Source organism: Nocardia sp. CA-128927 (assembly GCF_050955855.1).
GTDB lineage: Bacteria > Actinomycetota > Actinomycetes > Mycobacteriales > Mycobacteriaceae > Nocardia.
The window spans coordinates 8,343,250-8,457,402 of the sequence record NZ_CP192087.1 but is presented as its reverse complement, the minus strand read 5'-3'; the positions used below and the strand labels follow the sequence as shown (position 1 = coordinate 8,457,402).

General features: G+C 65.6%; 103 protein-coding genes and 5 pseudogenes (2 of these 108 cut by a window edge). 51 read left to right on the top strand and 57 right to left on the bottom strand.

Going from position 1 to position 114,153, the window contains the following annotated elements; genetic code table 11:
- Positions 1-370, top strand: partial view of a PA14 domain-containing protein gene (locus ACQPW1_RS39270; RefSeq protein ID WP_433657881.1) — the 3' portion only. 3,671 nt of this gene lie to the left of the window's left edge; 370 of the gene's 4,041 nt are visible here — the last part of the coding sequence; its start codon lies off the left edge, out of view; its stop codon occupies positions 368-370.
- Here the strand turns inward: ACQPW1_RS39270 and ACQPW1_RS39265 are convergent.
- Entirely contained in the window at positions 352-1,575 is a 1,224-nt protein-coding gene (locus tag ACQPW1_RS39265) for an IS110 family transposase (protein WP_433654210.1), read from the bottom strand. The two genes, ACQPW1_RS39270 and ACQPW1_RS39265, sit on opposite strands and share 19 nt — an antisense overlap.
- Before the next feature lie 536 nt (positions 1,576-2,111).
- Between ACQPW1_RS39265 and ACQPW1_RS39260 the strand changes: the two are divergent.
- The 3 genes and pseudogenes from ACQPW1_RS39260 to ACQPW1_RS39250 all read left to right on the top strand — a co-directional run bounded on the left by ACQPW1_RS39260 (position 2,112) and on the right by ACQPW1_RS39250 (position 6,328).
- Positions 2,112-3,496 (top strand): annotated as a pseudogene (locus ACQPW1_RS39260) (IS1380 family transposase).
- 329 nt (positions 3,497-3,825) lie between these two features.
- Positions 3,826-5,787 (top strand): putative toxin, encoded by a 1,962-nt coding sequence (locus ACQPW1_RS39255; protein ID WP_433657879.1) that lies wholly within the window; start codon positions 3,826-3,828, stop codon positions 5,785-5,787.
- A 187-nt stretch (positions 5,788-5,974) separates the two neighbouring features.
- Positions 5,975-6,328: a hypothetical protein gene (locus ACQPW1_RS39250; RefSeq protein ID WP_433657877.1), complete on the top strand. Its 354-nt coding sequence runs from the start codon at positions 5,975-5,977 to the stop codon at positions 6,326-6,328.
- Between the two features lie 647 nt (positions 6,329-6,975).
- Here the strand turns inward: ACQPW1_RS39250 and ACQPW1_RS39245 are convergent.
- From ACQPW1_RS39245 to ACQPW1_RS39220, 6 genes are all read right to left on the bottom strand, one after another.
- On the bottom strand, positions 6,976-7,404 hold the full coding sequence (locus ACQPW1_RS39245) for a helix-turn-helix domain-containing protein (RefSeq protein ID WP_433657875.1): 429 nt from the start codon (positions 7,402-7,404) through the stop codon (positions 6,976-6,978).
- 613 nt (positions 7,405-8,017) lie between these two features.
- Positions 8,018-8,659: a mycothiol-dependent nitroreductase Rv2466c family protein gene (locus tag ACQPW1_RS39240; protein ID WP_433657873.1), complete on the bottom strand. Its 642-nt coding sequence runs from the start codon at positions 8,657-8,659 to the stop codon at positions 8,018-8,020.
- A gap of 134 nt (positions 8,660-8,793) precedes the next feature.
- Positions 8,794-10,023, bottom strand: a complete 1,230-nt coding sequence (locus tag ACQPW1_RS39235) for an MAB_1171c family putative transporter (RefSeq protein WP_433657871.1) — start codon at positions 10,021-10,023, stop codon at positions 8,794-8,796.
- Complete coding sequence (locus ACQPW1_RS39230; RefSeq protein WP_433657869.1) at positions 9,924-10,436, bottom strand: hypothetical protein; 513 nt, start codon at positions 10,434-10,436, stop codon at positions 9,924-9,926. The genes ACQPW1_RS39235 and ACQPW1_RS39230 overlap by 100 nt, the downstream gene beginning before the upstream one ends.
- On the bottom strand, positions 10,433-10,894 hold the full coding sequence (locus tag ACQPW1_RS39225; protein ID WP_433657867.1) for a helix-turn-helix domain-containing protein: 462 nt from the start codon (positions 10,892-10,894) through the stop codon (positions 10,433-10,435). The genes ACQPW1_RS39230 and ACQPW1_RS39225 overlap by 4 nt, the downstream gene beginning before the upstream one ends.
- A 1,828-nt stretch (positions 10,895-12,722) precedes the next feature.
- On the bottom strand, positions 12,723-12,992 hold the full coding sequence (locus ACQPW1_RS39220) for a PH domain-containing protein (protein WP_433657865.1): 270 nt from the start codon (positions 12,990-12,992) through the stop codon (positions 12,723-12,725).
- Positions 12,993-13,422: 430 nt separating this feature from the next.
- Between ACQPW1_RS39220 and ACQPW1_RS39215 the strand changes: the two genes are divergently transcribed.
- Both ACQPW1_RS39215 and ACQPW1_RS39210 read left to right on the top strand, forming a co-directional pair.
- Positions 13,423-14,342 (top strand): IS5 family transposase gene (locus ACQPW1_RS39215; RefSeq protein WP_433657863.1). Its coding sequence is split into 2 segments (ribosomal slippage): positions 13,423-13,824 and positions 13,827-14,342, totalling 918 coding nucleotides; the frame shifts between segments, so codons are not numbered across the junction.
- Positions 14,343-14,668: 326 nt separating this feature from the next.
- The gene (locus ACQPW1_RS39210; protein ID WP_433657861.1) at positions 14,669-15,589 is read left to right on the top strand and encodes a hypothetical protein; all 921 of its coding nucleotides are present in this window, start codon (positions 14,669-14,671) and stop codon (positions 15,587-15,589) included.
- 53 nt (positions 15,590-15,642) lie between these two features.
- On the opposite strand, the pseudogene ACQPW1_RS39205 reads toward ACQPW1_RS39210, so the two are convergent.
- From ACQPW1_RS39205 to ACQPW1_RS39180, 6 genes and pseudogenes are all read right to left on the bottom strand, one after another.
- Positions 15,643-16,269 (bottom strand): annotated as a pseudogene (locus tag ACQPW1_RS39205) (TIGR03619 family F420-dependent LLM class oxidoreductase); the annotation flags it as partial.
- Between the two features lie 476 nt (positions 16,270-16,745).
- On the bottom strand, positions 16,746-17,069 hold the full coding sequence (locus tag ACQPW1_RS39200; RefSeq protein WP_433657859.1) for a hemophore-related protein: 324 nt from the start codon (positions 17,067-17,069) through the stop codon (positions 16,746-16,748).
- 82 nt (positions 17,070-17,151) lie between these two features.
- Positions 17,152-18,492: an ATP-binding protein gene (locus ACQPW1_RS39195; RefSeq protein ID WP_433657857.1), complete on the bottom strand. Its 1,341-nt coding sequence runs from the start codon at positions 18,490-18,492 to the stop codon at positions 17,152-17,154.
- On the bottom strand, positions 18,482-19,171 hold the full coding sequence (locus ACQPW1_RS39190) for a response regulator transcription factor (protein WP_433657855.1): 690 nt from the start codon (positions 19,169-19,171) through the stop codon (positions 18,482-18,484). Before ACQPW1_RS39190 ends, ACQPW1_RS39195 begins: the two co-directional genes overlap by 11 nt.
- A 985-nt stretch (positions 19,172-20,156) precedes the next feature.
- Positions 20,157-20,672, bottom strand: a complete 516-nt coding sequence (locus ACQPW1_RS39185; protein ID WP_433657853.1) for a GNAT family N-acetyltransferase — start codon at positions 20,670-20,672, stop codon at positions 20,157-20,159.
- Between the two features lie 24 nt (positions 20,673-20,696).
- Positions 20,697-21,795, bottom strand: a pseudogene (locus ACQPW1_RS39180) (IS110 family transposase); the annotation flags it as partial.
- Here ACQPW1_RS39180 and ACQPW1_RS39175 point away from each other — a divergent pair.
- Positions 21,795-22,193, top strand: a pseudogene (locus ACQPW1_RS39175) (TetR family transcriptional regulator); the annotation flags it as partial. The pseudogenes ACQPW1_RS39180 and ACQPW1_RS39175 sit on opposite strands and share 1 nt — an antisense overlap.
- 66 nt (positions 22,194-22,259) lie before the next feature.
- Here the strand turns inward: ACQPW1_RS39175 and ACQPW1_RS39170 are convergent.
- Positions 22,260-22,988: an alpha/beta fold hydrolase gene (locus tag ACQPW1_RS39170; RefSeq protein ID WP_433657851.1), complete on the bottom strand. Its 729-nt coding sequence runs from the start codon at positions 22,986-22,988 to the stop codon at positions 22,260-22,262.
- Between the two features lie 212 nt (positions 22,989-23,200).
- Here ACQPW1_RS39170 and ACQPW1_RS39165 point away from each other — a divergent pair, with 212 nt between their 5' ends.
- The gene (locus tag ACQPW1_RS39165; protein ID WP_433657849.1) at positions 23,201-23,953 is read left to right on the top strand and encodes a transporter substrate-binding domain-containing protein; all 753 of its coding nucleotides are present in this window, start codon (positions 23,201-23,203) and stop codon (positions 23,951-23,953) included.
- A gap of 15 nt (positions 23,954-23,968) precedes the next feature.
- On the opposite strand, the gene ACQPW1_RS39160 is transcribed toward ACQPW1_RS39165, so the two are convergent.
- Positions 23,969-24,769 carry a hypothetical protein gene (locus ACQPW1_RS39160; RefSeq protein WP_433657847.1) on the bottom strand — a complete coding sequence of 267 codons (801 nt, stop codon included), beginning with the start codon at positions 24,767-24,769 and terminating at the stop codon, positions 23,969-23,971.
- Positions 24,770-24,978: 209 nt separating this feature from the next.
- Between ACQPW1_RS39160 and ACQPW1_RS39155 the strand changes: the two genes are divergently transcribed.
- Positions 24,979-25,419 carry a hypothetical protein gene (locus tag ACQPW1_RS39155; RefSeq protein WP_433657845.1) on the top strand — a complete coding sequence of 147 codons (441 nt, stop codon included), beginning with the start codon at positions 24,979-24,981 and terminating at the stop codon, positions 25,417-25,419.
- Positions 25,420-25,521: 102 nt separating this feature from the next.
- Here ACQPW1_RS39155 and ACQPW1_RS39150 read toward each other — a convergent pair whose 3' ends face one another.
- Positions 25,522-26,745: a cytochrome P450 family protein gene (locus tag ACQPW1_RS39150; protein WP_433657843.1), complete on the bottom strand. Its 1,224-nt coding sequence runs from the start codon at positions 26,743-26,745 to the stop codon at positions 25,522-25,524.
- A gap of 287 nt (positions 26,746-27,032) precedes the next feature.
- Here ACQPW1_RS39150 and ACQPW1_RS39145 point away from each other — a divergent pair, with 287 nt between their 5' ends.
- Entirely contained in the window at positions 27,033-28,016 is a 984-nt protein-coding gene (locus ACQPW1_RS39145; protein ID WP_433657841.1) for a helix-turn-helix domain-containing protein, read from the top strand.
- Here the strand turns inward: ACQPW1_RS39145 and ACQPW1_RS39140 are convergent.
- Together ACQPW1_RS39140 and ACQPW1_RS39135 are read right to left on the bottom strand one after the other, a co-directional pair.
- A complete protein-coding gene (locus ACQPW1_RS39140) occupies positions 27,993-28,835 on the bottom strand; it encodes a hypothetical protein (protein WP_433657839.1) in 843 nt (280 codons plus the stop codon). The genes ACQPW1_RS39145 and ACQPW1_RS39140 overlap by 24 nt on opposite strands.
- Positions 28,836-28,962: 127 nt before the next feature.
- Positions 28,963-29,688, bottom strand: coding sequence for an alpha/beta fold hydrolase (locus ACQPW1_RS39135; protein ID WP_433657837.1), 726 nt, complete (start codon positions 29,686-29,688; stop codon positions 28,963-28,965).
- Between the two features lie 135 nt (positions 29,689-29,823).
- Here ACQPW1_RS39135 and ACQPW1_RS39130 point away from each other — a divergent pair, with 135 nt between their 5' ends.
- Positions 29,824-30,408, top strand: coding sequence for a TetR/AcrR family transcriptional regulator (locus tag ACQPW1_RS39130; protein WP_433657835.1), 585 nt, complete (start codon positions 29,824-29,826; stop codon positions 30,406-30,408).
- Positions 30,409-30,462: 54 nt separating this feature from the next.
- On the opposite strand, the gene ACQPW1_RS39125 is transcribed toward ACQPW1_RS39130, so the two are convergent.
- Complete coding sequence (locus ACQPW1_RS39125) at positions 30,463-30,678, bottom strand: helix-turn-helix transcriptional regulator (RefSeq protein ID WP_433657833.1); 216 nt, start codon at positions 30,676-30,678, stop codon at positions 30,463-30,465.
- 27 nt (positions 30,679-30,705) lie between these two features.
- Positions 30,706-31,098, bottom strand: coding sequence for a hypothetical protein (locus ACQPW1_RS39120; RefSeq protein ID WP_433657831.1), 393 nt, complete (start codon positions 31,096-31,098; stop codon positions 30,706-30,708).
- Between the two features lie 63 nt (positions 31,099-31,161).
- Between ACQPW1_RS39120 and ACQPW1_RS39115 the strand changes: the two genes are divergently transcribed.
- From ACQPW1_RS39115 to ACQPW1_RS39090, 6 genes are all read left to right on the top strand, one after another.
- Positions 31,162-31,326 carry a hypothetical protein gene (locus ACQPW1_RS39115; protein ID WP_433657829.1) on the top strand — a complete coding sequence of 55 codons (165 nt, stop codon included), beginning with the start codon at positions 31,162-31,164 and terminating at the stop codon, positions 31,324-31,326.
- Between the two features lie 8 nt (positions 31,327-31,334).
- Positions 31,335-31,574: a helix-turn-helix domain-containing protein gene (locus tag ACQPW1_RS39110; protein ID WP_433657827.1), complete on the top strand. Its 240-nt coding sequence runs from the start codon at positions 31,335-31,337 to the stop codon at positions 31,572-31,574.
- Positions 31,575-31,886: 312 nt separating this feature from the next.
- The gene (locus tag ACQPW1_RS39105) at positions 31,887-32,111 is read left to right on the top strand and encodes a prevent-host-death family protein (protein WP_433657825.1); all 225 of its coding nucleotides are present in this window, start codon (positions 31,887-31,889) and stop codon (positions 32,109-32,111) included.
- Positions 32,112-32,479: 368 nt separating this feature from the next.
- Positions 32,480-32,923 carry a hypothetical protein gene (locus ACQPW1_RS39100; protein ID WP_433657823.1) on the top strand — a complete coding sequence of 148 codons (444 nt, stop codon included), beginning with the start codon at positions 32,480-32,482 and terminating at the stop codon, positions 32,921-32,923.
- A gap of 397 nt (positions 32,924-33,320) precedes the next feature.
- Positions 33,321-34,112: an SDR family oxidoreductase gene (locus tag ACQPW1_RS39095; protein ID WP_433657821.1), complete on the top strand. Its 792-nt coding sequence runs from the start codon at positions 33,321-33,323 to the stop codon at positions 34,110-34,112.
- Between the two features lie 37 nt (positions 34,113-34,149).
- A complete protein-coding gene (locus ACQPW1_RS39090) occupies positions 34,150-34,881 on the top strand; it encodes an SDR family NAD(P)-dependent oxidoreductase (RefSeq protein WP_433657819.1) in 732 nt (243 codons plus the stop codon).
- Here the strand turns inward: ACQPW1_RS39090 and ACQPW1_RS39085 are convergent.
- Entirely contained in the window at positions 34,878-35,777 is a 900-nt protein-coding gene (locus ACQPW1_RS39085) for a LysR family transcriptional regulator (protein ID WP_433657817.1), read from the bottom strand. The genes ACQPW1_RS39090 and ACQPW1_RS39085 overlap by 4 nt on opposite strands.
- Positions 35,778-36,162: 385 nt before the next feature.
- Here ACQPW1_RS39085 and ACQPW1_RS39080 point away from each other — a divergent pair, with 385 nt between their 5' ends.
- Positions 36,163-36,603, top strand: coding sequence for a hypothetical protein (locus ACQPW1_RS39080; protein ID WP_433657815.1), 441 nt, complete (start codon positions 36,163-36,165; stop codon positions 36,601-36,603).
- A 4-nt stretch (positions 36,604-36,607) separates the two neighbouring features.
- Positions 36,608-36,799, top strand: coding sequence for an MspA family porin (locus ACQPW1_RS39075; RefSeq protein ID WP_433657813.1), 192 nt, complete (start codon positions 36,608-36,610; stop codon positions 36,797-36,799).
- Here ACQPW1_RS39075 and ACQPW1_RS39070 read toward each other — a convergent pair.
- A complete protein-coding gene (locus tag ACQPW1_RS39070; protein ID WP_433657811.1) occupies positions 36,796-37,422 on the bottom strand; it encodes a glyoxalase in 627 nt (208 codons plus the stop codon). The two genes, ACQPW1_RS39075 and ACQPW1_RS39070, sit on opposite strands and share 4 nt — an antisense overlap.
- A gap of 195 nt (positions 37,423-37,617) precedes the next feature.
- Here ACQPW1_RS39070 and ACQPW1_RS39065 point away from each other — a divergent pair, with 195 nt between their 5' ends.
- Positions 37,618-38,925, top strand: coding sequence for a glycosyltransferase 87 family protein (locus tag ACQPW1_RS39065; RefSeq protein ID WP_433657809.1), 1,308 nt, complete (start codon positions 37,618-37,620; stop codon positions 38,923-38,925).
- Positions 38,926-39,291: 366 nt separating this feature from the next.
- Here the strand turns inward: ACQPW1_RS39065 and ACQPW1_RS39060 are convergent, their stop codons facing one another.
- Positions 39,292-39,690: a VOC family protein gene (locus ACQPW1_RS39060; protein ID WP_433657807.1), complete on the bottom strand. Its 399-nt coding sequence runs from the start codon at positions 39,688-39,690 to the stop codon at positions 39,292-39,294.
- A gap of 90 nt (positions 39,691-39,780) precedes the next feature.
- Here ACQPW1_RS39060 and ACQPW1_RS39055 point away from each other — a divergent pair, with 90 nt between their 5' ends.
- Entirely contained in the window at positions 39,781-40,758 is a 978-nt protein-coding gene (locus tag ACQPW1_RS39055) for a helix-turn-helix transcriptional regulator (protein ID WP_433657805.1), read from the top strand.
- A 65-nt stretch (positions 40,759-40,823) separates the two neighbouring features.
- Here ACQPW1_RS39055 and ACQPW1_RS39050 read toward each other — a convergent pair whose 3' ends face one another.
- The 4 genes from ACQPW1_RS39050 to ACQPW1_RS39035 form a co-directional block, all read right to left on the bottom strand.
- A complete protein-coding gene (locus ACQPW1_RS39050; protein WP_433657803.1) occupies positions 40,824-42,218 on the bottom strand; it encodes a cytochrome P450 in 1,395 nt (464 codons plus the stop codon).
- Positions 42,215-43,531, bottom strand: coding sequence for a sensor histidine kinase (locus tag ACQPW1_RS39045; protein ID WP_433657801.1), 1,317 nt, complete (start codon positions 43,529-43,531; stop codon positions 42,215-42,217). The genes ACQPW1_RS39050 and ACQPW1_RS39045 overlap by 4 nt, the downstream gene beginning before the upstream one ends.
- Positions 43,532-44,130: 599 nt before the next feature.
- Entirely contained in the window at positions 44,131-45,846 is a 1,716-nt protein-coding gene (locus ACQPW1_RS39040) for an ABC transporter ATP-binding protein (protein ID WP_433657799.1), read from the bottom strand.
- The gene (locus tag ACQPW1_RS39035; RefSeq protein ID WP_433657797.1) at positions 45,843-47,675 is read right to left on the bottom strand and encodes an ABC transporter ATP-binding protein; all 1,833 of its coding nucleotides are present in this window, start codon (positions 47,673-47,675) and stop codon (positions 45,843-45,845) included. Before ACQPW1_RS39035 ends, ACQPW1_RS39040 begins: the two co-directional genes overlap by 4 nt.
- 110 nt (positions 47,676-47,785) lie before the next feature.
- Here ACQPW1_RS39035 and ACQPW1_RS39030 point away from each other — a divergent pair, with 110 nt between their 5' ends.
- Together ACQPW1_RS39030 and ACQPW1_RS39025 are read left to right on the top strand one after the other, a co-directional pair.
- Complete coding sequence (locus tag ACQPW1_RS39030) at positions 47,786-48,532, top strand: alpha/beta fold hydrolase (protein ID WP_433657795.1); 747 nt, start codon at positions 47,786-47,788, stop codon at positions 48,530-48,532.
- A gap of 90 nt (positions 48,533-48,622) precedes the next feature.
- On the top strand, positions 48,623-49,198 hold the full coding sequence (locus ACQPW1_RS39025; protein WP_433657793.1) for a TetR/AcrR family transcriptional regulator: 576 nt from the start codon (positions 48,623-48,625) through the stop codon (positions 49,196-49,198).
- A gap of 18 nt (positions 49,199-49,216) precedes the next feature.
- Here ACQPW1_RS39025 and ACQPW1_RS39020 read toward each other — a convergent pair whose 3' ends face one another.
- Positions 49,217-50,437: an MFS transporter gene (locus ACQPW1_RS39020; RefSeq protein WP_433657791.1), complete on the bottom strand. Its 1,221-nt coding sequence runs from the start codon at positions 50,435-50,437 to the stop codon at positions 49,217-49,219.
- A gap of 176 nt (positions 50,438-50,613) precedes the next feature.
- On the opposite strand from ACQPW1_RS39020, the gene ACQPW1_RS39015 reads away from it, so the two are divergent.
- From ACQPW1_RS39015 to ACQPW1_RS39000, 4 genes are all read left to right on the top strand, one after another.
- Positions 50,614-52,071, top strand: coding sequence for an AMP nucleosidase (locus ACQPW1_RS39015; protein ID WP_433657789.1), 1,458 nt, complete (start codon positions 50,614-50,616; stop codon positions 52,069-52,071).
- 467 nt (positions 52,072-52,538) lie between these two features.
- Positions 52,539-53,036 carry a hypothetical protein gene (locus ACQPW1_RS39010; protein WP_433657787.1) on the top strand — a complete coding sequence of 166 codons (498 nt, stop codon included), beginning with the start codon at positions 52,539-52,541 and terminating at the stop codon, positions 53,034-53,036.
- Positions 53,037-53,080: 44 nt separating this feature from the next.
- Positions 53,081-54,517, top strand: coding sequence for a CAP domain-containing protein (locus ACQPW1_RS39005; RefSeq protein WP_433657785.1), 1,437 nt, complete (start codon positions 53,081-53,083; stop codon positions 54,515-54,517).
- Positions 54,518-54,717: 200 nt separating this feature from the next.
- Positions 54,718-56,190, top strand: a complete 1,473-nt coding sequence (locus ACQPW1_RS39000; protein ID WP_433657784.1) for a benzaldehyde dehydrogenase — start codon at positions 54,718-54,720, stop codon at positions 56,188-56,190.
- A 3-nt stretch (positions 56,191-56,193) separates the two neighbouring features.
- Here the strand turns inward: ACQPW1_RS39000 and ACQPW1_RS38995 are convergent, their stop codons facing one another.
- Complete coding sequence (locus ACQPW1_RS38995) at positions 56,194-57,069, bottom strand: LLM class F420-dependent oxidoreductase (RefSeq protein WP_433657783.1); 876 nt, start codon at positions 57,067-57,069, stop codon at positions 56,194-56,196.
- Between the two features lie 185 nt (positions 57,070-57,254).
- On the opposite strand from ACQPW1_RS38995, the gene ACQPW1_RS38990 reads away from it, so the two are divergent.
- Entirely contained in the window at positions 57,255-57,809 is a 555-nt protein-coding gene (locus ACQPW1_RS38990) for a hypothetical protein (protein ID WP_433657781.1), read from the top strand.
- Between the two features lie 48 nt (positions 57,810-57,857).
- On the opposite strand, the gene ACQPW1_RS38985 is transcribed toward ACQPW1_RS38990, so the two are convergent.
- Complete coding sequence (locus ACQPW1_RS38985; protein WP_433665457.1) at positions 57,858-59,267, bottom strand: M20/M25/M40 family metallo-hydrolase; 1,410 nt, start codon at positions 59,265-59,267, stop codon at positions 57,858-57,860.
- A 20-nt stretch (positions 59,268-59,287) separates the two neighbouring features.
- Here ACQPW1_RS38985 and tnpC point away from each other — a divergent pair, with 20 nt between their 5' ends.
- Positions 59,288-60,679: an IS66 family transposase gene (gene tnpC, locus ACQPW1_RS38980; protein WP_433655073.1), complete on the top strand. Its 1,392-nt coding sequence runs from the start codon at positions 59,288-59,290 to the stop codon at positions 60,677-60,679.
- A gap of 194 nt (positions 60,680-60,873) precedes the next feature.
- A complete protein-coding gene (locus tag ACQPW1_RS38975; protein WP_433657779.1) occupies positions 60,874-62,097 on the top strand; it encodes an alpha/beta hydrolase in 1,224 nt (407 codons plus the stop codon).
- 4 nt (positions 62,098-62,101) lie between these two features.
- On the opposite strand, the gene ACQPW1_RS38970 is transcribed toward ACQPW1_RS38975, so the two are convergent.
- From ACQPW1_RS38970 to ACQPW1_RS38960, 3 genes are all read right to left on the bottom strand, one after another.
- Entirely contained in the window at positions 62,102-63,526 is a 1,425-nt protein-coding gene (locus tag ACQPW1_RS38970; protein ID WP_433657777.1) for a protein kinase domain-containing protein, read from the bottom strand.
- 202 nt (positions 63,527-63,728) lie between these two features.
- Entirely contained in the window at positions 63,729-65,954 is a 2,226-nt protein-coding gene (locus tag ACQPW1_RS38965) for a TIM-barrel domain-containing protein (protein ID WP_433657775.1), read from the bottom strand.
- A gap of 171 nt (positions 65,955-66,125) precedes the next feature.
- On the bottom strand, positions 66,126-67,271 hold the full coding sequence (locus ACQPW1_RS38960) for a lactonase family protein (protein ID WP_433657773.1): 1,146 nt from the start codon (positions 67,269-67,271) through the stop codon (positions 66,126-66,128).
- 403 nt (positions 67,272-67,674) lie between these two features.
- Here ACQPW1_RS38960 and ACQPW1_RS38955 point away from each other — a divergent pair, with 403 nt between their 5' ends.
- From ACQPW1_RS38955 to ACQPW1_RS38945, 3 genes are all read left to right on the top strand, one after another.
- Positions 67,675-67,833 (top strand): hypothetical protein, encoded by a 159-nt coding sequence (locus ACQPW1_RS38955; RefSeq protein ID WP_433657771.1) that lies wholly within the window; start codon positions 67,675-67,677, stop codon positions 67,831-67,833.
- Between the two features lie 221 nt (positions 67,834-68,054).
- Complete coding sequence (locus tag ACQPW1_RS38950; RefSeq protein ID WP_433657769.1) at positions 68,055-69,890, top strand: cutinase family protein; 1,836 nt, start codon at positions 68,055-68,057, stop codon at positions 69,888-69,890.
- A gap of 20 nt (positions 69,891-69,910) precedes the next feature.
- A complete protein-coding gene (locus ACQPW1_RS38945; protein WP_433657767.1) occupies positions 69,911-70,840 on the top strand; it encodes a carbon-nitrogen hydrolase family protein in 930 nt (309 codons plus the stop codon).
- 3 nt (positions 70,841-70,843) lie between these two features.
- On the opposite strand, the gene ACQPW1_RS38940 is transcribed toward ACQPW1_RS38945, so the two are convergent.
- On the bottom strand, positions 70,844-71,545 hold the full coding sequence (locus ACQPW1_RS38940) for an NUDIX hydrolase (protein WP_433657765.1): 702 nt from the start codon (positions 71,543-71,545) through the stop codon (positions 70,844-70,846).
- 28 nt (positions 71,546-71,573) lie between these two features.
- The gene (locus ACQPW1_RS38935) at positions 71,574-72,305 is read right to left on the bottom strand and encodes a DUF1206 domain-containing protein (RefSeq protein ID WP_433657763.1); all 732 of its coding nucleotides are present in this window, start codon (positions 72,303-72,305) and stop codon (positions 71,574-71,576) included.
- Between ACQPW1_RS38935 and ACQPW1_RS38930 the strand changes: the two genes are divergently transcribed.
- A complete protein-coding gene (locus tag ACQPW1_RS38930) occupies positions 72,304-72,438 on the top strand; it encodes a hypothetical protein (protein ID WP_433657761.1) in 135 nt (44 codons plus the stop codon). The genes ACQPW1_RS38935 and ACQPW1_RS38930 overlap by 2 nt on opposite strands.
- Positions 72,439-72,572: 134 nt before the next feature.
- Here the strand turns inward: ACQPW1_RS38930 and ACQPW1_RS38925 are convergent, their stop codons facing one another.
- Entirely contained in the window at positions 72,573-72,710 is a 138-nt protein-coding gene (locus ACQPW1_RS38925) for an MFS transporter small subunit (RefSeq protein ID WP_433657759.1), read from the bottom strand.
- Positions 72,707-74,080, bottom strand: a complete 1,374-nt coding sequence (locus tag ACQPW1_RS38920; RefSeq protein ID WP_433657757.1) for an L-lactate MFS transporter — start codon at positions 74,078-74,080, stop codon at positions 72,707-72,709. Before ACQPW1_RS38920 ends, ACQPW1_RS38925 begins: the two co-directional genes overlap by 4 nt.
- 109 nt (positions 74,081-74,189) lie before the next feature.
- On the opposite strand from ACQPW1_RS38920, the gene ACQPW1_RS38915 reads away from it, so the two are divergent.
- Entirely contained in the window at positions 74,190-75,341 is a 1,152-nt protein-coding gene (locus ACQPW1_RS38915) for an RNA-guided endonuclease InsQ/TnpB family protein (RefSeq protein WP_433665456.1), read from the top strand.
- Between the two features lie 227 nt (positions 75,342-75,568).
- Here ACQPW1_RS38915 and sph read toward each other — a convergent pair whose 3' ends face one another.
- The gene (gene sph / locus ACQPW1_RS38910; RefSeq protein ID WP_433657755.1) at positions 75,569-76,540 is read right to left on the bottom strand and encodes a sphingomyelin phosphodiesterase; all 972 of its coding nucleotides are present in this window, start codon (positions 76,538-76,540) and stop codon (positions 75,569-75,571) included.
- 275 nt (positions 76,541-76,815) lie between these two features.
- Positions 76,816-77,874, bottom strand: coding sequence for a metallophosphoesterase (locus ACQPW1_RS38905; protein WP_433657754.1), 1,059 nt, complete (start codon positions 77,872-77,874; stop codon positions 76,816-76,818).
- A 233-nt stretch (positions 77,875-78,107) separates the two neighbouring features.
- On the opposite strand from ACQPW1_RS38905, the gene ACQPW1_RS38900 reads away from it, so the two are divergent.
- The gene (locus ACQPW1_RS38900) at positions 78,108-78,566 is read left to right on the top strand and encodes an SRPBCC family protein (RefSeq protein WP_433657752.1); all 459 of its coding nucleotides are present in this window, start codon (positions 78,108-78,110) and stop codon (positions 78,564-78,566) included.
- Positions 78,567-78,666: 100 nt separating this feature from the next.
- Entirely contained in the window at positions 78,667-79,221 is a 555-nt protein-coding gene (locus ACQPW1_RS38895) for a cysteine hydrolase family protein (protein WP_433657750.1), read from the top strand.
- A 15-nt stretch (positions 79,222-79,236) separates the two neighbouring features.
- Here ACQPW1_RS38895 and ACQPW1_RS38890 read toward each other — a convergent pair whose 3' ends face one another.
- Complete coding sequence (locus ACQPW1_RS38890; RefSeq protein WP_433657748.1) at positions 79,237-79,842, bottom strand: hypothetical protein; 606 nt, start codon at positions 79,840-79,842, stop codon at positions 79,237-79,239.
- A gap of 245 nt (positions 79,843-80,087) precedes the next feature.
- Here ACQPW1_RS38890 and ACQPW1_RS38885 point away from each other — a divergent pair, with 245 nt between their 5' ends.
- From ACQPW1_RS38885 to ACQPW1_RS38875, 3 genes are read left to right on the top strand one after another with little or no spacing between them, the layout of a single operon-like run.
- Complete coding sequence (locus ACQPW1_RS38885) at positions 80,088-81,203, top strand: hypothetical protein (RefSeq protein WP_433657746.1); 1,116 nt, start codon at positions 80,088-80,090, stop codon at positions 81,201-81,203.
- Positions 81,204-81,253: 50 nt separating this feature from the next.
- Positions 81,254-82,246 (top strand): TauD/TfdA family dioxygenase, encoded by a 993-nt coding sequence (locus ACQPW1_RS38880; RefSeq protein WP_433657744.1) that lies wholly within the window; start codon positions 81,254-81,256, stop codon positions 82,244-82,246.
- Positions 82,247-82,294: 48 nt separating this feature from the next.
- On the top strand, positions 82,295-83,476 hold the full coding sequence (locus ACQPW1_RS38875) for a methyltransferase (RefSeq protein ID WP_433657743.1): 1,182 nt from the start codon (positions 82,295-82,297) through the stop codon (positions 83,474-83,476).
- 19 nt (positions 83,477-83,495) lie between these two features.
- Here the strand turns inward: ACQPW1_RS38875 and ACQPW1_RS38870 are convergent, their stop codons facing one another.
- Positions 83,496-84,173 (bottom strand): GntR family transcriptional regulator, encoded by a 678-nt coding sequence (locus ACQPW1_RS38870; RefSeq protein WP_433657741.1) that lies wholly within the window; start codon positions 84,171-84,173, stop codon positions 83,496-83,498.
- 48 nt (positions 84,174-84,221) lie between these two features.
- A complete protein-coding gene (locus tag ACQPW1_RS38865) occupies positions 84,222-85,697 on the bottom strand; it encodes an amino acid permease (RefSeq protein ID WP_433657739.1) in 1,476 nt (491 codons plus the stop codon).
- Between the two features lie 57 nt (positions 85,698-85,754).
- Between ACQPW1_RS38865 and ACQPW1_RS38860 the strand changes: the two genes are divergently transcribed.
- On the top strand, positions 85,755-86,906 hold the full coding sequence (locus ACQPW1_RS38860) for an RNA-guided endonuclease InsQ/TnpB family protein (RefSeq protein ID WP_433657737.1): 1,152 nt from the start codon (positions 85,755-85,757) through the stop codon (positions 86,904-86,906).
- 82 nt (positions 86,907-86,988) lie between these two features.
- Here the strand turns inward: ACQPW1_RS38860 and ACQPW1_RS38855 are convergent, their stop codons facing one another.
- From ACQPW1_RS38855 to ACQPW1_RS38825, 7 genes are all read right to left on the bottom strand, one after another.
- Positions 86,989-87,990, bottom strand: a complete 1,002-nt coding sequence (locus tag ACQPW1_RS38855; protein WP_433657735.1) for a proline racemase family protein — start codon at positions 87,988-87,990, stop codon at positions 86,989-86,991.
- The gene (locus tag ACQPW1_RS38850; protein ID WP_433657733.1) at positions 87,990-89,414 is read right to left on the bottom strand and encodes an FAD-dependent oxidoreductase; all 1,425 of its coding nucleotides are present in this window, start codon (positions 89,412-89,414) and stop codon (positions 87,990-87,992) included. Before ACQPW1_RS38850 ends, ACQPW1_RS38855 begins: the two co-directional genes overlap by 1 nt.
- The gene (locus ACQPW1_RS38845) at positions 89,414-89,725 is read right to left on the bottom strand and encodes a (2Fe-2S)-binding protein (protein ID WP_433657731.1); all 312 of its coding nucleotides are present in this window, start codon (positions 89,723-89,725) and stop codon (positions 89,414-89,416) included. The genes ACQPW1_RS38850 and ACQPW1_RS38845 overlap by 1 nt, the downstream gene beginning before the upstream one ends.
- A complete protein-coding gene (locus ACQPW1_RS38840; RefSeq protein ID WP_433657729.1) occupies positions 89,722-90,942 on the bottom strand; it encodes an NAD(P)/FAD-dependent oxidoreductase in 1,221 nt (406 codons plus the stop codon). Before ACQPW1_RS38840 ends, ACQPW1_RS38845 begins: the two co-directional genes overlap by 4 nt.
- Entirely contained in the window at positions 90,939-92,411 is a 1,473-nt protein-coding gene (locus tag ACQPW1_RS38835) for an aldehyde dehydrogenase family protein (protein WP_433657727.1), read from the bottom strand. Before ACQPW1_RS38835 ends, ACQPW1_RS38840 begins: the two co-directional genes overlap by 4 nt.
- Positions 92,412-92,455: 44 nt before the next feature.
- Positions 92,456-93,367: a dihydrodipicolinate synthase family protein gene (locus tag ACQPW1_RS38830; protein WP_433657725.1), complete on the bottom strand. Its 912-nt coding sequence runs from the start codon at positions 93,365-93,367 to the stop codon at positions 92,456-92,458.
- 263 nt (positions 93,368-93,630) lie between these two features.
- Positions 93,631-95,109, bottom strand: coding sequence for an alpha/beta fold hydrolase (locus tag ACQPW1_RS38825; RefSeq protein WP_433657723.1), 1,479 nt, complete (start codon positions 95,107-95,109; stop codon positions 93,631-93,633).
- Between the two features lie 201 nt (positions 95,110-95,310).
- On the opposite strand from ACQPW1_RS38825, the gene ACQPW1_RS38820 reads away from it, so the two are divergent.
- Together ACQPW1_RS38820 and ACQPW1_RS38815 are read left to right on the top strand one after the other, a co-directional pair.
- Positions 95,311-96,018 (top strand): response regulator transcription factor, encoded by a 708-nt coding sequence (locus ACQPW1_RS38820; protein WP_433657721.1) that lies wholly within the window; start codon positions 95,311-95,313, stop codon positions 96,016-96,018.
- Positions 96,018-97,337, top strand: coding sequence for a HAMP domain-containing sensor histidine kinase (locus ACQPW1_RS38815; RefSeq protein ID WP_433657719.1), 1,320 nt, complete (start codon positions 96,018-96,020; stop codon positions 97,335-97,337). Before ACQPW1_RS38820 ends, ACQPW1_RS38815 begins: the two co-directional genes overlap by 1 nt.
- A gap of 5 nt (positions 97,338-97,342) precedes the next feature.
- On the opposite strand, the gene ACQPW1_RS38810 is transcribed toward ACQPW1_RS38815, so the two are convergent.
- On the bottom strand, positions 97,343-98,095 hold the full coding sequence (locus tag ACQPW1_RS38810; RefSeq protein ID WP_433657717.1) for an SAM-dependent methyltransferase: 753 nt from the start codon (positions 98,093-98,095) through the stop codon (positions 97,343-97,345).
- Between the two features lie 155 nt (positions 98,096-98,250).
- Positions 98,251-99,291 (bottom strand): hypothetical protein, encoded by a 1,041-nt coding sequence (locus ACQPW1_RS38805; protein WP_433657715.1) that lies wholly within the window; start codon positions 99,289-99,291, stop codon positions 98,251-98,253.
- Positions 99,292-99,501: 210 nt separating this feature from the next.
- On the opposite strand from ACQPW1_RS38805, the gene ACQPW1_RS38800 reads away from it, so the two are divergent.
- From ACQPW1_RS38800 to ACQPW1_RS38790, 3 genes are all read left to right on the top strand, one after another.
- On the top strand, positions 99,502-99,669 hold the full coding sequence (locus tag ACQPW1_RS38800) for a hypothetical protein (protein WP_433657713.1): 168 nt from the start codon (positions 99,502-99,504) through the stop codon (positions 99,667-99,669).
- 361 nt (positions 99,670-100,030) lie between these two features.
- Positions 100,031-100,843 (top strand): alpha/beta fold hydrolase, encoded by an 813-nt coding sequence (locus ACQPW1_RS38795; RefSeq protein ID WP_433657711.1) that lies wholly within the window; start codon positions 100,031-100,033, stop codon positions 100,841-100,843.
- Positions 100,844-101,190: 347 nt separating this feature from the next.
- Complete coding sequence (locus tag ACQPW1_RS38790) at positions 101,191-102,168, top strand: alpha/beta hydrolase (RefSeq protein ID WP_433657710.1); 978 nt, start codon at positions 101,191-101,193, stop codon at positions 102,166-102,168.
- A 69-nt stretch (positions 102,169-102,237) separates the two neighbouring features.
- On the opposite strand, the gene ACQPW1_RS38785 is transcribed toward ACQPW1_RS38790, so the two are convergent.
- The gene (locus ACQPW1_RS38785) at positions 102,238-102,495 is read right to left on the bottom strand and encodes a hypothetical protein (protein WP_433657708.1); all 258 of its coding nucleotides are present in this window, start codon (positions 102,493-102,495) and stop codon (positions 102,238-102,240) included.
- A 9-nt stretch (positions 102,496-102,504) separates the two neighbouring features.
- A complete protein-coding gene (locus ACQPW1_RS38780) occupies positions 102,505-103,839 on the bottom strand; it encodes a S8 family serine peptidase (RefSeq protein WP_433657706.1) in 1,335 nt (444 codons plus the stop codon).
- 452 nt (positions 103,840-104,291) lie between these two features.
- On the opposite strand from ACQPW1_RS38780, the gene ACQPW1_RS38775 reads away from it, so the two are divergent.
- A complete protein-coding gene (locus ACQPW1_RS38775; protein WP_433657704.1) occupies positions 104,292-104,753 on the top strand; it encodes a hypothetical protein in 462 nt (153 codons plus the stop codon).
- Positions 104,754-104,827: 74 nt separating this feature from the next.
- On the opposite strand, the gene gndA is transcribed toward ACQPW1_RS38775, so the two are convergent.
- Positions 104,828-106,282, bottom strand: a complete 1,455-nt coding sequence (gene gndA / locus ACQPW1_RS38770) for an NADP-dependent phosphogluconate dehydrogenase (protein ID WP_433657702.1) — start codon at positions 106,280-106,282, stop codon at positions 104,828-104,830.
- A gap of 272 nt (positions 106,283-106,554) precedes the next feature.
- Between gndA and ACQPW1_RS38765 the strand changes: the two genes are divergently transcribed.
- The 3 genes from ACQPW1_RS38765 to ACQPW1_RS38755 all read left to right on the top strand — a co-directional run bounded on the left by ACQPW1_RS38765 (position 106,555) and on the right by ACQPW1_RS38755 (position 110,450).
- The gene (locus ACQPW1_RS38765) at positions 106,555-107,517 is read left to right on the top strand and encodes a purine-nucleoside phosphorylase (protein WP_433657700.1); all 963 of its coding nucleotides are present in this window, start codon (positions 106,555-106,557) and stop codon (positions 107,515-107,517) included.
- Positions 107,518-107,679: 162 nt separating this feature from the next.
- Positions 107,680-108,534 carry a siderophore-interacting protein gene (locus ACQPW1_RS38760; RefSeq protein WP_433657698.1) on the top strand — a complete coding sequence of 285 codons (855 nt, stop codon included), beginning with the start codon at positions 107,680-107,682 and terminating at the stop codon, positions 108,532-108,534.
- Between the two features lie 89 nt (positions 108,535-108,623).
- Entirely contained in the window at positions 108,624-110,450 is a 1,827-nt protein-coding gene (locus tag ACQPW1_RS38755; RefSeq protein ID WP_433657696.1) for an AMP-binding protein, read from the top strand.
- Positions 110,451-110,464: 14 nt separating this feature from the next.
- Here the strand turns inward: ACQPW1_RS38755 and ACQPW1_RS38750 are convergent, their stop codons facing one another.
- From ACQPW1_RS38750 to ACQPW1_RS38740, 3 genes and pseudogenes are all read right to left on the bottom strand, one after another.
- Positions 110,465-110,629: a hypothetical protein gene (locus ACQPW1_RS38750; RefSeq protein WP_433653860.1), complete on the bottom strand. Its 165-nt coding sequence runs from the start codon at positions 110,627-110,629 to the stop codon at positions 110,465-110,467.
- 20 nt (positions 110,630-110,649) lie between these two features.
- A pseudogene (locus ACQPW1_RS38745) lies at positions 110,650-111,771 on the bottom strand (IS701 family transposase); the annotation flags it as partial.
- Positions 111,772-111,816: 45 nt separating this feature from the next.
- Positions 111,817-113,463 carry a (2,3-dihydroxybenzoyl)adenylate synthase gene (locus tag ACQPW1_RS38740; RefSeq protein ID WP_433657694.1) on the bottom strand — a complete coding sequence of 549 codons (1,647 nt, stop codon included), beginning with the start codon at positions 113,461-113,463 and terminating at the stop codon, positions 111,817-111,819.
- 68 nt (positions 113,464-113,531) lie between these two features.
- Between ACQPW1_RS38740 and ACQPW1_RS38735 the strand changes: the two genes are divergently transcribed.
- Positions 113,532-114,153 carry the 5' portion of an SDR family oxidoreductase gene (locus ACQPW1_RS38735; protein ID WP_433657692.1) on the top strand. 188 nt of this gene lie beyond the right edge of the window, so only the first 622 of its 810 coding nucleotides appear in the window; the start codon lies at positions 113,532-113,534; the stop codon falls past the right edge of the window.

Sequence of the window (114,153 nt, the reverse complement as noted above, 5' to 3'; positions counted from 1 at the left end):
CGGTGAGTACAAGCTCGGATTCACCGTCGTCGACGGTGTCCGGCTATGGATTGATGACGTGCTGACGGTGGACAGCTGGACAGACAAGTCCGCCACCGATGTCGTCGGCAGTTACATCAACACGGCTGCCAACAGCAACCATCGCATCCGCGTCGATTACTACAACCGCAGCGGCACCACCGGGGCTCTCAATTTCACTTGGACCCCGCCCGGTTCGGGAGCGTCGTCGACGGTACCCGGTCAGAATCTCGTGCCCCGCTATGGACTCGAGACAAGCCTGGTTACCGATAACACCTCCGGCGGTGACTTCGAGCGCGCACCGTCGACAAAGACATCCCAGGAGCTTGAATGTCAAGCAGCGGACTGCTGAGCTGGGTCGGGCCAGGCTGTGGTCTCGTTGTAGAGGGTTCCGGTTTTGAGGCAGCCGTGCAGGATCCCGACGAGTCGGTTGGCGAGCTGGCGTAGCGCGGCGTAGTGACCGACACCGCGGGCTCGCTGACGGTCGTAGTAGTCGCGGGCGCCCCGGGACCACATCAGCGCGGATTGCGCCTGGGTGGTGAGGGCGTCGATGAGCCGGTCGTTGTGTACGAACCGGGCCAGGGCGACCTTCTTCTTGCCCGACGCGCGGGTGATCGGGGAGGTGCCCGCGTAGTTCTTGCGGGCTTTGGCGCTGCGGTAGCGGTCGGGGTCGTCACCGAACTCTGCGAGCACCCGGGCACCGAGGACCTGTCCCAAACCGGGCTGGGACGCGATGATCTCAGCGGCCGGGTGCTGCCCAAAATGCGCCTCGACCTGCCCCTGCAACGTCTTGATCTGGGTGTTGAGGACAGTCAGGACCGCCAGCAGCGCCTGGACCGAGGCTGCGTAGGCCTGCGCCACGACCTCGGGCTGGCCGAGCTGCTCGCTGCGCAGTGCGGCCGCAATAGCGGTGGCTTTGTCGGCGACGTTGCGGCGGCGCGCCCGCTTCAACGCGGCACTGATCTGGGGGATCGTGAGCCGGGCCGCCGCAGCTGGGGTGGGTGCTTTGGCGAGCAGTTCCAGGGTGTCGGCGGCGTCGAGGTCGTCGAACGCGGCCAGCGCGGCGGGGAAGTAGTCACGCAGAGCGTGACGCAACCGCTGGGTGTGGCGAGTTCGGTCCCAGATCATCGTCTTGTGAGCACGGGCCACCACCTTCACGGCCTCGGCTCGCGCGGAATCCCCAGCGACAGGTCGCAATTCGTGGGAATGGGTGCGGACCATATCCGCCAGCACGTGAGCGTCACCAGCGTCGCTTTTGGCACCCGAGACTCCCAGCCGGTCCCGAAACCTGGCCGCCTGCAATGGATTCACCGCCAGTACCGTGTATCCGGCGGCGACCAGCGCCCCGACCCAGGGACCGCGGTCGGTCTCGATCCCGACCAGGACCTCGACCTCGTCGGCGTCGTCGACCAGGCCGCCGAGGATCGCGTGCAGTCTCGCCATTCCGGCGACGCCCTCGGGCACGCGCGTTTTGGCCAGGCGGCGCCCGGCGGTGTCCATCACCTCCACGTCGTGGTGGTCTTCAGCCCAGTCATCTCCTACGAACAGTCGCAACAATCCTCCAATTGCTAATGCCGATCACCGTCGAGCAGCCAGCAGGAGAACCATCAGCGACCTAATCAAGCAGTGCTCACGCCCATTCGGGCGGGCACGACATCCCAGCAGCGATCAACTCTCCCGGCCTACCGGCAGGGGCACGGTCTTTCTCCAGGACTCGAAGTCCAGGGTGCGAAAGTGCTCACCTACCGGCCGGCTACTACCAGGAGTGTGCCGGATAGCTCACTCCCAGAACTGATTAGAGTGCGACTGCGTACGCGGACCCGGCAAATGGGATCGATCCGGTGTTCGCCCTGGCTGTGTCGCAGACAAACGATCCGGGCGGGCTCAACCTGACCGGTCGTCGGTTGTTCGAGCGGCCCGGTCAGGGGTTCCTGCGCCAGCTAGCCGCAGCGCTGCCGGCCGGTGAGGTCGCTAACCTCGGCCAATCATGGTAATGGCGCCTAACCTGCGGCGGGAATGGCGAAAGGTGCTCCGACCTGCGATAATTCGACTTGCGAAGGCTGAATTGATCGAGGTTTTGGAGCACCTTTCTGGTGGGCAAGTCTATATCGCCGTATCCGCGGCTGACCATCGACGGTGACGGTGCGGGCGTGGTGTCACACGCAGGTGCGGCACTGCTGCTGCGTACTGCCGAGATAACTGGTTTGACCTGGGGTTTGTCGGAACAGTTGGGGCCGTGGCGCAAACCGATGGCTGTCCACGACCCGGGCAAGATCGTGCTGGATTTGGCGGTGACACTCGCGGTCGGTGGTGACTGCGCCGCGGATGTGGCGTTGTTACGGGCCGAGCCGGGCGTGTTCGGTCTGGTGGCCTCGGATCCGACGGTGTCGCGGACGATCACCGCGCTGGCTGCCCAGGCACCGAAAGCGTTGGCCGCCATCGCTTCTGCACGCGCGGACGCGCGGGCGCAGGCGTGGGCCGTGGCTGGGCCGAACGCCCCCGGTCACGGGATCAACATCGATGATCCGTTAATCATCGATCTCGACGCCACCCTGACCGACGCGCACTCGGAAAAACAGAACGCCACACCGACGTTCAAGCGGGGCTTCGGCTTCCACTCGCTGTGGTCGTTCATCGACCACGGTCGCACCGGCACCGGCGAGCCCGCCGCGCCCATGCTGCGGCCGGGCAACGCCGGTAGTAATACCGCTGCCGACCACAAGCAGGTTCTCCGCGATGCCCTCGCTCAGCTGCCGTGGCAGCCGGGATGGCGGGTCGGCCGGAAAGTGCTGGTGCGCACCGATTCCGGTGGCGGCACCCACGAGTTCCTCGACTACTGCCACCGCCGCCGGCTGCAGTACTCGGTCGGGTTCACTCTCACCGACGAGATCGTCACCGCCATGGGCACCCACCTGAATCCGCAGGATTGGACACCGGCCTACGACGCAGACGGCGAGGTCCGCGACGGCGCCTGGGTCGTGGAAGTCACCGGCATCACCGAGTTGACCGGATGGCCGCCCGGCATGCGGCTCATCGTCAGGAAGAGAGACCACACCCCGGTGCTCAGCTGCGGTTCACCGACCGCGACGGGATGCGGTTGACCGCGTTCGTCACCAACACCACCCGCGGCCAGCTGCCCGACCTCGAGTTGCGTCACCGCCAGCGGGCCCGCTGCGAAGACCGGATCAGAAACGCGAAAGACACTGGCCTGCGCAATCTTCCGTTCCACAGCTTCGACGCCAACCGCATCTGGCTCGCCGTCGTCGCGCTCGCACTCGACCTGACCGCCTGGATGCAGACACTCGCCCTGCACGACCACCCCGCACGTCGCTGGGAACCGAAAACGCTACGGCTGCGGCTGTTTTCAGCCGCCGGACGCATCGCCCGCCATGCCCGCAAAACCACACTGCACCTGGCGCGGCACGCCCCCTACACCGAACTGCTCACCACCGCCGCAGCACGCCTGCAACCCGGCTGACCAGCCAGAAACCGTCCCTGCAACCAAGGAAACCAACCACCCGGGCCAGTGGAACCCGGCAGCCAGCCCGCTGCGCGGGCCAGCTGCCCTGCCCGCAACCGGAAAACTACGACCGAAACACCCAATCCGAACCCGATCAGGCCAGCACATCAACCCGGCGAAAGATCGAGGCTAACCCCGACAAACGAGGCACGTCCACCTACTACGGGGACAACGAAACCCGGGCGAACCCGTGCGAAGCGAATTCCACGGCAGTCAGTCAGGGCGGCAGGGTCAAAACCGTTCGTGGGGCCAAAGACTCGGACGCGTCGGCCAATGTACTCGAGACGGTGTACGACGCCGCAGGGCAGATTGCCGCCTCCAGGGTCGGCAGTGAGCCGTGGTCGTGCATCAATCACGACGCCCGCGGTCGCATCGTCAAGAAGTCGTTCCCTGCGATGAACGGCCAATCGGCTCGCACCGTCACTTATGACTATGCCGTCGGCGGTGATCCACGCAAGACAAAGTCCAGTGACGAGAGCGGATCAGTCATCACCGTGATCGATCTGCTCGGTCGAATCGATACCTACACTGACGCCAACGGCGTCACCACTCACACCGAATACGACCGCGTCGGGCGAAAGTCCAGCGAGAAATCCACGGTCAAGGGTGTCACCTCCACCCTGAACTACTACTGGAACGACGCTTTCCAGCTGACCCGCCTCGACCAGGACGGCACGACAGTGGCGGCCCCCGGCTACAAGGGAGACGTGCTCCAAAGCGCCGCTTACGGCAACAGATCGAACCTGACGGTCACTCAAAACGACGCAGGCTCGTTGGCGGCCCTGACCTGGAAGGTGCCCGATTCTACGGTCGTCGGCACAGTGACCCGTTCTCGTGATCAACGCGTCATCGATGAAAAGATCACCGATACCGCCAAGCCTGGTTCGGATTACAACTTTGCCTATACCTACGACGGCGCCGGGCGCTTGGTTGCAGCGAGCATGCCTTTCCATCGGATGACCTACGCCTTCGCTGGTGACAACGGATGCGGGCCGAACAAAAAAGCGGGATTGAACACCAACCGCACGACCTTCACCGACAGTCTCAACGGTGCGGCTCCCGCCACCACCAACTATTGCTACGACGACGCCGACCGGCTGTTGTCCACCAACGGGGCCACCAACCTGTCATTGTCCTACGACAGCTACGGCAACACGACCAAGATCGGGACCGACACCCTCGGCTACGACTCCACCCTCCGGCACGTATCCACTGCTACCGCTGCCGGACGCTCGGTCAAATACACCCGCGACGTCGCCGACCGCATCACAGCGCGGACGGTGCAGGAAAACGCCAAACCCGCACAGGTCACCCAATACGGCTTCACCTCCGACTCCGGCGGGCCCGACTTCGTCCTAGATAGTTCTGGGAACCTTCGGCAGCGTGTGCTGAAATTGCCCGGCGGTGTCGTGCTCACCAAGAGCTACGGTCAGAACAACACCACGAACTGGTCCTACCCGAACGTCCACGGCGACATCCTGTTCACCGCAGACGGGAATGGTGCCCGCACCGGGGCGATTCATCTGTACGACCCTTACGGTCAGAACATCGACCCTGCCAGCGGGGTTATCGGCGATATACCGATCCCCGCCACTGCCGAGGGCGGTATGGACTTCGGATGGCTCGGACAGAACACCGTCCCGATCGAACACATCGCCAGCCAGCAAGCGCTCGAGATGGGAGCCCGCACCTACCTACCGATACTCGGCCGCTTCCTGCAAGTCGACCCAGTGCTCGGCGGATCGGCTAACAACTACGACTACGTCAATGGCGATCCCGTCAACTCTTTCGACCTCAGCGGCAAATGCCCCTTCTGTGTGGGTCTCCTTCTTGGCGGCGCCCTCGTCGGGGGCGCGGTGTACCTCTATTACAAGGGCAAAGAAGACGGGCGAGAAGAAGAACGCCAGCGAAACGAAAACGCCGAGTCGTCGAGTAACAAAAATCCGACACCGCACGAGAAAGGAAAAGCTGGCGAGGAGGCTGTGCGTACTCCAAAGAACACGGAACATATCGTGATAAATGGGCACGATAGAATTCCTGATATACTGGATCACGCTCACAAGGTTGTCGGCGAGATAAAGAACGTGAAGGTACAATCTCTGGATTCGCAAATCCAGGACGACATCGACTACGCAGATAAAAACGGCTACACGTTCATACTCTTCCTCAATGAGGGTGCCAGAATGACGGGGCCACTGCAGGAGGAAATGGCGAAACCTAATCGCGAGGTCGTGATATATAAGCCATAGATAAAATGTGAGCTCGATGGAACCGGGCGGCCCGACTGTATAGTAGGGCGCGGTAGTGACAAGTGCATGTTGGTCGGACTCGACTTACTCCAATTCTATCACCGGAGTCGCTTCATCCGCCGTTAGTCCGGAAGTAGGGGAAACTGTTGATTCAACCTTCTGGTTCAAAGTGTGACAGGATAGACATATGAGCTACGATTTGGCTTTCTGGGAAGGAAAGCGCCCCGCCGACGATATCGCGGCACTCGAGGAATATATAAAACTGTCCGAGCGTTACCTGGAGAGTGGGGGCGGAGACCTACCCCCCGCCCCCAACGTTTCGGCCTATGTCGAGGCACTCCTGCAGCGCTGGCCGGATCACGATGACAAGGGCGGCCTCGGCCCTTGGGCTGCCAGCGGAGCCGGACAGGCGAGTGGCCCGGTGTTTCTGATGCACATACTTCGTGGCTGTGAGGATCAGATCTCGACCCAGGCCATAGAGCTTGCTGACGAATGTGGCCTTATCTGCTACGACCCTCAGCAAGGGAGATTGCGCCGCTGAATCGCATGCAGCGATATTCGACGCCGGGGGCGGCAGCTTGCGAGGTGTCGACCCCGGAAGGAAATCGTGTGGCGGAATAGCTAATTCATTAGACTCTATTGGGTAAACATTGAGAGACTGGGATCCATCCGTCTAATCCGGTTTTGAAGTAGCTGCTGCCATATGTCTAGACTGTGCATTTGAGGTGTTCGGGTAGATTTGCTCCGGGTGCGGCAGCGTAATCGCCGGACTCGGAGCAACGAGTTTGCTTGGTCTTGTGAACTAAGTGCCTACTAGCGAGTATCTTATTTACCACTATGCCCTGCACCGTGGCATTTGACACTGTGATCGTTGTGGCGTGAGCGGAATGCGGTCCAGAAGTCAGCCTGTCAGGAGACTGAACCCGCTGATGCGTTTCACGTATTGCATTCGGCTGCTCCCGCGCACGCGGGGATGATCCGAAGGCTTCCGTGGTGATCGCGAGCCAGCAATAATGCCCGCGTCGCGTGCGGTCTGCCCGCCGTGTCCGCGCTGTGGAGAGCAGCCTTCTACTGCCACCGCTGCGGTCTGTGTTTCTGGCCGCACACACCTGCAGACGGTATTGCTGCCCGGCGACCGCTGTCGCCGTATCGGTTGGGAGTTTGCCCGAATCTAGTGGTGGCGGGTGCTTATCGTGGCCTGCCGTGGGTGTCGCGGCGTGTGATGCCGTGGCGTTGGAGTGTTGTGCGGATGGTGGTGTGGGCGACGCCGAGGTGGTTGCCGATGCGGGCGAGTGATTCGCCGTGTTGGTAGCGGGTGATGGCGTACTGGATCTCGTCTTTGGTGAGGTGGCGTTGTTCGCGGATGGTGGCGCCGCTGGTGCGGAGGATGTCGAGGATGGTGCCTTTGCCGAGCCGGTACTTAGCCGCGAGCTGCTTGGTCGAGGTGCCGGCTTCGTAGTCGGCGAGAATGGTGGATTTGTCGTCGTCTGTCAGGCGGTGTCGAGGGGCGTGGGGTTTGACGGCGGAGGAGTGGCTGCGTGTGCCCTGATCTGCGGTTTCGCGGTGGATTCGTTCCAGGTTGGTGGTTAGGGTGTCCTGGTTCGAGTAACGTCGCATTAGGTCCACTCGAGGTAGAACCTGCATATGGGTACTGGCAGTCCCGAGGTCCGTTTTCCTACTGGACCTCGGGATTTTTTTCATTGGCGACCTCGGCTTGATGGGTCCATCTGATCGGCGTCCGAACGCACTGAAATCAGCGTAAGACGTTCTGTATCGCACCCATCCACGCTGACTTCAGTCAGGACGAGTGAGCGATAATGCCGCATATCGCGCATTGGCCATTCGTCCAAACCAGCTGGCGGACAATACTTCCCAACGCGCGCACATGCCGATGTGCGTGTGTTGCCGGTGACCGGAAGCGTGTCGATTGCTCACTCTCATCGGTGGTGGTGAAGCCGTGACCCCATCACGGTCATCGTTGGTTCATATGAGCGGTGATGCGGGTCAGCAACCGCACGCAGTCCCACAGCTGCTGCCGCTCGTCCGGGGTGAGCGTGTCGCTGAGGGCGCTGTCGAGTATGTGGCGCGCTGGGTACGTTCGCGCCGCAGGCTGGCGCGGCCGGTATCGGTGATGTACGGCAGGTGTTTGCGGCCGTCGTCGGGATGAGGTTGGTGCGCAGCAGGCCAGGCTTCGATCAGTGGATCGTGCAGGATCAGGTGAGACTGAAGATCAGTCGAACGCCGGTTCGGCGTCCCTGCTTCGTTTCAGTTCGAAGAAGCCTGGGGTGCCGGCGAGCAGGAGAATCCCGTCCCATAGTCGTGCTGCCGCCTCGTCTTTGGGGGCGGGGGTGACTACCGGTCCGAAGAAGGCGATGCGGGTGCCGTTAGGTCCGGGAACGGCGATGATCGGGGTACCGATTTCTTGTCCGACGAGATTGATTCCCTCATGGTGGGAGGTGCGTACGAGGGTGTCGTAGTCGGTGGAGTACGCCGCGTCGGCGAGGTCTTCAGACAGGCCGGCATCGGCCAGGGCTGCCGCGAACGTTTCCCGGGTCTGCTTCTGGCCCAGATTGTGGATGCGGGTACCCAGGGCTGTGTACAGCGGGCCAAGGGCCTTGCTGCCGTACTTCTGCTCGGCGGCGACGCAGATCCGCACCGGGTACCGGCCTACGGTGTCCCATCTGCGGAATTGCTCAGGCAGCTCATCGAGCCGGTTCTCGTTCAGCACGGCCAAACTCATCGCACGCCAACGGATTTCCACCGGCCGGACCTTCTCGACCTCCATCATCCAGCGTGCAGTGACCCACGCCCAAGGGCACCGCGGATCGAACCAGAAGTCGACTGGCGTCGTAGTGGCATTGTCTTCGGACACGATGCTCCTCGTTGTTACCGATACACGGTTCTATATCCCGGTTGATTGACCGACTACCGAAACCAGCGCGGTGTCGCCGATCGCCTGCTGGGCCGAGCTGACAATGAAGCACGTTGCAGTAATCTGCAATCTGGTCACGATCGGGATCCTTCCAATGCACGGGACAGTGCGATAAGAGCCCGGGCTTCAGCATTGAGGTCATCGCCGTCCGGGACCGCCAGACGCTTCGCGGAGTACGTCACATCGGGATCTTCGACTGGCGGTTTACGGCCGAGGGCTTCCCGAACATGTGCGGCGAGGTCGTCATCGGACAGTTTCGTCAGATCCAGCCCAGGTTTGTCTTCGACGTAAGGGCTCAGCCGGACGAGGCCGTCTCGGCATTCGATCAGTCTGCGATAGAACCGCGCGTGCATACTCGGCCAGAGGAACCGATCGAGGGGTGAGCCTGTGGTGTGGCGTCCGAGTGTCAGTTCCGGAAACGCGGTGGACATCAGCACCCACAATGTGGCCAGTCCACGGTGCTGGCGCCAGTGCAAGAACCACGACCACAGCGCTGAGATCGCTTGCACGACCGCCGGATAACACAATCCTGCGACGATCAGCGCGGTACAGAAGTTCGTAATCGCGAAGTTCAGTGTATTGAATCTGCTGTGGAGATCGCCGTCGATGGCACGAACGGTCAGCCAAGCGCCGCGGTTGAACGAGGTCAACGCCGAGCCGAAAAGACCCACCGAGACTAGAGCGAGACCAAGAGTTTGATAGCGCGGCGCGGAGGCCGCGTATCGCCACGCCATGATCGCACAAAACACGTAGGCCCATGCGAAATAGGCGTTTCCGATTAGGTAGAACCCGAGGATCGACGGCTCGGCGATGTGCGGCGTGAACAGTGTGTGTGCTCGGTCGCTCGGCGAAGTGGCAGCCATGCAGACCAGCAGGCCCACGCACGCCAGTACGAGCAGACGCCACTGTAGTCGCCGAGACGGGCGACGGAGTTTGCCGCGCGATGCGAGGGTGAATACCCGTATCAGGGCGAAAAGCCCGATCATGATCGCGAGGTTCGTCAACAGCCGGCCGACGCCGGGCTGTGTGAAAGCATCGATCTTCCGGATGCTCGCAGGACGCGCGGCGATATGTCCGATAGCGAGGATCAAGAACATCGCGACCAGGTGCTGCAGAACACGGTCGTCACGACCGCGGAGAAGGTCAATCCCTTTCCACAACGCACCGACTATGAGTACAGCGATCAGGCAGGTCTGTAGGAACATCACAACCAGCCCCGTCTGCTGTTCAGCGCACTGTAGAGGGCTTGCGCGTCGGATCCGGGCGGCGCCGCGGGCGTCGTGTAGTCGATGACCGACGACCATTCTTGAATGATCGAAGCGACCATCTCCGCCTGACGCTCACGCTGCTCGTCGTAGCAGGTCCGCCGCAGACCGCGTTTCGTCAGATCGGTAGGGAATTCGGGACCCAGATCAGGAACACCGTCGAGACCGGTATCGTCGACGTGTTCACAAAGGATATGGCCGATTTCGTGCAGGATGATGTGAACCTGATGCACCCGCGTCGTTTCTTCTTGGAAAAAGATGCAGTCTTCGTGACTGCGAGACATCCACAACCCGAACGGACCTGGGACCGGAAGAGACCACGGAACCAGGCGGATCGGTTTTCCTCGATACCCTCCGATCCGTTGACAAAGATCCTCTATCCGTAACGGTGGCTGAACGCCGCAGTCGCGCAGTACTTTTCGGCAATATCGGCGAATCTCTCGTTCGTTCACTGCCGGTCCTCGTTGCGTGGAGGTGTCGGATCCAGGCTCTCCATCATCTTGAGCAATTGCTGCCGCAACGCAGGACTCATTGATCCGGCACGCATCGCGATCATCTGCACATCTTGCTCGGCAAGTTTCTGCCGCAGCAGCGCCGACTCCTCGGTCTCCGTGTCAGCGGCGGGCTCGGACCTGGCGCTCTGGGATACGCGCTCGCGGACGTCCGCGGCCACCGCATCGTTGTAGAAATATTCGATAGGGACATCGAAGAACTCGGCGAGGACGTCGAGTTGTTCGAGAGTGGGATTGCGCTTCTTGCCGGTGGCGAGCTGCCACAGGTACGTGCCGGAGATCGCGCCACCGGTTGCCTCGCAGATCTCGCTGGCCAGCCGGCCGTAACCTGGCCGCTCGCGCCGATCCGGATACCGCGCAGCAATCAATTCCGTGAGCCGCTGTTCGATCTTCTGCATGACAGCACGCGTGGACGGGCGAGCTGCGGACCTGTCACCCAACCCCTACCCCTTCCGGCTCAGGTAGGGAAAAGACCCACCTGAACTGTCGCTGACTTCCGGTCCGGCCGTATCGGACGCGGCAACCGTTCATCAGCGTAACGGCCTGCGCTAGATCCTTCCTAGTGGAAGAACTCGGGAACCTCACCAGCGCGGTCGGTTTGGCACATGACGAGGCTGTTCGGTACCAGGCTGCCGGCCTCGACACCAGGACGAACCGCGATGTCACCGCGCTCGAAGGCCGGGTCAGCGTCCGAGCAAAATTGATTGACAGTCCAATATCCTTGTCTGACAAAAACTTTCGTTCCATTGTTCGGTAGAGCGGCCCGGAACCCAGTGGTAGGGTCCTTCCCGACGGAACTATCAGATATATATGACGGACATGGCGGCGGGGCGGCCACGGCGGGGAGGTCGTCCATTTCCCAGTGCCCGTCAACCGAGCTACACCGCAGGGGGATTATGGAATGACCTGGCCACGGCACGACATTGGGTTCTCCTGACCGGAACTTCCGCACGTTCCGACTCCGCACGCTTGACGTTGCGCACCGCATCGGATCCCGCTGTTCATCGAGGGGTCGGCCGGACCGGATGATCGTGCCAGCGTTGCGTCGATGCCGCCTCGGCCAAGACCATGAGAGATGCAAGCCTTGCTCGGTCATGCGCTAATCAGCGTGCGGCACTTCGGTTTACCGGTTGCGCGGGGGAGATCGTCTCTGCGGCGCTGACACATACCGCCGAACAAGACTGTGCGGCGAGTACCTACCGGCTCGATCGAGATCTCGGGCCCTTCCGCCGTCGGAGTGTTCGGGTTCTGAGGCGTTAGGTCCATCCGGAGCCGCAATATGGTCGGGGCCGTTCGTCGGGCATCACCCGACCGGTTGCCGGGTGCCGACCGCGCGGATCATGATGTCCGGGCCGTCCACCAGGACCGCGCGGTTCGTATGCTGGTCCGTTAGGTCCACCTAATGTCCCTTACTCGAACCTGTGACCACAGCGGCACGAGTTCGAGTAAGGGACCAGCGTTGACCTGCTGAGATGATCCTTTTCCTGTGTTCCTACTCCTTCGCCGGTTTGCGATTGGGCATCGCTTGAGGGCGGGGCCGATGTCTGCGCAGGCTTCGTGGCTTTGAGCGGACAGTGCGTAGAGCTTGCACTGGGGATTGTTGCCGATCTCGGCGACCTACCATATTGAGCCTATGAGTTGACCACCATGCGTGGCGGGCGAAATGTCCCAATACAATATGACCTCCGAGTAAGCCGGAATCGGTAGAGATTTCCCGCCAGATCAGTGGCATTTTCCGCTGATCTGTTCCGGATGGTGGTCAGAGCGCCCACCGAGTGCAGGACGCGCACCAGACCATCCGGCTCGCGATGCTGAACAGGTCACGTGCTGGGCCGGTCGAGCGTTGCCCGTCGCCCAACCCCCACATGACCATCTCGAGCGCCACTGCACCAGCTCGACGTGGTTCCCAGGGGCCGGACACACCTCTGGGAGGCGGACCCGGGACGGGGGCGGGCGAAGCGGCTTCGAGTAGGCAGCCGGAGTGAGGTCCGGAGGCTGCGGCATCGGGGCTGGCGAACTGCGAAGGGTCGCAGCCGATGCAGCACGGCGTAGCAATCGGGCGCGAACTAATCCGAAGACAGGCTGGGTTTCTTTGCCGCTACGCCACGGCGTCCGATCGCCTGGACTCGACTGTCTCGGGCTCGGCCATGTGCGCCTCGTACGCGGCTTCGCGCGCCGCCGACTCTGCCGCGAACAGTTCCGGAATCCGTCCATTTGACGCGCGGATCAGATCGCGCAGCCGGTCGTAGCCAACCGCGCGGGAAGTTTCACATCGGTGTCGTCGATGAGGTGTGCCTTCACGAACCCGCGCTTGGGAATGGGCACACCCGCGACCTGGGACGAATCCAGATGCCGCGAACCGAAAACCGCGCGCAGATCCAGCCCTTCGTTGGACACCGTGGTACGGGTGCGCGCGATCCACACAACCACCGCGACCGGGATCAGCAACAGCCACCACAGCGCGATCGGCCAGCCGACGAAGTAGGCGATCGCCACAAAGAATCGAGAGCGAAGCAGCCTCGAGCGGCGTTGACGTTAGGCCCGGGTGTTGACGTGGTCAACATGATTCGTGGATCAGTCGTCCTGCGTGTCGACACTGCGCGAATACAGGGTCAGAGTTGCCTCCGCAACGCTTCATGGCGAATAGGAAGCTAACAGGCAGTGCGAAACTCGCGCGGCTAGCTGCAGGCCATCGCCGCAGCCACTGTTATCTCAGTTAAGGGCAGGCACGGACTTTTGACCGGTGTGTCACAAACCGATAACGTCTGCGCCGATTCATTCAATGTCCTCTCGGACAGTTAACTGTCGGCGACCCCACGAATGGTCGCTGGCACCACAGGAAGTGGTATGAACCCCAACCGCTCTAGGTCATGTCTCCCAATGCGGTTCTGTGGATCGTGTCCGGTAGGTCGTGGGGTGGGGCATCATGTTTGCCGTGGCGGCGGTTGTTGGTGATCGGTATCGAGTTCTGACGGACAAGCAGTGGGAGTTGCTGGAGCTGTTGTTACCGAAATCCGATGGCCAGGTTGGCCGTAACTTCGCCAACAATCGGCTGGTGGTGGAGGGGATGTTGTTTCGGTTGCGGACCGGGGTGCCGTGGCGGGATTTGCCGGAGGTGTTCGGTCCGTGGCAGACGGTGTGGAAGCGGCATCGCCGCTATGCCGGTGATGGGACCTGGGATCGGGTATTGGTCGCGTTGACCGCGCTCGCGGATGCGACCGGGAATCTGGATTGGGTGGTGTCGGTGGATTCCTCGATCATGCGAGTGCATCAACACGGTGCCAACGCATCCCGCGGTGACCGGAGCCCCGCCGGCCCGGACGGTGAGTTAGTGAGCCAGCTGATCACGCCATCGGCCGGTCTCGGGGCGGGCTGACCACCAAAGCGCATCTGGCTACCGACGGCAACGGTCGTGGTCTTGCGGTGCTGCTCAGCGGTGGCCAGGCCAACGATTCACCGATGATGCCGGCGGTGCTCGACGCGATAGCGGTGCCTCGGCTGAGCGGTGGTCCGCCACGACGCAGTCCTGATCAGGTACTCGCCGACAAGGCCTACTCCTCGGCGAGTAACCGGAAGGTGTTGCGCAGTAAAGGTATCCGCGCTGTCATTCCCGAACGCGCCGACCAGATCGCGAACCGGAAACGGCGAGGCCGCACGGGTGGGCGACCGCCAGGGTTCGACTCGGCTGCCTACAAGGGCCGTAACGTCGTCGAACGCGCCTTCAACAAGGCCAAGCACTGGCGTGGTGTCGCCACCCGCTACGACAAACTCGCCATCACTTACCGCGCGGGGTTCGTTATGGCACTGGCGGTTGAATGGCTCAAGCTATTGGGAGACATGACCTAGTCCGAGATGCCGAAGCGACCTACGACGAGCAGGTGAATCTGCTTTCGCAGGAGATAGTTTCGTGGTCCGGACGAAATACGGTGTGTCGGCTCAGCGATGGCCGTGTCGCCGACCTGATCCACGCGGTGGAAGCTGTAGAGCTCCCGGACACGCCTCGCCTGGCCTCACTGATCAGCCGGCATTTCGAGACCACCCGCACGACGTTGTTGGATCAACGAAGCCAGCTGCGGACAAATCGGGACACACTCGAATCTGAGTGGCAGAGTACGGTCGCACAGCGGGAGCGTGTCGCCTCGGACTACAACCAAGGGCCACCGGATCCGATCGTGGCCCGCCGTGATCGGACGGGCACACCCGGTGAATCGTTGTGGCGTTTGATCGATTTCCGCCCGGAGATCGACGATCGAGCCCGCGCCGCTGTCGAAGGCGCGCTTCTCGGCGCAGGATTGCTCGACGCGTGGGTGACTCCGGACGGCGTCGTGCTCGACCCGGAGACCTGGGATGCCATTCTTGTGCCCGGCACAGCGCAGACCGGTCCTACACTGGCGGATCTCGTCGTCGCGGTCGAGTTTGACGATATCGCCGAATCTGTCGTCACCGAGATATTGGTCGGCATCGGGATCATCGACGACGAAGCCGTCGGCGAGCCTGCCACACCGTGGATTTCACCGGACGGCCGGTGGGCGATCGGACCACTGCGTGGGCGTACCGGACAGGAATATGCGTCCTACATCGGCCCGAGAGCTCGCGATGCTGCGAGGAATCGACAGTTGGACCTGCTCGATACTCGCCTCGACGCGCTGACCGTGTCGGTCTCGGACGTGGAGAAAGACCTGCTGGAACTGGACTCTCGGCTGGTAGCGCTGGCCGGGGAAGAACGAACTCAACCCACCGACTCGACCGTGCGCGATGTACTCAGCGAACTCGGCGTGGTCCGTAAACACCACGCCCAGCTCAGCGACGATCTCGGAAGATCATCCGACCGTCTTCGTACTGTCCGTGAATCTCTGGGACGCGCGACCGAGGACTTGCGCGGCTACGCGGCCACCCACCGCACACCGACAAGGGCTGACCAGTTGGACGCGGTGTGGGCAGCGTTGGCCGATCTGTCCGTCACCATCGACACGGCTCGCGCCCGCCACCCGCACCGCTTCGCCACCACGACACCGCCGAAGATCCTCGACCTACCCGACACCGTTTGGATCAACCGACCCGCCACCCAGGAGACCGATACACAAGCGGCATAACACACCCACTGGTCTCATTCAGCTTGAAAAATTCCGGTGGCTCGGTGCGATTGATGCGAAACCTGGCCACTTTCACCGACCAGAGCTGAATCGTGACCGTCAGCGGTGGCCGTCCACCAACCCAGCGAGGCTGGACTCACGCCGCTGATATAGATCGGCGGATGCGGCTTCTGCACGGGCTTGGGCCAGACGAAGACCGGATCGAAGTCGACGCACTTGCCATGAAACTCAGCCTGGTCCTGTGTCCAGATGGCTTTCAACGCCGCGAGCCGCTCGTCGAGCAGTGTGCCCTGCGTTCGGGGGTCGGTGCCGTGGTTGCGCATCTCCTCCCGGTTCCAGCCGACCCCGACACCGAAGTCGAACCGTCCGCCGGAGATGATGTCGAGGCTGGCGACCTCTTTCGCGGTGTGGAACACATCCCGCTGAATAAGTTGCGCGATGCCGGTACCGACCCGCAGGGTCCGGGTTGCGGCCGCGGCCAACGCGACGAATGGGTCCATCGTCCGGTAGTAGCGCCTGGGTAGATCCCCGCCTCCGGGATACGGCGATTTCCGGCTGGCCGGGATATTCGAATGCTCGGCGAGGGACAAGGAGGCGAACCCGCGCTCCTCCAATGCTTTTCCTAGTAGATAGGGTCGGATGCTCTCGTCGGTGACAAAAGCCGAAACGCCGAAGTCCATCCCGGTACTTTAATCGTGCCTGGCGTGCTCGACGCCGGTCAGCGCCTTATCCAGCTCGTCCGTGGACGCGCGGGCCCCTAGCGTCAGCACCGCGACCAGCTCATCCGAGGAAACCCGCCACACCGAAATAATGCCGCGATGGGCCAGAGTTGATGAGCCTCGAAGCACTCTGAATATACCGAGCCAAACAGCACCCCCGCCACGCTGACCAGCGACTATGCCGCGCGGTCGCAGCCTGCTCGGCATAATCCGGGGCTCGGGATATTCCACGCTATGCCGAATTCGGCATAGCGTGGAGACACGCACACCGGGTTCGCGAGCGGCCCGCAGAAACGGACTGGTGGCAACACCGGACCGCGCTGCGGGCCGACTCAACCGGCGGATTCGTTACACATGGGCCGGTCGTCGTCCAGGACAGACCGCCGGCGAGCTCACCCGCTCCCGCCCGACGAGATGGCCAAGCTCGAGGTCAACGGCTATTTGTGGCAAGCGTGACGGTAGTCGTGAATGGCGGCGCGGGCATTCTTGAAGTCCTGTGCCTCCTGCGGGTGTGCCTGGCGGTAGGCCGTGCGCTCTGCTTTGCGCTGATCCTTGGGCAGGGCATGCACTTTTGCCACTTCGGCGGCGAAATCTGGGTGACCGGCGAGGAATGCCGCGACCTTCGGTGCGCTGTCCGCCCGCGCTTGGGCTGCGGCCGCGGGGTTGCATTGCGGGCCGGGATCGGCGGAGGCAGACGCGGGCATGGCGATGGCCAGACCGGCGAGCCCGGTGAGGGTGGCGGCGAGGAGGGTGCGCTTCATTGTTTACTCCAGTGTCGGCGGAACCTGTCCCCATCGAATCTGCCAACCCAACACCGAGAGCGCCTTGTTCGGAGCGCTATCTTCAGGCGATCTTCAGCCGTAGCACGAATACCGCACCGTGCTGTCCGGTCGGCGGGTCGGTGCAAATCAGTTCGCCGCCATGGGCTTTGACGATGCCACGGGCGACGGCGAGTCCGAGGCCGGAGCCGTCCGCGCGGTGTTCGCGCGCCTGGTCGAGCCGGACCAGCCGGTCGAAGATCCGCTCGCGTTCGCCGGGCGGCACCCCTGGTCCGGTATCGCGGACGATCAGCTCGGCGAGACCATCTGTACTGCGGATCAGCACTGTCACCGCGCCGTCGCCTTGAATGGCTTGGCATGCGTTCTCGAGCAGGTTCAGCAGTACTTGATTGATCCGTTCCGGGTCGACGGCCGCGATCACCTGCTCGCCGACGAGGTCGAACTCGATACCGGGACGCAGCAGCCGCATCCGATTCAGTTGCGCCTCGGTGAGGTCGTAGAGATCGGTGGGTGTGGGCCGTAGCTGAAGTCCCGCGTCGATCCGGGCCAGCTCGACCAGATCGTCGATCAGGCGCCCGGCGCGTTGGGCTTCACGAACCAGGAGTAGTTGCATCTGCTGTCGGGTCTCGGGGTCGGCGTCGAGCGGTTGCTGCACGATCGCCTGCGCGATCGCGCGAATCCCGCTGATCGGGGTGCGCAACTCGTGCGCCGCGTCGGCGACGAAGGTGCGCAGCTGTTCTTCCGAGGCATTCGCCCGCGCTTCGGCGCCCTCCAACGCATCCAACATCTCATCGAAAGCTGTTGCGGTGCGGCCCAGTTCGGTATCGGTCCGCGCGGGCGATAATCGTTGTCCACGTCGTCCGCGCGCGATATCCCGCGCAAGCAGCGTCATTGTGTCCAAGGGCGCGAGGGCGCGCCGGATGCCGAATGGCAGCCCGATGACGATCGCGAGCAACGCCGCCGCGGTCGCGCCGACGAGCACCCCCACCAGCTTCGACTGGGCTCCCGCCAACAGTTTGGTATCGAGCTGGAGAGTCAGTTTCGCGTGGTCGAGTTCGCCCTGGCCCGTCAGCATAACGTGTTTGGTCTTTACCGCGGACTGGTCCTCGCGTTGGGTGTTAAGGCTGCCGAAGCTACGGCCGTCGGCGAGAACCAGCCGCGTCCGCACCGACCGCGCATCGATGCGCGCGAGCAGCTCCGTTGGCGAGGTGTTCTGTTTCGACAGTTCCTGCGCCAGCTGGACGCGGTCGGCGAGCACCGCATTCTGGCTGCGGTTCACCGCCACCGCGAACAATCCGTGCACCACCAGCGAAACCAGGATCAGCACCACCGCGAGCACCGCCGCCGTGGTCAGCGTGACGCGCCTGCGCAGCGACACCGTCCTCATCGCGAGATCACTGGTCACCGGCCCGCAGGGTGTACCCGAGGCCGCGAACGGTGTGCAGCAGCCGTGGCCCGTGTGCCTCCAGCTTGCGCCGGACCGCACTGACATACACCTCGACGAGGTTTGGGTCGTAATCCTCGTATCCCCATACGGCCGTGAGTATTTGAGCCTTGGTGACGACGCGGTCGCGGTGCACCGCGAGGTAAGCGAGGACCTTCAGTTCGGTGACGGTCAGGGCGATGGCCGCGTCGCCGCGGCGCACCATACCGGATTCCGCGGCGATGATCAGGTCACCGATCGTGGTCGAGGTATGCAGCCGTCCCATCCGCCGGAGCAGCGCGTCGACGCGCGCCACGAGTTCGGCGAGGTCGAACGGTTTGACCACGTAGTCGTCCGAGCCTGCTCGTAGCCCGCGCAACCGGTCCTCGATGCCGTCACGGGCGGTCAGCATTACCACGCCCGCGCCAGACCGCGCGCGGGTGGTTTCGAGCAGCGTGAATCCGTCGCGTCCCGGCAGCATGATGTCGAGCACGACCACATCGGGGCGGAACTGCGCCAAATCGCGTTCGAGTAGCTGACCGTGCGCGCGGCTGAGCACCTGGTGTCCGGCCGTGGTCAGGCCCGATTCCACCGCGACTCTGATGGCCTCGGCGTCCTCGATGACAAGTATTCGACCCGGCTGCACACCGTCATTGTTCACGTGCGGGCTGAATATTGCCTGAAAGGTGACGAGGGAGCAGCTGACGTCGTCGCACGTGGTCGAATACTGGGACCATGGGGACGCAATCGGCACAGTGGATGAGCACCGTGGGAATGCTGCGCTGGGATGGCTTCGGTGCTACCGGGGCCGAGATCGTCTCCGTGCGAGGGTTGCGGCCTGCCGATTATTTGCGTGCGGCGTTGACTGGCGACCCCGACGTGGATCTTGGCGCACGGGCTACTCCGCTACCTGCGTTCACCAGGACCTCCGCGCCAGGAACACTTGCTCTGCACATTTGGAACGAAGCCATCGATTGGTAGTCCCCTTCGGCCCTGGCCGGGGGTGGAAGTTCCGCCGCTAAGACCCGATCTCCAGCGATGTTCGCTGGTGGAGTAGGTGGGCGTAATGGTCGTGTCCCCCTCCGGACACAGTACGAGCCGAAATCATTTGCAACGCAAGGGAGTTCGGCTCTTCTTGTATCGGCAGGCGATTTGAACCCCCACGAGGCGGGTAACCATCACCAAATAGTGGCCGACAGACCTATCGAGGAACAGGCAGACGGCCTCGACGATCTCGAACAACCCAACGTCGACGGACCGAAGCCCAGGTTGGTGACCGACTTTGTCGGAGACTCCGAGCCTGCTCCCGGCACGGGGCTCGAAGAACTCACTCCGCACGGGCCTGGGGTGATCGAACGAGATGGCGGATGGGCCTCAACCGCTCCCGGCGTGGCAGCGTCGATCGAAGATGAGTCGTGATCCGGTGAGGTTCACCGTCTCCGGTGATTGTCGAGGCGCGTTGCTGCAGTCCGCCGCCTCCTCTTACCCGGCGTGCGAGTTGGACTTCCGCCGCACTGCTTTTGGCGAAGTCGTCGCGTCCTGGTTCGCCGTTGATGAGGATGCCGTAGAAGTCGGGGATCTGGATGGTTTCGGGATCCTGTGCATGGGGGGTGTCCCTATGTTCTTGTCAATGGGTCGGATTGCGGTCAGCGCGCGGGATGCTGAGTGGGTTGGGCGAGTTCTATCCAGTAGCGTCGGGCGGGTCCGTGTTGAGTGTTGCGGACCTCTTCGAGGATGCCGCCGACGCGCTCGATCGTTTTCGCCGATGCGACATTGTGCATGGCGCAGACAACCAGCACGCGGTCTATGCCGAGTACCTGTGCCTGGTTGAGCATCCTGCCCAACGCCCAGGTGGCAAGCCCCCGTTGTCGCGCTGTCGGCCGGATGCCGAAGCCGATGTGCCCGGCCCACTTCACGTAGTCGTCGAAGTTGTGTCGGAGTGCGATCCCGCCGAGTATGCGGTCATCTTCGGCGATCCACTGGTATGTGGTGTGTGCGTCGCTGGTCAGCCGTTTCACCCACGCCGTGAAGCCGGCCTGTGAGTCGACCTCGTCGGTGGGCGCCAATCCGAACCCGTCTTCATGGGCGCCAGTGCCCCACTCGGCATGCGCGTTGAGCCAGGCGTCGTGAAGGTGTGTGGTCGGCGCGATCAACTCGGGCATGTGCCGACTCTATCGAGCAGCTGGTCAGGCGGCTTTCGCGATCGGATCGCAATAGAGCTCTTTGGTTTTCAGCATGGCGTAGAGGACGTCGCAGCGGCGCCGCGCCAGGCAGATGAGGGCGGCGTTGTGTTTCTTGCCTTCGTCACGTTTTCGCGTGTAGTAGGCGCGACTGGCCGGGTCATGCAGGGCGGCGAAAGCGGACAGGAACAAGGCTCGTTTGAGTTTGTGGTTGCCTGACCGGGCGGGGTGTTCGCCGCGGATGGAGTTGCCGGATCGGTGGGTGACCGGGGCGATGCCGGCGTAGGAGGCGAGGTGGCCGGCCGAGGCGAAGGCTGTGCCGTCGCCGAGTTCGAGCAGGATGCGGGCTCCGGTCCTGACTCCGACGCCGGGCATCGAGGTCAGGACCTTGGCAAGAGGGTGATCATCGAGCATCGTCTCGATATCCTCGGCGACGCTCTTACGTTGCAGCAGAACTGTTTTCAAGGAATCGGCGAGTTTCGGCAGCACGATCTCGGCGGCGTTTGCGCCGGGAACGGTGACCGTTTGGGCGGGCAGCGCGGTCAGGATCTCCTCGACTAGCCGCGCACCCATGCGTGGTGGGTGTTTGGTCGCGATCGTGGTGAGTTTGCGTCTGCCGGCCGCTCGGATTCCTTGCGGCCCGCCGCAACGCGACAGGATTTCCAGCACGGCTGGATGCGAGATACGCAGTCCCAGAACGCGTTCGAGTGCTGGGTGGATGCTGGTGAGCAGGCCGCGGATCCGGTTGCTGGTGCGTGTCGCCTCGCCTGCGAGGTCGTCGTCGAACCCGACCAGGACGCCGAGTTCGGTGAGGGGTTTCGTCGCCGGTGTCGACGCGGCGCAGTGTGTGGGGCATCGTGCGGGCTGCGTCGGCGATGATGTAGGCGTCACGGGCGTCGGTTTTCGCTTGTCCTGGATAAAGATCGGCGATACGGCGCATCGACAGCCCGGGCAGGTAGGCGACGTCGTGGCCGCAGGCGCGGGCGACGGTGACCGGCAGGGCGCCGATGGTGTTGGGCTGGTCGACCATGATCAATAGCGGGCCGCGGGCGGCGAGTTGGTCGAACACAGCCCGTAGCCGGACCTCGTCGTTCGGTAACGCCTGACGATCCGGTCGAGGCGATGACCGAGGGCGTGGTCTACACGCTCGCCGAGGTGCGCCGCACCCCGCACCTGGGCATCCTGCTGTCGAGCTCGTACTCGAACGTCGCCCCCGACAGCCTCACCTCGACGCAGGCCAAGGCCTTCGGCATGACGATGATCCATCGCTTCGACGTCGATTGGGAGCGCCACGGTTACGACGAACCAGCCCTGCGCGAACTGGTCGAATACGTCCTGCGGACGATGCACTCGTTCTTCGTCTCCCCGGGCAACCCACCGCGCACCGAGGACGAACTACGCGCCTACCTGCGTCGCTGGATGGGCGCCGCAATCGCCGCCCAGGGGTACACGTCGAGCCCGATCAGGCCAGCACCTCACCCCCACGCAAAAGGTCGAGGCTAGTTCGAGCCCTCGCCTGCCCGCCATCCTCCTCCGGGTAGTGCGACTACCACCTGGTAATGCACCGCGCTAGCTCGCCTGTGCGAGCCAGCGCGCGATCTGCTCACTCACCCATGGCCCGTCGTCGAGCGGTAGATCGTGGCCCGCGTCGGGATGCAATCGCAGGGGTGCGTCGAAGCGGGCAGCGATCCGTTCTGCCATCCGGTAGTCGGCCAGTCGATCTCCCTTGGACGCGAGTACCAACAGCAGCACCGAGATTCGCGCGGGCAACCGGAAAGTGGCCGCGGCGGCCAGCTGCGCCAGCACACTGGCGGTGAGCGGCGCCGCCTCCTGTTGGTACCGCGCCCACGTCACGGCCAACTCCGCCGACGGCCGATTACTGGTCAACCGCAGCGCCGCGGCCTCCTGGGCCGGTGCCGACCGGAACTGCTTGCCCGCGATGAGCGAGACCAGCCCGAACTGCAGCTGATGGGGCCGAAGCAGTGCCGCCGCACCGGTATTCACCACCACGCACCGCCGAAAGTCCTGCGGATACCGCTGCACCCAGTTCAAGGCCATCATCCCGCCGAGCGAGATCCCCAGCAGTGACCACTCGTCCTCGCCGGGCTCGAACCGACCCCGAATGTCATCGGTGATGTCCGAGATCGTTTTCGGCGAGACCCGTCCGTTCTGCGTCCCGAACCCGGGCGGATCGATCGTCACGACACGAACCCCGAGCCGCGCGGCCAGTTCGCCGGGAAAGTCCCCCCAATGCCGCTGGTCCCGGGTAAGTCCACGTAGCAGAAGCCAATTGGTCATGGCGCTCATCCTCCGGTGCCTGAACTGTCTGGGGCAATAGTGGAACTGGGAGCGTCCGCAGGTTCGGCACCTTGATAGGGCTGATTCCGCGTACCGGCACTCGGCGGACCACGATGGGCATAGTGTCGAGCAGATCGCCTCGGAGTTTCCTGAGTCGGGTTTGGGTGGTGCGTGGACGTATCCGCTGTCCGCACACCGAAGAGAGGGATCCCGTGCGTCGCAAGCTGTTCGCCGCCGTCATGCTCACCGTCCTCGCCGCCACCGGGCTCAGTGCCTGCGGCAGTGCCGACCCGAACGTGTTGAAGATCGGCACCGAAGGCGTTTACGCCCCCTTCAGCTACCAGGGCTCCGACGGCAAGCTCACCGGCTACGACATCGAGGTGGTCCAGGCGGTCGCCGAAAAGCTCGGCAAGAAGGTCGAATTCGTGCAGATTCCGTGGGACGCGATCTTCGCCGGGCTCGAGTCGAAGCGCTTCGACCTCATCGCCAACCAGGTGACGGTCAATGACGAACGCAAGATCAAGTACGCGCTGTCGCAGCCGTACACCTACTCCGAGGGTGTGATCGTCACCCGGACCGACAACAACGCCATCACCTCGCTCGCCGACCTCAACGGCAAGACCTGCGCCGAGTCCGCGACAACCACCTGGGCCAAGGTCGCCTCGAACGCGGGCGCGAAAATCGAAGCGGTGGAAGGCTTCGTGCAGGCCATCCAGCTGCTGAAGATCGGCCGCGTCGACGCCACCGTCAACGACAACCTCGCCGTCGCCGAATACACCAAGAAGACCGGCGATACCAGTGTGCGGATCGCCGGCAAAACCGGCGCCGCCAGCCTCCAGTCCTTCGCGGCCCGCAAGGGCGACGCGCTGATGACCGACGTCGACAAGGCATTGGAGACCCTGCACGCCGACGGCACCCTCGCGAAGATCTCCGAGAAGTACTTCGGCACCGACGTCAGTAAATAGCCGTCTGTTGCCCGGTCAGCACCATACGACTGGGTTGCCGGTGTCGACGGCGGCTTGGAGCACTTTCGTCAACGGTTCGATGATGTAGTCGAATCGGTCGGCGCCGACCGGTCTGGTGTCCACGCGCATTCGGTGTGGGTACTTCGGGGAGTTGTTCGGATTGATCGGGTCGTGCACCGGAACCCTTGTCGCCCTTCCGGTATCGAGGTCGGTGAACCGGTATCCGCCGCGCCACGAACGTTGCTGGGTGAAGTTGAGTGCGCGGAAGATCTCGGATTCTCTCGCGGTGTCGATGATCGCGAGGCCCGCGGCATCGACCGCGAAGTTGTGTTTGGTCCGGCCATCCCAGATGAAGATTCCGTTGTAAGCGGGAACGCCGGTGATCAGTGTTTCGCCGGTCGCGGCGTCGACGAGGACGGTTTCGGTGCTGACAACAGTCTGGGCGCGGAATGCGGCAACCTCGATGAGCGCGGCGGCCGCCGACGTTGGTTGCAGCAAGCCGCCGTTGGCATTGGGAAGTTCGGCGGACAGGGTCGGGAAGTCGGCTGCTCCGACGGCATCGAGGGCGGACTGGAAGAGCCGGTAGCCAGACCAGTTCGCGATCCGTTCGGATGCCGATTCCATCCGTTTGTGTGGACACGCGCCGCTGTGGATCCACCCGTCGAAACGGTGGTATTGATCTTCGTGCCCTTCGTAGGAGACCGAGAGCGTCAGATAGCCCTCACCGTCTTCGACGATCAGGTGTGCCGGAACTGGCGGAGTGGTGGTGCGGCCGTCCTGCCAGCAACTGCACCGCACGAAGGCATCCAACCCCATGTCGCCATCGTAGGGATGTCCTGCCGAGATGCGGTGGAGGCGGGATCGGAGGATTGCATCGGGCGAGCGAAACCATCTGAGCGGTGGGCAAGCGGTGTCGTACCTGTGGAGATCTCGTGGTGAGTATTGAAGGGTGAACAGTGCCTGTGCGACAGTTCGCTGAGTTCCGCTATTCGAGGGGAATCTGTTGCTAGAAAAGGGAATTCATCGTGCCTAGTTCGAACAGGATCGCCGCCACCGTGGCAACGCTCAGTGCGATTGCCGCGGCGATCGCACTTGCCGCGCCCGAGGCGGGGGCAACCGTGACAAGCATCCGTATCGAGCGCGGGCAGGGCTTCGGCAGTTCGGAGTCCGCCCGCGGTACCGGCTGCTCTTATACGGTCATCGCGCAAACAGATCCGGGCAAGGAGGTGGTCTTCCTCGACGAGGTCGACGCGGACGTGTCGTACACGCCGTTCCGGCCGGCCGGCGTAGTCGCCGATGCGTCCGGGACGGCGAGCACCACCTGGACTCCGGCCAAGCGGGGACAGCACCACGTCTGGGTCGTCGAGCGCGTGTCGGAAGATGAGGGCGAGGGCTACTCCACCGCCACCCCGCTGACGATCGGGACCGGTTTCAACGTCGGCCCCGCATGCGTCGTGCTGCCGTAATCACCTCCCGCTGAGGAGCCTTCATCTGTGCAGGCTGCACGGCCGCGCGGACATCAACGGCCCGAGATGAGGTCGGGCCGTTGAACTGGAGCTCCCCGGGATTCAGGTCATGCAGTAGACCGGTAGTCGGTCATGTCCGTTGGAGATGAAGCTGCGCACCGGCCGCAACTCGGCCGGGTCGGCGGCCAGCCTGAGCTCCGGGAAGCGGGCGAACAGGGCGGGCAGCGCAACCTGCGCCTCGAGCCGGGCCAGCGGCGCACCGAGGCAATGGTGGGCGCCGTGCCCGAAGGCGAGGTGTTGACCTGTGGTGCTGCGATGCACGTCGAACTCGTCGGCGGTGGGTCCGTGAACCTCGGGGTCGCGGCCGGCCGCGGCGTAGGAAGCGAGGATCGCGTCGCCCTTCGGAATGCGGAAGCCATCGATGTCGAGATCCTCGACCGCGTACCGCAGCGGCAGGTGCGCGAGCGGCGCTTGGTGACGCAGCGCCTCCTCTACCACGTCGGCCCAGCTCGACCTTCCTTCGAGCACGTCGGCCAGCTGCCGCGGCTGGGTCAGCAGCGCGAAAATCGCTTGGTCGAGCAGGTTTACGGTGGTCTCGTGCCCGGCGCTGATGATCAGCATGAGGGTGTCGACGAGTTCCTTCTCGGTCAGCCGGGTGCCGTCTTCGTCGTAGGTGGCGGTCAGCACGCTGGTGATGTCGTCGCCGGGCTCGGCTCTGCGGTACGCGACGAGTTCGCTTACCAGCCCGTACATTTCGAGGTAGTTGGCCAGTGGTTCTTTGCGGGTGTCCGAGGTGTCGAAGAACCTGTCCACGCATGCGTGCAGCGTGGCGGCCAAATGAGTTGGGACGCCGATCAATTCGCTGATCACGCGGATCGGCACCGGGTAGGCGAACCGTTTCCGCAGATCGACCACCGTGCCGGGCTGGATCGCCGACAACTGGTCCAGCAGATCGCCGGTGATCGCTTCGATCCGTGGGCGCATCGCCGTCGTCCGGCGATGGGTGAACGCCGGGGCCACCAGCTTTCGCAGTCGCCGGTGCTCGGTCCCGTAGGCGGTGAACATGTTGTCGACGCCGACCCACGAGCGCAGCGACCAATCCGCGGGGATCTCTCCCTTCTTGAAGGCCGTCCAGTGCTGCCGCGCGTCCTTGGATACGCGGGAGTCGGTCAGCAGTCGGCGTAGTACGGCGGCATCGGTCACCGACCATGCGAGCACGTCACCAGGTAAAACGACCGGCGTGATCGGCCCTCGTCTGCGGATTCGGGCCGACTCGCCCTGGATGTCGATACCGGTGATGTCCAGAACGATTGGTTCGTGTTCCATGTGCGGACTCCTCAGTCGCCCGGTCCGGTACGAGTTCGACGACCCTGAATCCTGTTGGCTCACAAGCTTCCTCGTCCGCGCGCGGATGCCACGATCAGCTGATCGGGCTACCTTCGAAGCCTAGGAAGATCGGCACCGCGCACGCTTGGACCGCTGCGCCAACTGGATGGAACATTCGCGCCATGAAGTCCACGGCATCGGAGGGAGCCTGCACTCCGGGTGGGCTTGAACTCGGGCCAGCGTGAAAATAGGCTCCGAACAGCGAACACGGAACGGATCGGCAGGTTATGGACAGCACGGGAGCAGAGGTCGCCGACTCGCGCGGAGGGTTCACCCTGGACTCCACCGTCGCGGGCGCCGTTTCGCGCGGCTTCGATGTCTTCCGGCACGGGTGGCAGACGCAGGTCGGCGATGCCTTCCCGCTGCCGACTTTCAGCCAGGCGACCACCGGTGACTTCCGGGTCCGCAGCCGCGTGGCGAAGGTGCGCGACGTGGCGATCACCGATCTCGACAGTGCGTCCGTCATCCGGACGGCAGGCACTCCGTACGGCTACGCGGATCAGGTGCGGATGTACGTGGTGCGGCGCGGAATATGGTCGTTGGGCGGCGTAACCGGTCGCGCCGAACACACGGTGCCGGCCGGGCAGTTCCTGTTGCGGCACGGGCCGCCGTTGCATTTCGGGGCGGCGCCGCACACCACGGTGCAGATCCTCACGCTGCCCTCCGCCGCGTTCGATCCACGACTCAGAAACCGCAGCGTCACCGAGTCCGCGGCGACGGCCGAGATGCGCCTGCTGCTGGCCCACACGAACATGGTTCACGCGACGGTGACCGACCTCGGCCAGGCCGGTGTGCACGCCGCCCACGGCGCCCTGCTCGAACTGGCCAAGGCGGTGGTGACCGGCCGATTCGACGACACGGAACCCGAGCTCAGGCCCGCGCTCATCCAAGCCGCCAAGGTAGTGGCGGACCGACGTCTCGCGGATCCCGAGCTGTCCCCGGCGCTGCTGGCCCGCGAACTCAACGTCTCCGTGCGCACCCTGCAACGGGCGTTCACCTCGGCGGGGGAGTCGGTGACCAGCTACATCCGCCACCGCAGGCTGGCGGAGGCCCGGCTCGCACTCACCGCCCAATCCCGGCCGCCGAGCGTCGCCGAACTCGCCGCGCATTGGCAATTCTCCGACAGCAGCCACTTCATCCGCGCCTTCAAGAAACGCTACGGCCAAACGCCCGTCGAGTACGCCCGCTCAGCGCGGACCACCGGGACCTAAGGACCTGGCGGACAGCACACCCCGTCCTCCGATCGCGTCCGCGATGCCCAAACAGGTACTGCCGACGAAGATCCCGAGCTCATAGCGCACGGAATCGACATCGAACGAGCGGACGAGAACCCCGATCTCGTAGTCGCCGGGATAGGTGACTTCGCCGATGTAGTCGATCCGATACGACGACGGTGACAGGTCGGGCACCAGCCCGCCCTCGCCGATCGCCGCGGCCGTGAACGCCGCGACAGCCTCGTCGTACCAGGTGGCGAGGGCAAGGTAATTCACGTGCTGATTGATGTCGACGTCGCCGATCCGCGCACGCAGCGGAGCGAAGAACGCGTAGTGGTCCCGCTGCCGACGCTCCGCGTCCGGACGGGCCGCTGCCGTCTCGCTCGAATCCGGCACGGACAAGTCGCTGAGATCCGCGACCAACTCGTCCGGCAGCGCAAGCGGTCCCGCCGGACCGAGATTCAACACCGTCGCCCCGCCGCTGCCCACCCGCTCGCCACCGGCGAACACCGCTTGCTGATAAGTGAACGATGACCGCCCGATACGACGAATACCGGTGTGCACCTGCACATCAGCGTCGGTGCCATAGACAGGCGCCAACTGCTCGACACTCTGGCTGACCAAAATGATCTGGTGGGGACCGAACTCACCGGCGCCGACCAGCCGCTCGAATCGAGGCATCTTCAGCCGTATCCGCGCATCCTCCAGCCAGCGAGCCATCCCAACCGTGCTCACCGCCCCGTTCCGGCCGAGGTCACCCTGCCGCACCTGAATGTCGCACTGGACCGGAAACACGGGGTAACTGATGGATTCCATGAAGAAACTCTAGGAAAACCACCCTGGCGCACACATGAACAACCGCGCCAACTGGATGGAACATCGACGCCAAACGCACGCAGGGGTTCCTGAGTACTGGAGTTGCGGTGCCGGTGGCGGTATGAGGTCAGCCGAGCTTCAGGAGTAGTTCGGTGAGTTCCAGCGGCATGGTGATCATGCAGTCGTGGCCGGTTGGCAGTTCCCAGACCTGTGCGGGCGTGCCGTTGGGTTGGGTTGCCGGGACTGGGCGGCGCTCCGGGCTCGCCGATGTGCGTGCGGTGCAGTGGATGTGGGTTCGGGGGATCGCGTGGACGGCGGGGTTGTCCAGGCGGACCGGTTGCTGGAGGCAGCGGACCGGCTGATCGGAGAGCATGGTGCGTAGCCACGCGAGATCCGCGGGATCGATGACGCCGAAAAGGCCTGCGGGCGGCGGCAATTCGGGTAGCGGCGGGACTCGCCAGCCACTGTCGGACCGCAGCGCGAGTTCGATCATCGTCTGGGTGACGGGCAGGACGTCAGTGGCGGTCTCACCGTCTTCGGGGACCATGGCGTCCAGGTAGACCAGATGCGCGATGCGGTCGGGGACCTGGTTGGCCACGGCCGAAATGACAAGGCCCGCATAGCTGTGGCCGACGAGGATCACCTCGGTGAGGTCCTCCTCGACGAGAAGGGTCACGATGTCGTCGACGTGGGTGTCGAGCCCTACCTCGGGGCCGAGCAGGTGCTGCCGGTCGCCATAGCCGGTCAGCGTCGGTGTGCTGACCCGGTGGTCGGCCGAGGCCAGCTGCGGGACCACTCGCGCCCAGCACCGCCCACTGTGCCAGGCGCCGTGTACCAGCAGATAGGTCGACATGGTCGTACTCCCTCCGTGCATCACTTGGCCGACGGTGCCCTCGTCTGCAATGATCGAATAAGCGGGACGCCGTCCCGTTTGACGATACGGGACAGGGTCCCGTTTATCAATCATGGTGCCGGAGGGAAGGATTCGATGGACGACAGCGACGCCGGACGTGCGACTCGACCCAAGCGGGCGGACGCGCGACGCAACGAGCAAACCTTGCTCGACGCCGCCGCCGCGGTCTTCGTCACCTCGGGTGTGGAGGCGCCGATCCGCGAAATCGCGGCGCAGGCCGGTGTCGGGACGGCCACGATCTACCGTCACTTTCCGACGCGCGCGGATCTCATCGTCGCCGTCTACCGACACCAGGTCGAATCCCTTGCCGAGCTGGGTCCCGCCCTGCTGGCAGACAGCGCGAGTCCCTATGCGGCGCTACAGAGTTGGATCGAGGCGTTCACCGATTTCGTGATCACCAAGCAGGGACTGGCCACCGTGCTGCAATCCGACGACCCCTGCTTCGACCCCCTGCACTCCTACTTCCTCGATCGGCTCGTGCCGGTGTGCACGCAATTACTCGATGCCGCAGCCGATTCGGGGGAAATCTCCGCAGGTCAGGACGCCTCCGAACTCATGCGCGGTGTCGGCGGCCTCTGCGCGGGCGCGGGCGCCGATCCCCGCTACAGCGCCCGCCGACTGGTCCGACTGCTCATCGGGGGCTTGCGCCGACCGCGCTGATCCATTGGCCACGAATTCGCCTGAGCCGCAACCGAGCCCGCGGACACCGCAGTGCTACCCACTCAGATCGGTACGGCTGCCTTGGCCGGGGCGCGCACTGATCCACTCCGTGATCTCCGCGTCGTCCCACACCGGCGTCCTGCCGATGTGTCGTACCGGCGTAGGGGCATAGCCGCGGTGCGCATAGGAGCGGAACGTTCCGGCCCCGATCCGTTGACCCGTCGCCTCGAACAGCATGTCTACGCATTGCTGCGCGGTGATCTCAGACATGACGAGAACGCTACTGCCCGTGCGTGATCAGATCAGCTGGAAGTCGATCGTGTGGCTGATGTCCGCGCGTATGTCGGTGAGGGTGATCGCGACATCGACCGAACGCTCGATCGGCTGTGCGTTCCGGTTGCGGACGGTGAAGTCGGCACGCGACCAGGCCGTCTTGCTCGTGTATTCCGTGGCAACGTCCACCGGGGCTCCGTCGAGGGTGATCACGACGCTCACCCGGTGGTCGAGCAGTGACACGGCCAGGTCGACGGCCATTGCGGTGTAGCTGAACTGGAGCCCCAACGGTGTGGACACGATCGGTGACAGCCACGACCGGATCCCGCCGTCGCCGTTGGTCACGAACTGCGGAGAGGTGTACCGGCCGATGGTTTCCGGGCCGGTGAACGACTGGTCTACGACTGTGGATGACATGGCTTCGTTATACCTGGGTAATTGTCCAACCGTGATCGACCTCGACAGTGAATGATCATGACTATGAAGACTTCGATCAGGCCCGCGGCCCTATCCATCGGCCTGGCCGTGTTGGCGCTGGCGTTGCTGTTCACCAACTGGAACCCGGTTCGCGCTGTGATCTATGCACTGGGATGGATCGTCGTCACCGCGCTCCTCGTCGATGCCGAACGCCGCCGGACCCGCTGAGGAGCCACATGTCGAACACTCAGCACCCCGCCGTCTACCTCAGCCGTGCGCAATTCGCCGAACGCATCGGCGTCGATTCGGCAACCCTCAGCAAATACAAGATCCCCGCACCTGATGTCCTCGTCGGGCCGGTCAACGACGACGGCACTGTGCCGCGCGGAACGACTCGCGGCTGGCTACCCGAAACCATCGACGCATGGCACGCCGCCAGGCCCGGCCACGGTGGCCGACCGCCCAAAAAGACCTGACGCACGGGCATTTCGTCGACCAGGCGCCGCACCGGTTCGCAAACGCGGACCGGTCAGAGTCGAACGGGTGGCGCCGACACCGCTGTGCGTGCACAGGCAGTTTCGGCCATTAGTACCTAAATCTATTGCTGCACTGAGGATTTCATACCGGGCGCGGACCATCCAAGCCATCGGTATGAAGTCCTCCAAGGCGAACGTGTCACGCGGCTCGCTGGAGGCGTGCCCGAATATTTTGTTGCAGAACGTATTTGGTGCATTCAGCTGAACCTCGCGTCGCAACGTACATCAAGACCCAATGTTATTCTTCCCGCTGTGGACACTGATAGTGACGAACAACCCATCGCGGTCGCCCGCGCCAACCTGTCCGAGCTGATCAACAACGTGCGCCTACTACACCGCATGTACTTCCTGACCAGTCGCGACAAGCGGCAGGCCGCCGTCGTTCCGGTCGAACTCGGCGAACTCGTCCAGCGGGCGGGCGGTACCGATGCTGCAGTGCGTATCCTCGCCGATTACCTCGCTGGGGACGACCGCTGACCTTATGCGCGGCCGCCCGCCGTGCGAATCATTGAGAGCGGCAATGTATTACACCCGGATGGCGCGGCCGATAACGGTGTGGGTGTGTCCGGTGGCGGATTGTGAGCTTTCGTCCCGTACGAATAGCGCTCATACACTTCCATTCGACTGATCTCATCGAACGCGCACAGCTTGTCGATTTTCCGGAAACTGGGGGCAAAAGAAGTCCATCGGGATCGACGTGCTGGGGACAGGCATGCTGTACGGAGGGGGTCGACCGATTCGACGGTGTATACGGCTGGCATAGACGTCACGTTCGCCGGCTCGGTTTGGCCCGTCTGGGGATGGGGTAGAAAACGGCTGCGGCCGTCTCGAGGGAGACTAGGGACGTGAGTGACGGCGAGAACAGGTTCGATGCGGTGGAACGGCTACGCAAGAAGTTGGAAGGCAAGAAGGCGGCGGAGACCGAGCGTCCCGAGGCGGGCGACGGTGCGTCGAAACTCATCCGGTTGCCACATCGTCCGCGGCGGATGACGGAGGACGTCAGCGAGCGTCCGCGCAAGACTTGGCAGTCGGAGGGCGGGTCTGTCTTCGATGCCGCACCGACCAGGCCGGTAATGCGATCGGAACTGCAGCGGGAGACCGGCGCGTGGCCGGTCGACCCCAACCTCGCGCAGCACCCCGCTCCGGAGGGCGAACCGGGTGGTGCCGAGCACGACGGGAGCGTCGTCGATCTCGCCGCACTGCGGCGGAAACGAGCTGCTGCTGATGCCCCGGCCGCGGGTATTCGGCGCATGGCCAAGCCGCGCAGAATTCGACCCGACACTCCGTAAGTCGATGGGCGCGTTTGCGCTATCACACAGTCGCGGAATTGGAGAGGCGCCGGAAATGCGCCGAAATGCCGCGTGTAGAACATGTAGTTCGTAACTCGTCTCTTATCGTGAACTCGGCGATACGATAATCGTGAATCCTCCAGGTTCGGGAGCCTTCGATGACTGGAAATGCCAGCTGCCACACCGGCATAGGGCCAGGTCACAGGCCGAAGGGGTCGAGTGCATAGGAACTTCCTATGGCACCCACTGCATTTACGTCTTTGCTTCTCGTTCTTTCCCGAACGTACCGTGAAACAGTTCGACGAAGTGCGCACCGCGATTTCTCCGAGAATTCGCGCTCTGTGTACAAATCCTTCTTCCGTCGAGCGGACAAACACGTATCGAGAGGGCCGGTGGCATGACCACGATCGGAAACGGAACGGGAACGCAAGAATTCAAGGGAAAGCGAGCCCTGGTCACGGGTGGTTCGCGCGGAATCGGGGCGGCCATCGTGCGCCAACTCCTCGACGCGGGCGCCGAGGTGCTCACCACCGCCAGGTCGGCGACGAGCACGGTGCCGGACGGGGCCACCTTTGTAGAAGCCGACGTGCGGACGCGGGCCGGCGCGGAGGCGCTCGCCGCGGCCGCGCAGGAGGTGCTCGGCGGAGTGGACATCGTGGTCCACAACGTGGGTGGCGCCCGACCGCACAAGGAGGCTTTGGCCATTCCGGACGAGGAGTGGCAGGACGCGCTGGACCTGAACTTCCTGGCGTCGGTGCGGCTGGACGCGCTGCTGGTACCGGGCATGCGGGAACGACGTTCGGGGATGATCGTGCACATCTCCTCGGCCGCGGTGCTCACCCCGATCGGACAGTTCCTGCACTACCAGGCGGCGAAGGCGGCGTTGGAGAACTACAGCCGGGGAATGGCTTTGGAGCTGGCCCCGTTCGGCATCCGGGTCAACACCGTGTCGCCTGGCCGAACCGCCACCCCCGGCGGCGAAGCAACGCGGGAGCTGTGGGCACGCCTGGATGGCGCGCCGGGCCAGGACGCCGAGGCTCCGACCGAGACCGACTCTCCTGTGCCGTTGGGGCGCGATGGCCAGCCCGACGACATCGCCAACGCGGTGCTGTTCCTCGCGTCCGACCGAGCGAGCTGGCTGACCGGGCGGAATCTCATCATCGACGGCGGCGAATACCCCATCGGCTGACCGCATTCCGGAATAGCACCACGAAAGGTCACATGCCATGGAATTGCAAGGCAAAACCGCACTGGTCACCGGCGGAACTTCGGGCATCGGTCTAGCCACCGCTCGATTGCTGGCCCGCGCGGGAGCTGAAGTTCTCATCACCGGCCGCGACGTCCAGCGCGGCAAGAACGCTGAGCGCGCCGCGCAGGAGGACGGCCTGGTCCGATTCATCCCGGCCGACGTGGCCGACCTGGACTCGGTCGCCGAACTAGCTCGTCAGAGCGGTCCGGTCGACATCCTCGTCAACAATGCGGGCACCTTCCCCACTGCACTCACCGTCGAGCAGAGCGTGCCGGACTATGAGCGGGTCTTCGACACCAATGTGCGCGGTGCCTACTTTCTGGTCGCCGCGCTCGTGCCGCACATGCTCGAGCAGGGCGCGGGCAGCATCGTCAACGTCAGCTCACTCGCGGCGGTCAAGGGCTTCTCGACCGCCTCCGTCTACAGTGCGTCGAAAGCCGCGCTGGATTCGCTGACCCGCACGTGGGCGGTGGAGTTCGCCGAGGGCGGCGTACGGGTCAACAGCGTTGCTCCGGGGCCGACCCGCACCGAGGGCGTGCTGGCGGAATGGGGTGAAGAGGGCAACGAAGGCATGGCCGAGGGTTTGGCGATCAAGCGGACGGCGAAGGCACACGAGATCGCCGAGGCGATCTACTTTCTTGCCTCTCCGCGTGCCAGCTACATCACCGGCACCACGCTCCACGTCGACGCCGGTGGCGCCATCGCCTAGCTGGATACCGGTGCGAGGGAAGCGGACTCGGACCAGTTCGCCTGGCCCAACAGGTCGAGCAGGGCCGTCTCCGCGGGTCCCGCGCTCTGCCGGACCACCGCGATGACGGGCTGGGAGACGGCCGGAAACACCGGGCGCACGAGGTGCTCGTGACCGGCGGGCACCGCGGAGGCCGGAACCAGCGTCACCCCCAGCCCCTGGGCGGCCCAGCGCACCGCTGTCGCGGTCTGGGACACGCGGGCAACCGTGGTCGGCGGCAACTCGTTGTCCCGCAGCACATTCAGCAGCACCTGGTCGAGCGCGCTGTCGCGGTCGAACCGCACCCACGATTCCCCCGCCAGTTCGCGCAGGTCGACCCGGTCCGCCGCGAGCTGGCGGTGCCCGGCGCCCAGCACCACGACGAACTCCTCGTCGCCGAGGTGGTGGGCGTCGGCGGGGGTCCGCTTGCACTCCGCCATCAGGGCGAGGTCCAACACGCCCTGGCGGCACAGCCGGTCCAGCTCGGCGGAACTCGGCTCCTCGAAGACGGTGACCTCCAGCCGCGGGAAGCGGCGACGCAGCACGCCGAGCGCGCCCGGCAGCTGCCGCGTGCCGAAACCCATCTGCGCCGCGACCACCAGCTCGCCGACCAACTCGTCGACACCGGCCCGCGCCGTCGCCCGCGCCCGCCGCGACGCGCTCACCGCGACCTCCGCCTCCCGCAGGAACGCGCGGCCGACCACCGTCGGCACCAGCCCGGTCGGCGTGCGCTCGAACAGCTTCACGCCGAGTTCCCGCTCCAGCCCACGGATCTGCTGGGACATCGAAGGTTGAGCGACGTGCAGCAGCTCCGCCGCCGCCGTCACCGAGCCATGCTCGGCAACGGCCAGGGCGTACTCGTACTGACGAAGGCTCATCAGCTCCCGTCCCCTCTCTGCGGTGAACTCGTGACGATAACAAGCGCTACAACAAGGGCGGCGGCCTCTTTACTCCGTCGGGGCCCGTGCGGTCGCGAATGCGCACACTCGGACCTCTTCTGAGTTTGCTGACCGGGGGCATTTCCGGTCTCGGCATTCCAGTCGAGTTCGGTGGTTGCGTTCAAGCGAATTCTGTTGGGGGAGCTGAACTTCAGGAGCGATTAGGTGGATCTTAACGTTGCCGACATTGGTGCGTTGTTTCGATACGCTGACTGCTGCAATGAGTGCGGCTGCGCAATGGGGCGTTATCGCTGGGTGTGTGCGGCCGTGTGGTGAAGCCAGTGGTGCGGCCGCGAATGTCGTTATGTGGGAAGGGATTCAACTGATGAGGGCGCGGCGAATGTTGGGGGGAGTGGTGTCGGCGGTGCTCGCTGTGCTGTTTGCCGGAGTGGTGGGGGCGCCGGCACAGGCGGATCCGCTGCCGCAATTCGCGACGATCGGCACGACGCTGTACTCCTTCGGCGATGTGAACTTTTGTGCGGGTGCGATTGATGTAGCGCTAGAGGCGGCTCCGCGTCGGCCAGGACACGTGCTGGCGCATGTGACGCCGCGGGGGTATTGGCGCGGTCCGTGCGGCAACCAGGTGAAGTTGGGCTGGGTGGGGTCGGCTGGTGTGCGGACGCAGGATGTCTACGTCGGCACCGATGCGGGGCCGGGGGACACGGTGACGGCGGATCTGTGGGTCGGCATGGGTCCGGCCAAGGTCATGGGGGTTTCCTGGCCGATCCAGGGCACGTTCGCGGAGTGGTATCTGCTGGTGCCGTAGCCGGGTGCCCGACAAGAAGATCGAGGACTACACGTTCACCGGCACCTCGGGCATCACCCAGTACGTGAATCACACACTGTCCGTTGAGGGTTGCGCAGGCGCCGCCGAAGCTCGCGCCTACACGACCGTCACGATGCACGACAACGTCATGGACGACTCCGAAACCCTCTGGGGCCAACCGTTCAGCCTCGGCTAGCTTGCTTCCCAAGCGAATCCGTCCGGGTCGGCGAACGGGCCGACATTGCTGCCGATGACGATGCGGTGCGACCCGGTGCCCTCCGGCGCGACACCGGCGTCCTTGGCGGCGGCGTTGCGCCCGTAGAGCGCCAGCTTGATCGACGACGACGGGGCGTCGAACTCGACGTACTTGCTGCCGAAGCTCTTTGCCACGGTCAGGCCGCGGTCGACGTAGAACTGCTTGGTCGCCTTGACGTTGTCGGCGCCGAAGAGCACGACGAAGTCGTCGACCTCGCGGGTGGCCGGGCCGGTGTCCTTCTTCGACGATGTCGCGATCTTCCAGATCGTCCCGTCGGGAGCCTGGAGGACGCCGCCGTAGCCCCAGAAGCTCTTCTTGGCCGGCTTCAAGGTCGTCGCGCCTGCGTCGAGGGCGGTGCCGACGAGGCTGTCGACGGTGCTCGGTTGGGACACGACGAGCGACAGGATGAAGCCGCGAAAGCCGGTCGTCGGCGCGTCGGAGGCGCGGACGCGCAGCTTGTCGCCGAGGTCGAACGCGGCGGCGTAGAAGGCGGCCGCGGCGGTGGGGTCGGTCACCTCGAGGGTGACGGTGTCGATAGTGGCCTGATCAGTGGTGATGTTCATGGGAGTAACGCTATGTGCCGCCCGGCGACCAGCGCTTCTCGATTCCTGACCACCTGGCGTCAGGCGGTTCGGGACGGCAGCGGTCGTGTTCCGGCGGCGTTCGCGGGTATGCCCAGTTGCGGTCGCGCTGGAAAGAGCGCCGGGTCGCCGCTAGCGTGGGGTGGCGCGAACGGAGTCCGATTGCTGGGAGAGAGTTTGTCGACATCGACGATCGAGAACATCGAAACGTCCTCCGCCGCACCGGATCAGCCCCGCATCATCGCGCCGTCGGTGTGGTGGGCGATTGTGGTGACCGGTGTCATAGCTGGCGGGTATTACCTGATGCAGGTGCTCGAACACCGGCAGGTGATGATGCATCTGATCGATCTGAGCGTCTATCAGATCGCCGGAGACCGGGTGAGTCACCACGTTTCGGTCTATGACAGTCCGCTGCTCGGCAACACCCGAGGTGTCTGGGAATTCGTCTATACGCCGTTTGCCGCACTGCTGTTCGTTCCGCTGCGCTGGGTGCACGGTGACCTGTACACCTTCGTCGGCGGTTTCGGCAATTTCGCGATGCTGGCCGCATCGAGCTGGGCCGCGCTGTCGATGCTCGGCTACCGGCGGGATCGGCGGCTGGTGATCGCGGCCGTCGCGATCGCCGGACTGCTGCTGTGGTGCGAGCCCATCCGCCAGACCATGGCCTTCGGCCAGATCAACATCTTCCTGCTGTTGATCGTCATCGCGGACATGGCGCTACCCGACACGTCGCGGTGGAAGGGCGTGCTGACCGGCATCGCCGCAGGCATCAAACTGACTCCCGCTTTCTTCGTGCTCTACCTGTTGGTCACGCGGCGTTACCGGGCGGCCGCGACTGCGGTGGGCGCGTTCGCCGCGACGATGGTCATCGGTCTCGCTGTGCTGCCGAAGGATTCGTTGACGTACTGGAGCGGTGCCTTCGTCGATCCGCAACGTGTCGGCGTGCCCGCGAACCTGTCGAACGAATCGCTGCGCGGCATGATCGCACGTCAGGTCGGCGTCGAGGGCGCACACCAACTGCTCTGGCTGGCAGGCGCGGGCGCGATGGCCGCACTCTGCTTGTATCTGGCGCGACGGCTCTCGCAGACCGGACGCGAACTGCCCGCCGTGGTCTGCGTCGGCATCACCATGACCGCAGTATCGCCCTTCAGCTGGGTGCACCATTGGGTCTGGCTCGCACCACTGATGATCTGCTTCGGCGATCTCGCCCTACGCCGCCGCGGCCTCATCACCCCACTCGGTTTCCTGGCAACCGCGATCGTCGTCTCCGGCGGCATCCTCGCCTTCCTCGACCCCACCCTGGTCAGCGTCTTCGACTTCGCCGCCCGCGAGCACCCAACCCTCCTCTACCGCAACGCCTACATCTGGCTCACCCTCGCCCTACTCGCCGCCACCGCCATAGCCATCCGCCGATCCCCAACCGGCACACAGCCGTCAGCCGACACGGTCGCCGCCCCGAGCACTGAGTCGCGCGCGAGCAGTTGAGATGGCGGCTGCCCCGATCAGAGGCGGTGTTCGACTTCGCGTGGGTCGACGAATCGCGCAATGTACTCGTGCGCACGACGCCAAGGGTCGTGCGTGAACTCGGCCCGAGTCCGATGCCAGTGTCTGGCACACAACTCGTCGAGACCCGTCTGAATCGGACGCGGCCGATAATCGGCGTGCGGCTCAGCGGCCCGAGAGACAGCGAGTAGCTCCGACTCCGGTGTCCGCCTGATCGTCGCGGTTCCAGGACAGGCGCTGGTCTGCTCTCTCCAACGGTGTTCGCCGGAAGACCGCGCATGGAACGTACACCCCGCGATCCTATTCGGTTGGTGCAGCGGGGAGTTCGTCGCGAGTACTGGGATCGGTTCAGTGAGTGAACTTTTGGATGGCGGCCGGGGTTACCGGGGTGAAGAAGTTGATGAGGTTGCCGTCGGGGTCGCGGAATAGGAGGGAGCGGTTGCCCCAGGGCATGGTGGTGGGTTCGTTGACGAAGTCTGTTACGGAGTTGGTCAGGTTTTGGTGGATGGTGTCTACGTTGTCGACCAGGAATTCGATGATGACGCTGTGGTTGTCGGCGGGGTGGGCGGAGTTGGGGGCGAACAGGGGGACGGTGCGGGTGCCGGCGATTGCGAGGGTGGCCGAGGGGGTGTTGAGTTCGGCGAAGTCTTCGGTGGACCAGCTTGCGGTGATGCCGGTGGCGCGCTCGTAGAAGTCGACTAGGCGGGCGACGTCGGCGGTGATGATGCGGATCGAGACGAAGTTCATGGGGCTCTCCTGGTCGGTTCGGGTTGCTGACTGCACGCTACGACCGATACCGGACAGAATCCGCCCGGTATTTGCGGCAGACTTTGGAGCATGTCCCGACCGATTGCTCGTGTGCTCGCTTTGCTGGAGCTCTTGCAGGCGGGTGGCACCCGGACCGTGGGCGAACTCGCCGACCGGCTCGATGTCGATGAGCGCACAGTGCGTCGGTACGTCGACCACCTCATCGACCTGGATGTGCCCGTCGAGTCGGTGCGCGGTCGCTACGGCGGCTATCGGCTCGCTTCCGGTTATCGGATGCCGCCGCTGATGTTGAGCGATGACGAAGCGTTGGCCGTGCTGCTCGGCCTGGTCGCAGGTCAGCGCGCCGGCTTGTTGACGAGCACGGGCACGGCGAGTGAGACGGCGGCGGCCAAGATTCGGCGGGTGCTGCCGGAGCGGCTCGGGCGCCGACTCGACGCCGTACTCGGCTCGCTCGCCTTCACCGCGCCACCCGGCGAGACGGCCGCGCCGGAGACCGCGGTCCTGCTCTCGATCGCCGATGCGGTGCGCCAGCATTGGCCGGTTTCCATCCGGTACATCGCCGCCGACGGCAGGCGCAGCGAACGCACGCTGCACCCGTACGGGCTCGTCGCCCACTCGGGCAGGTGGTACGTCACGGGTTCCGACCCCGCGATCGGCGAGGACCGGACCTTCCGGCTGGATCGGATCACTGCCGCGCGGACCCTGCCGGGCTCGTTCGAGCCGCCCGACGGATTCGACCCGGCGGAGCGGGTTCTGACGGGACTCGCCACAGCTCCGTACCGGCACGAGGTGACTCTTCGAATCCAGGGGACACCGGAGCAGATCCGCACCCGACTGCCCGCCAGCATCGCGATCGTGGGGGAGTCGACAGACTCGGACTGGTCCCGCGTCGAACTACGCGCCGAACGTCTCGACTGGCTGCCCGCTGTCCTCGCGTCGCTGGACCTACCGTTCGTCATCGACCAACCGGATGAACTCCGCGACCTCGTCGCAGCCTTCGCCGACCGACTCATGCAGTCGGCCCGACGAAAGCCACCGCACGCATGACACATACGGGCTGGACGACGTGACGCACACGTCCGACAGATCCAGGGCCTCGCCGTCGACTGGTGTTACGACGAGGGCTGCCGACTGGGCGGGTTGGTCGATCGCCAGTGACCCGGCGGGTGCGCATTGCCTGCCGACGGGGGAGTCCCGGTCGTGCGAACGGGTGTGAAACGGACGGGCAGGGACGTGATTCCGCGTAGAAAGGGCGACGGACGTCGGACCAGGTTCGCTGCGGGCACGGCAAGATCGAGATCGGGCAGCCGGTCCAGGAGCACTTCGATGCCGGTCTGCGCAATGATCTCCGCGATCTGCTGCGCCGCGAACGGGCACCGGTACTCCCCGTGGCCGAAAGCGAAGTGTGCGTTGTTTCCGGTGTCGGCCGCGGCGCTGTTCTCGGTGTGCTGCCTGCCGACGTGTGGGTCGGCGTTGGCGGCGGCCAATCCGAGCAGCAGCATGTCCCCTGCTCGAATGTCCTTGTCGCCGAGCCTGGTATCGCTAGCTGCCCAACGACCCGGGAAGATTTGGATCGGAGTGTCTTCCCACAGCACCTCGTTCATCGCGTGCGCCACGCTGTGCCGCCCGCCGCCGAGTGCCCCGGCAAATCGCTCGTCCGTACGTATCAGCCGTACCGAGTTCGCGATCCAGTCGACGGTCGGCAGAAACCCCGCAGCGATGACCGCCAGCAAATCCAGCGCATATTCCGCATCGGTGAACGGCGCGGGATGGGTCAGCATCCGCGACACCAGATCGGCACCGGGCCTTGCTCTTTTGGCAGCGAGCAACTGCTCCATCCGCTTGGCGAGGCGCGGATACACCGTCCCCGCGTCGGGGCTGCCGTCGGTCCGCGCATTCAACATCCCGATGAACTGCGACCCATCCCCTTCGGTGAAGCCGAAGATCCAGGCCAGCGCCGACATCGGCAGCGGTTCGGCGAAGTCGGCGACGAGATCGGCTGTGCCCCTTCCGCAGAAGGTATCGATGAGGTGGTCGGCCAGGTGCTCGCAGGTGCGCCGCAATGCGACGAGGTCGACCGACTCCAGCGCGGGCTCCACCATCGCTACATGACCGCGATGGACCGCACCCGCGGTAGACGTAATCGACGGATTCGGCTGGTCGATCATCGGAAGCAGTGGCCACCTCGCGGGGATGTTCGCCCGCTGGTTCCACAGTCTGCTGTCCCGGGGAAACAACACGGGATCGCCGGTGACCTGGTGCAATTCGAGGTAACCGATGACCAGCCACGCCGGAACACCGCCTGGCAGTTCGACGGCGACCACCGGCCCGTGCTCGTGGCGCATCGTCTGATACAGATCGTGGGGGTCGGCGTGGAAACCGTTGTCGCTCAACGGCACCAGCGTCGACTCCCGGAGCACCGGGCAACCGCTGGGTTCGGTGATGGCATCAGCCTGCGGCGGCCGGTGCTGCGTAGCGGCATCGCGTTGGATCGCTTGTTCGGTCATGGGGACACCTCCCCGTTTCCGGTGTGCGGCGCGGACCCGAGGTAGTCGCCGTTCATAGCGGAAGGCGAAGGGGCGCTGTCGGTTTCGGGGCCGACCGGCACGCGCGGGCGGGGGGCCCAAGCCCCATGGATCGACATGCCGTCCGGAGATACGGGCCGGAGCCCGACCAGCGTGCGGCCCCGCCGTTGTGGCTGGCTCGAATCAGGGACGTCGGGTGCGTCTTCCAGCGTCGCGTAGGGCCGGATGACCGGCGGCAGCGACTCCCGCGAAGTGGCCGCGGGAATCGACCCGGGCGAACGATTCACCGGGGTGGTCAGATCCCGTGGCACCAGCACAACCGCTGCTGTCCCACCGATGGCGGAGGGGCGAAACGACACGGTGAGTCCGTGCTTGCGCACCAGCGATCCCACCACCGCAAGACCGAGCCGGGTGCCGATCAACGAGGAATGATCCGAGGTGGAACCGTGCCTGCTGTCCGCCGGGTCCGAACCCGATACGAGCAGCTCGGCCCGCCGCAGCGCCGATTCGCTCATGACCAATCCACTGTCCTCGATAGTGATCACCAGCCCGGCGGGAATCTCGGCCGTATACACCTGGACCTCGGTGGTGGGCGGGGAGAAGTTGCAGGCATTGTCGAGAAGTTCGGCGACGGTGTGCATCACGCCTTCCGCCGCATGGCCGGCGATCGCGATATCGATCGCGGCCCGCAGCCGAACCCGCTGATAACCCGCCACGCGCCCCATGGCGCCACGCACGATCGACTCGACGGAAATCGGGTTGGGCCACCGACGCCCTGACCGACCCCCGCTGAGCACGGCGAGACTGTCGGCGAGCCTGCCCGCCTGCGCGGAGCGATGATCCAGCAGAAACAGGTCGGCAAGCATGCTCGAATCGTCGTGCCGGTCTTCCATCCCGCGCAGGTCCGCCAGCATGCCGGTGGTCATCGCCTGCATGCGGCCTGCCGCGACCGCGAATGCGGCCATCGCCGCGACCCGGCGGCCCTCGCTATCCGCCGAGTCCCGCGCCCACCCGGCCGCAGCCGCGTTCGCGGCCTCGATTCGGACGGCCGCATCGGCCGCCGACCATGCGCTGGCCTGCCGGTAGTGCACAGCCGCGGCTACCGCTACGCACAACACTATCGAGGCCACGGTGGCGCCCAGCGCGAGCGGGACCCGGAATGACGCCGGCGCGCTGGACACGGCGGCCACTACGACAACCATGCTCACGAGAGCGCACACCAACGCCGCCGGATACAGCGCGCGCACAGCCCTGGCGGCGTACTCCCCGAACCCGCCGTTCGACGACTTCGACATCTGTGACAAGTTTTGCATTTCTGCACCGCTCTCCCAGGAGTGCATGCGGGCAGATTTGATATACGAAAACCGCATGCAATCGTATTTGCCTGATCGTAGCTGTCTAATTAAAGAGGCAAGTCTGAAATGGGACAATAGGTATTGTCTATGAATTTGGACACACCGGCTGCGGTGCCGCGGTAGTGGCGTGACATGCGCTGCAATAGGTCGAACGTGTCGTGTTTTGCCGGGTTATCGCACGTTGACGAGCGCTTCAGTGGATATGGGGGTTCGATTCGCCGCCAGTTAACGATTCATCCGCCGGATCATAGTTGGACAACTGACCGAATTCCTGAATCGCCGATATGGCAAGAGGTAAGACATTCTAATTTGGTAAAGAAAATCCCCTGAGGATAATTTCTTCACGATTTCGATTGACGTGCCGGGCGTCAGCTTGTAGAGACGGTATCCGTCGAAGCGATCTCGCCGCTGCGACTGACCATCATCCCGTCCGACCTTCGGCGAGCCAGCAGCCAGTGGCCGCGTCCGGCCGCCCCGGTACCTCGATCAGGCGTGCCCGTGCCGGGACGCATACGCCAGGAACACCCCGGGCTTATCGCTCACTCGCTCGCAACAGGCGTCGTCGAGATGTCCCAGAAGTCCGCATAACGACCTCCGCTGCGCAGCAGTTCATCGTGACTGCCCTGCTCCACGATTCGTCCGCCGTCCAGGAAGACGATGTGATCCGCGCGTTGAACTGTCCGCAGCCGATGCGCGACCATCACCACCGTCCGACCCGCCATCAAACGCTCGATCCCCTCGTGCACAGCCGCCTCATTCACCGGATCCAGCGCCGAGGTCACCTCGTCCAGCAGCACGATGGGCGCATCCTTCAGCAACGCCCGCGCGATCGAAACACGTTGGCGCTCACCACCGGACAGCAGCGCACCACCCTCGCCGACGTTCGCCGCCCACCCGCCGGGCAGCCGCTCGATCACCTCGTCCAACCGTGCCGCGCTCGCCGCCGCACGCACCGCCGCGTCGTCGGCATCGGGACGCCCGAGCCGCACGTTCTCCTCGATCGTGCCGTCGAAGAGATAGACATCCTGGAAGACAATGGCGATCTGCCGCATCAGCACCTCGGTACTGATCGCGCGCACATCGACACCTCCTACCCGCACCACGCCCGCGTCTACGTCGTAGAACCGCGCGAGCAACTGCAGCAATGTGCTCTTACCCGCGCCCGACGGTCCGACGATCGCAAGCCGCTGTCCCTCCGGCACAGACAACGATAGGTCGTCGATCAACGTCCGGTCGTTCTGCCGGAAGGTGACGGATGCGAACTCCAAATCCCGGTTGACCGGCTGAACAGGTTCGCGAGGTTCCGGCAGCGGCTCGGAACGTAGCACCGCATCGAGCCGAGCCAACTCGGCCCGCGCACCGCGCAGTTTCCCACCGATATCCGACAGTGAAAGCAACGGATCAGCACAGCGAGCAGTGAGCACCAGGATCGCCAAAACCTCTGCCGCGCCGATGTTCCCGCCGAGCGCCAGGTAAGCGCCCAGCGCAAGCAGCACGGTGAACATCGCCTGCACCGTCAGTGTCAGACCCACGACGCCGGGCAGCGCCGACAACGTGGACCGCCGCGCCGCGCGCTGTTCTTCCCGCAACGAGTCATCGAGCAACTGGAACCGTTCACCAGTCCGACCCCCGGCCCGCAACACCGGCTGCGCCTGAAGGTATTCGATGACTCGCCCAGAAGCCTCACGCCCACGCTCGGCACTCTCCGCATCCGCGGCAGCCATCGAGCGCCCGGTCCAGATCTGCACCGCCGCAACGAGCGGTGCGGCCACCAACGCGGCCAACCCCATCTGCCAATTGAAGGCGAACATCACGACAATGATCGTCAGCGGCGTCACGCAGGCGGAGATGAACGGCGCCAGCAGATGCGCCGCCACACTCATCGCCTGCAGCAGACCGCGACTGGCCATGACCGACACCTCGCCCACCCGATTGGCGCTGTACCAGCCGAGCGGCAAGCGCGCCAGATGATCCCCGAGCCGGTGATACATCCCGCGCAACATCGTTGCCCCGACCCGGAATCCGGACAGATCACTGCGATAACGCAGCACCGCATACACCGCGACCGCGACCCCGAACGCGATCAACCAGGGCCAGGCGTCTCCAGGAGCACTCCCGAACAGCGCCCGCAGCACGGGCACCAGCAGCGCATAGGACAAACCCTCGACCACCGCGGTGATCGTCATCAGTGCCATGGTGCGGCGCATCGTCCGGGCATACTCGTGCCCCAACACCTGCAACAGCATTCGAATCATCGGGGCTGGTCTCCTTGCCGTACCTGAGTTTCGATCTCATCGCCGATCGCGGTCTGGTGCGATCGCCAGAACTCCGCGAACTTCCCGTTCCGTGCCAGCAGCTCGCCGGGCCTGCCACGTTCGACGATCGCCCCGTCCTCGAGCACCACGACGGTGTCCGCGTCGGCGACCGTCTCCAGGCGGTGCGCGATGACCAGGATCGTGCGATCGCCCGCCAACGTCGCCAGGGCGTCGCGCACCGCGTGCTCGGTCTGCGGGTCGGCGAACGCGGTCGCCTCGTCGAGCACCAGCACGGGCGCGTCGGCGAGCAGGGCGCGGGCGATCGAAATACGTTGCGCCTCACCGCCGGACAGCTTCACGTCTGCACCGATCACCGACTCGTACCCACGCGGCAACTCGAGAATCCGATCATGAATGTTCGCCATCTTGGCGATGCGAACCACATCGTCACGATCGGCATGCGGTATCGCCAGCGCGATGTTGTCCGCGATCGACGCGCGCAGCAGCCGAACATCCTGGAAGACAAAGGAAACCGTCCGATAGAGCTCCCGGCTGCTGAGCTCGCGCAGATCGACACCACCCAGCATGACCGAACCGTGGGTCGGGTCGAAGAACCGCGGCAACAGCTGAACCAGCGTGGACTTCCCGCTCCCCGAAGGCCCGACGAGCGCGGTGACGGTCCCCGGCTCCAGCACCAGATCGATCCCGCGCAGCACCTCGTTCTCGGCGTCGTAGCCGAATCGAACTCCCCGCAGTTCCACCCGATGCCCCTGCGGCACAACAGGATGCACGGGCTCCAGCAGCGACGGCACGCCGAGCACGTCCTTGATCCGCCCGACCGCACGACTGGCGGTCTGCATATCGTCGAACCCGTGGCCGAGCGCCGCCACCGGAGCGGTCAGTCCCAGCCCGAGCAGCAGGAACGGCAGCAGATCCGCCGGCGTCATCGAGCCGTTCGTGATCAGCGTCGTACCGCCGATCAGCAAGACGACCAGCACGAAGGGCGGCGACAACGCCAGCTGCATCCCCGCGGCGATCGCGGAGATGCCGCGCACCCAGTGGACAAAGGTCTCGACGAAAGTGTCTGCGGCCGTGCGGAATTTGCCGTGCGCGCGCCCCGATCCGCCGAACGCCTTGACCACCGAGATGCCCTGCACGAACTCGACGACGGAACTCGCGATCCGCCCCATGGCCGTATCGAACTCCTCCTGCTCACGCAATCGGGTCGGGGTCATCATCAGCGGGACGAGTGCGATCGCCAGCACCACCGGTATCAACGCGATCAGCGTCAGCCGCCAGTCGATGGTGAACAGATAGACCAGCGACACCAGCGGCACCACGAACGCGGAGACGAGCTCGCCGGGCGCGTGTGCGATGAACGGGTGCACCGCACTCACGTCCTCGCCGACCACTTTCGCCAGCTCGCCGGTGCGCCGCTGCGAGAACCATCCGATCGGCACCCGTCCCAGCTGCGCGGCCAGCTGCCTGCGAAACGTCAGCTGCACCCGGTTGTCGACAAGGTGCCCGAGGCCGGCCGATGCCGCCGTGAACACCAGTCGCACGAACATGCCGACCGCGCCCACGATCACCACGGCCCAGACATGACCGTGCTCAATAGGGCCGGGCGACAACAGGGTTCGACCCAGTTCGACGACCGCGAGCAACGGCGCGAGACCGGCGAGTGCGCCGATGACCTGAAGGAACATCACGGCGGCAAACCCCGCCGCATGCGGGCGCAGCAAGCTCGAAATGCGCTGTCCCGCCGCAGAATCGGCACTCGATGGTGGTGTGGACTGCACCCCCGCTACAGCTTGGTCGATCGCGGTCATCGCTCTCCCGCCCTAGTTGTTGTACGCGTATAAATAATGTACCTCGAGCGAGTTCGACAGGCCACAGACGGCAATCTTGATAACTTGTCCGTGAGGGAAGAGGGCGGCCGTTGACCGAGACAGACCGGCAGAGCTTCGAGCGCCAGGAACTGGCAGCGATCGACCGTTTGCTGCGGCAGGGCGCCGATCCGGGAGTCGTCACGTCCTACGGTCCGCACCCGGATCAGGTGCTGGAGGTATTCGGCGAATCGGGCCCGACGGTGGTGTACATCCACGGCGGCTACTTTCGACCCACCACCGATCGGACCCATGCCAGGCCGTTCGCCCGTGCGCTGGCCCGGGAAGGTTTTCGGGTCGTGGTACCGGAGTATCGGCGGGTGCCCGGGGACCCGTGGGCGACGATCGAAGACCTGGACCTGCTCGAAACCAGCTTGGCCGCCCCGGTGTTGTGGGTCGGCCATTCCGCGGGCGGGATGCTCGCGCTGACGCGGGCCTACCACCGGCAGGCCGCGGTCCTCGCCTTGGCGCCGGTGGCGGACCTCGCGCGCGCATCCCGGCTGCACCTCAGCGACGACGCGGTCACCAGATGGATGGGCGGAACCCCCGAACAGCAGCCGCGCCGGTACGCCGACCTGGATCCCCAAGTGCGGCTGTCGCCGCGCCCACCCGGTGTGCTGCTGGTGCACGGCACCAACGATCAGTCCGTCCCCGTCGCGCTGAGTCAGGACAGCCCGGCCGAATCGCTGGTGCTGCCGGACACCCACCACTTCGATCTCATCGACCCCGAGTCCGAAAAGTGGCCCAGGATAGTGGAATTGGTGCGCTCAGCAGTGCTGAAACTGTCCGATAACCAGTGAGTACCCGCCCGCCCGGCTCCGTCCCGGCAAACTATGGGCAGGTACCGTAACGGGACGCCGATCCGGCAATGGATCGGTTACCCGGGACATGTGGGAGAGACGCTGAACGAGCCCAGCACCGACGGCCGCCGATCCAAGGGCGAGCGTCGCAGGCGCGCCCTGATCGAGGCCACCTTGCGGGTGATCGAGCGCGACGGAGCCGCGGGCGTCACACACCGAGCCGTTGCCCGCGAAGCAGATCTGCCGACCACCGCGGCCACGTACTACTTCGACGGCGTCGACGGCCTGCTGACCGCCGCGCTGACCACCTGCATGGATGACGACGCCGAGAAGATGCGGCAGCTCACCGTCGCGACCGAGGACATCGACGGCCTGCGCCGTCTCGCCGAACTGATGGCCGAGATCGTCGACACCCCAGGACGACTGACCGCCGAGTTCGAACTCTGCCTGCTCGCCTCGCGCCGACCCGACCTGCGTGGCCCGACCAACCGCTGGAAGAGCGCGCTCGCCGATTTCGCCCGCCGCTACACCACCGACCAGGTGCGGATCCAACTCTTCGTCAGTGCCTACGATGGCCTGCTGCTGCACGCATTGCTGGCCGATCAGCCGCCGACCGCCGACGAGTACGAGGCCATGCTGCGGGAGCTGCTGCCCGACGCCGGATGATGCCGGGCAGCGGAACAGCTATCCGCGGTGCACGAGAGCGGGCTCCGGCGCCGACTGCTCGGTCCTCGATTTCAGCAGTCGATAGCTGAGCAACGTGGTCAGCAGCGCGAGCGCGCCGACCACAAGGGCAACGCCGAACCCGGCCCGAATCCCGAAGGCGTCCACCACTTGCCCGGATACGGCGGCACCCAGTGCGATCCCGACGCTCAGCCCCGCGATCATCCAGGTCATCCCCTCGGTGAGTTGCGCCGCGGGCACGACTTTCTCGACGATGCCCATGATGACGATCATGGTGGGAGTGAAGAACACACCGGCGAAGAACACCGTGATCGAAAGGGCCGCGATGCCGTTCACCACCAGGAACGGGAGCGTGGTCACGGCCGTCCCGGCGACACCGAGCAGAAGTAGCCGGGGGAGCGGCGTTTTCAGCTGCAGCGTCCCGAAAACCAGCCCGGACAGCGCGGATCCGATCGCGTAAACCGCGAACACGATGCCCGCGGCCCCCTTCTGTCCCTGCTCTTCGGCAAAGGCCAGACCCATCGTGTCCACGGTGCCCACGATGGCTCCACCGAACAACAGCGTGAGCGCCAGCAGCAACACCGGCCCGGACCGGATCGCCGATCCGCCACCACCTTCGGTGCGCGGTTGCACCGGCGGTTCGGTGCGTTTCTGCGGCACGAACAGCAGCACGCCGACCACCAGCAAGCCGACCGCGACCAGCGGACCGGCCTCCGGAAAGAGCATCGTGCCGAGCATTACCGCAACGGCGGGCCCGACGATGTAGGTCAGCTCGTCCACCACCGATTCGAGCGAGTAAGCCGTGTTCAGGTTCGGCGTGCCGCGGTACAACTCGGTCCACCGGGCCCGCACCATCGCGCCCATGCTCGGCATGAACCCGGCGAGCAATGCGAAGACGAAAAGCGTCCAGGTGGGTGCGTCGTAGTAGGCGCACAACAGCAAGCCGCCGAGCGCTGCCACGCTGATCCCGGTGGCGGGCAACAACACTCGGCCCTGCCCGAACCGATCGACCACCCGCGAGACCTGCGGTCCGATCAACGCGATGGACAGCGTGAAGGTGCCCGCCACGGCACCCGCCAACCCGTATTGCCCGCGCAGCTCGGACAGCATCGTGAGGATGCCCATGTGCGTCATGGGCAGTGGCAGTCGCGCGATCAGCCCGGCCGCGGCGAAGTTCTTGCTGCCCGGTGCGGCGAAGATCTCGCGATACGGGTTAGGCATCGGCCGTCCCGGTCTCGTGGGTGGTCAGCGGTAGATGAACCATGTCAGCCTCCGTGGCACGCGAACAAAAGTGGAACTTTTGTTCCAGTTTCTATCACAGGTGCGAGCCGCGGCGACATAGGCAGAGTGAAATACGGTGTCCTTACGACCTCTTCCGAACGCGACGCAGGAGACACATGCCGAATCGGCCACCAGCCAGTTCGTTGACCAGCGCCGAGGCCCTGGATCAGCTGGAAACGCGCTACCAGCAATCCGTCGCCGCGTTGCGCGACGCGATCCGGGCGTTCGTCGAGAACGGCACCGTGCCCGACGACGCCACCCGAGACGCCGGCCTGTTCGTCTATCCGGAACTGCGCATCAGCTGGGACGGCGCCGCGCCGTCGAAGAACCGCTCGCGCGCCTGGGGACGATTCACGCGGCCGGGCAGCTATGCCACCACGATCACCCGCCCGGACTTGCTGCGCCACTATCTGACCGAACAACTGGAGATGATCGAGCACGACTACGAGGTCCGCATCGAGGTGACGCCGTCTCGGCAGGAGATCCCGTTCCCCTACGTGATCGACCGCGCCGAGCTCATCCTGGACAGCTCGATGGCCGCGGTGATGGCGCGGTATTTCCCGACCACCGATCTGGCCAGCATCGGTGACGAAACGGCCGACGGCATCTTCAATGCCATCGACACCTTTCCGCTCAGCCATTTCGACGCGCTGCGCACCGATTTCTCCCTCGCGCGGTTGCAGCACTACACCGGAACGCCGGTGGAGCATTTCCAGCCGTTCGTGCTGTTCACCAACTACACGCGTTATGTCGACGAATTCGTGCGCTGGGCTTGCGAGCAGATCGCCGATCCCGACAGTCCATACGATGGCCTCTCTTGTCCGGGCGGCACCGTGATCAATGCCGAAACCCTGGGCGCGGCAACGACCTCGGATCTCGCCTGGAAGAAGCATCAGATGCCGGCCTGGCACCTGACCTCCGCCGATCGGCGCGGCATCACCCTGGTCAATATCGGCGTCGGTCCGTCCAACGCGAAGACCATCTGCGATCACCTCGCGGTGCTGCGCCCGCACGCGTGGCTGATGATCGGGCACTGCGGTGGCCTGCGGGAGAGCCAGGCGATCGGCGACTACGTGCTCGCCCATGCGTATCTGCGCGACGATCACGTGCTGGATTCGGTGCTGCCGCCGGATATTCCGATTCCGAGCATCGCCGAGGTGCAGCGGGCGTTGTACGACGCCACCAAGATTGTCAGCGGAATGCCGGGCGAAGCGGTGAAGCAGCGGTTGCGCACCGGCACCGTGGTCACCACCGACGATCGGAATTGGGAACTGCGATACTCCGCGTCTGCCTTGCGTTTCAACCTGAGTCGCGCGGTCGCCATCGATATGGAGAGTGCCACGGTCGCGGCGCAGGGATATCGCTTCCGCGTGCCCTACGGCACTTTGCTGTGCGTCTCGGATAAGCCGCTGCACGGCGAGATCAAACTGCCGGGTCAGGCGAATCGCTTCTATGAGGGAGCGATTTCCGAGCACCTGCAGATCGGCATCCGTGCCGTGGAACTGTTGCGCGCCGAAGGGGATCGGCTGCATTCGCGCAAGCTGCGCACCTTCAACGAACCGCCGTTCCGGTAGTCCTCGGTAGTCACCGCGGCCCGGGCGATCAGCGACCCTGATCGCCCGGGCCGCCTGTGGTCGGTCCGGCAGAGCCCATGTCGGGCGCGCGGGCGAGGTGCCGCGCGGCAGGATGCACACCAGGCGCGAGCGTGGCTTGGTCCACCGCCCAGGTTGCGGGTTCCGGCGCGTCGTCGCGAGCCTTCGTGATCGGGTGTGATCGGGGCGTGATCGGACCGTGATCGCCTGTCTCGCTGTTAATCAGCCCTCAACTCGAATTTAGAATTCGACTTACAACTCGTGGGTTGCCGCGCTGAGTTCTAACCTCATTTGCGGGATCAACAATTTGGTGGCACCAGCGAGCAAGGCCACCCGAGCAACGATGCTCGGTAGGTCCCGACATGCAGCTCGACTCGGCAGCACCGAGCCTGTGCCTTTGGGGGACAGGCGATCCGACACGCGATCGACCACTCCGAAAGAAGCGTCTCATGGGTAAGCACAGCGCACCTAGCAAGAACCAGATCCCGGCCCGGTTGGCCATTCTGTCGACGGCGACGTTGATCGGCCTCGGCGTCTCGGCCCACACCGGAGCGGGACAGGCCGTCGCGGAAACGACGACGACCACCACCGCCAACCCGGACCACGTGGCACCGGCGCCGGCGAAGGCGAAGCGGGTCCTGGCCGCGAACGGGCAGGGTCACCACAGCCGGAATGCGGTGGCGCCGAAGAAGAAGAAGCCCAGCGCCAGCAAGCCGAAGGGCAAGCCCGCTGCGGACAAGCCCGCGGATCCGCTGGAGCTGCTGAACAGCGGCAGTGCCGCGCTCGGTGGGCTGGCGAAGAGCCTCAACACCGGTAGCGCCGCGGTCACCCCGCTGGCGAAGGCGTTCGCCACCGGCAGCACGGCGGTTTCCGGTAGCGCCGCTACCGGCAGCAAGGCGGCGGGTGGACTCGCCCCGCTGCTCGGCTTGCTCACCGGCAGCGCCTAGTACCTCCGCTTCGAGGCCGTCAACCAGCAACAAGAAGGCATTTCATGGGTAAGCACAGTGCACCGCGGAAAGTTTCGCCGGCAACAATGCTCACGTTGTCCACCGCTTTCGGAGTATCAGCTTTCGCTGCGACTTTTGCTGGAGCTCCTTCGGCCTCGGCGGGTCCTGATTCTCCCGCCGATGAGGTGATCAGCCTTACCAACGCTGCACGCACCAAAGCCGGCTGCTCTGCATTGAAATCCGAAGAACATCTCACCGAAGCCGCGCAGGCCCATACGAAAGACATGGCAGGCAGCGGCAACCTCGACCACAACTCGTCGAAGGGTGATCCGGGCGACCGGATCAGCTCGGCCGGCTACAAGGCGCAGACCTGGGCCGAGAACATCGCCGAGGGACAGACGAGTGCGTCCGAGGTCGTCGACGCGTGGATGAACAGCGAAGGCCACCGCGCGAACATCCTGAACTGCGGGCTCAAGGACATCGGTGTCGGCTACGCCAAGGCCGGTGACGGAACGCCCTACTGGACGCAGGATTTCGGCACGTCCAACGGCGCCGACAAGGATAAAGACAAAGATAAAGACAAGGACAAAGATAAGGACAAGGAGAAGGACAAAGACAAGCCGTCCGGCGGTGGCGACAAGCCCGCCGGTGGTGACAAGGACAAGCCCTCCGGCGGCGGTGACAAGGACAAGCCTTCCGGTGGTGAAGATAAGGGCAAGCCTTCCGGTGGTGACGAGGACAAGCCCTCCGGTGGAGGCGATAAGGACCAGCCTTCCGACGGCGGCGACCAGCCTTCGGACGGCGGCGACGAATCATCCGAGGATCCTTCGGAAGACGGCTCGGGCCAGCCGACCGACGGCGAGGGCGATTCGTCCGAGGACCCGTCGGGTGACGGTTCCGACGAGTCTTCGGATGGCGCAGGCGATTCGACCGAGGACCCCGCGGGCGATGGTTCGGACGAATCTTCAGACGGTGAGGGTGATTCGTCCGAGGACCCCTGGGGTGAGGGTGCCGACGAGTCTTCGGATGGCGGCGACGATTCGTCCGAGGACGCTGGGAGTGATGGCTCGGACGAGTCCTCGGAAGACGGAGGCGATTGGACCGAGGACTCGCTGGGTGACGGTTCGGACGAATCTGCCGACGACGCAGGCGGTTCGCCCGAGGATTCCTGGAGCGACGTGTTCTCGGAGGACGCAGGCGATTCCGCCGGTTATGGCGGCGAAGGCGATCCGTCCTCCGACAGCTTCGACTGGTTCGGATCCGATTCCCCTTCGGAGGACGGCCTCGGGGCGTTCGGCGGTGGCGGTGACGACCTCGGCGGACTCAGCGATCTGCTCGGTGGGCTCGGCGGTGGCGGAGACGCTTTCGGCGGACTCGGCGATGCCCTCGGTGGACTCGGCGGACTCGCCGGTGCCGGAGACGCCTTGGGCGGACTCGGTGGATTAGGCGAAGGCCTCGGCGCACTCGCCGGTGGACTGTAGTCAGTCGGCTACTCCGACTCGATCGCCGAACAAGGTTGATTCCCAACTTTGTTCGGCGATCGTCTACGTAGTAGACATCCACGTCCTAGTGGATCACAGGCGCATCAGCACTCCGAACGAGAACTTCCCGAAGCCGAGCTGACTCGCCCGAGCGGTGAAATCATTGCTCTCGAGCAGTTTTCGATCGAGAAGGATCCGCCATGACGCTCACCCGCACAGACTTGCTCGAACCGACCACGTGGGCAGGCAAGATCTTCCGCGACGGCTGGCGCGACGCCGCCGTGACCGCGCCGGTCATCGAGCCCGCCACCGGGGCCGAGCTCGGTCGTCTCGGCATAGCCCAGGTCGACGACCTGACCGCGGCGACCCGATCCGCGGCCGCGAGTCAGCGGGACTGGGCCGCCCGACCGTTCCACGAACGCGCCGCTGTCTTGCGTCGCGCCGGAGATCTGTTCCAGCAGTACGCATCCGACGTGCAGCATTGGCTGATTCGGGAGACGGGATCGGTGCCCGCGAAGGCGGCCGTGGAAACCGATGCGGCGGCACAGGAATGCTTCGAGGCGTCTGCCCTGGCCTCGACGCCGATGGGCGTGCTGTTGCCCACCGAATACGACCGTCTCTCCATGACCCGACGCGTTCCGGTCGGCACGGTCGGGGTGATCGCACCGTTCAACTTCCCGCTCATCCTGTCCATCCGCTCGGTGGCACCCGCCCTTGCTCTCGGCAATTCCGTTGTCCTCAAACCCGATTCACGGACCGCCGTCTCCGGGGGCGTGGCGCTGGCGCGGATCTTCGAGGCGGCCGGTCTGCCCGATGGCGTGCTGCACGTGTTGCCGGGCGGTGCCGATATCGGCGAGGCATTGGTCACCGATCCGCTGGTACCCGTCATCTCGTTCACCGGCTCCACCGCGGTCGGTCGCCGAGTCGGCGAATTGGCCGCGCGTCACTTGAAGCGCGCGCATCTGGAACTCGGCGGCAATTCGGCGTTGATCGTGCTGGCGGACGCCGATCTCGAGGCGGCCGTCGGTCTCGGTGCGTGGGGTTCCTTCTTGCACTCGGGCCAGATCTGCATGGCGACCGGCCGACATCTGGTGCAGGAGAGCCTGGTCGACGACTACATCGCCTTGCTCGCCGCCAAGGCCGACGCCCTCCCGGTCGGCGACCCGGCCACCGAACAGGTCGCGCTCGGCCCGATCATCGATGCGGGCCAGCGCGACAAGATCCATCAGCTCGTCACGTCGACCGTCGACGCGGGCGCCACATTGGCCGCGGGCGGCAGCTACCGCGAGCTGTTCTACCGGCCGACGGTGCTCGCCGGTGTATCGGCAACCATGCCCGCCTACGCGCAGGAGGTGTTCGGGCCGGTCGCACCCGTCCTGTCCTTCCGCACCGTGGACGACGCGGTGCGGCTCGCGGCCGACGATCAATACGCGCTGAGCCTCGGCATCGTCACCGCCGACGCGGCCCGCGGTCTCGCCCTCGCCGACCGAATCCCCACCGGCATAGTGCATATCAACGACCAGACCGTCGGTGACGAAGCCGTCGCCCCGTTCGGCGGGTTCGCCGCCTCGGGCACCGGCAGCCGGTTCGGCGGCGGCGCCGCGAACATCGAGGCGTTCACCGAAACCCGGTGGATCACGATGCAACACCGGCCGGCCGCCTATCCGTTCTGAGCGTCAGCCGAGCTCGGCGAGCTGGGCAACCGCCGGAGCCATGCCGTCGATCCACGCGGCGGGCGATCCGGTGGTCGGCGTGATGATGACGGAGTGCACGCCGAGCTTCGCGTAATCGGCCATCTGCCGGACGAATTCGTCGCGGTTGTCCGGGTTCGGCCGCGGATTGTTGGCCATCATGGTGATCCGGAGCTCGTCGTAATCCCGGCCGACGTCGTCGCAATGCCGTCGCAGCACGTCCAGCTTGTGCTCGACTTCCGCGGGCGAGGTGCCGAAGAGGTTGCACGCGTCGCCGTACTGCGCGACCAGCCGCAGCGTCTTGCGCTCCCCGCTGCCGCCGATGAGTATCTTCGGCCGGTTGATCGGCTGCGGCGAGCAGAGCGTCTCGGCCAGTTGGTAGTGCTTGCCGTCGAACGGTCCGTTGTTCGCCGGATCCCACATCTGCAGACAGATGCGCAGCGCCTCCTCCAGCCGCTCGAACCGCTCGGCGATCGGCGGGTACGGCACGCCGAGCCCGAGGTGCTCCCGCTCGAACCATGCCGCGCCGATGCCGAGCGTGGCCCGGCCGTCGGAGAGCACGTCGAGCGTGGTGACGATCTTGGCGAGCAGGCCGGGGTGCCGATAGGTCACGCCGGTGACGAGCAGGCCGAGCTCGATATTCGAGGTGTGCGCGGCGAGGAAGCCGAGCGTGGTGTAGCCCTCGAGCATGTTCGACTCGGCGGGCCGCCCGGTCGGCTCGATCTGAAAGTAGTGGTCCATGAACGACAACCAGGTCGCGCCGGACGCCTCCGCCGCGGCACCCACCCTGGCAAGTTCACCGGCGATCGCGGTCGTGCCACCGTCGATATCGAATATCGGAATGTGAAAACCGAGCTCCATGGAACGATCCCCTCGTGTGTAGGCAACCCAGAGCCCTCACGCTACGACCTGGAGTGCACTCCAAGTCAAGTGCCGCCGAGGCCCACATGTCCCACGGTTGAGCGAGCGACGAATGTACGTTCGTAGCAGTTCCTAAACGCTGGGAGCCGGTCGACGAGGAAGTAGGTGCGATGCACTGGGACCAGATGACCGCCACACCGGACGAACTACGCGAGCGCGCGAACCGGGTGCGCCGCGCGGTCGGGCAGCTCGGCATGCTCGAGTCGATCATCAACGCGGCGGACGGCCCGTGGCTCGGCGCGATGGACGCCGACGGCCGCGGCGCGGCGGAGCTGAAGATGCACCTCGCCGGGCGTTATCGGCTCACCGCGGTGGTGACGACCGCCGGAAAGCTCAGCCACGTGCAAATGAATGCTCCGGCCGAGGGGCTCGCCGCTGAGCGGGTGCTCTCCGCGAAGACGGCGGCCCGGCGCGGCTGGGACGCCACCGAGGAGATGCCCAAGCAGCCGGAATGGCTCGACTACGTGGTGGCCTGGGTCGGCAAGGCCAGCGAGGACGTCGACCGCCGCGGTGTCATCGAATGGCGCTTGAACGGAGCCGATCAGAAGCTGGCCGCGATGAACGACACCATCGACAGCATGCGCGCCAGCCTGCTGGAACGCGAACAGCTGCGCGACGAACTCGCCGCCGAGGTCGTGGAACTACGAACCGAACTCGAATCGCTCGACAAGCCGGAGTGACTCGCCGCGCTCGGTATGCCGCGCGGCGCGTCCGGTGGTGGCTGAAAACTACTGGGACAGTTGCTTGATCAGGCGGTAGAGGAATTCGCGGCTGGCGTCGAGGCCGGCGATCGGGGCGCGCTCGTTCACGCCGTGGATGCGACCGGCGTCGCTGGGCACCATGAACAGTCCGCTCACGCCGTACATCGGAATCCCTTTGCTGCGCGCGTATTTGCTGTCGGTGGCGCCGGTGGACATGAACGAGCTCACGGCGGCGGTGGGGAACAGTTCCTTCGTCAACGACGTGACGGCGGCCATCACATCGCCGTTGGTGGGCGAGATGCCGCCCGCCGGATCCAGTTTGGGTGTGACGATCAGCTTGCTGTCGGCGAGGGCCGCCTTGAACTGCTTGTCGATGTCGTCGGGCTTGTCCTGGGGCAGGATTCGGCAGTTGATCGTCGCCTTGGCCGTTTGCGGCAACGCGTTCTCGGCTTCCCCGGCGGCCAGCATGGTGCTCACGCAGGTGGTCCGGAGTTGGGCGTTGTTTTCGGGATTCGCCGAGAGCCGATCCAGCGCCTCCGGGCTCGGATTGCCCGCGGCGACGGCCCGCATATCGTCGGCTTCCTGTCCGCTGCGGCCCGCGGCGAGCGCGCCGAAGTTGTCGCGGGTCGGGTCGCTCAATGAGGGCGGGAACCGGTATGCGGCAAGACGATTCAGTGCGGCCGTGAGGGTGTAGATGGCATTCTCGGGCGTCGGCACCGAGCTGTGGCCGCCCGCCGCCTTGGCCTCCACCTGATAGGTGACGTAGGTCTTCTCGGCTACCTGCACGCCTTGCAGGGTGGGCTTTCCGTCGACCAGCAGTGCCCGGCCGCCTTCATTGAGGCCGTATTCGGCGTTCATCAGGTCGAATTTGTTGTCCATCAACCATTTTGCGCCGTTGTCTTTCCCGGCCTCCTCATCGGCGGTCAGCGCGAGCACGATATCGCGGTTGGGCTTGAAGCCTTCGCGCTTCAATTGGACCAGGCCCGAAATGAGGGCGGACACCATGGCCTTGTCATCGATCGAACCGCGGGCGGCGTAGAAGCCGTCCGCCTCGGTGAGCTTGTACGGGTCGGTGTTCCACCCGTCCTCGCGTTTGGCCTCGACGACATCGAGATGTCCTAAGAGCAGCAATGGTTTACGTTGCCCGGATCCGGTGAATCGGAGCACCAGGTCGCCCTTGCGTTCCACGGGCTCGAAGATCTGGATATCGGATTCGGCGAAACCCGCGTCGTGTAGACGCTGCTTGACCGCGTTCGCGGCGACCGTCGTGCTGCCGGTCGAGTGCGAGGTATCCGTTTCCACCAATTGCTTGTATATGTCGTGGAAGAGTTTCGTATTGTCTTGTGCCGGAACGCTGGACGAGCGTAACCATTCAGCCTGTGCGACTGATGGTTTGAGTGGTGTGGCGGCTTGACTATGGGCCCGGCAACTGGTCAGCTTGCTGGGTGTCCGATCCCGTGCCCACTGTTGAGCAACTGCTCATGGTTGTGGCCGAGCAGGCGCGGTTGATCGGGGAGTTGCAGGCCAGGATCGTTGAGCTCGAGCGGCAGTCGAAGCAGAACTCGAAGAACTCCAACCGTGCGCCCTCTGGTGATCGGTTGAACCGCAGCCTGTCTCGTGCCCAGCAGCGCAAGGCTGGTCGTAAGCCGGGCAAGCAGTCCGGCGATCAGGGTGTCACGTTGCGTCGCAAAGAGATTGCCGATGATTCCTGCGATTACGTGCCGGGTGCGTGTGGTAGTTGTGGCGGCGGTCTGGCTGGTCGAGAGTCGGTGAAAGTGGCTGCGCGGCAGGTGGTCGACATTCCCGAGGTGATCGCGGCGTCGGTGTTCGAGCACCGCCTGCACTCGGTGCGGTGCGGGTGCGGTCATGTCACCGCGGCGACGGCCCCGGACGGGGTGAGTGCACCGGTTCAGTACGGCCCGAATCTTCGGGCGTTGGCTTGCTATCTCGTGGTATATCAGCATGTTCCGGTGGCGCGGGCCGCGGAGTTGATCGCGGATGTGACCGGGGCGCGGCCGTCGACGGGGTGGATCAGTTCGGTGATCGCCGCGACCGGTGAGGCACTTGCCGACACCGACGCGTTGATCCGGGCGCAGTTGATGGCGGCGTATCTGCTGCATGTGGATGAGACCTCGATCAATGTCAACGGCTCGAAGATGTGGCTGCACGTGGCCTCGACCGCGACGTTGACCGCCTATTTCCTGCACAAGTCCCGGGGACGGGTCGCGGTGGATGAATTCGGGATCCTGCCCGGCTATACCGGTGTGTGCGTGCATGATTCGCTGTCGGTGTATGACGGCAAGGACTACGCTGGCGCCGTCCACGCCTTGTGCGGGGCGCACATCGCGCGAGAGTTGGTCGCCGCCGGTGAGGCCGATCCGTCCAACGCCTGGCCCACCGCGGCGCTGGACGCGTTGTACGGGCTCAACACCGCCGCCCACCAGGCACGAGCGCTGGGCCGGTCGGCCATCGCGGCCGAGGTCCTCGACCCACTGCTGCACCGGTGGCGCCATGCGGTGTTGTGCGGGTTGTCCGATAATCCCCGTCGCGCCGGCCTGAAACAGTCCAAGACCCGGAACCTGTTGACCAGGTTGAAGTCCCGCGAGGACGAGGTGTTGCGCTTCGCCCGCGACTTGCAGGTCGGCTTCACAAATAATCAGGCCGAGCGCGATCTTCGACCCGTCAAAACCCAGCTGAAGATCTCAGGCTGCCATCGCTCGAGCGACGGGGCACGAGCGTGGCTGCGAATCCGCAGCTACATCTCCACCATGCGCAAAAACGGCGCCCCCATCCTGGATGGTCTCCACGCCACCATCAGCGGAAACCCTTGGAACCCAGCCACAGCCTGAATGGTTACGGACGAGCTCGGCGAGGGGCTCGAATCGTTCTTCGAGGCATCGGAGCAGGCTGTTGCGGTGAGCGCCGCGATAAGTCCCAAGGCGGCCACCGAAATGAGCGGATTGCGGCGACTGATATTAGACACGCTAAGAATTTAACACAAAGCACGGTACTACGTATCGAGAATGCGCACGCCGGTCCACGAGTGCTGTTGCGCCCCTGCGGTGCAGCATGCGCGGCCCGGCGTGCTGAGTTCACGGGACGACTGCCCGCGTGTTTGCTTGACTGGCGGATGGATTTATCTCACAGTGATCTCGATTCCGCGACCGTCGAGTCGCGTTCCCTTGTTTACATTCTTTGGAAACGAGAGGTGAGAGTTTTGCTTACCGAACGACTCGGTCGGTGTTGGTATGAAAAAGCCTGCCGCGCACTGGGCGATGTCTTTCTCGCGGCTACTGTCCTGGCCGGTCTCGCGATCGGCGCCGCCCCGGCCGCCATGGCCGAAGACGGTTTCGCACCGGGCGATGTGCCATTGAGCCGGTACGCCGAACCCGGGCCTTATGAGACCGCGCAAACCACCGCCACGCACAGCTGTGATTCGTCGCCGTATGGATCGGCGGTCAACAACACCTGGCGTTTCTGGGGCAATCATTCGGAGCTGCAGTGCACCAATATATTTCCGTCGGGAACTGATTCACCGATCGGTGTCACCTTCTATTATCCGAAGGACATCGCGAACATGGATCGGCTTCCGGCGCTGGTCTACTCGCCGGGCACCGGCCAAGAACCCGGATATTACGACTCGAGCCTCCGTTTCTGGGCCAGCTACGGTTACGTGATCGCGGTACCGTACGACCTGCTCAATTCGACCCCGGAAATGGGACTCGGTGGCGTACAGGCGCTGTCGGATGCCAATAAGAATCCCGACAGCCCGATGCGCGGCAAGGTGGATCTGGGCCGCATCATCTTCGCCGGGCACTCGGGCGGCGGCGGGGCAACGCAACTCAACGCGAGCCTGCCGAACGACGCTTACCGCATGGTCGATCCGGACGCGCGGATCATCGGTGCGGTGCCCACCGAGCCGAGCGCGGTCGCACTCGGCATCCTGCTCACCGTGCCGACCCTGTACCTCACCGGCTGCAACGACGCGCTCGTGTGGCACTGGTACTACCCGATGTGGACCCAATACCACACGGCCATAACGGTTCCGGCGTACTTAGCGTGTATCAGGGGCGGCACCCACATCACGCCGATGGACGATCCGGCGCATAACGCATTCGCGCCTCTCACCCTGGCGTGGATGCAGTATCTCGCCAAGGGTGACAAGGACGCCGCCGGCTACTTCGTCGGTCCGAACTGGACGTTGCCCCACGATCCCGGCATCGAATACGTGATGCGAAACGCCTTGGCCGACCGTCTCCCCGAATAGCGCCTTACCGACGTGCGGAGCCGGCGGTCCGCAACCAGCGGGCCGTCGGCGGGGACAGCGTCAGCAGCAGTGTCAGCACCATCAACAACAATCCCGCGGCCATCGTCCACCCAGTGGTGCCATGCGGGGAGTCGTAGCCGAAACGGACGGGTACCAGGCTCGCCAGATAACCCGCGCACCCGAAGACCACCAGCACCCGGCCGGATCGCCTGCGGGCGAACAGACGTATCGCGCCGCCGAGGAGCAGCAGCGCCGCGCCCGCCGCCCCGACGAACGTCGCGGCGTATGGGGCGATATCGGGGTCCTTGACCTGGATGAGTAAGTCGATGACGTGCACCCGCGGATACGCCACCACGAATGCGGCCACACCGGCGAGGAGGAACGCGAGAACGCCCGCGCTGATCCCGATGCCGCGGCCACTCGCAGGTGCCTGACCAGGCCGGGGTGCGGGTTGGGCAACCGGTTGCTGCGGTGCGGGCTGGGCGACCGGTGCGGGAGTCGGTGCCGTCTGCCGACCCGGACCGTTCCGATTCAACGATGTCGGAGCCGTCCGGGCGGGCATGGCCGTTCGAGTCGGCACCGCGGCCGGTCGTGCGTGCAGGGAATCCCATGCCGCCGAGGTGAATTCACGGCAGCTGCCGAACCGTTCGTCGGGCCGCTTGGCCATCGCCCGGACGATCACCTCGTCCAGCGCAGGCGGCGCACCCGGGCGACCGGCACTGAGTCGCGGCACCGGTTTACTGATGTGCCCGGCGATGACCTGCCCGGGATTGGTCGCCGCGAACGGCGGACGCCCCGCCAGCAGCGTGAACAGGGTGCAGGCGAGCGAGTATTGATCGGAGCGGTGATCGACCGACTCGCCGGACAGCTGTTCCGGCGAGGCATACGCGAGCGTGGCATTGAACGTGCCACTCACCGTGAGCTGTGTGTTCGAGTCGAGCAGGCGGGCGATCCCGAAATCGGTCAGCACCGCACGCTCCGCCCGACCGGTGTCCGGCGACGACAACAGAATGTTCGCAGGCTTGATATCGCGGTGCAGCACGCCACGGCTGTGCGCGTAGTCGAGCGCGGCTCCGGTCTCGGAAACGATGCGCAGGGCACGGTCGATCTGCACCTCGCGCGGATTCAACCGAGCGGCGTCGGAGCCGTGAATGTATTGCATGGCGATCCACAGGTGTCCGTCGTGCGTGCCGCGATCATGGATGCCGACAATGCCCGGATGATCCAATCGCGCAACAACATTGGCTTCCTGCTCGAACCGCCGCCGCAATTCCGGATCGGCGGAGACCTCCCGGTTGAGCAGCTTGAGCGCGACCCGTCGCGGTAGCCGAGGGTGCTGCGCCAAGTACACGGTGCCCATCCCGCCCCGACCGAGCACGCCTTCGATGAGGTAGTCCGCGAACGACTCGTTCACTCCGAGCTGCACCACGCCTACCCCTAACTCCCTTCGAGCACAACAATCCGAGGAGGAGTTAACCATCCTCGCCCGCAACCCGCACCAAGCGAAGGCGGTCGCTACTGCCGTGACGACGGCCGATTCAGTCGAATCGGCCGTCGAAGGCGAGTTCTGTTGGCACGTGGTCAAGCGAGATCGGCGGCGGACCGCCAGGTCAGTAGCGATCCGCCGCCTTTCACCACAGCGTCACCGTCAGATTGTTCGCCGCGGCGATCGGATCGGTTTTGACGTGCACGACGCCGCCACGATCGTTCGGATCGAACCACCATCCGTTGGGCGACCGATTCAGGTCGTCGCGTCCGGCGCGCTGGGGTAGTGCACCAGCCGAGGTCTGCGCGGCCTTCGGCGCTGACTTGGTATGGACCGTGAGTTCATACCGGCGAGCGGCGGGCTTGTCCGGATACGATCCGGAGCTGGCGCCGATGGTCACCTCGACGGCACCGGGCGCGGGCGAGCGCACGGCGAACTGCTGCGAGGCTTGCTCGCCGCGCTGATAACCCCGGGTCACCCCGTCGTCCTCGAACAGCGTGAAGCTGCCCGCGGCCTGCGGGTAGATGTCCAGATCCAGCACGCTCTTGTCCCTGGTCCGCCACGACTGGGTGCCTTCCGCCCACATCGGCACAACCGCGCCCGCGCGCACGAACAACGGAAGCGTGTCGAGCGGAGCGTTGTAACCATTCACCGTGGTCGGCCCGGTCCAGGAGCGGCCGCTCCAGTAGTCGATCCAGGTGCCTTCCGGCAGATAGATGCCGTCTCGTTTGTCGGCGTCGTTGTATACCGGCGCGACGAGAAAGTCCTTCCCGGAAAGGAATTCGTAGCGTGCCTTGTCTCCCCATGTCGCGGGGTCGTTCGGGTACTCCAGCGCGAGCGGCCGAACCTGGCCGACGCCGGTGCGATTCGCCTCGACCGAGTGCGAATAGGTGTAGGGCAGCAGTCTCTCCTTGAGCTGCAGGTACTTTCGGTTGATCGAGGTGTAGGGCTCGCCGTAGCGCCACGGCTGCTTGTCGTTGGCCGCCCAGCCGTCCATCGACATGATGGTCGGCAGGAACGCCTTCCACTGCAGGTCGCGGGTGTAGGTCTTCGGGCTGCCGCCGAAGATTCCGTCGACATCGCCGGTGTTGTAGGCGATGCCGGACATCGTCGAACCCGCGTAGGTGGGGATCTGCCAGCGGATGTAGTCGTAGCTGCCGGACTGGTCCCCGCTCCACAGCACCGCACAGCGTTGCGCGCCTGCCCAACTCACCGGCGTCCAGACGAAACCGCGGGCGTCGCTGTTTTGTTCGATGCCCCGGTGCGCGCTGTCGCAGCCGTCCAACGCGAACTGATAGCCGGGTCCTACCCAGGCCACGTCCAGCTTGCGCACGCGCACACCGGCTTTGACCTCTTCAGTCTGATTCGGCAGCCCGTTCTCGGTCCACAATCCGAGCTGCATGTTGTCCTTGCGCAACTCCTCGCCGACCTTCGGCAGATTCTCGTAACCGCAGCCGTAGCCGTCGTTGACCAGCATCCAGCCGTTGGGCATCTGATTGCGCACGTAACCGTCGGCGACGGCGACCGCGTCCAGGGTGTGCCGCTCGCCGCGGTTGGCGTTGTGCAGGTAGCAATCGGAGTCGCCCATCTCCAGCCCGTAGATCGGCGGCAGGAACGGCCTGCCGACCAGCGCGGTGTAGGCGGAGATCACCGACTTGGGGCCGTCGCCTACGACGTAGATCGCGTCGAAGCGGCGTTCCTCGTGCGTGGTGCGCGCCGGATCGGTGAAGGCGTAGTTGCCCGGCGTGAAGGTGTTGCGCAGCACGCCATATCCGTTGCTGGACAGGTAGAACGGCTGCGAGTTCGGCGCGCCGCCGTCGTTCCAGTTGTCGTCGGCGAAGATCTTGACGGTCTGGTCGCGGTGGCTGAACCGTCCGTTCTGCTCGCCGCCACCGAAGAACTGCTCGTTCTTGCCCCGGCCGAGGCTCTGTGTTGTCGCTGTCTTGGTCCAGGACAGCGGGGCCGACTCGGCCCAGATCTGCTTCTTGTCGGCGCCGTCGTACAGGGCGAAGCGCAGGGGAGTCTTGTAGGCGCGCAAGGTGACACCGGAGGTGGCGATCGCCCAGTAGTCGCCCTTGTCGGTTCGTTTCGCGCCCGCGGGCGGCAGCTTGGTCGGCAGGACGATCTTGTCGCGGGCCGGGTCGGTGAACTTGCCATCGGGCGCGAGTTGTACGCGCACCGCGCCGGAATTGGGGAAGCTCACCCGGACCGCGGCCGCGCCGGAATGCATGGTCGTTGTCACGCCGTCGTCGACGATGCCGCTGAGATTGCCGAGCCGACCGGCGTCCGGATCGGCCCAGGCCGGGGGTATGGCGACCAGGCTGCCGGCAACGACCAGCAGGCCTAGCGTGATATGCGTGATTCTGCGCAATTCAGGAACCTTTCACGCGCAAACGAGCATTGGAGTGGGTCACATGATCAAGTAGAACCACACCTGGACGACCAACTCGACTGGCGCACAACTGGGGAACGCTCGCCCCGCAGCGAAAGGTTGTTCGGGATCAATTGCGCGAGAAGGTGATTCGTTCTCGCGCGTGTCGCGTTACTCGAACAGCACGCAGGTGACAGTCGGTGCGTCGAGCGGAGCCGCGGGTGCGGCGGGCAGGCCGGTGGTGGGGTCGAGGTCCAGCCAGGTCACCGCATTCGATTTCTGATTGGCCGCGTACAGCCGCCGACCATCCGGGCTGAGCGTCAGGTCGCGGGGGAACTTTCCGCCGCACGGCGTGGTGCCCACCGGCACCAGCATCCCGCCGACAATGGCGAAGGTCGCGACGTTGTCGTGGCCGCGGTTGGCGACGTAGAGGAATCGGCCGTCCTTGGCGACCACCGGTGCGGACGGGTAGTTCCGATCGCCGCCGCCGTTCAGATCGGCGGGCAGCGATTGCCCGGCGCGCAGTTCGCCGCGGTCGGGCTGCCAATCGATTACGGTCACTGTGGAATTCAGCTCGTTGGCGAGAAAGGCGGTGCGGCCGTTGGGGTGGAAGGTGAGGTGCCGTGGTCCGCTGCCGGGCGTCATCGCGACCTGCGCGTGCTGGTTCAGCTTGCCGCCGGCCAGCTGGTAGACGTAGATCGAGTCGACGCCCAAATCCACCACCAGCACCCAGCGCCCGGAGAGATCGATCGATACCTGATGCGCGTGCGGCGTGGACTGTCGATCGGGATCCGGTCCGCTGCCGGTGTGTTGGACGACATCCGTCACCGCGCCGAGCCGCCCGTCGTCGGCCACATCGAGCACGCTGACGCTGCCCGACTCGTAGTTCGCGGTCAGGACGTACCGACCGTCCGGGGTGACGCACAGGTGTGTGGGCGCATTGCCCTGCACCGCAACCGTATTCAGTACGGTCGGCCGTGCCGTCCGCAGATCGACCGCGGTGGCGGTGCCCGCGCCCGAGCCCTCGTTCACCGCGTAGAGGTAACGCCGGTCGGGAGACAACGCCAGGAAGGACGGATCCGCCACGTCCACAGTGCTTTCCACGATCAGCCGACCGGTGCCGGGATCGACGGTGGCGACGCTGATGCCGGAACCGCCTGCGCCACTGGAGGTATAAGAACCGAGGAAGGCGCGTGCTCCGCCTGCCGCGCCCGCGATCGCGGGCCGTAGCGCTCCGGTTGCCACCGCGACACCGACACCCACCGTGCCACCCAGTATCCCGAGCAGACGCCGACGTCCGAGTTCACCATTGCGCATCGTTCTCTCCTTCCGCCCCGCAGTCATTCCTGCGTTCGGGCCAGAATGTCCCACGTCACACCAGTTCGCAAGTGGCGCAACATATGTTGCGTGGACTGCAATCGGAGCCACCTTCCGTTGCAAGGGATGCGCAATCCTCGACCGTCCGCCACGAAAGTCCGCACCAGCGGGTCCCCAGTGTGGAGTGGGGAGATCGGGAAACCTGCCGGTCTGCCACGGGCGTTAGTCCTGAAACGCTTACTGCGGCACAACTTCCCCAGTTGAGCGTCTGGACGCGGCGGGGATCCCAGGGGAATCTTGTGGCTGCCAACATCCATAGTCACAGCACCTGAGCTCAGGTGCTGCTCGGTGTAATACTGGTACAAGACAGGCGGTTCGAGAAATGTCTACTCTCCTCAGCGTTATGGACACCGTTAACTACATTGCCGCTGGTTCAGGGTCCAGCGACGCAGGCGATTCACTCAGCGGCGGTGGATCTTCGACCGGATCCCTCGGCACCGGCCTTGATTTGGCCAAAGTGGCCCTCAAACTGCTCAGCCTGCTTGTCGGCAATGTCTCCTGATCGGTAGTTCACGATATTCAGCGCGGCGCCAGCGATCGCCGCGCTGAATATGCGTGAGCATTCCCTGGGAAATTCCGCGCGATATCTCCGCGCCTGCTTTCCCAGTTGTTCTCAGGTCGAATCGGCCGACTCTGCCGTTCGGCGATGAGCGACCGACCGAGCTCGGTAGTGAGGTTCAGATGTCAGTCCTGCATTCGTTCAATCGCTACATAGTGGTGACAATGGTCGCCAGCGGAGTAGCCGTCGCCTCCGTCGCTGCCGCCGCCCCGGCCATCGCGCATGTGGCGCAGTCCGACTGCGCGGAGACCTTCAACCTGTTCATCCCGGGCACCTGGGAGACCAACGAGAAGGCCGACCCCGCACAGCCCATCGGCATGCTCCGCCCGATCGCCGAGGCCATCCAACGCCAGCACGGACCGAGCTCCGACATCTACTTCACGCCGTACATGGCTCGCGCCTTCGACAACGGCTACACCTACGCGGACAGCAAGAACACCGCGCTGGTCAACGCGCGTAAAGCGTTGCGCGACTATGGTAATCGATGTCCCGCCGCGAAGTTCACGATCACCGGCTACAGCCAGGGCGCGGACGCCGCGGGCGATGTCGCCTCCGAGATCGGCAACGACCGCGGACCGGTGGCCCCGGACCGGGTCCTGGCCGTCGGACTCATCGCCGACCCGGCAGCGGGCACCAAAGGCGAGACCGCCGTCGGCCCGCACACCGCGGGCTCGGGCATCGCCGATCCCCGGCCGCAGGGCATGGGCAAGCTCACCGGCCGAGTCAGCTCGATCTGCGACCCCGGCGACCTGTACTGCTCGATCAAGAAGGGCGACAACCCGTTACTCGGGAAACTCGGGTCGCTGCTGAGCAAGATGCTCAGCAACTCCAGCCTGGCCAAGACGCTGACCGCGAATACCGCGAAGGCCGACCTCCCCGGCCTGGCCAAGGCCGTCGACGAGTTGACCACCAGCCTCGCCTCGCCCGGCGGCATCAATGTGACCCACGTCCGCGACACCGCGGCAAAGCTGGAGATCACCCTCAAAACCCTTGCGGGTCTGCAAGACTCCAGCGCCGCCGACCGGCTGGCCGCCGCTCCCGCCGGATCGGCCGAGCACAACGCGGGCCAGGTGCTGATCAAGGTCGGGGAGTCCGACCTGACCGCCGCGGCAACGGCGGTGAGCACCATCGCCGACACCGCGACCAGCCTGTTGAACCGGGGAATCCGTACGGTGCAGGTGAATTCGCCCGATGCCACGACCTTGACGATCAAGATCGATGCCCTGGTCGGCCAGGTCGCACCGCTGGCCGATATTCCGGCGGCCATCCTCGCCTCGGCCTCGAAGATCCTCGCGATGCTGAAACCCACTGTGCTGGTTGACCAGACACTCGACGCCGTCGCCAACGTCACCGCGCTCGACTTCGGTGCGATCCTGGCCAACCTCGCGCTGCTGACGCAGAAGGTGGCCGCGATGGACGCCCAGGGTGCCCACCAGGTCGCCGGTACGCTGAACAACCAGTTCAAACCGCTGGTCGATCTGGTCGCGAGCGCTGACCTGAAATCGGTCGCACAGGTGCTGTCCACCGTCCCGAACTCGCAGGGCTACGTGCAGATCGCGGCGTCGATGACCTCGATCCTGTCCAACGTCGACGTCATCCGGGCGGCGACCCTGGTCGGCCAGATCCAGGAAATCGCGTGGACGGTGCTGGAGAAACTGGCCCCGCCGCCCGGGCAGGCGCCCGACCCGGCCGGCGCGGCGGCCGTGCTGTCCGGCCTGCTGCCGGTCGGCCTCGAACTGGCCTCAGTCGCCACCGGCCTGCTCACCAGTAACAACACCCAGCACCTCGACCTCGACGACCTGAGCGCCTCGCTCACCAAGACCGCACCGTCCAAGGGCATCAATCTGCTCGCGTTGCTGCGCGATGGCCTCAGCGCCGCAAGCTTTTTCGCCTCCAACGCGCACATCAACTACGGCGCCCTCGTCGTCGACGACAAGGGCCGCAACGCCATCCAATGGCTCGGCGACTGGATGAACGGACAGATCGGCCAAGGCAACTGAATGTGGCTAATGTTCGGGGCATGCGGATTGCAGCGGCTCAGGCCCGGCCTGCCTGGCTCGACCCCACGGCAGGGACGAAGATCGTTGTCGACTATCTGACGCAGGCTGCGGCGGCGGGGGTGCAGCTCGTCGCCTTTCCGGAGACGTTCCTGTCCGGCTATCCGATCTGGCTGGCGCGGACCGGTGGGGCCCGGTTCGACAATCCGGCCCAAAAGGCCGCTTACGCTTACTATTTGGATGCGGCGGTCACCCTCGACGGCCCGCACATCGCCACGGTGCGTGAAGCGGTCGCCGACCTCGGGGTGTTCTGCTACCTCGGTATCACCGAGCGCGTCCGCGGCACGGTGTACTGCACCCTGGTCGCCATCGACCCGGTGCGCGGCGTGGTCAGCGCGCATCGCAAGCTGATGCCGACGCACGAGGAACGGATGGTCTGGGGGATCGGCGACGGAAACGGGTTGCGCGCGCACGACATCGGCGAGTTCCGGGTCGGCGGACTGTCCTGCTGGGAGAACTGGATGCCGCAGGCGCGGCACGCGCTGTACGCCGACGGGGCGACGCTGCACGTCTCCACCTGGCCCGGCTCGGTCCGAAACACCAAGGACATCACCCGTTTCGTCGCCATGGAAGGCCGGGTGTACTCCCTGGCCGTCGGCGCCGTGCTCGACTACGCCGACGTGCCCGCCGACTTCCCGCTGCGCGACGAACTCCTGGCCCTCGGCAAGCCCGCGGGCTACGACGGCGGCTCCGCCCTCGCGGGCCCGGACGGCAGCTGGCTGGTGGAGCCAGTGGTCGGCGACGAGCGCCTCGTGATCGCCGACATCGATCCGGCCGAAGTAGCAAGGGAGCGGCAGAATTTCGACCCGACCGGCCACTACGCCCGTCCCGACGTGTTCGCGGTGACCGTGGACCGTCGGCGCCGAAACGCCGCGACCTTTCTGGAGGACTGACCCTCAGTGCTGGGTCCAGTCGGGTTGGGTGAAGTGGGCTACTCGAGCGTCCGTGTGGTCCCGGCCGAGGAGTACGACCGCGCGGAACTGCCAGAGCAGCGCGCCAGTCGGGGCGTGGATGGTCATGCCCTCGCCGAGTCGCATCTGTAGCAGGCCAACGTTTTCCGGGACGGCGGCTGCCGCGTCGCGGAGTTCGGGTTGCCGCACGGCTTCGTGCGGAGCGACCCAATGCGGGACATTGTCGGCGGCCAGCCGAGTGAGGGGTACCAGGTGTACGGAGTGCACTTCGTCGGGGCTCGGCTTCAGCTCGGCGGTGTCGGGTAGCGCCGCGACGAACGGGGTGATCACGAAACCCGAGGCCGCGGGGAAGTCGTCCAGCCTGCCGAGCAGGTCGGCGGGGGCGGCGGTCAAGCCGAGTTCCTCGTGCAGTTCGCGCACTACGGCCTGCGCCGCGGTCTCACCCTCATCGAGCCGACCACCGGGCAACCCCCACTGTCCGGCGTTGCGGCCACGGTGGGCCCGCCTGATGACGACCACCGCCGGATCGCCGTCGGTTTGCCCGACGACACACAGCAGCACCGCGGCCCGGCGAATCCCCGGTGCGTCGGGAACTTCGGTGTGCGGGAATTCGCGTAACCGGGTGCGCGCGAGGTCGCGGAATTCGTCCACGGTTGCGGGTACCAGCGGTCCATTGGTGGAGCCCATACCTCGATCTTGCCCCACGCCCCGATCGCTACATCTTGGCGTATCGGGCCATGACGAAGCTGTAGAGGCCGTAGGTGATGATGCCGAGACCTGCCACGACGAGCAGGATCACACCGTAGGCTTGCGCCCCAAGGGTTTTCAGCGCACCGTCGAGTCCGGCGGCCTCGTCCGGCTCGGCATGGCTCACGGCGAGGATCACCAGCAACCCGATGGCGGCCACCGCGAGCCCCTTCGCGAGGTATCCGGCCATGCCGAGCCGCCGCGCGAGATCACTGGTGTTGCCGTCGAGGTCTTTGAGGAACTTCTTACTGATCCCTTTGTATACGTGGTATCCGCCGACCCCGATAATGATCAGCGCGGCCACCACGAGGGCGATCTTGCCCGCCGTGTTCTGCATCAACCGCCCGGTAATTCCGGCGCTTTCTGCGCCGCTCGATTTACCACTGCCGCGCGCGAATCCGAACGCGGACAAGGTGAACGAGAAATAGATCACCGCCAGCGCGAAAGCCTTCACTCGATGGAATGCCTCGGACTTCTTGCTGTCTTTCTCGGGCTTGGACGCGCTGCCGAGGGCCGCTTCGGCGAGCCGCCACAGCGCCATCAACAGGAACGCCACCACACCGACCCACATGGCGATGATTCCGCCCGGCTTACTTGCCAATTCGCCCAGGGCGCCGGAGTGATCGGCGTTGCCACCCGGCCCGCCGAGCGCGATGCGGATCGCGATGTACCCGATGAGCAGGTGCACGATGCCCGTCATGACGAATCCTGCCCGCGCGAATCGCTCGAACACGCTGTTCTGCGCGATCCGCTCCGCGGTAGACGACGAGTTCCCGCCCCCGGCCCGCTGGCCGCGGGATCTGCCCGTCCCAGTCGACAACCCACTCATCTGATGCCCTCATCTCCATCAACCGAACGTCCGGCAGATACCCGGCGAGGACGGATCGAAACGCCATCGGAGTGGCCGGACGCCGACACAGGCCCGGCCGTGTCGACGGTGACACGCACACCTCGAGCTGAACCGCGTTTACTGGAACAGCTTGAGCAGGTTCACGATCAGGCGATCGAGCCCGTAGGCGAACGGCGCGGCGACCCACAGCCAGGCGAAGACGAGTAGTGGAATGCGCCGCGGCGGAGCCGTTTCGGTGCTGGCGGGTTCGGTCATGCCGGGCTTCCTTCCGTGCGGACGGCCTGCGCGGGGACCTTCCGATGGTATTTCGCCGCCACCGGGCGAATCAGTTCGTTGGCGACGAAGCCGATGCAGAGCAAGGTGATCATGATGGCGAACGAGGGCCCGTACAGTTCGGGCCCGGACTTGCCGTGCCGCGCACCGGAATCCGCGATGGCGTTGACGATCAGCGGCCCGGCGACACCGGCCGCGGACCACGCGGTGAGCAGCCGGCCGTGGATCGCACCCACCTGGTAGGTCCCGAACAGATCCTTGAGATACGCCGGGATAGTGGCGAATCCACCGCCGTAGAACGACAGGATCACCATCGCGCCGAGAATGAACAGTGGCTTGTTGGTCTGGCCGACCGACCACACCAGCGCGTAGGCCATCGCGCCGACGCCGAGGTAGATCCGGTACACGTTCTTGCGGCCGATCACGTCGGACAGCGACGACCAGCCGATCCGCCCGGCCATATTCGCCGCGGACAGCACCGCGACGAAGCCTGCCGCCGCGGCCGCGGTCACCGGGGTCGAGGTCTGCTTGAAGAAGTCGATCACCATCGGCGCTGCCTTCTCCAGGATGCCGATGCCCGCGGTCACGTTGAAGCACAGCACAATCCACAGCAGCCAGAACTGCGGCGTCCGGATCGCGTCGTTGGCCGTGACGTCGTGTTCGCTGATCAGCTTCGCCGTTTTCGCCTGCGGCACCCAGCCCGCGGGCTGCCACCCCGGCGGCGGCACCCGCACGAGCAGCACGCCGACCGACATGAACACCGCGTAGACCAGGCCCATGACCAGGAAGGTCTGGGCGATGCCGACGTCGTCCTTGCCGAAGGTCGACAGCAGCTGGGTCGTCCACGGCGACGCGATCAACGCGCCACCGCCGAAGCCCATGATCGCGAAACCCGTTGCCATGCCCGGCCGGTCGGGGAACCAGCGGATCAACGTGGACACGGGGGAGATGTAGCCGATACCCAGCCCGATCCCGCCGACGAACCCGTAGCCGAAAACGATGAGCCAGTACGCGTTCGTGTACGCGCCGAGGGCCGAGATCAGCAGGCCGGACGAGAAACACACCAGCGAGACGGTCATCGCCCAGCGCGGACCACGGCGTTCCACGAGCGTCCCGCCGAAGGCCGCCGACAGCCCGAGCATGACGATGGCGATCTGGAACGGCAGGGCGCTGCCGGTCCCGGAGATGTCCATCGCCTTTTCCAGCGGCGGTTTGAACACGCTCCAGGCGTAGGCCTGCCCGATGGCGAGATGAATGGACAGCGCGGCGGGCGGAACCAGCCAGCGGCTCCAGCCCGGCGGCGCGATGACGCGGGAATATCCGGTGGTACCGGCGTCGGCAACTGCGGTCATGCGGGTGTTTGGCGCGGATACTCCCTCGTTCAAGGGGGAGGGAAGCACCATCTCCTTTTCAGAGGTTGGGTCGTGTGGCCTGTCGGTGGTGGCGGTTAGGTTGTCGGATGTGGAGGAGGTGGTGCGGTACAGCTATCGGTTGCGTCCTGGTGTGCGGGCCGAGCGAGCGTTGGTCGCGGAGTGGGATCGATGCCGCTTTCTGTGGAATGAGGCGGTGTATCAACAGAAGTCGGGCGCACGTCCTACCTTCGGCAGACTCGGAAAGTTGCTGACCGAGGCGCGTGGGCGGACCGAGTGGTTGCGGGAGGGCTCGCAGGTCGCCCAGCAACAAACGCTGCGTACTTATGCGAAAGCCCTCGAGGATTCGTTCAAGGTGAAGGGGCGGGGTCGTCCCGCGTTCAAACCACGGAAGAAGGCGCTGCCGTCGCTGGAGTACACCGTGCGGGGGTTCAGCATCCGCGACGGCAGACTGCTGCTGCCTAAAGGGGTGATTATCCCGGTGGTGTGGTCGCGGGAGTTGCCGTCGGAGCCGACGTCGGTCCGTGTCACTCGGGATAGTTTGGGGCATTGGTATGCCTCGTTCGTTGTCCGGCGTGAGATTGAAACTGTGCCGACGGCTGAGGGTGGCATCGGTGTCGACTGGGGTGTGCGCACGACAGCCACGACCACCGATGCCGAGTTCGATCTGCCGTTTCGGGGATATCGGATGCGGTGTGCTGCGGAACTGGCGAAAGCGCAACGCCGCATGGCGCGTCGGCGTGGTGGCAAGGGGTGCCCGCAGTCCGGTGGCTATACGCGGGCGACTCGCCACGCTGCGAAGCTGCTCAAGAAAGCGGCACGGCAAACCGAGCATGATTCGCGGGTGTGGGCGAAACGTGTTGTCGCCGAGCATGGGTTGATCGCGGTGGAGGATTTCCGGCCGAAGTTTCTGGCCAAGTCCACGATGGCCCGTAAAGCCGCGGACGCCGCGATCGGTTGTGCGAAGGATGAGTTGATCGAGCGTGGTGTGCGGGCTGGCCGGAGGGTGGTGTTGGTTCAGCCCGCCTATACGTCGATGACGTGCAGTGATTGTTTCGCGAGAGCCAAGCGACTGGAACTGCGCGAGCGGACCTTCCGATGCTCTGCCTGCGGTTACACCGCTGGTCGAGATCGGAACGCAGCCAGGGTGATTCTGGCTGTGGCAGAACGCGGCCACAACAGTGTCGACGACGTCGGACAAGTGAGTCACCTCCCTCGGGTGGGTGGTTCGGTTGCGGTCTGAGCTGTGAATCTCCTGACCTCAGACAGGGGAAGCGTTAAGCGGCGATCTCCACTCTCAACTCTGTGGCGATCATATGGCTCGCGATGCCTCATGATCGAGGTTCTGTGGCAACAACTTTCACTCGCAACCGCTCCGCCGAAAGCGGTGCTCAGAAATCCGTGCGCTACCAGCGGCGACCGGGCCCGCCCCGCATGGTTTGCGGGGCGGGCGGCGGTCCACTGAGCGGATCAGGCGGCGGCGGTCACCGGGTAGTGGTCGGACAGGTTGGTGTAGGTGTAGTCCTTGCCCTGGCTGGTGACCGTCCAGGCGGGACAGCTCTCCTTGATGACCCGGTTCTGCCAGCTCGCGGGCTTGGTGTGGCCCTTGCGGTGCAGGACGTAGTCGAGGTCCTCGCGCGGGTCGTTCGGGTAGCGGTAGTTCGCGATCGAGTTCTCCTTGGTGTCGAAGGAGAACTGGTGGCCGGTGCGGGCGGTCGCGGGCTCGAGCCGGGCGTCGGCCAGCATCGAACCGTATTCGGCGCTGTGCGAGTCGACGTTCAGATCGCCTGCCAGCAGCACCTGCTCGTTCGCGGGGATGTTCTTCGCGGACAGGAAGGCATCGATCTCCTTGAACTGCAAGGACCGATCGCGCGCGGCCTCACCGGCACTGCACCCGGGGTCGGTCGACTGGCTGTGCGTGCCGACCACGTGCACCTTGCTGCCGTTGACCGAGAGCACCACGTAGGCGATCCCCTTGTTGGCCCACCAGTCGGCGCCGCAGGCATCGGCGAAGATGAACTGCTCCTTGCGGATGATGGGCCACTTGCTGAGGATGGTGACGCCGCCGTCCTCCGGTGTCGCGTTGCTGTACTTGCCGCCGGTGGCGTCCCAGCCGTCCTTCGAGCGGCCGACGACCGGCGTCTGGTTCGGGTATTCGGCTTTGGCTTTCGCCTTCAGCGCGTCGGAGGCCTCGTTGTCGAACATCTCCTGCAGCACGACGACGTCGTTGCCTTTGAAGAAGTCGGCCTTCGGGATCTCCGCGGCCCGGTGGTCCTGTCCCCAGTTGGGGTACAGGTTCTTGCTCATCAGGAAGGTGTTGTACGTCAGCACCTTGAGCGCAGGGGTCGATGCGGGTGCTGCGGAGGCCTGCGGGGCACCCACCATGAGGGTGGTGGCGAGTGCGGCGATGATGCTGAGCCGGGTGGGCTTTGGTAGCGGCAAGGCACTTCCTCGAGTCTCATAGATTCCGGATATGACAGTCATGATCCGACCACTGGTTGATGACGCGTCGATGACGTTTTCATGATCTTCCGTCCGCTATCTGGCGTCGGATCGATGGCAAAATGAACGAAACAGGTTGGCCTGAATCAGTTCTCGGTTCGATGTGGATTTGCGGATTGCGGTACACATCGGGGTATTCGTGGTAACACAAAGTGGCCCAGTAGGTTTGATGCACCTACTGCGCTTCGGGTTTCGATGCTATGGTTTTTCGAATGTCAGCGTGGGCGGACGTGTGTGAAAGCCGGTCTTGCCGTGCCGTTCGCGGGATCGACGGTGTAGGCGTCGAGGGCGAGGGCATCGCGGCGGATCCTCGCGATCATGAAGCCGAGGCTCGAAAAGTCTTGCCAGAATGACTTGTTCGTGATTGCCGACGAGCCGTCATTCTTCTTGGCGGACGCCCCGCAGATGATCTGCTGGGTGCCGCGGGCCGCGCCCGCGGTATCCAGGATCTGCAACGTGTGGTCGTGACCCGAGAGGATGTAATCCGCTCTGCCGCAGACGACTTCCTCGAACAGTTCCTTCAGATGTCGGCCGCTCATGTAGTCGCCGGTGGTGATGCCGTCGTAAGCGCCTGCGTTGCCGTGCTTTCCGTTGTTGCGGTACGGGTGATGCGTCAGCACGATCTTCCAGGTCGCGCGGGACGCGGTCAGCGCACGGTCCAGCCACTGGCGTTGCTGCCGCATGTAGGGCCCGTTCCACTGGTAGTTCGGATCGGTCTGCAGCACCGTCGAGGAGACGGGAACGGTGTCCAGTGCGAAGAATTCGACCAGCGGGTCACCCGCGGTCGGCAGCGCCACCTGGTAGTACCGAGAAGGCATGTACCAGCGGGCGGAGCGCTGATGGTAGGCGACTTCGTGATCGCCCTTGCTCGGATTCCCACCGCTGCCGGGGAAGGTCCCGCTGCAATCGTGGTTGCCGAGAACCATCAACCACGGCACGTCGATGCCCGCGTTGGGTTGCTCGAACTTCGTCGAGAACTCGTCGTCGTCCGCGCTTTCCGCGCCGTCCTCGTAGATGTTGTCGCCGAGCCCGACTGCCAGCGACACCCCCTCGGCCTGGCAGATCTGCTTGGCCGCGGTGGCCACCGCGCGTTGCCCGGCCTCACCGGTGCCCGCGTCGCCGGTGATCAGCACGTTGATGTCCGGGCCGGTCGGCATCGGAAACTTGCTGTCCGCGTTGGCGATACCGGGCAGCGCCAGGCTCCCGGCCAACACGCTCGCGCCGACCAGCAGTCCGCGCCTGGAAATACATAACTGGGTATAACGGTCGTCCACTTACTGTCTCCCGTGTGTCCGGTGGATTGAAGTGACAACGTTTAACTGGGCTGAACGAACTGCGCACGGTAAACATGGGACGAATCGGCATCTTTCGGGCAAACAGGAGGTTGCGGACAGCCTGCGCCGCGGCGATGGGTGACCCGTGATCCGATCGCTGCCCGGCAACGCGGCAAGGTGATCGTCGTCGAGAACCTGGCGCAACCCGGCCGCGAGATGCTTCGATCAGGGGCATGACGGATAGCATCGAGTCTTCGCGCACCGTGACCGCCAGCCGCGACATCGCGGCCGCGCCGGAACGGGTCTTCGAGCTGATCGCAGACCCGGCGCAGCAGCCGCTCTGGGACGGCAACGAGAATCTGGCGAAAGCCGCAGCGGAACAACGTGTCCGCGCGGTGGGCGAGGTGTTCACCATGACGCTCACCACCGGCGCCGACCGCGACAATCGCATCGTCGAGTTCGAAGAGGGCCGTCGCATCGCCTGGCTGCCGTCCGAGCCGGGCCAGCAGCCGCCGGGGCACCTGTGGCGCTGGGAGCTCGAGCCCCTCGACGAGACACACACGCGGGTCACGCACACCTACGACTGGTCGCAGTTGACCGACGAGAAGCGCCTCGTCAAGGCCCGCGCCACCACTCCCGGCAAACTCCAGGCGTCCCTCGACCGGTTGGCCGAACTCGCCGAGAGTCGGTGAATTCGGCTGCGGGACAGCTCGGTCGACGGCGCTTGTCGGTGGCCCGGTCTAACGTGAGCCGCATCGTCAGCGCCTGTTCAGCCAGCAGAGGAGACCAATCATGACCGTGCTGTCAGATCGCCCCAATACCGCCTTGCTGGTGGTCGACGTCCAGAACGGCGTCGTGGCCGATGCATACGAGCGGGACGCCGTGGTCGCTACCATCGCCGAGCTCGTCGACAAGGCTCGCGAACAAGGTGTTCCGGTGGTCTGGGTACAGCACAACTCCGAGGAGCTGGTGCGGGGGAGCGACGACTGGGCATACGTCCCGGAGCTGTCGCGGCTGGATTCGGCACCGTTGGTGCACAAGATGTTCGGCGATTCCTTCGAGGACACCGACCTGGAAGAGGTGCTGGCGAAAGCGGGCGTCGGACGCCTGGTCGTGAGCGGCGCCGAGACGGACGCCTGCATCAGGTCCACGATCCACGGCGCCTTCGCGCGTGGCTACGACGTGACCCTCGTCGGTGACGCGCACACAACCTTCGACAAGAGCCAGTGGGGCGCCCCGCCGCCGGAACAGGTCATCGCACACACGAACCTCTACTGGCGCTTCCAGACGGCACCGCACCGCACCGCCGGAGTGGAGAACGCGGCGGACGTGAAGTTCAGCGGCTGAGCGCAACCCCAAGTGCTACGGGACACCGGCGAGGGCGGCCCGCGCCACCTCCGTGACCGCCCGCTCGGCTTGCTCGGCGGTGCCCGGGTGCGTGTAGTAGTCGATCGAGAACAGGTCGGCGCCGCGACGGAACACGACGGAACCGTGCGCGGTCCCGCCCTGGTCCGGGTCGCTGTAGACGGCACAGGAGCTGTCGCCGAGTCCGCTCGAGGGGTGGAACTGCCCCGCCGACGCACTGCTCTTGCATGCCGAGGTCAAGGCGTCGGCGGCACGGTCCGCCCCTGAGTCCCAGCCGATCTGGCCGTAGCGGAGCAGGCGAACACGCAGGAAGCCGTACGTGTTGGAGCCGATCGGACGGCCGTCGGCGGTGGAGTAGGCGCAGGCCGCATCCGAACCCGACGAGTAGATCGAGGCGGTCTCCGGCACGCCGAACGGCACCAGCCGCTCGAACAGCGCGGGCCCGATCGCCGCGCACAAGTCGGGCGGCGCCGCGGCGGGCGGATGCGATTCCTCCGAGCGGGCCTGGAGTTTCAGGTAGACGGCAAAGCCCGCGACGATGAGAACCATGAGGGCCAGCGGCAGCAGACAACCCCACAGGCGGCGCGGTGCGGACGGCGGCATGTGTCGCAACCCTAATTGGTCGATACCGATGTGGCCGAGCTACCGCGAGTGCGGCCGGGCCGATCAACGCCCGCGCGGTGCGTAGGTTGCCGTGCGGTGCCCGGGAGTCGTTGTCGAAGTGGGTGCACCGGTGTGGCCGGTATCGGCTGGGCACGCGGCGAGATAGCTGGCGAGACAAAGGAATTCGTCGTCGCGACGAACGCGACTATCCAGCGGAACGACCTTGTTCCAGATATCCTCGGAGCATGGGTACCTCGGTGGCAGACCCGCATCCGCCCGTGGCCGTTTTCCGGGGACTGAAGGACGGGGGAACCGTCCCGAAGTTGCCTTCTCGTATCCGATCCGAAGCGCAGCGGACCGCGCTGGTGCTGGCCGAAGTGCCGACGCACGCCGGTCCGAGTGAGCGCACCGCCGCCTTGACGCGGGCCGCAACAGCCGCAGGTGAGCTGGTCGATGCGCTGTCAGCGGAGGCGGGGCCGATCATCGGCGAGGAACTACCCGCCGAGTCGGTGAGCCAGTCGTTCTTTCGGGTCCGCGAGGTGGATCTGTCCGATCAGCAGGCTGCCCTGCACGGACTCCTCGTTGTCTACCGCGGCTTGCGTGACCTCTGTCGAGCCCCGCTGTCGGGTGCGGACTTGGCGGTGGAGGTCGCCGGGATGCGGCTGGCCGCGCTCGACCTCACCGGTGCCACCGAATCCGACGCACCGCCCGCCGAGGCGCTGCCCAGTTCGGCGGCAACGCAGGGCATCTCGCTGGAAAGCGAGTGGACGGCGCGGTGGCTCGTCGGACACCAGGTCCACGTCCTGTTCAACATCTGCGCGGCGGTCGCGGTAACCGATGCCGCACAGCATCTTCGCGACGGCGCGACCGACGCCGCACTGACCAGGCTCGAGCACGCGACCACCTATGTGCGGGGCTTTCCCGCCGCGATGACGCACGCCAGCACCATCCCGGTGGAGTACTACATGGCATCGGTCCGGCCGACCATGCAACCGCCTGAGGTGTCGATTCCGTTGAGCGGACGACAGCATCGCGGCTACAAGACCTTCCGGGGCGCGATGAAGGACCTGCTCAGCGTGGTCCCGGACACCTTCGCGGAGTTGCACGACCGCGACCCGGAACTCGCCGACGCCAGGGACGCGCTGCTCGAGGCCGACCTGGTGGACAGCGAACGGCATGTCACGCTGGCCTATTCGATGGTGCGGCTGCGCCGTTCCATCGCGCAGTTGCCCACCGGCCCGGACAACGCCGTCGGCGAACTCCGGCTGATGCGGCATCGACGGGCCGCCCAATACGCGCCGCTGATCCGGTTCGGCGACCACTACCTCGCCGACACCATGTCGACCCGGCGGCAGCGCTGATCGGTCGAGAGTGATTCGCCGCCTTCACATTTCCGATCCAGGAGAGTGCGTTGCCGTACGAGATCGCCGATACCGCCGCCATCGACACCGCCGACCTGGAATTGGACCCAGCCGACACGACCGAGGTCGACCAGCTGGCCCGCGCTCTCTGCGGCAGTGTGCAGGACCAGGTGGATGACCCCGAATGGGTCGCTCGCGCAAGGCATTCCTGGGATGCGTTGCCGTCGCCGCTGCGTCGTGGCGTGCGCGAGTTCCGGCGGCACTCCGGTCCGCGCGGAACGCTGGTGATCAAGGGTCTGCCGGTCGACGAGGCGGCGCTGCCGAGCACGCCTTCGACACCGGATTCGGTGCAGCGCGTGGCGACCGTCTCCGCCGCGGTGCTCACCATGCTGGCGTGCGGGCTCGGCGATCCCGCCGCGTACCTGGCCGAGAAGTCCGGCGCCCTGGTGCAGGATGTGGTGCCGGTACGCGGCAAGGAAACCTTCTCCGGCAACGCCGGGTCGGTGCTGTTGACCTTCCACAACGAGAACGCCTTTCACCAACACGAACCCGATTACGTACTGCTGCTGTGCCTGCGCGCCGACCACGACCGGATCGCCGGCCTGCGCACCGCCTGCCTCCGAGAAGTACTGCCCCTGCTGACAGCCGCGAGCCACGAAACACTGTTCGCGCCGGAATTCATCACCGCGCCACCGCCGTCCTTCCCCTCCGACAGTGAAGCGCGTGCACCGAAACCGTTGCTGTCCGGGGCAATCGAAGACCCGGACATCCGGATGGCCACCATCGCGACCACACCGCTGACACCGCGCGCCGAAACGGCGCTGACCGAATTCGGCCAGGCCTGCAACACGGTCGCGCACATCACCCGACTCACCCCCGGGGACCTGGTCATCGTGGACAATCGGGTCACCGTCCACGGCCGCACCGCGTTCCAGCCCCGCTACGACGGCGCGGACCGCTGGGTGCAACGCACCTTCGCCGTGGCCGACCTCCGCCGTTCCCGCGACCACCGCCCCGACGACGGCTACATCATCGCCCGATGACCTGAACTGCATAGTGGCCCGAGGTCAGTACAACTGAGGAGTTGCACGATGGCACATCCGAAGAGCCCGACCGAGGACCGCGCACCGTTGCCGGCCATGCCCGCTGTGCTCGACCCGGCCCCCGGCCGCAACGGCGATCTGCGCCGAGAGCAGCTGCTGATGCGGGCTTTTCAGAGCCGCATCGGCGGCCCGGTGCTGCGGCGTTTCGCCGACCCGCAGCAGATCCTGGAGACCGGGATGGCGTTCTGGCCGTCCCGGGTCGTCCTCACCGCGGTCGAGTCCGGGCTGTTCACCGAGCTGGCGGTGCATCCGCTGACGCAACCGGAATTGCTGGACCGGATGAACTGGCATCCGCGCGCGGCGGGCTCGTTTCTCGGCGTGCTCGTCGACATGGGATTGCTGCGGCGCGATCACGCCGGGGTTTATACGAATTCGCGGCAGGCCGCGCTGTTCCTGGACCGCGCCAAGCCCAGCTACATCGGCGGGCTGATGGAGCTGTCGAGCACTCGGCTCTACGACCTGTGGTCCGGGCTGGGGGATCTGCTCCGGACCGGCAAGCCCGGTGCCGACGAGGAACAGGGTGAGAGCGAATTCTTCTCCGCGCTCTACGGCGATCAGACGGCGCTGCGGAAGTTCCTGGCCGGCATGACCGGCATTTCGACCGGGGAGGCGATGCTCATCGCCGCGCGCTTTCCGTGGAAGCGGTTCCGGACGTTCCTGGATGTCGGTGCGGCACAGGGGGCGTTGCCCGTGCGGATCGGGCTCACCCATTCCCATATGACCGGTGTCAGCTATGACCTGCCCGCGGTGCAGCCGATCTTCGAGGAGTACGTCGCGTCGTTCGGGCTCGGGGACCGGCTCCGGTTCACCTCGGGTGACATGTTCGACGGGCCGCTGCCCAGCGCGGATGTCATCTCCTTCGGTCACGTGCTGCACGGTTACAGCGAGAAGGTGCGGCGCGAACTGATCGCCAAGGCGTACGCGGCGGTGCCGCCCGGCGGCGCGCTGCTCGTCTACGACGCGATGTCCGATCCCGATCGCAAGAACAACATGATCAGCTCCCTGTCCAGCCTGAACATCATGTTGGAGATGCGCGAAGGGTTCGAGGCCACGACCACACAGTGCATGACCTGGCTGCGGGAGGCGGGCTTCGTGAACGTCAAGAAGCGGCATCTGATCGGGCCCACGTCGATGGTGTTCGGACGCAAGCCGGGACGTTTGGCGGACTAGCCCCGCGGAGTCGGTACCGCTACCGGACGTCTTCGTCCGGTGCGTTACCCGCGGCCCAGATGCCGCGAACGTGCCCGATGTGCCTGCGCAGGAATTGCTCCAGTTCCTCGTCGCGCCGGTGCTCGATCAGGTCGATGATCTCGTGGTGCTCCTGCGCCGACTTGTCCAGCTCGCCGCGCTCGACGAGCGCGGCGAGACCGAACAGGCGGGTCTGCGCGCGGAGGTCGCCGACGATCTGCGACAGCCGCGGGTTGTGGCAGTAGTCCAGCAGCATCAGGTGGAACTTACGGTCGGCGTCGACGTATTCGACGAGATCGCCGCGCTTGGCCGCGTCGACGATCTTGTCGGCCTGCACCCGCAGACCCGGTATATCCGACTCGGGGATCTCGCCGACGATCGCGCGGACGCTCGGCGGCTCCAGCAGCATCCGGATCTTGGCGATCGAATCGAGGTCGGCGTCGGAGATCTCGGTGACCCGGAAACCCTTGTTCGGCACCGAGATCACCAGACCCTGCTTGACCAGATCCAGCATCGCCTCGCGGACCGGTGTCGGCGAGACCCCGAAGCGCTCCGACAGCCACGGGGCCGAGTAGAGCACTCCGGGCTCGAGCTCACCGGAGATGATCGCGGCACGCAGCGCATCGGACACGTGATCGCGCAGCGTGGGCCGCTTGGGTATATCCAACCGTTCGATCATCGATGCGCTCCGAGTTTCTCCTGTGTGCGACCACTTCTATCAGATTAGTTAGCTTTCGACGTCGTTCAGTTTCGAGTGCCGGTAGCTGAAGGCGACGTACACCCCGAGGCCGAGCAGCAGCCAGACCACGAACCGCAGCCAGGTGACCCAGGTGAGGTGGCTGATCAGCCAGATCGAGAAGACGATCCCGATCAGCGGCACCACCGGCACCCACGGGGTACGGAAGGCGCGCTCGACCTCCGGGCGTGTCCGGCGCAGCCGCATGACACCGAGCGCCACCACGATGAACGCCATCAGGATGCCGACATTGGTGAGTTCGGCGGCCTCCCGGATCGGCAGGAATCCGGCGATCAGGGCCGACACGACGCCGACCGGCCAGATCACCCGCGACGGTACCTTGCGGACGGGGCTGGACTTGGCGAAGTAGGACGGCAGCAGACCGTCGCGGCTCATCGCGAAGCCGACCCGGGTCACCGCGAGCATGTTGGCGAACGCCGAGGTGGTGACGCCGACGACGGCGCCGACCGCGATGATCAGCCCGAGGATGCCCATGCCCACCGAATCGAACGCGCTGGAGAACGGCGACGAGACGTTGATGTCGGTGTAGTTGACCATGCCGACGATGACGAGACAGACGAGCAGATAGACCACCGACGCGATGCCGAGGCTGATCATAATCGCCTTGGGCATCAGCTTCTTGCCGTCCTTGGACTCCTCCGCGGCGGCGCTCATCGCGTCGTAGCCGTAGACCGCGAAGAAGGCCAGGGCCGCACCGGATACCGCGCCGCCGACGCCGAACGGGAAGAACGGCTGATAGTTGCCCGCCTTGATGTGGAATGCGCCCGCCACCACCACGATTGCGACGATCACCATCTTCAACGCGACGAGTCCCGTTTGCACACGGGCGGATTCGCGGGTGCCCCGGGAAAGTAGGAAGGCCAGAAGCAGACAGAGCAGCACCGCGAACAGATCGACCTTGTGGCCGGATCCGGTGCCCGGCGCACCGAGAGCCCAAGTGGGCAAGTCGAATCCGATGTAGTGGGTGATGTAGTTCAGATACCCGGACACCGCGATCGCGACGACGGACACGATGGCGGTGTACTCCAGCAACAGATCCCAGCCGATCATGAAGCCGATGATCTCGCCGAGCGCCACGTACGAGTACGTGTAGGCGGATCCGGCTCGCGGGACCATGCCCGCGAATTCGGCGTAGCAGAGCCCGGCCGCGCCGGACGCGATGATCGCGATCGCGAACGAGACCAGCACCGCCGGGCCCGCCACCTCGTTGGCCACCACACCGGCCAGCGAGAACACCCCCGCCCCGACCAGTCCGCCGAGGCTCAGCGCAACCAGCTGCCATAGCCCCATACTCTTCTTGAAATCGCCGGTATCGGCGACGATCACCGGCATTCGCCGCATGACCCCGCCCTTGGTGAGCGGCGGACGCGCGGGTTTGGTGACGACTGTCTTCATCAGGTATTCGGCGCGGATACTCCCTCGTTCAAGGGGGAGGGGAAGCACCATCTCCTTTTCAGGGTTGGGTCATGTGGTTTGTCGGTAGTGCCGGTTAGGTTGTCGGGTGTGCATGAGGTGGTGCGGTATAGCTATCGTCTGCGTCCTGGTGTGCAGGCAGAGCGGGCGCTCGTTGCAGAGTGGAGTCGGTGCCGTTTTCTGTGGAATGAGGCTGTGTATCAGCAGAAGTCGAGTGCCCGTTTGACCTTTGGCAAGCTGGGAAAGTTGCTGACCGAGGCGCGTGGGCGGACGGGGTGGTTGCGGGAGGGCTCGCAGGTCGCCCAGCAACAAACGCTGCGTACTTATGCGAAAGCCCTCGAGGATTCGTTCAAGGTGAAGGGGCGGGGTCGTCCCGCGTTCAAACCACGGAAGAAGGCGCTGCCGTCGCTGGAGTACACCGTGCGGGGGTTCAGCATCCGCGACGGCAGGCTGATTCTGCCTAAGGGGGTGAGTATTCCGGTGGTGTGGTCGCGGGAGTTGCCGTCGGAGCCGACGTCGGTCCGTGTCACTCGGGATAGTTTGGGGCATTGGTATGCCTCGTTTGTTGTCCGGCGTGAGATTGAAGCTGTGCCGACGGCTGAGGGTGGCATCGGTGTCGACTGGGGTGTGCGCACGACAGCCACGACCACCGATGCCGAGTTCGATCTGCCGTTTCGGGGATATCGGATGCGGTGTGCTGCGGAACTGGCGAAAGCGCAACGCCGCATGGCGCGTCGGCGTGGTGGCAAGGGGTGCCCGCAGTCCGGTGGCTATACGCGGGCGACTCGCCACGCTGCGAAGCTGCTCAAGAAAGCGGCACGGCAAACCGAGCATGATTCGCGGGTGTGGGCGAAACGTGTTGTCGCCGAGCATGGGTTGATCGCGGTGGAGGATTTCCGGCCGAAGTTTCTGGCCAAGTCCACGATGGCCCGTAAAGCCGCGGACGCCGCGATCGGTTGTGCGAAGGATGAGTTGATCGAGCGTGGTGTGCGGGCTGGCCGGAGGGTGGTGTTGGTTCAGCCCGCCTATACGTCGATGACGTGCAGTGATTGTTTCGCGAGAGCCAAGCGACTGGAACTGCGCGAGCGGACCTTCCGATGCTCTGCCTGCGGTTACACCGCTGGTCGAGATCGGAACGCAGCCAGGGTGATTCTGGCTGTGGCAGAACGCGGCCACAACAGTGTCGACGACGTCGGACAAGTGAGTCACCTCCCTCGGGTGGGTGGTTCGGTTGCGGTCTGAGCTGTGAATCTCCTGTCTTCAGGAAGGGGAAGCGTTAATGACGGGGCCTTTCGCGGTGGAGCGGTGGAGCGGGTGGTGATGGTCAGAAGATGAAGCCCTCGGGGAAGGGGTCGGTGGGGTCGAGGAGATAGTTGGCGGTGCCGGTGAGCCAGGCTCGGCCGGTGATGGTCGGGACGATCGCGGGGCGGTCGCCGACGGTGGTGGTTTCCACGGCGCGCGCGTAGAAGGTGGTGCCGATGAACGAATCGTTCTGCAGCACTTGGTCATCGGTGAGGAAGCCGCGGGCGTGCTGGCGGGCGAGGAGTGCGGAGGTGCCGGTGCCGCAGGGGGAGCGGTCGAACCAGCCGGGGTGGATGGCCATCGCGTGGCGGGTGTGCGCGGGTTCGGAGGCGGGGTCGAGGAACAGGACGTGTTTGCATCCGGCGATGCGCTCGTCCTCGAGATGCACCGGGCGTCGTAATTCGTTGATGGACGCCATGATTCGCAGGCCCGCATCGAGGATGCGGTCCTTGTGCGCGCGGTCGAACGGCAGGCCGAGCTTGCCGAGGTCGACGATGGCATAGAAGTTGCCGCCGTAGGCCATGTCGTAGCGCACCGTGCCGAGACCGGGGACCTCGACCTCGTTGTCCAGGCTGTCGCAGTAGGCGGGCACGTTGCGGAGGGTGACCGAATCGGCGTGGCCGCCGCTGACCGCGACCGTGGCGACGACGCGTCCGGCGGGGGTGTCGAGCCGGATCTCGGTGACCGGCTCGGTGACCGGCACCATGCCCGCCTCGACCAAGGCGGTCGCGACACCGATGGTGCCGTGCCCGCACATCGGCAGCAGCCCGCTGACCTCGATGAACAGCACGCCGTAGTGGCCGTCGTCGGTGGTCGCCTGCTGCAGGATCGCGCCGCTCATCGACGCGTGGCCGCGTGGCTCGTTGACCAGCAGCTTGCGCAATCCATCCAGGTGCTCGATGAAGTGGATTCGCTTGGCCGCCATGGTGTCACCGGGAATGGTGCCGACGCCGCCGGTGATCACCCGGGTCGGCATGCCCTCGGTGTGCGTGTCGATCGCGGAGATGATGGTGTTGCTGCGCATCAGGACGGTCCTTCGTTGTCGATTTCGGCGAGTTCACGCAAGCGAACTGGAGCGGCGAGGGGACGCCATGCGGGGGCGGCCGCGGCGAGACCTGTTGTCGTGGTGAGTTCGTCAGCGTGCGGCTTGTCGCGCAATGCTTCGATGTTCGCCGCGCACATGCGGCCTTGGCAGGGGCCGAGTCCGGCGCGGGTGGCCAGCTTGGCGGAGCGATAGCCGTCGCCCGCGGCGCTGGACCAGGCGGTGGTCAGCTCGCCGCAGGTGGTGCCCTCGCAGCGGCAGATGACAGTGTCGGGCCGGGACCAGGCGAGCACGCCGGGCCGGATCGGGTGCGCGGCCGCGAGGCGGGCGACGAACTGCTCGGCCGTGCGGTGGCGGGCTTGCAGGGCCCGGTCCGCGGCGGCGCCTGCCGCGGCCAGACCGGCGACGGTGCCCTCGATCGCAGCGACCTGTGATCCGCCGATACCGGTGATTTCTCCTGCGGCCCATACGCATTCGGCGCTGGTCTGCTGGTTGTCGTCGACCGCTACGAAACCGTCGGCGGTCAGCTTCGCTCCGGCGGCGACCGCGAGCTCGTGCTGCGGTGTGAAGCCGTGTGAGACCGCGACCGCGTCCACCGGCACCGTGGTGTGGCTGCCGGGGATCGGCGTCCAGTTCTCGTCGAGGCGCGCGATGGTGGCTTCTTCCACTCGGCCGTCACCGGCCACCGCGACCACCGCGTGTGCGGTGCGCAGCGGAATCCGGTGCCGCACAACGCATGCCACGTATTCGATCAGCTCCAGGGCTTTACCCGCGCTGTGCCGTAGTTCCCACGGTCGAGCGGTCCAGTGCCGGAAGATCTTTCGACCAGGGTTGGCCTCGAGCACTGCCCGCACCTGGGCGCCGCTGTCGGCCAGCGATTGTGCGACCGGCAGTAGGAACGGACCGGTGCCGGAGACCAGTACGGACTGACCCACCAGCAGACGCTGTGTCTTCGCGAGAGTCTGTGCGGCACCGGCGGTATAGACGCCCGGCAGATCCCAACCGGGAAACGGGCACACCCGGTCGTAGGCGCCGGTGGCGAGAACCAGTGCGTCGCCCTGCACTACGCGGTGTTCTCGCCGGTCACCCTCCGCGCCGATCAGCAAACGGACTGCGGGGCAACCACCTTCGAGATGGCGCTCGATCTGATAGACAGCCGCCCAGGGCAGGTACTCGCAGCGCGGGTGCTCGATCAGCAGGCGCGCGCGGCGCGCGGCCGCGGCGTATCCGTGCCCGATGCCGAGCGGCTGACGGACTCCGTACGCCGCCGGGATGCGCCGGTTGTATTGACCACCGAGTGCCTCGTTCGAGTCGACCACTGTCACCGTCGCGCCATGCCGCAGCGCGGATTCGGCGGCCGCGGTACCCGCCGGGCCACCGCCGATCACCACTACATGCCTGGTCATTACGGGCCTCCCGCTAGCCGGGACTGGGTGGTGACGTTGTCGCCATCGCGGGCCGGGCGTCGGCACAGCCGAACATCCGGCACGCCGTTGACGGTGGCGACGCAGTCGAAACACACACCGATGCCGCAGAACACGCCCCGCGGACCACCGGTGGGCGCGGTCCGCCAGTGCGAACGACCGTCGGCGAGCAGCACTGTCGCGAGCGTCTGACCGTGCACGCCCGGAACCGGAGTGCCGTCGACGGTGACCGTCAGCGGCTTGTCGCGGCGGCCGACCGGATCGGCATCCGGTCGAATCAGGTGCGGCCTCATCGGGAAACCTTCTCGGTGCTCGGTTCAATAGGACAGGTGATGACGGCGGGGCGGTCGACGGCGAAGGCCGCGATGTCGATCTCGTCGACCTGCCCGGCCAGCGCGGACGAAATCAGTTGGGCGGTACCGACGGACAGGCCGATGCCTGCTCCCTCATGCCCGGTCGCGTGCCACAGGCCGGGCAGCCGCGGGTCGGGGCCGATCACCGGGAGATGATCGTCCACGTAAGGCCGGAATCCGCCGTACGCTCGCATGATCGCGACGTCGGCGAGGATCGGACACAGCCGCAACGCCTTTCGGGCGATGGCGGCGAGGCTGTCGGGGCGGATCCGGTCGTCGAAGCCGCATTGGCGACGCGACGAGCCGAGCAGCAGCGGGCCGCCTCTGGTCGATTCGACCACCGCCGATGATTGCAGAGCCGCATCCGAGCTGCCGACTGCGCCAACGTAATCCGCGTCGTAGACCTTGTGGAACACCGTCGGTGGCATGGGAGCGGTGATGAGCACGTCACCACGTCGAGGCTTGATCGCGATCGGTGCGCCGAGCAGGTCCGACACCGCACCCGACCACGGGCCCGCCGCATTGATCACGACGTCGGCATGCCGTGGTCCGCGGGTGGTCTGCACACCGATCAGTCGGCCGCCCTGGATCAGCGGCGCGGTTACCTCGCAACGGGTTTCGACGACCGCGCCCGCCGCGATGGCCGACCCGAGCAGAGCGGTGGCGGCACCGGCCGGTTGTACCTGCGCGTCCTCGGGGTAGTACACGGCCGCGCACACGTCGCGGGTGAGTGCGGGCTCGGCCGCGGCCAACTGGTCCGCGTCGAGGTGCTCGCACCGCACCCCGGCATCGCGCTGACCGCTGGCGAACGCGGTCAGCGCGATGGCGCCCGCGTCGGTGGTGGCAACGACTAGGCCGCCCTTGGGTTCCCATTCGACGGCCGCCGCGTTCCCGGCCAGCCGCTCGACGACGACCGGCCACAGTCGCCGTGACAACTGGGCGAGCGCCAACTCGGGCCCCGGCCCCTTGTCCGAGACGAGCACATTGCCTTCGCCGTGCGCGGTGGTGCCGGAGGCGACCCCGCCCCGCTCACAGACGCGGACCGAGGCACCGTCCAGGATGAGCCGGTCCGCGAGTGCGCATCCGATCATGCCGCCACCGATGATCAGGACATCGGTTCCCCGCAGGGAGGTGGCGCGGAGCAGGGCTCCGGTCATTGCGCGCGTGCTCCGTTCACCGATCGCGGCACGGAAAGCGGTTTGTCCGTGCGCAATTCGAGCGGCAGCAGTTCCTCGGGCACCGACTGGTACGTCACCGGACGCAGGAAACGGGAAATCGACGCGGTACCAACGGAGGTCGTAGTCGGAGCCGTGGTCGCCGGGTAGGGCCCGCCGTGCTGCTGCGCGTAGGTCACCGAGAGTCCGGTGGGCCAGCTGTTCCACAGCACCCGCCCGGCCGCAGCCACCGCGGCGGCGGTCAGCGCGCGGGCGGTGTCGTCGACGCGGTCACCGAAGATGGAGACCGTCAGCTGCCCGCCTACCGAGCGGGCCAGCTCGAGCAACTCGTCGGTATTCCGGTAGCTGACCAGAAGCGTTGCCGGACCGAACATCTCGTGCAGCAGTGCGTCGCGATCGGACAACACCGTGCGCGCCGTGGTGGCGAGCAACAGTGCCTCGCCCGGTCCGCCACCCGCGAGCAGTTCGACGTTCGGGTGTGCGCGTACGTGCTCGACGGAACGGGTGAACCCGGCGGCGATCTCCTCGTTGAGCATCTCCCCGGTGGGCACCGGACGGCTCCGGATCAGCTCGGCCAGCTCGCTGAAAACCGTTGCCTCCTCGGGTATTGCGACGAGACCCGGCTTGGTACACAGCTGACCCGCGCTCGCACTGACCGCCGTCAGCAGTCCGGACGCGATCTCCGCTGCCCGGGTCCGCGCGGCCTCGGCGGTGACGAAGACCGGGTTGATGGAACCGAGTTCCCCGTAGAACGGGATCGGTACCGGACGACGGGACGCCAGGTCGTACAGCGCGCGCCCACCCGCCGTGGAACCGGTGAACGCCGCCGCGGTGACGGAGGGGTGAGTGAGTACCTGCACCCCGGCATCGCGACCGAAGACGAGCCCGAAAGCCCCACTCGGAGCGCTGCATTCGGCAAGCGTCTCGTCCACCAGCCGTCCGACCGCACGCGAGAGCACGGGATGTCCCGGGCTGACTTTGACGATCACCGGACAACCCGCCGCGAACGCGGCGGCCGTGTCGCCACCCGCCACCGAGAACGCGAACGGGAAGTTGCTCGCCGCGAAGTTGACCACCGGGCCGAGCGCGACATTCATCCGCCGCAGATCCGGCCGCGGCGCACCCATCGGCCATCCAGCGTCCGCGGTGTCGATGCGCACGTCGAGGAAGTCGCCGTCGAGCACGGTCTGCGCGAACAGCCGCAACTGGAAGGTGGTGCGCTTCAGCTCGCCGACCAGCCGCGGTTCGGACAGGTGCGTCTCCCGCATCGCCAGCGGGATCAGCTCGGCGGCGTGCGCGTCGAGCCGGTCGGCGACGCCGCGCAGCACCCGAGCCCGATCCGTCAGTGCCATCGCTGCCCAGGGTGTTGCGGCCGCCGCAGCCGCGACGGCAATGGCATCGACCTCCTCGGTCGTCGTATCGCGCTCGGATTCGACCGTGCTTTCGGTCATCGCCAACTCCTCGTCTTTCGTGTGCACCCGGCTCTACCGACTGCCTACCGGTAGCCCTTGGCGAGCACATCACGGGTGTCCTCGGTGATCTTCGCGATCAGCTCCGGCGCCAACGGAACCCGCGGCGGGCGGCACTTCCCACCCGGCCGGCCCGCCAGATCCATGGACAGCTTGATCGCGTGCACGAACTGCGGCTTCGAGTCCCAGCGCAGCAGCTTGTGCAACTCGCGGTACAGCGGAAGCGCCTTGTCCAGATCCCGGTTGATCGAGGCGTTGTACAGCTCGACCGTCGCCCTGGGGATCGCGTTCGGGTACCCGGACACCCAGCCGACCGCACCCGCGATGCCGAGTTCCAAGACCACGTCGTCCGAGCCGACGAGAACGTCGAGTTCGGGCGCGAGTTCTTTGATCTCGTAGAAGCGCCGCACGTCGCCGGTGAACTCCTTGACGCCGACGATCAGCCCCTCGCCGTGCAGTTCGGCCAGGATGTCGGGGGTCAGGTCGATCCGGGTATCGAACGGATTGTTGTAGGCCACGATCGGCACGCCCACCTCGGCCACCGTGCGGTAGTGATCGAGGATCGAGTCCCGCCCGCCGCGATAGGTGTTCGGCGGCAACAGCATCACGGCCTGCGCCCCGGCCTCGGCGGCCTGCGCGGCCCACTTGCGCGCCTGCAACGCCCCGTACGCCGCGATGCCCGGCATCACGGTGAACCCGTCCGGCGCCGCCGCGACGGCCGTCGTCACCACCCTGGCCCGCTCCTCGTCGTCAAGGGTCTGGTATTCGCCGAGCGACCCGTTCGGGCTCACCCCGTGGCAGCCGTTGGCGGCCAGCCACTGCACGTGCTGAGCGTAGGCGTCGTAGTCGACCGAGTAGTCCTCAGCGAACGGCAGCGTGGTCGCGACCAGGATCCCGTGCCAGGGCTTGGTCACGGCTGAGGTGATCGGTTCGGACATGTGAAGCCTCCATCTGCGCGATTGTCCGGACCAACCATCAGTCCGGATGTCATGTGACGTGTGACATTGCACAAGATAACCAAGTGATGGCAGTCACGCAAGAGGGGAGGAGTGACTGGGGACACAGAGGATCTGTTCGCAAAAGCGACCAGCCCCGACGGCAGCGCTTGTCGTCCACTGTCGAGTGAACAGCGTTGCGGCTGTTCGACTTTCGATCAGCGCGCGCTGTGTCGGGGCTGGGCGTTACTTCAGTCGGGTGCTGTTCAGCGGGGGACCGGGGTCACCGCGATTGGTGGGATGGACTCGACACAGGAGGTCGAGCCGGTGGCACCGGTGCGGACGAATCGGGACACGATATCGGCGATGCAGCCGCTGGGCTCCAGGTCGGGGACGTGGCCGGTGTTGGGGACGGAGAGGAAGGTGGCGTTCGGGAAGCCGGCGGCCACCCGCTTGCCGTTGGCGTCCGGGGTGATGGCGTCGAGGTCGCCGGACATGACCAGGACCGGAACGTTCGGCAGCGCGCTGACCGGTCGGCCGGGTTGCGAGCGGGTGACGCCCGGCCACTGGATGCACGCGTCACCGCCGTCGCGCTGACCCGCACTGAATCCTTCGGCACTGAAGGCGCCGACGCCATCCGGTCCGGCCGAGGCGAGCCCGGACTGGTACTGCTGAACCCGTTCTGGCAGCGGCGACTGCCGGTTCCAGAGGTTGGGGTAATCGTTGCAGGCGACCGTCATGAAGAGGTCGATGTTCTCGGCGGTCGGCTCGGCGCCGGCCTGCTCGGCCCACTGCCGCAACCCGGTGTCGTCGCCGTTGGCCGCACCGTGCAGGGCGGCGGGTAGCGCGCCCATCAGGGTCGGCTGGGTCGGATCGGCGCCGACGTTGGTACTGGCCACCTCGAAGACGAGGGTGGCGAGCTTGCTTTCACTGAGCTGCAAGGGATTCCGGCCGGCGATGGTGAGCGGCTGGGCGGCCAGACGCTGCGCCACCGTGCGCAGGTCGGCGACGGCGGTCGCGCCGTCACAGGCCCGGCTGCGGTCGCAGATCCGTTGCAGCGCAAGCGATACCGCTTCGGCATTGGGTCGCGACAGCAGGTCGAACTCGGGCGGGTAGGCGCCGGACAGCACGATGGACTGCACGGTGTCGGGGTGGCGTTCGGCGTAGATCGGCATCAGGTAGGTGCCGTAGGAGATGCCGTAGAGCACCAGTTTGGGAATGCCGAGCCGGGCGCGGATCGCGTCGAAGTCGTCGGCGGTCGCGGCCGAGGTGTAGCCGGCCGCGCGCGGACCGAGCTGTTCGGCGCATCGAGCGACCGTCTGCTGCTGGTATTCGCGGGTGCCGAGCTCGTAGCCCGCCTCGTCCGCGCCGCAATCCAAGGGGCTGGACAGGCCGGTGCCGCGCGGGTCGATGAGCAGCAGGTCGTGATCGTCGAGCAGCTGCGCGGACAGCTGGGTGGCCTGCGCGGCATGGTCGATCAGTGGGACGCCGGGTCCGCCCGGGTTCGGTGCGATCGTGCCCGCGGCAGGCGCGTCCAGATTGCCGCGCCGGATGAGCGCGTAACTCACTGCGACGGTGCCTAATTCGGGGTTGTCGGCGATCAGTGGCCGGGACTGCACGCCGCAATCGACCTGATGTCCCGGCACGGTCGGGCACCAGTCGGGGCCGGCCGGCTTGCTCTCACCGCACGCCGTGACCAGAGTCGTGGCGGCGAGCGCGGCTACCAGACATGCGACTGCCCGCATTCCTTTGCGCATCCTCGAAATCCCTTTCCTCAGTGCAACTCCCGCATTCAGCGAGGTATTGAGGAGAATCCTGGGCGGTCGAGGTCAACGGTCTGCGAGGGCAACGACAGAATCACGTAAGAATCCACGGTAAGTGATAGCGGTCACGAAGTGCACCGCCTGATACCTGCGAACTCGCTACTCACCAGCAACAATGTCAGCGTGACCACACCGAACTCGTCCGCACCCGCCGCGTCGGTGCTCGTCGTCGAGGACGACCCGCACGTGCGCAGCACCCTCGATCAGCTGCTGCGTTTCGAGGGCTACACCGTGCACCTGGCCGCGGACGGACAGCAGGCGCTGGAGATGCTGGCGGAAATACAGCCGGACATGGCCGTGGTCGACGTGGTCATGCCGCGCCTGGATGGACTGTCGCTGTGCAGGTTGCTGCGCCGCCGCGGCGATCGGCTGCCGATCCTGGTACTCACCGCGCGCCACCAGATCGGTGATCGCGTCGCCGGGCTGGACGCAGGGGCCGACGACTACCTGCCCAAGCCGTTCGCGACGGACGAACTGCTCGCTCGGCTGCGTGCGCTGCTGCGGCGCAGCACCCTGGACGAGGAGGACAGCGAGGTGCTGTCCGTCGGGGATCTGACGTTGCATCCGGCGACCCGCGAGGTGTTCCGCGGGGATCGGGCGATCGAGCTCACCAAGACCGAATTCGACGTGCTCGAGCTGCTGCTGCGCAATGCGCGAATCGTGTTGACCCGCAGCCGGATCTACGAACACATCTGGGGTTACGACTTCGACACCGACTCCCGTTCGCTCGACGTGTACATCGGCTATCTGCGCCGGAAGACCGAGCAGGAGGGCGAATCCCGGTTGATTCACACCGTCCGCAATGTCGGTTACGCCGTTCGGCCCGCGTGATGCTGCGCGCCAGGATCACCCTCGTCGTCATCGTCGCCGTGGTGGCGGCGATCGTCGTCACGCTCGCGACGTCGTATCGCGGGGTCAGCGAGCTGGTCGGTAATCAGATCGACCGCAGCCTCAACGACCGGGTCGATGCCGTCATCGCCGTGCTGCCCGCGGTGTTGCCCGAGCGGGCCGACACCATCGAGCAGCTGCTGTTCGCCGACGGCACCGCGCACCCGTTGGTGCCGGGGCGGATGTCGCTTCCGGTCGCCGAGGCGGATCATGCGGTAGCCCGAACCGGTAGCGGCACAGCCGAATACAACCTCGACCTGGACGGTGAGCCCTACGGGATCCTCACCAAGCCGCGCCCCGGCGGTGGTGCGGTGATGGTGGCGCAGCGGTACCACGAGCCGGAACGGATCGACAACGAATTCCTTTGGCGCACCGGCGGTATCACCGCGATCGCGGTGGCGCTGTCGGCGTTGCTGAGCTGGCTGGCGATCGGCCGCATCCTGCGACCGGTTCGCCGCTTGCTCGCCGCCACCGAGCACATCAGCTCCACCCAGGACCTGTCGGTCCCGCTGCCACCCACCGGCCGCGACGAAATCGGCAGGCTCACCGGCAGTTTCGATACCATGCTCACCGCCCTTCGCCGCTCCCGTGCTCAGCAACATCGGCTTGTTCAGGACGCCAGCCACGAGCTGCGTACCCCGCTGACTTCCATCCGCGGCAGCGCGGAACTCCTACAGCGCGCCCGTGGCCGACTGGGACCCGAGGACGAAACCCAGGTGCTCAACACCCTCGTGCAGGAGTCCGCCGCGCTCGACGACCTGGTCGCCGAACTCGTCGAGCTCGCCACCGACCAGCACACCGCCGAGGAACCCACCGTGCTCGATCTGCCGACGCTGGCCGAGGACTGCGCGCAACGGTTCCGCCACCGCAGCGGCCGCACCATCACCGTCACCGCGGACAACCCCGTTCCGGTACTGGCCCGGCCGCGGGCACTCGCGCGCTGCGTCGACAATCTGCTGAGCAATGCCATCAAGTTCAGCCCGCCGGACACCCCTGTCGACGTGCACATTCACCACACCGAATTGACGGTGCGCGACCAGGGCCCCGGCATCGCTCCCGACGACACCGCCGCCATCTTCGATCGGTTCTATCGCGCAGCGAACACCCAGGGCACACCGGGATCCGGGCTCGGTCTCGCCATCGTCGGTGACATCATCACCGCACACCACGGCACGGTTTTCGCCGAGCCCGGCCCCGGCGCGCGCATCGGTTTCCGGCTCCCGCCCAGGGAGTCGCCGGACGGGCGCCGACGCCGAAGTTGAGGGGTCTAGCCGGCCTTTCGGCCGATGCCGCCGTAGATCACCAGTCGGGTGGCAGGCAGATCGCCATCGAGCCAGTCTTGCGCGGGCACAATGCCGGGGTCGATGAGGTCGAAGCCGTCGAAGTACGCCGTCGTCTCTTCCCGAGTCCGGTACACGACCTGGGACGGGGAGTTGTTGGTGTCCTCTTGCGACTGGCCGATGAAGTCCGGATGCGTGTCGCCGGAGGCGTGCGTGATCGCGAGGAAACTGCCCGGCGCCATCACGTCGCGGAACTCGGCGAGAATCCCGGCCGGGTCTTCCTCGTCCATCACGTAGTGGAGTACGCCGATGATCAGCAGGGCGACCGGCTCGTTGAAGTCGATGAGCCCGCCGACTTTCAAGCGGGTGATGATGTCGTCCGGCTGCCGGATATCGGCCTGCAACGCCTCCACGCCGGGGGAGCGCGCCAGCAGTGCGTCGCAGTGCGTGTACACGATCGGGTCGTTGTCGATGTAGACCACGCGCGCCGACGGCTCGATCTTGCGGGCCGTCTCGTGCACGTTGGGTGAGGTCGGGATGCCCGCGCCTAGATCGATGAACTGCCGGACGCCCGCGTCGGCGGCCATCTCGACCGCTTTCACCAGGAACTGGCGGATGAACCACGCCAGGGTCTTGGTGTCGGGGGCGATGGCCAGCATGCGGTGCGCGACCGCGCGGTCGATGTCGTAGTTGTCTTTGCCGCCGAGCATGTAGTCATAGATCCGGGCCGAGCTCGGCACGGTGGGATTGAGTCCTGGTGCTCGCTCTATGCCAGATGCTCGGTCTATGCCAGACAAGGTGTCCTCCCGATCCTCGACCACAATCGTAGCGATCTTCCCGGCTGGATGTTGTGCCATGCCACAGTGGCGCAGACGCGCCGACGCTCACTTACGAATCACCCTTTTGCAGCAAGTGTATTCGCTCGCGCCATCAGCGCGTCGGCCACCCGGCGTGGGCGGCGGCCGAGACCGCATGCGGTGGCGACGCCGTCGACCGGTCGGCCCAGCGCCTGCTCGATGACCTGCAGTGTTTGCAGCTGCTGCGCCTCGGCGGGGCTTTCGTGCACCAGGCCCGCGTAGAAGGCGGTGCCCGCGCCGAGCGCCAAACCCTTAAGGGGCGCATAGAATTTCGTCTTCGCGGTCGGCGGGATGTCGCCGGCCGCGAACGGTGCGTGCAGGTAGGTCAGGGTGCGATCCGTCGGCCAGTGCCGGACTATCGCATTGGCCAGATCAACGAATGGCCGAACATTGCGCAGCGTGGCGCGGGCCTTGTTGTTCATGCTGCCGAGGCACAGGTGGACCCCGAAGCGGGTGCCCGCCGGGGACGCCGCGGCCACTCCGGCGATTCCGCGCCCCAATCCCAATGCCAGGTCGACGAGTTTGTGCAGTGGCTGGGTCTTGGCCATCAGCACCAATTCAGCGGTCGCTTCGAGCTGTATGACGACGTCGTCGCCCGCCAATTCACGGATCGCGACGATGTCGCGGACCGTTGCGTCGGTGAACGCCTTTTTGTTTCGCAGCACACCGCCGGCACCCATCGCGACGAATGCCATCGTGAAATCGGTTGCCATCCCGATCTGCAGCGCGACGCCGGTGAATTCCCGCTCCGCGCGCAGTGTCTCGAATACCGGCACCGCTTCCTCGGCCTCACGCAGATACCCGAGATCCATCATGTCGCCGGTGAGCTTCTTGCCGCCCGCCGGTCGATAAATGGTCCGGTCCCGGCTCGTGTTCCACTGTCCGGGTTTCTTCGATTCCAGTGCGCCCTGCGCAACGAGATTCTCGATGATGGGACGGATGTAGAACTCATAGCGCCGGGTCTCACCAGTGGGCAGCGTCCGTAGTTGGGTACTCGTGCTGTCCAACATCGCTCGCATCGCGGCGTCGGTGCTCTCTGCTGGAAAACTGCCGACGTAGTGCACCGCTCGCGTACCCATGGGTCGGATACTAGACCGACGGTTTGCGGCGCGCGATCCTCCGGGCTGTTCGGTACGACTCGTTGTCGTACTGTGACCTCGCTCGGTCGGCGGGCTGTGTGCGTGCTCCGCCTTACCATGCGTCCGCCACGAATCTTATTGGGGAGTGCCATCATTCGCCGAATGATGGCTCGAAGCATGGCCAGCCCATGCCGAGGAGGCGGTTCGACCATGGAGAAGCTCTATGCCCGGATGGTGAAGGCTACCTGCCCTGTCGATCCCGAAACAATGGCTACCGCAGTCCCATTCCTGCAGCGCGACACCATTTCGCACGCTATGGCCGACCATGGTGCGCGGCAGATCTCGGCTGAATACCTGAGCGTTTGTCCAACTGGTTGATGCGGTTTGCCAAGTGCTGCAAAGCATCTCCGTCGGCGGTTCCGACAGTCACGAGTTTGTAGATCTTGGTGATAGGTGTTGCGCATCAACCGGTTTGCGGGATAGCCTCCGGTTTATCACTGAAGTAGGGTGCCAAAATGGTTATCCTCGTGTAACTCCGAGGGGAGCGCGTCTCGTGCGGGCCTTCTTAAATGCATTTGTCGTGTCAACAATTCTGTGTCTGGTGCCTGGAGTTGCCCACGCCGACAACCCCGTCCCACTGAATAGCTGTACGGCGGTTTCCTTTCCGGTGCCGCCGACGGGCACCTTGGCCGTAACTCTGTGCATGCCGGCGCCGCCGACCAGCACCATCATGGTGTTGATGCCCGGTTCCAATTACAACCATACTTATTGGGATTTCCCATACGCCCCGGAGGCTTATAACTTTCGGCGTGCGATGAACGCGGCGGGTTACGCGACGCTGGTGGTCGATCGGTTCGGCAACGGTGCGAGCACCCGGCCGCCGAGCGCGGTACTGACGGCGACCGGTTCGGTCATCGCCCTGCATCAGCTGGTCGGCGCGGTGCGTCAAGGGCTGCCGGGGGTGCAGCCGTTCAACAAGATCATTACCGGTGGCCATTCACTCAGTTCCGGTGTGGCCGTCATCGAGGCGAGTACTCACCACGATGTCGATGGTGTTCTGCTCACCGGGTTTACGCACAGCCTCGATGTGGTCGGCACGGTCGGCGTCGTATCCACCTACTATCCGGCGGCCAACGACCCGAACTTCAGCGGCAAGGGATACGACCCCGGCTATCTGACCACGCGGCCGGGCACTCGGGCGGCGGATTTCTTCGGCGCCGGTGACTACGATCCCGCGGTGCTCGCCACCGACGAAGCGACCAAGGAGGTCTTCTCGCTGACGGAGTATCCCGATGGTCTGACGTCCACCCTGCCGCCCGCGACCAACCTCATCAACGTGCCGGTAATGGTTGTCAACGGCAGTCTGGATCGGTTGTGCCTCAGCACATGCGCGAACACCGCGGCCCTGGCCGCCGGCGAGGCGCCGTATTTCGCGCCCGCCGCGCGATTGCGCACCTTTGTACTGCCGGGTAGTGGGCATTCGGTGAATCTCGCCCTGAACACCGCCGCTTACCAAGCCGCAGTACGCGATTGGATGGCCTCGATGTTCTGACGACCGCACCGCGCGTCGGCGCGGATGTGCACAACCCAGTGTCCTGAGGGCGGGAGCCGACCGGGCTCCTGCCCTCGGGCGGTTGCCGTCCGGTGTGCCCGAAAAGCGAAGTCTGGTGGTTGTTCGACCGGTATGGCCGGTTTGCCAAGTGCGACAACATATCTCCGTCGGCGGGTGCGGGCGGACCGGGTAGCCACATCTTCGCGATAGGTATTGCGCATCAACCGACGCACGGGTTAGCCTCCCGGTTGATGACTCAACAAGGATGCCAAAATGGTTATCCGCGTATAACTCCGAGGGGAGCGGGTCGCGTGCGGGCCTCGATACGGGCTTTTGTCATATCAACAATGCTCTGTCTGACGCCGGGCGTCGCCCAGGCGGATCAAGTTCCACTGCCGGATCGTTGCCAGGAGATCACTTTCCCGGTGCCGCAGGGAACGCTGGCGGGGAAGTTGTGCCAGCCGACGGACGGGCCGACCGATGCCGTCATGGTGTTGATGGCGGGTTCCAACTACAACGGCTCCTACTGGGATTTCCAGTACGAACCAGCGACGTACAACTTTCGGCGAGCGATGAACGGCGCGGGCTATGCGACGCTGGTGGTCGACCGGCTCGGCAACGGCGCGAGCACTCGACCGCCGAGCGCGACACTGACGGCGACGGCCACCGCGGAGGCATTACACCTCATCGTGCAGCAGCTGCGGCAGGGTCTACCGGGCGCCAAGCCGTTCGGCAAGATCATCACCGGCGGGCACTCGTTGAGCTCCGGCACCTCCGTCATGGAGGCCACCAAGTATCACGACGTCGACGGCGTGCTGCTCACCGGATATTCACACACCCTGAACGTACCCGGAGTCCTCGGCGTGATCAGCACGTATTACCCGGCCGTGCAGGATCCGGCATTCGCCGGTCGTGGCTATGACCCCGGCTATCTCGTGTCCCGGCCCGGCGCCCGCCAAACGGATTTCCATGGACCGGACAACTTCGATCCGCAGGTGGTCGCCGCCGACGAGGCGACAAAGGAAACGTTCTCGCTCACCGAGTATCCCGACGGGCTGATGTCCACGTTGCCGGGCATGTCCAGTCTCATCACCGCGCCGACCATGGTGGTCAACGGCAGCAAGGACATCTTGTCCTGCGGTCCGGGATTCGCGATCTGCGCGGACAGCGCCACCCTGCAAGCGGCGGAAGCGCCGTACTTCGGTCCCGACGCCAAGCTGCGCACCTATGTGCTGCCCGGTGCCGGGCATTCGGTGAATCTCGCACCCAACACGGCGGAGTATCGGGCCGCCGTCATCGAATGGGCGGACTCGATCGCCCGATAGCAGTCCGAATCAGCGTCCCGGCGTTACCAATCGGTAGCGCCGGGACGCTGTCGTTTCCGGGACCGATTCTCACGCACGGGGTTTCGGATCGCCCACCGCTCCGTTGCCCGGCTCGATGCGCGGATCGGCGAAGATCTCGACGCCGGATCCAGTGGTGGTCATCCGTGCCGCGGCGGCATCGGTCACCCGCAGCGCGTACAGACCGTTCGCGGGATCGACGGCTACCAGGCCGTAAGCGGCATCGACATCGTCAACGGTGAGTTTCAACTCCCGCAGGGCGGCGTCCAGGGTCGCCTCCTGCGGGAGCCGAATGGTCAGCAGCGGCATGCCCCCACGTTACGCGCGGGTGGCCGTTCGTTTCAGCTCCGCGAGCAGCGCCGCCGCATCGGCGACGCCATACCCGTAGTCGTAGTTGTAACCGCCGGGCTGCGCGGTCGCGGTGCGCTGCAACAACTCTCGCAGCTGAGCGGGCGGCAACTCGGTCGCCGACCACTGGGTCCGAACGGCCGTGACCAGGCCCGCCAGCACCGGAGTGGCGGCCGAGGTGCCGGTGTCCGGTTCGGTGGCGCCGAACGCCGTCGACCCGAGGAAGTGGGTGTAGGAGCAGATGTCCGGCTTGCGGTCGGTCAACCGGCCGGGGCCCTGGGACGAATACCCCACGCGCTTGCCCGCGGTGTCGACGCCGCCGATGGACAGGACACTCGGATGCGAGTTGGCGCCGCCGATCGGCTTGTCCGGGTAGGCGCAGCGGCCGTCCGGGCAGTCGCGGCCGCAATTGCCCGCGGCGAAGATGATGTCGGCGCCTGCCACCTCGAGCGAGCCGACGATCACGTTGAACGGATGCGACGGATTGTCGGAGTAGTTGCCCGGCTGTCCGACCGGGAAGTCCCAGCTCGGCGAGAACGAACCCCAGCTGTTGCTGATCACCAGCGCCCGCGACGCGGCAGGCTGATCGGTGAGCACCGTGCGCAGGTGGGCGTACGCGGCCAGCGCGTCCGACAGCAGTCCCTCCATGACGGTGCCGCCCTGGCGTTTGCTCTGCAGCACCGGGATGTCGAGCAGCGAGGCCTTCGGTGCCGCGATGAGCGCGTCGAACGCGCACATCGAGCCGTGGTCCACCGGGAACTCGCCCGCCGTGCCGGTGACCCCCGCCGGATTCCAGCTGCGCGCCTTGTCGATGGTGATCTGCCCGCCGCGCACCTGCTTGACCTTCGCGGCATTGATACCGGTGTCGACGATGGCCAGCGCCACCGATTTCCCGTCCAAACCGGCGGTCGCCAGATCGCCGTGGTGCAGCAGGGTTTCGACGTCGTGCCAGTTACCGACGGCGGGAGTATCGCCACACGTGAGGTTGGTCTGAATTACGGGATCGGCGAATACGCCGGTGACGCCGCGCGCTGCCGTCAATTGCGACACGCTGTCCGCGATGCCGTCATCGTCGATCTCGCCGCGCACCAATACCGACGCGTCCGCGGGTGCGAGCGAATAGCTCAACTGATCGGTATCGGACACTGCGGGAATGGATTTCGGCACCGCGATCGGAGCGTAGGAGCGATCCAAAGCGATCCCGGGTAGATGCCCGGCAACATCGGCGGAGGCGACTGTCACCGCACGGTCGGCCACTGCGGTAATCAGATCGACGGACGGACGAAGCTGAATAAGTACGCGCATATCTGCCATGATGCCGCGCCCCGTCGCGAAATTCGCGCCTGGCGTGCAAAGTGCGGCTGTGTCGATGCGCAACGGCGACCGGGATAACTGCAAGCTGCCAGCAATTTCGTCCGAAGATCGTGTCGCGGATCACAGTCCGCCGCCCGGGCGGGGGTTGCCGACCGCTGAATCGGACACATCGGACGGCGGCGAACAGTTCGCGCGAGGAGCGCCCCGCGTGCGGCATTTTGTATCGTCGCTGCACGTCATCGCCGGAAATGCTGTGCCACAAATATATTGAGGTCTTGCTACTCGAGATCCCTTTTGCTAGAGCATGTTTCGATTTCTGATACGTTGCCACGCGTCTACAAAGGTCGCTACGCTGGTGCTGGTTGCCGATGTTGTCGACCACTATTGATCAGCGCGGCAACCATGTTCATCCAGTACATCTCGATGATTGATGGGACGGTTCGATGAAATCAGGAACCTGCTCTGGCCTATTGCGGATCGCCGCGATCGCCTGCCTCGCAGTAACCGCCGCCGGCGCACCCGCCGCCTTCGCCGCCCCGAACGATCCGGCGGCACCGGTATGCACGATGAGCTACCCGGTCCCGGTGGAACCATTCCAGACCCCGGCAGCCAGCGAGGCCTTCGCGACCTCCAGCAACGGCTCGATCGATCTGAAACTGCACACCGACGCGGGCACCGATTTCGCCTACGACCAGAAATTCACCGTCAACTGGGCGAATATCACCACCGGCAAGAGCGGCGTCGCCGACACCTCCGCTCAGGTGAAAGGCCCCGACAACACGCTGACCATCTCCGGCATCGCCACCAAGCCCGGCCGAATCCTGTTGAATCTGGGCGTCTTCAACCACGGTGAGGGCCCGAACTACACCAACGGCGAGTGCAGCGCGGAGTATCAAGCCAGCTGATCTGCGGCGTGATTTCGGATGAGAAATGACGAGCACCCGGCCGATCGACGGCCGGGTGCTCGGGTCAGCTCTGATCAGTCAGCTTGGATCTCGCTGCGGTCGCCGCTCCACAGGGTGTGGTACTTGCCCGGCATGTCGATCCGCTCGTAGGTGTGCGCGCCGAAGTAGTCACGCTGGGCCTGGGTGAGCGCGGCGGGCAGGCGCTCGGCGCGCAGGCCGTCGTAGTAGGCGAGCGAGGACGCGAAGGCTGGGACCGGGATGCCGAGTTGGACGGCGGCGGAGACGACCCGGCGCCAGCTGTCGATCGCGTTCTCGATGGCCTCCTGGAAGAACGGGTCCAGGATGAGGCTCGGCAGCTGCGCGTTGGTGTCGTAGGCGTCTTTGATGCGGTTGAGGAACTGGGCGCGGATGATGCAGCCGCCACGCCAGATGGTGGCGAGGTCGCCGGGGTGCAGGTCCCAGTCGTATTCGGTGCTGGCAGCGGCGATCTGGTCGAAGCCCTGGGCGTAGGCGACCACCTTGGACGCGTACAGCGCGCGTTCGATGTCCTTGGTGAACTGCTCGGCGTCGGTGGGCTTGTCGGCGAGCTGGCCCGAGGCCAGCCCGACGGCCGCGCGGCGCTGATCGGTCGCGCCGGACAGCGCGCGGGCGAACACGGCCTCGGCGATGCCGGTGACCGGAACGCCGAGATCCAGCGCGGCCTTGACGGTCCAGCGGCCGGTGCCCTTCTGCTCGGCCGCGTCCAGGATGACGTCGACCAGCGGCTTGCCGGTCTTGGCGTCGGTCTGGTTGAGCACCTCGGCGGTGATCTCGACGAGGTAGCTCTCCAGCTCGCCCTGGTTCCAGCCGGTGAACACGTCGGCGATCTGCTTGGCGTCGAAGCCGAGGGCATCGCGGAGCAGGTGGTAGGCCTCGCCGATGAGCTGCATGTCGGCGTACTCGATGCCGTTGTGCACCATCTTCACGAAGTGTCCCGAGCCGTCCGGCCCGATGTGGGTGCAGCACGGCGTGCCGTCGACCTGCGCGGCGATCGACTCCAGCAGCGGGCCGAGTACCTCGTAGGACTCCTTGGGCCCGCCCGGCATGATGGCCGGACCGTTCAGCGCGCCTTCCTCACCGCCGGAGATGCCCGCGCCGACGAAGTGCAGGCCGCGCTCGCGCAGCGACTTCTCCCGGCGGATGGTGTCGGTGAACAGCGCGTTGCCGCCGTCGATGATGATGTCGCCCTCGTCCATCGCGGCGGCGAGTTCCTCGATCACCGCGTCGGTCGGATCGCCGGCCTTGACCATGATCAGCACCCGGCGCGGCTTCTGCAGCGCGCCGACGAACTCCTCGATCGTCTCGGTGCGGACGAAATCGCCCTCGTCACCGTGCGCCGCGAGCAGCGCGTCGGTCTTGGCGATACTGCGATTGTGCAGTGCGACGGTGTGTCCGTGCCGGGCGAAGTTGCGCGCGATATTGCTTCCCATCACTGCGAGGCCGGTGACCCCGATGTGGGCGCGTGCGTTCGATCCCGCCGATGACGTCATGCTGAAGGGCCTTTCACTCGGCGCGGACCTCGCCGCGCTCTACCGACTTCTCGACTACCGAGCGCAGCTGATCGCTCGAGCAAGCGTGCGCACCGAAACCACAGGTAGCGACGGTCCGATGGTTCCGCTTGTGCCGCAAGAGAACCTGCCGTCCAACCTACATGGGTGGTCTTTCGGGCCTGTCGGGTCGGCCCAGGTTGGCGCGACCGGGCGTTCGTGTAGGTCGCGGTCCACCCGGCGGATGGCAAGGGCCCTTGTCATAGGATCATCCGATGCCTCTACGTCGCTGGATAGTCGCGCTGACGGTGTTCACGACGGTCGCCACGGCGGCCGGTTGCGGAGGCGGGGGAGAGTCGAGCGCGGCGCCGGTCAAGGTCGGTGTGCTGGTCATCACGATGTTCGACCCGGAGGCCGAGCCGTGGCTGCAGCGCGAGTCGCTGCCGATCACCGTGGACGTCCCCACCTCCTACAAGCCGGTGCACTGCAATGCCGATGGGCTGTGCGTCGCCGAGACCGGACAGGGCAAGACCAACGCCGCCGCCACCATGATGGCCGTGCTGGACAGCCCGAAACTGGACTTCAGCTGCGCCCACTTCCTCACTGTCGGCACCGCGGGCGCGCCGCCGGATCAGGTCACCCTCGGCTCGGCGGCCTGGGCACGCTGGATCGTCGACTTCGACCTCGGCAACCATCTCGTCCCGGCCGAGGCGCCCGGCCTGCCCTACGGCTACCGCCCCGTGGAGAACTACAACACCGCCGCCTACCAGTTGAACGAGAAGCTGATCGACACCGCGTTCGGCCTGACCGAGCACGCCACCCTGGCCGACAGTCCCGAGGCCGCCGCCGAACGCGCGCTGTTCCCCGGCCAGGCGGGCCGGAAGCCGTCGGTTACCAAGTGCGACACCATGACCGGCGACGATTGGTATTCCGGCAAGGAACTCTCCGACACCGCGCGCCACATCATGGGCGTCCGCACCAACGGCCAGGGCAACTACTGCACCACGCAGATGGAAGACAACGCCACCGCGGCCGTGCTCGACCGCCACGGCTACCTCGACCGCTACCTGTCCCTGCGTACCGTGAGCAACTTCGATCAGCCCTACCCGGGCCAGAGTGTGCTCGACCACCTCGAGCAGCATTCCGCGGGTTTCCGCCTGTCCCTGCACAACGGCTACACCCTCGGCCGCACGGTCGTCGACTACTTCCTGAAGAACCCGTACCGACCTGCTCGTTAGACGCGTGCGGGGGTGCGGTGAATCCAGCCGCATTGTCTGCCAAATTAAGTTAGGCTAACCTCATGTTTTGCGCTTGGCGGCGCACAATCGGCCCTGCGGGGTCGATGGGTTTCCATGGAACGCAAGGGATGTCACGCAAATGACGAAGATCGGCGCGGCCGGATGAACCGAGCCGCGCATCTCGAACGAATCGCTGAAGTGCTCGACGGCGCGGCGGGTGGGGCCAAGGTGCCGTACCCGGTCGGGCTGCGGGAAGTGACAGTGCGAGACGCTCGCATGATCGGCGCCGGGCTGCGGCGGTTGACCTTTGCCGGGCCGGGACTGGACGGATTCGAGAGTCACGCACCCACCGAGCACGTCCGGCTGATCTACCCCGACGCCGACGGCACGCTGCGCTTGCCCGAGCAGGTCGACCTGGCCCTGAAATGGCCGCGCCCGCTGCCGATTTCGCGGGAGTACACGGTCCGTCGCTACGACCCGGTCGCCGGGGAACTCGACATCGACTTCGCGTTGCATGTCGGCGGGCACGCGGCGGAGTGGGCCGCCGCCGCGAAACCGGGGGCGAGCGTGTACATCGCGGGCCCGCCCGGTGGCTTGGTGGTGCCGTCCATCTATGACCGGTATCTGCTTGCCGGGGACATCACCGCGCTGCCCGCGATCGCCCACTGGCTGGAGAAGATGCCCGCGGACGCGACCGGGTGGGCGTTCATCGAGGTGGCCGATGCCGCCGAGGAGATCGCCCTTGTTGCCCCAGCGGGTATCGAGGTGCGGTGGCTGCATCGCGGGACCGCCGCGCCAGGAACCTCGGATCTGCTCGAGCAGGCCGTGCGTGCCGTGGCTATTCCCGAGGGCGAGCGCGTGTACGCCTGGATCGCCGCCGAGGCGGGCGTGGTGCGGCCGCTGCGGCGCTGGGTGCGCGAGGTGTTGCGGGCCGAGCCGGGTGACTCCGATGTGACGGCCTACTGGAAGCGCGGACAAGCGGACTTCGACGAGGACCACGAGGACGCGGCGCACTAGCGGCGCAGGCGATTTCGGCACGACCCGCCTGCCACCGATTCGGCCGACAGGCGGCTGAACCTGGGTGGCTCGAGATTGAGGATTGGGTTGTGACGGTTATTCCGGTGGAAGAACACGCGGAGCGGGTCCGCGGTACGTCTGTCAAGTGGGGAGCACTCCCCACCCTGGTCACCGATACCGCTGTGCCGGTGACCATTGCGCCGGAATGCACGCCGGAACGGGTGGCGGTGCCGCTGCCGGGGCAGCCGGGCGGCAGCGTCGACGCGCTGCTGCGGGAACGGGCCGAAGCGACACCGGAAGCGATTGTCCTGGTTGGTGGTTCCGTCACACTCACCGCCCGGCAGCTGGATGCCAGGGTGGACCGGATGGCCCGGCTGCTCGCGAGCCGCGGGGTCGGTCCCTCGGATGTGGTCGCCCTGGCCTTGCCGCGCATCGCCGATTACGTGGTGGCGATCTTCGCGGTCATGCGCACCGGTGCGGCGTTCCTGCCGCTCGACCTGACGCATCCGCCCGCCCGGTTGCGTGAACTGCTGGCGGACGGCGGCGCGGTGGCTCTGATCAGCACGACCGAGCATCAGGGCAGCGTGCTCGGCGGTGGCCGCGGGCCGCGGGTGCGATTGCTCATCGATCGGCCCGTGATCGGTGCGGTGCTCGACGGTGTGGTGGCGCCGCCCGCGGTTGCCGACGCGGCGGTGTCCGGGCCGAGCAGTGCCGATCAACCGGCCTACCTGATCTACACCTCGGGTTCGACCGGCCGTCCCAAGGGGGTTGTGGTCGGGCACCGCGGCTTGACCGCGATGTACTACAACCACCTCGATGAGATCTTCGGTCCGACAGAACGCTTCGCCGCGCGTGGCAGGTTGCGCGTCGCGCAGACGGTCTCCTTCGCCTTCGACATGTCCTGGGAGGAGCTGTTCTGGCTGTTGGCCGGGCATGAGGTGCACGTCATCGACGATCGGGCCCGGTTGGCCCCCGCCGCGCTGGTCGCGCATTACCGCGAGGTCGGCATCGACGTGGTCAATGTGACGCCGTCCGACGCCCGCGGTTTGATCGCGGCGGGCCTGCTGCAGGGGGCGCACATTCCGGCCCTGGTATTGCTCGGTGGCGAAGCGGTGCCGCCCGATCTGTGGACGATGCTGCGGGAACATCCCGGTGTGCTGGGTTACGACCTCTATGGGCCAACCGAATTCACCATCAACGCTCTCGGGTCACCGGTATCCGCCAGTCCGACACCGTGTTTGGGTAGAGCGGTGCGCAATGCGCATGCGCGCGTGCTCGATTCGAGCCTGACGGAGGTACCGGTCGGCGCCACGGGTGAGCTGTACCTGTCCGGCGACGGCATCGCGATCGGCTACCACGACCGAACCGGGCTGACCGCAGGCGCTTTCGTCGCCGACCCGTACTCGCCCGACGGTCGCCGCATGTATCGCACCGGAGACCTGGTGCGCCGCAGGCCCGATGGCGGGCTGGAGTATCTCGGTCGCACCGCCCGCCTTGGCACCGCCAATGACATCGTCGCCGAATATGATACGCCGTTGCTCGGCCGGGAACACGTGGTGGTGCTGCGGGACGGCGGGGCCGAGGCGCCCCTGTTCTGTGTGTATCCGGCCGGTGGATTCGCCTGGCAGTTCCTGCCGTTGGCCGGGCGGCTGGCTGCCGATCGGCCGGTGCTCGGCTTGCCGCTGCCGTCGCTCGACGGGGCCGAGTCGCCGACGGCCGTTATCGACGAGACGGTCGAGCGGTGCATCGCCGCCGTCCGCGCCGAGCAGCCGAGCGGGCCGTACCACCTGCTCGGCCACTCCTTCGGCGGCAATGTCGCACATGCCATGGCGGCGCGGCTGGCCGCGGCGGGGGAGCGAGTCGCCTTCGTCGGGCTGATCGATACCGTCCCGCTTACCGCGTGCCGACCGGCCTAGTACTGCAACGGCACTCAGGTGAGTGGGTGGCCGCGCCGCCGGTAGTGCGATAACCGGGCTTGGTGCTGGCGGCGTCGCCGCCAGCTCGACCAGGCCCAGATGTGATCGGCGACATGGTGTGGGGTGAGCACGAACGCGATGAGCAGGCGGCGGATTTCCGGTAGCGTGAGCGCGATCATGTCTTGCTCGAGTTCGCTGGTTCCCCTTTTGCGGCAAGGGTTTTCGACGCTGCCAGCCAGGCGAGTGCGAGCATCGAGAGGGTGATGTGGGCGTACCAGGCCCGCCAGCTGCGGACCTGGTAGTGATCGAGCCCGGCTTCGCCCTTGGCTTGCTGAAACGCCTCCTCCACATGCCAGCGTGACCCGGCGACCCAGGCCAGGTCGACCAGGCGGGATCGGTGCGGGCCGTAGCAGATGTAGTAGGCGATCTCGTAGACGCCGTTGCTGTTGGGACTCAACGCGCGTCGTGCCAGCAGCCAGTGCCCGCGCCCGCGGGCCCAGGTCCCCTCGATCGGGCGGCGTGCCCAGTCGTATTCGCGGGGTCCGTGCGCGCCGGCTCCGACCGAGAGCCGCTGCCACTTGCTTGCGGCGAGGTCGGCGATCAGTTCGTCGGCGCGTGCGGTGCGCTCGGCGCGGGTGCTCAGCTGGTGGTCACAGCGGGTGGCCAGCACATAGGACACGTCCTGGTCCTCGAGCCAGTCCCGCAGGTAGGGCGCCTGTCCGTAGACCTCGTCGGCGGTGAACCACGCGAACGGCACTGCCGCGGCCAGCGCCCGTTGCAGCATGGCGATCATCTGCCGCGCTTTGGTCGCGAACTCGACCTCGTCGGGGATCCCGGCGTCGCGGCAGCGGTCTCGATCCGAGGTCCACGACTCGGGAACATAGAGTTCACGATCGATCAAGGCATGCCCGTGGCGCGAGGCGTAGGCCAGGAACACCCCGATCTGGCAATTCTCCGTGCGACCGGCAGTGCCGGAGTACTGGCGTTGCACCCCAGCAGATTTCACGCCCTTCTTCAGGAATCCGGTCTCGTCACCGACCAGCACAGCCTCGGGATCACCCAGATGTTCGACCACATAGTCACGCACATCATCACGCACCGCATCGACGTCCCAATCAGCCTTGCGCAGCAGCCGCTGCATCCCGTCCGGACTGCCCTCACCAGCACGTTCAGCGAGCGTCCACCCGTTCTTGCGTTCCAAACCCGCCAACAGCCCCGACACATACTCCCGCGCCCGCTCCCGCGGCTCGGACCGGGCGAACCTGCCCGCAATCCGTGACATCAACGAATCCAACTCGGCCACAACACGATCCAACACCACACACCAGATCTACCAGCACTCACTCACATAGGTGCCGTTGCAGTACTAGGAGCCGGCCGCCGCGCGTGCGCTCAATTCGGCCCGCAGGCTGCGTCGGCTGATCTTGCCGACACCGGTCTCCGGGAAGCTGTCGACGACCTGGAGCAGATCCGGGATCTTCCAGGTCGCCACGCCGCGCTCGCGCACGAACTGGCGGATCTGGCTGAGCGCCGGTGGCGTCGCGGGATCGGTGGCGAGCACGAACACGCAACTGCGCTCGCCGAGCCGCTCGTCGGGCACCGACACGACGATCGCATCACGAATCAAGGGGTGGTCCAACAGATGTGCTTCGATTTCCTCGGCCGAGATCTTCTCGCCGCCGCGGTTGACCCGGTCGCCGAGCCTGCCCTTGACGACCAGGTTGCCGTCCGCGCGCAGGTTGACCACATCGCCGGTGCGGTACCAGCCGTCCTCGGTGAACGACGACGCATTGGCCTCGGCGTTGCGGTAGTAGCCGCGAATTGTGTACGGCCCCTTGGTGACCAGCAGGCCGTCGGTGCCGGGCGGGACGGGGTCGCCCTGCTCGTCGACCACCGCCACCTGATCGTGCTCGGACATCGGCCGACCCTGGGTGGCGAGGACCACCTCTTCCGGATCGTCGAGCCGGGTGTAGCAGACCAGCCCCTCGGCCATCCCGAACACCTGCTGCAGGGTCACGCCGAGGGCGGGGCCGATGCGGCGGGCCAGCTCGTCCGGGCAGCGGGCGCCACCGACCAGCAGCACCCGCAGGCTCGAAATGTCATAGGCGGTGCTGGCTTCCGCGCGTTCGACCCACAGCCGCGCGAGCGGCGGCACCAGCCCGGTGATGGTCGCCGAGAACCGTTCGATCGCGCTGAACGCGGTGGTGGGGGAGGGATCGCTGGCCAGCGCCACCGTGCCGCCTGCCCACAGCGCGCCGAGAATGCCCGGCGAGCTCATCGGGAAGTTGTGTGCCACCGGCAAAGCCGCGAGGTAGACGCTGGTGCTGTCGAGCCCACAGAGCTCGGCGCTGCGGCGCACGCTGTACAGGTAGTCGTCGTGCGTGCGCGGGATGAGTTTCGGTGTCCCGGTGCTGCCGCCGGACAGTTGCAGGAACGCGACGTCGGAGGCGGCTACCTTCGGCAGCTCGCGCGGCGCGGCCCGCAGGTCGTCGAGCGGGTGCGTGCCGCCGGGCAGCGCGGTGCCGTTGTCGTCCGGGACGATGATCAGGTGCCGCAGGTCCGGGGCGTGATCACGCAGGATCGCGGCCAGGGTGGCGTGATTGAACGCCTGATGGTGATGGCAGGTGACCATCGCTACCGCGCCGCTGGCCTGCGCGATCGGGATCAGCTCGGACTGCCGGTGCGCGGGCAGACAGAAGACCGGCAGCGCACCCGCGTAGAAGAGCCCGAAGATCACCTCGACGAATTCGGCGATGTTGGGCAGCTGCACAAGCACCCGATCACCCGGCTCGGCACCGAGTTCGCGGAACCCGGCCGCCAGCGCTGTGGCGCGGATCTCGAGTTCCGCGTAGGTCCACCAATTCCGGTCGTCTACCACGGCAATCGCGTCCGGCGTCGCCGTCGCCCTGGCGGTGAGCACGTCGCCGAAGGTCTCGCCGGACCAGTACCCCAACGCCCGGTAGGCCTCGGCTTCCGATGCAGGCCAAGGGGTTAGGTCGGATTGAGACGGCACTATCGAACTCCTTCTAGCCGAAACGTCGATGATTTACTTCTATCGAGAATTAAGGTTAGGCTAAGTATATGTCCAGGGACAGTAAAGTCGACGGCGGTGTGATCATCACCGGCGCGGCCGGTGGCATCGGCCGCGCGGCGGCCGAGATCTTCGCGGCCAGGTCGGCCGCACCGGTGGTGCTGTGGGATCACGATCCGTCGGTGCACGACACCGCGACCGAGATTCACTCGACCCGGGTGGACGGCAGTACCCATGCGGAGCAGGTCGATGTGACCGATCCGGAGTCCGTGGACAACGCCTTTGCTGCCGCTGTCGATCGTATCGGTCAGATCGACGCCGTCGTACATGCCGCGGGCATCCTGGAGACCGGTTCGGTATCGGAATTGACTGGCGCGCAATGGGATCGGTGCCTGGCGGTGAACGCCACCGGAACGATGAACGTCACCCGGCGCGCCGCCGCCGTGCTCACCGCGAACGGTGGCGGCTCGATCGTCGTCGTCACCTCGAACGCCGCGACCACCCCGCGGGTCGGCATGGCCGCCTACGGTGCGTCCAAGGCCGCGGCTACGGCGTTCGCCATGGCGCTCGGCCTCGAGGTGGCCGCCGCCGGTGTCCGGGTGAACGTGGTGTCACCGGGATCTACCGACACACCCATGTTGCGCGGCATGTGGACGGAGGACGCGGCCGAAT

What these genes read in the sequence shown, in the direction of transcription:
- ACQPW1_RS38865 (WP_433657739.1), bottom strand. Translation starts at nt 85,697, where the DNA reads ATGGTGCTTCCCCTCCCCCTTGAACGAGGGAGTATCCGCGCCGAATAC.
- ACQPW1_RS39235 (WP_433657871.1), bottom strand. Translation starts at nt 10,023, where the DNA reads ATGGTCGTCGGTCATCGACTACACGACGCCCGCGGCGCCGCCCGGATC.
- ACQPW1_RS38955 (WP_433657771.1), top strand. Translation starts at nt 67,675, where the DNA reads ATGGACACCGTTAACTACATTGCCGCTGGTTCAGGGTCCAGCGACGCA.
- ACQPW1_RS38800 (WP_433657713.1), top strand. Translation starts at nt 99,502, where the DNA reads ATGGAGAAGCTCTATGCCCGGATGGTGAAGGCTACCTGCCCTGTCGAT.
- ACQPW1_RS39010 (WP_433657787.1), top strand. Translation starts at nt 52,539, where the DNA reads ATGGGTAAGCACAGCGCACCTAGCAAGAACCAGATCCCGGCCCGGTTG.
- ACQPW1_RS38875 (WP_433657743.1), top strand. Translation starts at nt 82,295, where the DNA reads ATGGCACATCCGAAGAGCCCGACCGAGGACCGCGCACCGTTGCCGGCC.
- ACQPW1_RS38870 (WP_433657741.1), bottom strand. Translation starts at nt 84,173, where the DNA reads ATGATCGAACGGTTGGATATACCCAAGCGGCCCACGCTGCGCGATCAC.
- ACQPW1_RS38765 (WP_433657700.1), top strand. Translation starts at nt 106,555, where the DNA reads ATGCCTCTACGTCGCTGGATAGTCGCGCTGACGGTGTTCACGACGGTC.
- ACQPW1_RS38930 (WP_433657761.1), top strand. Translation starts at nt 72,304, where the DNA reads ATGACGAATCCTGCCCGCGCGAATCGCTCGAACACGCTGTTCTGCGCG.
- ACQPW1_RS39140 (WP_433657839.1), bottom strand. Translation starts at nt 28,835, where the DNA reads ATGGAATCCATCAGTTACCCCGTGTTTCCGGTCCAGTGCGACATTCAG.
- ACQPW1_RS39125 (WP_433657833.1), bottom strand. Translation starts at nt 30,678, where the DNA reads ATGTCTGAGATCACCGCGCAGCAATGCGTAGACATGCTGTTCGAGGCG.
- ACQPW1_RS39170 (WP_433657851.1), bottom strand. Translation starts at nt 22,988, where the DNA reads ATGACCAATTGGCTTCTGCTACGTGGACTTACCCGGGACCAGCGGCAT.
- ACQPW1_RS38895 (WP_433657750.1), top strand. Translation starts at nt 78,667, where the DNA reads ATGACCGTGCTGTCAGATCGCCCCAATACCGCCTTGCTGGTGGTCGAC.
- ACQPW1_RS38835 (WP_433657727.1), bottom strand. Translation starts at nt 92,411, where the DNA reads ATGACCGAAAGCACGGTCGAATCCGAGCGCGATACGACGACCGAGGAG.
- ACQPW1_RS38940 (WP_433657765.1), bottom strand. Translation starts at nt 71,545, where the DNA reads ATGGGCTCCACCAATGGACCGCTGGTACCCGCAACCGTGGACGAATTC.
- ACQPW1_RS38760 (WP_433657698.1), top strand. Translation starts at nt 107,680, where the DNA reads ATGAACCGAGCCGCGCATCTCGAACGAATCGCTGAAGTGCTCGACGGC.
- ACQPW1_RS39040 (WP_433657799.1), bottom strand. Translation starts at nt 45,846, where the DNA reads ATGATTCGAATGCTGTTGCAGGTGTTGGGGCACGAGTATGCCCGGACG.
- ACQPW1_RS39020 (WP_433657791.1), bottom strand. Translation starts at nt 50,437, where the DNA reads ATGCCTAACCCGTATCGCGAGATCTTCGCCGCACCGGGCAGCAAGAAC.
- ACQPW1_RS39185 (WP_433657853.1), bottom strand. Translation starts at nt 20,672, where the DNA reads ATGCCCGAGTTGATCGCGCCGACCACACACCTTCACGACGCCTGGCTC.
- ACQPW1_RS39245 (WP_433657875.1), bottom strand. Translation starts at nt 7,404, where the DNA reads ATGCGACGTTACTCGAACCAGGACACCCTAACCACCAACCTGGAACGA.
- ACQPW1_RS38935 (WP_433657763.1), bottom strand. Translation starts at nt 72,305, where the DNA reads ATGACGGGCATCGTGCACCTGCTCATCGGGTACATCGCGATCCGCATC.
- ACQPW1_RS38815 (WP_433657719.1), top strand. Translation starts at nt 96,018, where the DNA reads ATGCTGCGCGCCAGGATCACCCTCGTCGTCATCGTCGCCGTGGTGGCG.
- ACQPW1_RS39080 (WP_433657815.1), top strand. Translation starts at nt 36,163, where the DNA reads ATGAGGGCGCGGCGAATGTTGGGGGGAGTGGTGTCGGCGGTGCTCGCT.
- ACQPW1_RS39120 (WP_433657831.1), bottom strand. Translation starts at nt 31,098, where the DNA reads ATGTCATCCACAGTCGTAGACCAGTCGTTCACCGGCCCGGAAACCATC.
- ACQPW1_RS39045 (WP_433657801.1), bottom strand. Translation starts at nt 43,531, where the DNA reads ATGTCGAAGTCGTCGAACGGCGGGTTCGGGGAGTACGCCGCCAGGGCT.
- ACQPW1_RS39085 (WP_433657817.1), bottom strand. Translation starts at nt 35,777, where the DNA reads ATGAGCCTTCGTCAGTACGAGTACGCCCTGGCCGTTGCCGAGCATGGC.
- ACQPW1_RS38750 (WP_433653860.1), bottom strand. Translation starts at nt 110,629, where the DNA reads ATGATCGCGCTCACGCTACCGGAAATCCGCCGCCTGCTCATCGCGTTC.
- ACQPW1_RS38950 (WP_433657769.1), top strand. Translation starts at nt 68,055, where the DNA reads ATGGTCGCCAGCGGAGTAGCCGTCGCCTCCGTCGCTGCCGCCGCCCCG.
- ACQPW1_RS39050 (WP_433657803.1), bottom strand. Translation starts at nt 42,218, where the DNA reads ATGACCGAACAAGCGATCCAACGCGATGCCGCTACGCAGCACCGGCCG.
- ACQPW1_RS39035 (WP_433657797.1), bottom strand. Translation starts at nt 47,675, where the DNA reads ATGACCGCGATCGACCAAGCTGTAGCGGGGGTGCAGTCCACACCACCA.
- ACQPW1_RS39110 (WP_433657827.1), top strand. Translation starts at nt 31,335, where the DNA reads ATGTCGAACACTCAGCACCCCGCCGTCTACCTCAGCCGTGCGCAATTC.
- ACQPW1_RS38995 (WP_433657783.1), bottom strand. Translation starts at nt 57,069, where the DNA reads ATGGAGCTCGGTTTTCACATTCCGATATTCGATATCGACGGTGGCACG.
- ACQPW1_RS39200 (WP_433657859.1), bottom strand. Translation starts at nt 17,069, where the DNA reads ATGAAGCGCACCCTCCTCGCCGCCACCCTCACCGGGCTCGCCGGTCTG.
- ACQPW1_RS38885 (WP_433657746.1), top strand. Translation starts at nt 80,088, where the DNA reads ATGGGTACCTCGGTGGCAGACCCGCATCCGCCCGTGGCCGTTTTCCGG.
- ACQPW1_RS39160 (WP_433657847.1), bottom strand. Translation starts at nt 24,769, where the DNA reads ATGGGGTTGGATGCCTTCGTGCGGTGCAGTTGCTGGCAGGACGGCCGC.
- ACQPW1_RS38960 (WP_433657773.1), bottom strand. Translation starts at nt 67,271, where the DNA reads ATGCGCAATGGTGAACTCGGACGTCGGCGTCTGCTCGGGATACTGGGT.
- ACQPW1_RS38775 (WP_433657704.1), top strand. Translation starts at nt 104,292, where the DNA reads ATGAAATCAGGAACCTGCTCTGGCCTATTGCGGATCGCCGCGATCGCC.
- ACQPW1_RS38830 (WP_433657725.1), bottom strand. Translation starts at nt 93,367, where the DNA reads ATGTCCGAACCGATCACCTCAGCCGTGACCAAGCCCTGGCACGGGATC.
- ACQPW1_RS39005 (WP_433657785.1), top strand. Translation starts at nt 53,081, where the DNA reads ATGGGTAAGCACAGTGCACCGCGGAAAGTTTCGCCGGCAACAATGCTC.
- ACQPW1_RS39145 (WP_433657841.1), top strand. Translation starts at nt 27,033, where the DNA reads ATGGACAGCACGGGAGCAGAGGTCGCCGACTCGCGCGGAGGGTTCACC.
- ACQPW1_RS39060 (WP_433657807.1), bottom strand. Translation starts at nt 39,690, where the DNA reads ATGAACTTCGTCTCGATCCGCATCATCACCGCCGACGTCGCCCGCCTA.
- ACQPW1_RS39225 (WP_433657867.1), bottom strand. Translation starts at nt 10,894, where the DNA reads ATGCAGAAGATCGAACAGCGGCTCACGGAATTGATTGCTGCGCGGTAT.
- ACQPW1_RS39015 (WP_433657789.1), top strand. Translation starts at nt 50,614, where the DNA reads ATGCCGAATCGGCCACCAGCCAGTTCGTTGACCAGCGCCGAGGCCCTG.
- ACQPW1_RS38840 (WP_433657729.1), bottom strand. Translation starts at nt 90,942, where the DNA reads ATGACCGGAGCCCTGCTCCGCGCCACCTCCCTGCGGGGAACCGATGTC.
- ACQPW1_RS39250 (WP_433657877.1), top strand. Translation starts at nt 5,975, where the DNA reads ATGAGCTACGATTTGGCTTTCTGGGAAGGAAAGCGCCCCGCCGACGAT.
- gndA (WP_433657702.1), bottom strand. Translation starts at nt 106,282, where the DNA reads ATGACGTCATCGGCGGGATCGAACGCACGCGCCCACATCGGGGTCACC.
- ACQPW1_RS39130 (WP_433657835.1), top strand. Translation starts at nt 29,824, where the DNA reads ATGGACGACAGCGACGCCGGACGTGCGACTCGACCCAAGCGGGCGGAC.
- ACQPW1_RS38795 (WP_433657711.1), top strand. Translation starts at nt 100,031, where the DNA reads ATGCCCGGTTCCAATTACAACCATACTTATTGGGATTTCCCATACGCC.
- ACQPW1_RS38785 (WP_433657708.1), bottom strand. Translation starts at nt 102,495, where the DNA reads ATGCCGCTGCTGACCATTCGGCTCCCGCAGGAGGCGACCCTGGACGCC.
- ACQPW1_RS38920 (WP_433657757.1), bottom strand. Translation starts at nt 74,080, where the DNA reads ATGACCGCAGTTGCCGACGCCGGTACCACCGGATATTCCCGCGTCATC.
- ACQPW1_RS38845 (WP_433657731.1), bottom strand. Translation starts at nt 89,725, where the DNA reads ATGAGGCCGCACCTGATTCGACCGGATGCCGATCCGGTCGGCCGCCGC.
- ACQPW1_RS38925 (WP_433657759.1), bottom strand. Translation starts at nt 72,710, where the DNA reads ATGACCGAACCCGCCAGCACCGAAACGGCTCCGCCGCGGCGCATTCCA.
- ACQPW1_RS39150 (WP_433657843.1), bottom strand. Translation starts at nt 26,745, where the DNA reads ATGGAACACGAACCAATCGTTCTGGACATCACCGGTATCGACATCCAG.
- ACQPW1_RS38850 (WP_433657733.1), bottom strand. Translation starts at nt 89,414, where the DNA reads ATGACCAGGCATGTAGTGGTGATCGGCGGTGGCCCGGCGGGTACCGCG.
- ACQPW1_RS39135 (WP_433657837.1), bottom strand. Translation starts at nt 29,688, where the DNA reads ATGTCGACCTATCTGCTGGTACACGGCGCCTGGCACAGTGGGCGGTGC.
- ACQPW1_RS39115 (WP_433657829.1), top strand. Translation starts at nt 31,162, where the DNA reads ATGAAGACTTCGATCAGGCCCGCGGCCCTATCCATCGGCCTGGCCGTG.
- ACQPW1_RS38945 (WP_433657767.1), top strand. Translation starts at nt 69,911, where the DNA reads ATGCGGATTGCAGCGGCTCAGGCCCGGCCTGCCTGGCTCGACCCCACG.
- ACQPW1_RS38890 (WP_433657748.1), bottom strand. Translation starts at nt 79,842, where the DNA reads ATGCCGCCGTCCGCACCGCGCCGCCTGTGGGGTTGTCTGCTGCCGCTG.
- ACQPW1_RS38900 (WP_433657752.1), top strand. Translation starts at nt 78,108, where the DNA reads ATGACGGATAGCATCGAGTCTTCGCGCACCGTGACCGCCAGCCGCGAC.
- ACQPW1_RS39070 (WP_433657811.1), bottom strand. Translation starts at nt 37,422, where the DNA reads ATGAACATCACCACTGATCAGGCCACTATCGACACCGTCACCCTCGAG.
- ACQPW1_RS38780 (WP_433657706.1), bottom strand. Translation starts at nt 103,839, where the DNA reads ATGCGCGTACTTATTCAGCTTCGTCCGTCCGTCGATCTGATTACCGCA.
- ACQPW1_RS39055 (WP_433657805.1), top strand. Translation starts at nt 39,781, where the DNA reads ATGTCCCGACCGATTGCTCGTGTGCTCGCTTTGCTGGAGCTCTTGCAG.
- ACQPW1_RS39000 (WP_433657784.1), top strand. Translation starts at nt 54,718, where the DNA reads ATGACGCTCACCCGCACAGACTTGCTCGAACCGACCACGTGGGCAGGC.
- ACQPW1_RS39095 (WP_433657821.1), top strand. Translation starts at nt 33,321, where the DNA reads ATGACCACGATCGGAAACGGAACGGGAACGCAAGAATTCAAGGGAAAG.
- ACQPW1_RS38855 (WP_433657735.1), bottom strand. Translation starts at nt 87,990, where the DNA reads ATGCGCAGCAACACCATCATCTCCGCGATCGACACGCACACCGAGGGC.
- ACQPW1_RS38825 (WP_433657723.1), bottom strand. Translation starts at nt 95,109, where the DNA reads ATGCGGGCAGTCGCATGTCTGGTAGCCGCGCTCGCCGCCACGACTCTG.
- ACQPW1_RS38805 (WP_433657715.1), bottom strand. Translation starts at nt 99,291, where the DNA reads ATGGGTACGCGAGCGGTGCACTACGTCGGCAGTTTTCCAGCAGAGAGC.
- ACQPW1_RS38790 (WP_433657710.1), top strand. Translation starts at nt 101,191, where the DNA reads ATGCTCTGTCTGACGCCGGGCGTCGCCCAGGCGGATCAAGTTCCACTG.
- ACQPW1_RS38990 (WP_433657781.1), top strand. Translation starts at nt 57,255, where the DNA reads ATGACCGCCACACCGGACGAACTACGCGAGCGCGCGAACCGGGTGCGC.
- ACQPW1_RS39090 (WP_433657819.1), top strand. Translation starts at nt 34,150, where the DNA reads ATGGAATTGCAAGGCAAAACCGCACTGGTCACCGGCGGAACTTCGGGC.